A 115,343-nucleotide genomic window follows, 5' to 3' on the forward strand; every position below is an offset into this window, starting at 1 on the left:
GACCGAAATCCATGCGCTGTGTGAGGCCTTTCAGAAACACGGCATTCAAATGCACATCCATACCAACGGGGATGAAGCCTCATCCGTGGTTCTGGACGCGCTGGAGGCGGCAGCGCAAAAACACCCGTGGCCCGGCGCGCGCCACGTTTTGCAGCATGGGCAGATGATGGGCCCGGATCAGTTCCATCGCTGCGCCGAGCAGGGTGTTTGCGTCAATCTATTCTCGAACCACATCTGGTATTTTGGGGATCAACACGTCCAGCAGACTATCGGCGAAGACCGTGCTGCACGTATGAACGCCGCACGAGCGGCGCTGGATCACGGGGTTCAGGTCGCCATCCACTCGGATGCACCAATTACGCCGATGGCTCCGCTGTTCACCGCTTGGTGTGCGGTGAACCGGCAAACCATGTCGGGGAGAACTCTGGGTTCGGCGCAGTGTATCACGGTCGATGAGGCGCTGTATGCGATCACTCTGGGTGCCGCTTATACGTTGAAACTGGACCGAGAGGTCGGGTCAATCGAAACCGGCAAAGCGGCGGATTTCGCGATTTTGGGAGAAGACCCAACAGCGATTGATCCCATGGCTCTAAAGGATGTCCCGGTTCTGGGAACCGTGTCCGGCGGCCATGTGAGCCTGTTATGAGCCGTATCCCTCTGAGCGTCATAAGTGGTTACCTGGGAGCCGGGAAAACCACATTGATCAACCGGCTCTTGGCCGAAGACCACGGGCTGAAACTGTTGGTCATGGTCAACGACTTTGGCGCAATCAATATCGACGAAGCCCTCATTGCCCAAACCGGGGAAGACTCGATCGCGCTGACCAACGGGTGCATCTGCTGTTCGATGGGTGCGGATCTGTATCTTGCCCTCGGGGACATCCTGCAACGCGATCAGAGACCGGACCATATCGTGATCGAGGCGAGCGGTGTCGCTGATCCGGCCGCTATCGCCAATGCGGCAAAGGCCGAGCCGCAATTATCCTACGCCGGGATCATCACGTTGATTGACGGGCTGAACGCCGCGAACGTTTTGACCGATGCGCTCGTTGCGCCTCAGATCGCACAACAGATCCGCGTGGCCGATCTGACGCTGTTGACCAAAACTCAAGAACTCGCGACGGGCCTGTCTGAACAATTGGGTGAACTCGGCTTCGAACATCCAATGGCTCTGCCCGAGAGTGGTCCGCTTGCCCCGTTGTTGTTTGGTGTTACGCCCTTGCCGGGAAACACGCCCGCAGCACCGCATCCGGGGTATACACATTGGCATCGTCGGGACCTGCCAGTGATGACCAGGGATCAACTGATGGCTAAAATGCAGGTCAGGCCGGAAGGCTTGTATCGTATCAAGGGCTTTGTTCCAGCACCTGACGGAATGCTGGAATTGCACGTCGTGGGTTCGTATGTGGAAACGCGCGCGTCCCAGACGACCGAGCCGGGGCTTGTAGCGCTTGGCCTGCAACACCGCATCAAGCCAGAACAGATCGAGCAGTGGTGGAAGGGATGAATGTCCGGCTGACAATGGCAGGGCTGACTCAAAGTAAGGCCATTTGTTCATGCACAAGGCATTTACTAAATGAACAGGCCCGCCATTATCTACCTGTATCCGGGCAGAAATCAGAAACGCAGGGCAGGTGGAAATGAATGTGAGGTCAAGCTCGGTTGTCACATATCGGTGGATCACTTTCCTGCTGGCAGCGGGCTATGTGATTTATCAATTCACGACTTCGGATTGGTCCAAGCCGGGCGGGCCGCTTCGGTTTCTGACCATCTGGGCGCTTGTGTTCTCGACCTTTTCTGCGTGGTTGATGCTCTGCATCAGCCGTGGGAAGACCGAAAACCGGTATGAGGTGCCGGCGATGACGGCAGCCGTCACGAACGTCATGGTCGTTTTTCTGTACTGGAAGCTATTCCTGACGGACCCTTCACTGGTGAATGGTGGCGGTCCGATCATATGGCATCAGGAATATTACCTGCACGCACTTGGACCAGCCCTTCAGCTGATAGATGCCATGTTCATAGGGCGCGTGTTCAACAGAATCTGGCGCGGGATCGTGGCGCTGGTCATCCTCATCCCCGCCTATGTGGCGTGGGCTGAACTGTTTGTCAGCCCTTTGAACAGCACCCCGGCGGGCCGCGTGACCTCTGGGTTGCCTTACCCGTTTCTAAACAACATGGAATGGGTCGACCGGGCAGAGTTCTACTTTATTTATGGAGTTGCGGCGGCCGTTACCTTGGTTGTCCTGAGCGCGATCCAAAGGGCGCCGGATATCCTATCTCGCCCAGCCCTTAGGCGAGAATGAGTCAGACGGTTTCCAAGGGGTGAGATTTGGACCCGACTTTAAGACCTTTTGGGCCAACAGACGTGGTCTTCAATCTGTCGATGCAAGCTTGGTTTGGATGACGAACTGCGTTACCGGATCAACTTCTTCATTTTGCAACAAATCCGCAAGTTGAGCGTCCAGGCGCGTTTCATTCCAATTGCGCATGGCAATCACGATCTCCAACGCTGATGAGCTGTCCAACTCTAATTCGCGGGCAAAGATGTTGATGATCTGGCTTTTCAGAGCAGGTGATACCGTACCCGCGTCGGCCAGCGCGCGAATGAGGGATCGTTTGTGCTCCTTTTTAACCTTTGCCGCCGTCAACACGGCGTCAATGCTTTCAACCGCATCTGCATCGTCCATGGCTATCCCGGCCAGTGCCCACTCATAGGTATACGCCGAACCCCGGACGATTGATTTGGGATACCGGGATCGAACGATGTGTTGGGCCATTTCATCGCTGTCTTGCAGACCCAGCAACCGGATCGCGACCGGAAGAAAACTCATCCGTGTGATGCCGTCGAATTCTCGCAGCAAATCGTCTGTTGAAACTGCATTGCGCAGCATCTGGATGCTGCCATAGGGCGCACGGTCGATTTCGATCAGGGCGGTGTCTCGCAATACCTGATCCTCATGTGACAGGTATTGCGCGAAAAACGCTACGCGCGCTTCGGCGGTTTCTTTGCTCTGCCAGTGTATCCCCGCCGCCCCTAGGGCTTGCAGGAACTGATCCCGTTCCGGGGTTAGCGTGAATATCCTTGTCCATTTTCGCGAAAAGCCGCGCCCGGCGCCATCCTTGGCAACAGTTCCATAGGTCAGCAGTACAGTCATCTGGGGATTTGCGCGAAAGGCTGCGCGGGTCGTACTGTCTATGAGAAAGGGGATTTCCGGAATTCTTTCAAGGTCGCTTGGCGTGCCCTTGATTTGCTGTTTTGGGGCGAATTTGAACGGGTTGTCCGGCGCAGGCGCGGCCAGGACGATGACGTCGGCGGAAATCAAATGATCAGCGAGTGAGGCTTCGGGCAATGTGATGCAGACTTGGCACGCGAAAGCCGGTCGCGGTCCGAGCATGCTGAAACACAGCATCGCAAGAATGAAGAAGACCCCAGATACACCCAAGGGCCGCCAATCCCGAAACGGGCGGCTATAAGGAGGGTCAGTGCGCATCACTCGATTCCTCGACCACACGTTGCAGCCCGTCCAAATCGACTAAGACGGTGCGCCCGTACTCCAGACGTATCAGGCCTTCTTTCGCCATTTCTCCTAAATACACCGAAATTTTCGACAAAGCGATGTTCGACAAGTCGGCAAGTTCCTGTTGGCTGGCAACGACCGTGTCGGTGGCTTTGGCGCCCTGCAAAGCGCCACGCCATCCGCCCAATCGCAAAAGAGCGACGGCGATGCGCTTCGGGTGTTTCGCTGCGCAAGATCGTTGGCCGCAGACATGGCCAGCAGATGGTTCCACCAGCGAACGGGTCTATGACATTTCCTGTGGTGGCCGCGAGGTCGCGGATGGCCAATGCCGCGCGCCGGTTGGAAACTCGGTAGATGCCGAGGCGGCGACCTACACCAACGACATCGGTCAGGCCATCCTTGGCGGCTATTGGGAAGATCCAGACTTCGACCCTGCGCAGAGCGCCTTCTATTACGTTCGGGTGTTGGAAATCCCAACCCCGCGCTGGACGACCTATGATCGCAAGTTCTTTGGGGTCGAACTGCCAGAAGGCGCGCCCGAATCCATTCAGGACCGGGCCTATACATCGCCGATTTGGTACACGCCCTGACCCCACACCGTATCAATCAATCCCCGCAAGAAGGGACAGCGCGAAAACGCGTGAATTCGTCTGAACGAGGTGACTATATGTACAGTTTTCTGCGCGGCACGCGTCCCATTTTGGGTGCAATGATCCTTGCGGCCACGACGGTTTTACCGGTCAAACCCGCCATTGCCGTAGAAGGTGGGATCGGAGCCTATTTCATAGGCACGCGTGATACTTTTGCCGGGTTTGTTCCAGAAGCAGGAACATACACCGCCCTTACCTTCGATCATCTGAACGGTAGCGTCCAAGGGCTATCCCTTGGCGGTTTGCCAATCGCGGCGGATGCGGATGTTCAGCTTAACCTCTGGCGCTTGAACGTGACCCAGGTGTTCGATGCGCAGGTCTTTGGTGGCACACCGGCCATCGACATCACGCTGCCTTATGTCATCGGAGACTTGTCCTTCACCGCAATCCGACCACCGCTTCAGGGGGCCAGCATCAGCGATACCGCATCCGGGCTTACTGATGTTACCGTCACCGGTCTTGTGGGGTGGCATCGTGGCAACCTGCATTTCAGCACCGGGTTGTCCGTCTTTGTCCCGACCGGAGATTACCAGACGGCCTCAATCAACGTGGCAAACCGCACGATCAACGCTTTGTCGGTTGGCAAAAACGTCTGGTCATTTCAACCCTATCTGGCGGCGACTTGGTTCGTTCCGGAACGTGGTTTTGAGGCTTCCGGCGCGATCAGCCTTCTGGTCAGCGAGAAAAATGACGCCACAGATTATCAGACCGCCCCCGCGTTGCAGTTGGAAGGTGCCGTGCTACAGCGTTTTCGGTCTGGTTGGGGGGTCGGGCTTGCGGGATACACCTATCAACAGCTTGACGACGACAGCGGCCGCGGGGCCGACGCTCTGAAGATTGCTCTGGGTGCCAGCAGCTTAAAGGCCCGGGTCAGCGGTATTGGGCCAATCGTCACCTATTCGGGTGGGACGTTGTTGGGCGCTGAGGCGTCGATCAAGTTGAAATATACGCATGAGTTCTCGGCAAAGCGGCGGCTGGAAAGCGACATCGTGACAGCACAGCTTTCGCTGGCATTCTGAGCGGCGGGACCTTCCCCATGTTGATGAAAAACATATTGTGGGTGATCTTTGGTGTTCTGGTTCCCGCAGGGGTTCATGCGCAGGGGCAGTCAGAATCTCTGCAAACGGCCGCCAATGATCCGACGGCCTCTATCATGTCGTTTCAGGTGCAAGGATTTCACTCGTTCAATCTGCACAATTCGCCAGAGGATAGCAGCTTGGTTCAATTCCGGGCCGCAATCCCGTTTACGTTGGGGTCGACCAACCACATTGCGCGATTGACACTGCCCTATGCGACAGACAGCAACACCGGGCAGTCGGGGCTGAGCGACACAACCCTGTTTGACCTCGTGACCTTTGACCGGTCCTGGGGTCGCTTCGGTGTCGGCGCAGTGGCCTTATTGCCGACCGGTGAGGATGGCTTGAGCGCCGAAAAATGGGCGCTGGGGCCAGCAGCGGGCTTTGCGAAGCAGCAAAAATGGGGTCTTTGGGGTGTCTTCAACCAGAACCTGTTTACCGTTGCAGGCGACGACAACAGACCCGATGTCAACCTGTCCACGATCCAGCCGGTCTTCAACTACAATCTCGGCAAGGGTTGGTCCGCCGGAACATCCGAGATGGTGTTTGTTTACGATTGGGAGGCTGGCGATTTCAGCAGCCTGCCGCTGGGGGTCAAAGTGTCCAAGCTGAACCGTGGCAACGGTCTGCCATGGCAATGGTCTTTGTCCTACGAGCACAATTTTTACGACAACGCGATTTTTTCAGCCGACACATTCAGTTTTATGATTAAGATATTGGTACCCAAAGGCAGCTGAAAAGATGAGCGAATCCCTCATGAATGTGCACTGGAAGACGACAAATCCTCCGCGCGGGTCAATGCCGACGGCAAGCAAACAGAGCCTGTTCCGGCGAATTGTTACGGAACCGTTTGTGCAATTTGCGGTTCTCAGCCTTGCCATCTTTGGCTGGTTCAAACTGGCGCAACCGGACGAGTGGGCCGTTGATCCGGATGCCCGGGTTATCATCATAGATCAGCGGCAGGTCGAGCTTCTGGCCGGTCAGTTTGAGTCCACCTGGCGACGCCCTCCGACGGCCGAGGAGCTGGCAAAACTCAAAGAGGATTGGCTGAACCGCGAAGTTCTCTACCGCGAAGCATTGGCGCTGGGGCTGGATGGCAATGATGAGATCATCCGCAACCGGTTGGTGCAGAAGATGAACTTCCTTTTGACCTCCGAGGCAGGCGCGGCGCGACCCGAGGATGAAGTGCTGCAAACTTACCTGTCCGACAACGCCGACGCATTCACGACCCCCGCGCGGCTTGCAGCCAGCCTTGTTTATCTGGGGCAAACCCCAAGCGAGACATTCGTTGAACAGACGCGGACGCGTTTGGCCGCCGGCGAAGATCACCGCCAATTGGGTCAGGCGTCATTGCTTCCAACAGGATTTGAACTCAGCTCGCGCACTTTGGTTGATGGCAACTTCGGAACGGGTTTCTTTGACCAATTGGAACCCCTGCCGTTGGGGGAATGGAGCGGACCTGTTCAATCGTCCTTCGGGCTTCATATGGTTCGTCTCGACGATAAATGGGACCCCGTCTTGCCGCCGTTCGGGGCGATCCGGGATCGCGTCTTGGCGGATTGGCGCGAGAAGCAAGCCGAACGAGCGACTGAGGTTTTTATAGAAAATCTGCGATCCACCTATGTGATCGAGGACGCCGGAGAAGCTGACCCAACTGCGGGTGAATCATGAGGTATCTTCTGGCTTTGATTGCGCTGTTGACGGGGATTCTGGCACCCGCCTTTGCCCATGCCCATGCGCTGGAACCGGGTTATCTGGAAATCTCGCAGGAAACCGACAGCGATTGGTATGTGTTCTGGCGCAAGCCGGATGTTCAGGGCGCACCGATGGATATCGACGTTGCGCTTCCTGATAGCTGTAACGCGCCCACATTCGATGCTCCGGTCTTTGACGGTCGTGCCTGGACGCAGGTCTGGCGCATGACCTGCGCCGAAGACCTGCGCGGCAACACGATCACGATCGACAAGCTGGACGCACAACGAACGGATGTCCTGCTGCGGGTAGGGTATTTGGACACGGTGAACATGGCGACCTTTCGCCTGACACCGGATGCACCCGCTGTGACGCTACCCGCGCAACAGGGGCTGGTACAGACGCTGTGGCAGTACGGCGTTCTGGGCTTTGAACACATCCTCGAAGGCTGGGATCACCTGCTGTTCGTCTTTGCCCTGCTGGTGCTGATCCGCAATCTGCGACAGCTGATCTGGGCCGTGACTGCCTTCACCGTCGCGCATTCCATCACCTTGGGTTTGGCGACATTCGGAGTGCTGAACGTGCCCGGTCCCCCGGTCGAGGCCGTCATAGCCCTGTCGATCGTCTTCCTGGCCACCGAGGTGCTGCGGTCTGACGACAAACCAAAGACTCTGGCGAGCCGCTTTCCATGGGTGATTTCCTTTGGATTTGGTCTGTTGCACGGTTTGGGTTTCGCCGGGGCTTTGGCCGAGATCGGCCTGCCAGAACAAGCCATCCCCGCGGCCTTGCTGGCCTTTAATCTCGGCGTTGAGGCGGGACAGCTGGCGTTCATCTTTGCCGTGCTGGGTGTCTTCTTAACGCTGAAAAAGACACTGCAAATGGTCTGGGGATGGTCGATGGCACATGGCCCGTCGCGCCAGGTTCTTGGATATCCGATCGGATGTGTTGCCGCCTTTTGGTTGGCCGAACGGCTGGCCGGATTTTGAATAAAGCAAAGGGATAGGAACAAGCATGAAAACACTTGGAGGCGTAATGCTGATCGCCGTAGTCGCGCTTGCTGGCTGCGACGTGGTCGATCCGGACTGCACGCCGGAGAAGGCCGCGAAACGCCAAGTTCAGCAGGCAACGATTGGCGTCAGCAACCGCTGCACACCAGCTGAGACCGCTCGCGATACCGCCGGTATCGACGGTTGAAGAATTCGGAGATCCAAGGCGCTGAGCGCGCTGTGAATGGTGACAAAGTGACACCCGATATCGTCCATCAGTAACGGTTGTCACTGCCTCAGGCTTTGGAAATCCGGATCGGTTCCCCGCTCAATCCTCGTAGGGTGGGGAACCGTCAGATATTTGTTTTAGTGCCTGTTCGGGTCCGAGCCCACACTCCCTGGAAAGGGCCACATAAATGCCAAAACTCTCAACCGGACGGTGCTGTCTGTGCGCAAAATCCACGCATGAGAAGTAGAAGTGCTAAGGTGTACCGGGAAGTGAGAACGTTTGACCCCTGAGGTCAGTGACGAGGGAAAAAAGATGATGCCGGGAAAACTACTATGGGTCTTGCTGGGATTGATCGCCCTGACGGCCTGTTCAACGGGTCCTCGGGACTTTGTTCAAAACCCGTCACGGGCAGTTGAGAGCCCATCGAACAGCAGGCTGACAACGGCGGTGCGCAGGTTGGGTGATCCTCGTGATGGGCGGTCTGGCGTCAAGCTGATCAGCAACGGCGAAGAGGCGCTGGCCGCGCGGCTGGTGCTGGCGACGCAGGCGGATGTGTCGATTGATGCGCAATATTACCTTCTGCATAACGATCTAACCGGGCAATTGTTCGCTCAGAGCTTGCTGGACGCGGCGGACCGGGGCGTTCGGGTTCGGCTGCTGCTGGATGACATGGACACATCTGGCTATGATGCGATGACGGCGGCGCTGGATTCCCATGAAAATATCGAAATCCGCCTGTTCAACCCGTTCTGGCGGGATCAGAGCCTGCTGGTTGCGGGTCTGACCGATTTCAAACGCATCAATCGTCGGATGCACAATAAGTCCATTACGGCAGACAACACCGTTTCTATCGTCGGTGGCCGCAATGTGGGGGACGAGTATTTTCTGGCCAAGGAAGAGATGAATTATGCTGATCTGGACATCCTTGTCGCCGGGCCGGTGGTGAATGAGGTCTCAGATAATTTCGACGAATACTGGAACAGTGAATTTGCGGTTCCCGCCCGTGCTGTGATCGGCGAGCCTGAGACTCTGGGATTGGCAGACGCCCGCGTTCGTCTGAATGCGCTGGTCGAAGAATCCCTGAAAACGCCGTATGCTGCAGCCGTCAAAAAAGCGGCGCAAGAGAACTTTACCCTCAGCACGCTCAGGCTGAGCTGGGTGCCGGCCAAACTCTATTCGGACCCGCCGTCCAAGGCGGCTGGGGAAGACAACAATCAACCCATTCTGGCGTCGCAAATTGTGCCGTATTTTCAAAAAGCCGAAAGCTCGGTCAACATAATCTCGGCCTATTTTGTTCCGCGAAAAAGGGGGGTGCAGTGGCTAAGTGACCTTGAGGATCGCGGGGTCGAAGTACGCGTTGTCACCAATTCGCTGGCGTCAAACGATGTGGCACCGGTTTATGCCCATTACGCCAAGGAGCGGCGCGCACTGCTGGACGGCGGCGTCGAATTGTTCGAACTGCGCCCAGACTCGGACAGGGTCAATCAGCGGGGGGTGAATTGGGGGCAGTCCCGCGCGGGCCTGCATACCAAGGCCTTTACGATTGATAACCGTTATCTGTTTGTGGGCTCGTTCAACTGGGATCCCCGATCAGTCAACATCAACACGGAAATGGGCGTTCTTGTGGACTCTCGGGATTTGACAAGTCAGGCCATTGTCGTGCTGGATGAAGCTTTGAAGGAAAACACTTTTTCGGTCCAGTATGACGAGGACGACCGCGTCACCTGGAAATCCCAGCGCGAGGATGGCGCGATCCTGTTGTATCGGTACGAACCGACCGGCAGCTTTTTTGACCACGTCAAAGCCGGGTTTTTAGCCATTCTGCCCATTGGGTCGCAGCTGTAGGGCTGACCGAAAAAGAACGGGGTTACTTTACGAGGAAGAAATTTAGATGGATTTTTTTGTTGATGGTCTGAACGGTTTTCTTTGGAATTATGTGCTTGTTTACGGCCTGCTAGGGGCGGGTCTTTATTTCACCATCCGGTTGGGTGCCCCACAGTTCCTGCATTTTGGCGAGATGCTTCGCGTCATCACGGCTGCGCCCAGCACCGACAAGCGCGGGATCACGCCGTTTCAGGCCCTGACCGTGAGCCTTGCGTCTCGCGTTGGGACCGGGAACTTAGCCGGTGTCGCGGTGGCACTGACTCTGGGTGGCCCCGGCGCGATCTTTTGGATGTGGATGGTGGCGCTGGTCGGCATGGCGACCGCCTATTCCGAAAGCACACTGGCGCAGCTTTACAAGGTGACCACCAAGAATGGCGACTATCGTGGTGGGCCAGCCTTCTACATCTCAAAGGGATTGAACGCGCCCTGGGCCGGAGCCTTGTTTTCGGTCTGCCTGATCCTGAGCTTTGGTCTGATCTTTGTTGCCGTTCAGTCCAACTCGATTGCCGAGGCGCTGAACGGCGCGTTTGGCTTCGAGAAGCTGTGGGTGGGTGTCATCGTCGCTGCTGGCGCGGCAATCGTGATCTTTGGCGGGATCAAGGCCATCGCGCGGGTCGCAGAAATTCTGGTGCCGTTCATGGCGGGCGGCTACCTTTTGATAGCCATTATCGTGATGATCCTCAACATCACCGAAGTGCCGGGTTTGCTGTGGCTGATCGTGTCGAGCGCCCTGGGCCTGCAAGAGGCCGCAGGCGGTGTCGCCGGTGGCGTTATGGCCGCGATGCTGAACGGCATCAAACGCGGGTTGTTTTCAAACGAAGCGGGCATGGGGTCGGCCCCGAATATTGCTGCCGTTGCAACCCCGTCGCCGCATCATCCTTCAAGTCAGGGATTGGTTCAGGCGTTTGGATGCTTTGTCGACACGATCCTCGTCTGCACGGCAACTGCGCTGCTGATCCTGTTGTCCGGAGTCATTGACGGTGAGATCACCGGTATGCAGCTGACTCAAAACGCACTGGACGTTCATCTGGGACCGGTCGGCACATATTTCATTGCCATTGCGATCATCTTCTTCGCCTTCACATCCATCCTCGGAAACTACTCCTACGCCGAAAACGCCATGGTCTTTCTGGGGCTCGAGGGCAGGGCGGCGATAACTGCCCTGCGCGCGGCATGTCTGGCAATGGTCGTGTGGGGCGCGCTGCAAACCGTCACAACGGTCTTCAATTTCGCAGACGCCGCGATGGGCCTGATGGCCGTTATTAACCTGACTGCTATTCTGCTGCTGTCCGGGACCGTGTATCGGCTGACCAAAGACTATTTCGGCCAGAGAAAGGCGGGGCAAGAGCCGACTTTCGTTCTGGAGGATTTCGAAGGCGCGACCGAAGGTGTTTCCCACAAAATCTGGAACGAAGATGCCCAATCAACCTGATGGAACTGAAATCCAGAGCGTTCTGGACGATATCGCAATCCGGATGGCGGGCGAGGCTGATCGGGGTGAGGTTGCCAGCTATATCCCGGAACTGGCCCGCGTCCCACTGAACCGGTTTGGCATTGCCGTCGCGCCGCTGCACGGAGAACCGATCATCGCAGGTGACGCCGAGATGCCGTTTTCCATCCAGAGCATCTCGAAAGTCTTCGCTCTGGTAGTGGCGTTAGGTCATGTTGGCGCGAGCTTGTGGCGACGCGTCGGTCGCGAGCCATCCGGGGATCCGTTCAACTCGATCGTTCAGCTTGAGTTCGAACGCGGCAAACCGCGAAACCCGTTCATAAACCCCGGCGCAATTGTCGTCTCGGACGTGATACTTGAACACCAATCTGACGAGGCTGATCCGCATCCGGTTCTTGACTTGTGTCAGCGTCTCGCGGACGCCCCGGATATCACGGTCGACGAAGATGTATTTGCTTCAGAGGTCGCAACAGGGGACCGCAATCGGGCGCTGGCGTACTTTATGCTGGCCGAAGGAAATATCCGAGGCGATGCAACCAAAGTTACCGAACGCTATTTCCGCCAATGCAGTATCGAGATGAGCTGCCGTCAGCTTGCCGCGGCCACGCGGTTTCTGGCAACCGGAGGCGAGGGAGCCGATGCAGATATTGCCGGCGTCACGCCGGAGCGCGTGCGCCGCCTGAACGCGCTGATGATGACCTGTGGCTGCTATGACGCTTCGGGCGAAGTGGCCTTTCGGATCGGACTGCCCTGCAAAAGCGGGGTCGGCGGAGGGCTTGTGGCCATTGTTCCCGGCGTTGGGTCCATTGTAGCCTGGAGCCCGGGGTTGGACAAAAAAGGCAACTCTGTTCTGGCTCTCAAAGCAATCGAAGACTTGGCGCATCGGCTCGGCTGGTCTGTGTTCTGAGCCTGATCAATCGGCGTGCCTCACTTAGGTCGGCCGCGTCCTGCGCCACCAAAGACTATTGCAAGTGATGACGCCAACCCCACCCAATAACCATTGGTCACCAACTTTGGGCTGGCCTTCGGAGCGAATGGCTCAAGACGCATCACCTGCGTAAAGGTCAGCCAGAAAAGATCAGAAAAATTTTACGCTCGTTTTAGAGACGCCATTTTTTTATCTCAATGAGTTCTGACGCCAAGATCGCTGAACAGGGTTTGCCGATTTTCATGCCGGTTCGGAACGGTATTCACTCGCAATGACGTGGGAAAGTTCTGCGTCATTCGAAAATTCATCCTAAGGTAGAAATAAACCTCCGATTTGACTCGTGCAATGAGCAGGCGGCAAGGGTCAAATGCGCATCATGTATCGTGATGATACTAATGTGTGATATTTCGGCCATGAATGACGCCAAACCACATTTGAGTGAACTTCGTCACATCAATCTCTTTAAAATTGCGCGTATCTTTCACGGAATGGTGATGGGGTTGCCTCGGATTGTAGGCCGCTGTTCTTCGGGCAGTGCTCGGTTGCTGTGTGTTTAAATTTTGTCGGTAACGAGGTCCGGGCGTGAAAAAGAAATCAAATCTGCTGCTGAAGGTTTCAATTTGTATTTTGATTTCAACATCATTGGCAGCGGCACCGACGGCCACGTCGAAAGTGGGCGATACGGTCACGAACCCCGTAACCGGTCTGGATACCACCGTCAGTGCGCTGATTGTTGACCCGGCTTCGACGCCCACGGCAGGGACAACGGCCTTTGTGGAAACCGCCGATGGCTATGTCTTTCTGGTCAAAAGCGCGGGCGACACGATTTACAACTCAGACAATCCTCCGCTTGCCTTCAATATTGTTTCCATCAGCGGAACGACAGCTCAGATCAGCAACTCTGGGGCGACTGGGACCTCGGCGCTGTCGACGCAGCTGACGCTGTCTCAGTATAACAACAACTTCAACAGCTCGGGCACGCCGGGCTCAGTAACGCCGCCCGTCAATGTTTCGGGACCGAACGGCGTGAACCAGGTTGTCTATGGTCAGGATGGCAGCAACGGGCGCGATGGCGCTTTGTTTGTTCCGCCCAGCTCGGGTGGGAACGGGGCCACTGGCCCGACGCAGACCCAATCCCTCAGCAGTGATGTCAACGCCACAAGCAATGTCGGATGGGAGATCGGCAGCGTCGGCGGTGACGGCGGCAATGGTGGTGACTCCTACGCCAGTTTCTGGAGCGGCCGAGACGGCGGCGATGGCGGCAAGGGCGGTACGGTTAACGCAACGCAAAATGCCAGCAGCACGATCCAGACGTCGGGCAGTAACAATGAAGGTATTTTTGCGTTCAGCCGAAGCGGTGAGGCCGGCAATGGCGGCAGCGGATTTGCCGCTCCGGGCGGTGGCACCGGCGGGCATTCGGCGGATGGGGGCGATGTGACCGTCACCCAGCGCGGGACGATCTCGACATCCGGGGAATCGGCGGACGGTATCTACGCGCTGAGTGTTTCGAACAATGGCGGCAATGGCGGCTCGCAATGGGGTCTCGTCGGAACCTCGGGCGACGGCGGGTTTGGCGGCAGCGGTGGGACGGTGATCGTCAACACGACATCAACCGGCAGCATCCTGACCACGGGCGATTATGCAAACGGGATCTATGCCCAATCCATCGGCGGCTCGGGCGGGTCTGCGGGGACCAGCGGCAACCTGCTGGTGTCGCTGATCGGTGGCGCGGATAATGGCGGTAATGGGGGACAGGTTTTTGTCTCGCATGGCGGGGCCATCGAAACGCAAGGGGATTTCTCGCGCGGGATCGTGGCACAGTCCATTGGCGGCGGTGGCGGTTCAGGCGGAGCCGGGGGTGGCCTGGTGTCGCTGTCTCTGGGCGGCGTCGGGTCCAATGGCGGCAGCGGCAGCGCGGTCAGCGTCACAGTGCAGGGGACGGGCAGCATTCTGACCTCGGGCGCGGGCGCTGACGGGGTGATGGCGCAATCCATTGGCGGCAGCGGTGGCACAGGGGCGAATTCTTACGGTCTGGTCGCTATTGGCGGTACCGGGTCCAAAGGCGGAACCGGTGCCGCGGTCAGCGTCAGCAACTATGGCCGTATCGTCACCGGCGGTGACGGAGCCCGCGGGATCATCGCGCAATCCATCGGTGGCGGTGGCGGCGATGGCGGCTCATCCGGTGGCATGGTGTCGGTCGGCGGCAATGGCAGCGGCGGTGGTAGTGGCTCGACTGTCACTATCGTGAATGACGGGATCATCACCACTTCTGGCGATGATGCTATGGGTATTTTGGCTCAATCCATTGGCGGCGGTGGCGGCAATGGTGGCTCGTCCGGAGCTGTCGGAGCATTTGTCGGCGTGGCCATTGGCGGCGATGGCGGTTCAGGTGGCACCGGCGGAGACGTCAACGTCACACTTTCCAATACAGATGGCAGTCAGCCCTCGGCGATCCAGACATCGGGCGACCGTTCGGCCGGTGTGTTTGCGCAGTCAGTCGGCGGCGGCGGTGGCAACGGCGGCGGCGCCGTCTCGGTCGCTGTTGGAGCCTTTGGCGCGGCTTCGGTTTCAGTCGGTGGATCGGCGGGCAATGGCGGCGATGGCGGAGACGTTACGCTGAGCGGCAGCGGCTCGGCTTCGGTGCAGACCGGAGGGGATGATTCCACAGGCATCCTGCTGCAATCCGTTGGCGGCGGTGGCGGAAACGGTGGATATGCCGTTTCGGTTGCGGTCTCGGGCGGACCGGTCTCGGGCTCATTGGCTGTGGGCGTTGGCGGCGATGGCAGCTCTGGCCGTTGCAGCAACTGGTGGTGCGTCGGCGCTGTTTTCCGGCAATGTGTCCGTTGGGATCGGCGGGCAGGCGGGCAGCGCGGGCAATGGGGGCCTTGTTCAGGTCTACACCAATGCGGATGTGACGACGACGGGTACGAATTCCAGCGCAATCATTGCGCAGTCGGTCGGCGGTGGCGGTGGTAATGGCGGCGGCAGCATCGCCGCCGGGATCAGCGCCAGCGGTGTGGCCGCGGTTGGCGTCAATGTCAGCGTGGGCGGTGACGGCGGCGGAGCCGGGATTGGGGGCGATGTTACGCTGATCGCGGGCGGTAATTCTATCGACACCAGCGGTGCGTTCTCCAGCGGTGTGGTGGCGCAATCTGTTGGCGGCGGCGGCGGTAACGGAGGTTACGCTGTCGGAGCCAGCGCCGATATCGGCGGCGCGGCAGCCGGGTCTGTCAGCGTGGGTCTTGGCGGCAAGGCCGGCGGCGGCGGTAATGGCGGGATCGTAACCGCCCAGGTCGATGCGGATGTAACAACCCGCGGGGATGATTCCGGCGCTGTGGTCGTGCAGTCCATCGGCGGCGGCGGCGGTAATGGCGGCTTCAGCGTCGCGGCGGGTCTGGCCGCCGGGGGCGCAGGGGCCGGGACCATTGGTGTTGGTCTGGGTGGAGACGGCGGCAGCGGTGGCGCTGGCGGAACCGTCACAGGCGTGCGCGTCAATGGCGATGTGCGGACCGAGGGGCTGCGGTCCACGGGCGTGGTAATCCAGTCTATCGGCGGCGGTGGTGGCAACGGTGGCTTTAACGTCACCGCAGGTGTCGCGGCTGCAGGGGCTGGTGCCGGTTCGATCGGCGTTGGGCTGGGTGGCAACGGTGACACAGGCGGCGACGGCGGCGTGGTTGAAGGCCAGGTGGCGGGCAACGTCACGACCCTGTCCGACAATTCCAGTGGCGTGGTATTCCAGTCCATTGGCGGCGGTGGCGGTAATGGCGGTTTCAACATCACGGCAGGAATCGCAGGGGCTGGTGCGGGCGGCGGAGCCGTTACGGTTGGCCTTGGCGGCGGTGGCGATGGCGGTGGCATCGGCAGATCGGTCACCGGCAGCGTGTCCGGCGCTGTCAGCACGAGCGGCGCGGATTCGACGGCCGTACTGGCGCAATCCGTTGGCGGCGGCGGCGGCAATGGCGGCTTCAACGTCAGTGCCTCTCTGGCGGGCGCGGGCGTTGCCAGCGGAGCGGTTTCGGTCGGTCTTGGCGGTGACGGCGGTACCGGGGCGACGGGTGGGTCGGTCAACCTGACCACAGGCAATTCAATTGTCACAGCCGGAGATCGGTCTTCGGGCGTGGTGGCGCAGTCCATCGGCGGCGGTGGCGGCAATGGCGGCTTTAACATCTCGGGTACCGGCGCAGGTGCAGGCACGGCGAGCGGCGCGGTCAGCGTTGGTTTGGGTGGCACTGGCGATGGCGGTGGCGATGGCGGCGCGGTGACGCTGACCTCAAACGGTACGATCCTGACTCGGGGCGAGTCAGCCACGGCGTTTCTAGCGCAATCCATTGGTGGCGGCGGCGGCAATGGCGGCTTTGACGTCAGTGCAGCAGTGCAGGGGTCCGGCACAGCCGGAGCAGGCGTGTCCGTTGGTCTGGGCGGCGATGGCGCAGGCGGCGGAGACGGCAACACCGTTATCGCCACGTCCAATGACGCAGTTGAGACGCAGGGCGACAATTCCTCGGGCGTGGTGGCGCAGTCCATCGGTGGCGGCGGCGGTAATGGCGGCTTTAACGTGGCCCCGGTTCTGTCGGGCGCAGGTACAGCCAGCGGTGCGGTCAGCGTTGGCCTTGGCGGTTCAGGTGACACGGGCGGCGATGGTGGTGCGGTCACGCTGACCTCGAACGGGACCATCTTGACCGACGGTTTTGCATCCAGCGGCTTCGTTGCGCAGTCTCTGGGCGGCGGCGGCGGCAATGGTGGGTTCAACGTCTCGCCGACGGTGTCGGGCGCAGGCACAGGGGCCGGTTCGGTATCCGTTGGTCTTGGCGGCTCGGGTGACGGCGGCGGTGACGGCAATCAGGTCATCGCCACCACCACCGCAGACGTCGTGACCAGAGGTGATGCCTCGGTTGGCATTCTGGCCCAATCCGTTGGCGGCGGCGGCGGCAATGGCGGCTTTAACGTGTCTCCGGCGCTGGCGGGTGCTGGCACCGGGTCGGGCGCGATCAGTGTCGGGCTGGGCGGTTCCGGCGGCAGCGGAGGCACCGGCGGTATCGTCGGCCTGACCGTGACAAACAACGTCCAAACCCAAGGCGCAGACTCCAGCGCGGTCGTTGCCCAATCCATCGGTGGCGGCGGCGGCAATGGCGGCTTCAACGTTTCGGCCTCGGTTGGTGGCGCTGGCACCGGAGCAGGCGCGGCAGCCGTTGGTCTGGGCGGTCGCGGGACCGGAGGTGGAGACGCCTCGGCAGTCACGGCGAATGTGACAGGAAATTTGGCGACAGCGGGGAACAGTTCGACCGGCTTGCTGGCACAGTCCGTTGGCGGCGGCGGTGGTAATGGCGGCATGAACATCTCGGTCGCGGTCGCGGCAGCGGGAACCGGAGCGGGCGGCGCATCTGTCGGCCTTGGCGGCGCGTCCGGCACTGGTGGCGATGGCGGCACGGCTGAGGCTACTCTGACCGGTGACGTCTCGACCCAAGGCAAAGACTCCACTGGGGTCGTGGTGCAGAGCCTCGGCGGCGGTGGTGGCAATGGCGGCGTGAACGTCTCGGCCACAGTTACTGTTGCCGGAAAAGGCAGCGGCGGTGCATCGGTCGGTCTTGGCGGCAGCGGCGGCAGCGGCGGTGATGCAAACACGGCCAATGGCACGGTGGTTGGCGATGTAACCACGGCGGGCGACAACTCGGGCGGTGTTCTGGTGCAATCGGCTGCGGGCGGCGGCGGCAATGGTGGACTGAGTGTCTCGGCTGCCGTCAACATCTCGGGTACCGGCGGCGGCGCGATCGGCGTCGGTATCGGCGGGTCCGGCGGCAGCGGCGGTGACGCAAGCGCTGCGACTGGGTCGGTCACTGGCGATGTTACCACATCCGGCGAAAATGCGACCGGCGTGCTGGTGCAGTCTGTCGGTGGCGGCGGCGGCAATGGCGGCGTCAACATCTCGGGTGCGTTAAGCATTGCACGTACGGGATCAGGTGCTGCAGGTATTGGTGTCGGTGGATTCGGCGGCAGCGGCGGCACCAGCGGCGTGGTCAATAGCACCTTTGCGGGCAATGTCAGTACAGCCGGCGCGCAATCGGCGGGTGTTGTCGCGCAGAGCCTCGGCGGCGGCGGTGGTAACGGGGCCACCAATGTCTCGGGCGCGATTTCGGTGGCGAGCAACTATTCTGGCGCTCTTGGCATCGGCGTTGGCGGCTTTGGCGGCAGCGGTGGTTCGGCAGAGAACGTCACCCAGCAGGTCACAGGCAATGTCACCACGGCAGGTAACGACTCGGTTGGGATTCTGACGCAGAGCCTTGGCGGCGGCGGCGGTAACGGCGGGACGAATATCTCGGCGGCCCTGTCCTTGTCTCGGTCGGCCAATGCGGCAGTCGGGATCGGTGTCGGCGGCTTTGGCGGCGGCGGTGCGGATGCCGGTTCGCTGGTGCAATCGACCGTTACCGGCGGCGTGCGCACCGGCGGGGACCGCAGCACGGCGGTCCTGACACAGAGCCTTGGCGGGGGCGGCGGTAATGGCGGCACCAATATCTCGGCCTCGCTGGGCATCAGCCAGCAAAATGGCGGGGCGATCAGCCTGGGCGTTGGCGGGTTCGGCGGCAGTGCTGGCAACGCAGGTGATGTGATCAGCACGCTGCGCTCCAGCACGGGCAGCAGCGGGTCCAGCTCGGTCGTTACCACTGGTGCGGATAGCATCGGCGTCATGGCCCAATCGGTCGGCGGCGGTGGCGGCAATGGTGGCCTGAACGTGTCCGGCGCGGTGAACCTGACCGGCAAATCCGGCGCAGCAGTGGGTCTGGGTCTGGGCGGTTTTGGCGGTGGTGGCGGTGACGCCGGAGCCGTGACGCTGGACGTTCAAAGCGACGTCGTGACCGCCGGCGACGGCTCGCACGGCTTGTTCGCGCAAAGCCTTGGTGGCGGTGGCGGCACCGGCGGCGTGAATATCTCGGGCAGCCTGGCGCTGACCAAACCATCTGGGTCGGACACGATCTTTTCGGTCGCGGCAGGTGTCGGCGGATTTGGCGGCGCGGGCGGCGACGCAAGCGCGGTCGATCTGGATTACACCGGAAACCTTCAGGCGGTGCCGATGGTGCAACAGCCTGACGGCACATTTGCCGTCGATCAAAGCAAAGGCGCCAGCGGCATCATCGCGCAATCGCTGGGCGGCGGTGGCGGCAATGGCGGCACCAACGTGTCCGGCGGTATTGCGATCAGCGGTAAACCCGGCGCGGGGCAGACCGACAGCAGCAAATCCTATGCGGTTGTCGTAGGTGTCGGCGGCTTTGGCGGCGGTGGCGGTGATGCCGGAGATGTCGACGTCAATATCGGCGCGGGCAGCACAATTATGGCGCATGGCACCGGGCAATCCGGTCTGCTGGCCCAATCCGTCGGCGGCGGCGGTGGCAATGGTGGGCTGAACGTCTCGGGCGGCATCGTGTCCGACAGCTCTCTGATCGTGGGTGTCGGCGGGTTCGCGGGCAATGGCGGTCAGGCCGGGGACGTCACGGTCACGTCGCAGGCGGATATCACCGTGTCGACCAACCCGGATGATATCTCGATCCCGAACACCACCACGTTTGAAGACAAACTGCGAGATTTCCTGGGTGACACCATCGTGGACGACACGCAGGAGCTGGCCTCGAACTTTGGGCTGGAGCGTCTGTTCATCGACATGGGAGTGTTCAACGAGGACAAGCCGGACACTGACGGCTCGGCCGGTCTGTTGGCGCAATCCATCGGCGGTGGCGGCGGCAATGGCGGCCTGAACGTGTCGGGCGGCATCGCGCTGAGCAAGGACGGCAAGATCCCGTCTGTGACCTTCGGCGTCGGCGGTTTTGGCGGCAATGGCAATATCTCGGGTGACGTCAGCGTGGATCACGCAGGCTCAGTGACGGTTGCGGGCAACTGGAAGCACGGCGTGCTGGCGCAGTCCATCGCGGGCGGCGGCGGCAACGGTGCACTGAACGTGACCGGGCAGCTGAACTATGGCGATTCCAACAATTCCGACGGCAAGACTGATCTGAGCATTGTCGGAGGTCTGGGTGGCCATGGCGGCACCGGCGCGGATGCCGGAGATGTCTCGGTCGTGCAAACCGGCACCATCACGACAAACGGCTATCACGCCCGGGGTATCTTTGCCCAAAGCATCGGCGGCGGCGGTGGCACCGGCGGCATCAATGCGACCTTTGTCGGCACCAAGGACAGCTCACCCATTGCGATGGGGATCGGCGGCTTTGGCGGCGGCGGCGGCGACGCGGGGGATGTCAGCGTGACGCGCGGCACCGCCGTTGCGGCGGCGGGCACCATCACCACTGATGGTGTCGGTTCCCACGGGATCGAGGCGTCCAGCATCGGTGGCGGCGGCGGCGACGCCGGTATCAATGCAGTGGTGGGCATCAGCAAGACCACCGGCAGCAACAGCAATGGCGGTACCGGAGATTCAACCGACCGCAAGACGCCCACCAATACCGGCGTCGATGACTCGGTCATCGCCAATTACAACGCGGTTCTGGATGAGCTGGAAGGCAAGGTGAATCCGGCGGATAGCTCGGGCAACAAGACCGGTGTGTCGGCAGTCGTCGCCATCGGCGGTAGCGCCGGGACCGCAGGCGATGGCGGTACGGTGGATATCGACCATTACGGCGATGTCATCACGTTGCAGGACAGCAGCCATGGTATCTTTGGTCAGTCCATCGGCGGCGGCGGCGGTAACGCGGCGCTGAACCTGGGCATGACCTACGAGCTCGCTTCGGACGCAACCAATAAAGGCTTTGGGATTGCCGTTGGCGGCGGCACCGGGGATGGCGGCATCGGCGGTTCGGTCGATGTGCGCAATACTGGCGACATCACCACGTCGGGCGCGAGCTCGCACGGTCTGTTCGCTCAATCCGTGGGCGGCGGCGGCGGCAATGCCGGGTATAACTCGGCTTCGACCTCGGTAGATGGCGGCAACGTCAACATCCAGATCGGCCGGACCGGTGGCACGGGCGGGGCAGGCGGTGACGTTTTTGCCAGCTCGGACGGGATCATCAGCACGTCGGGCAACAGCTCTTATGGGTTCTTTGCCCAGTCCATTGGCAATGGCGGCGGCAACTCGTCTTCGACCTCGGTCAGTATCGGCACGCCGAAAACCGGCGACAGCAAAGGCAACAAAGCCAGCCTGTCGGTGGGGCTTGACGGCGGTACAGGCGGCGAAGCGGGTGATGTCACCACGGTCGTGGCCGGCACGGTGGTCACGCAGGGTACCGATGCCCATGCGGTTTTCGCACAGTCGGTCGGCGGTGGCGGCGGCAATGGCGGCAAGGCCAGCAACTCGGCCGGTAAGGGCATTTCGGTTGCGCTGTCGATTGGCGGCACAGGCGGCACCGGAGGGCTTGGCGGCAAGGTCGACGTGACCAGCACGGCGCGGATTGCAACGTTCGGAGACCGCTCGGTCGGCCTGATGGCGCAGTCCATCGGCGGCGCGGGCGGTACCGGCGGTATGGTGCAGGCCGGTCAGTCGAATCTCGATACCATCAAAGCGGTGGTCAATCCGTCAACCGTGGGAACCACTGCATCGGTCAATATCGGTGGCACCGGTGGTGACGGCATGACCTCGGACACCGTGACTGTGGACAGCGACGGGATCATCACGACCGACGGAACGATGTCGCATGGTATCTTCGCCCAGTCTGTCGGCGGCGGCGGCGGTATGGGTGGTGTGGTTGAAAACCGCATCATCAGCCTGCGCAAGGACATCGGCAACACGGCGACTCTGTCCATCGGTGGTAATGGTGGCACCGGGGCCACCTCGGCCGCGGTCTCGGTCACGAACCGTGACCTGATTCAGACGCTCGGAGACAAGTCGGTCGGCATCTATGCTCAATCCGTTGGTGGTGGCGGTGGTGACGCGCAGCAGGTGCGCAATATCATCCTGGGCAGGTCCTCGGACGGGGCAACGACCAACGCCATCCTGATCGGTGGCACCGGCGGAACCGGCGGCGCGGGCAGCACCGTGACCGTTGCGAACACGGTCGACGGTACAATTCTGACTTCGGGCAAGGAAAGCCACGGCATCTTTGCGCAATCCGTGGGCGGCGGCGGCGGCAATGGCGGCTCGACCATCTCGGTCGACGGGCGCTATGGCGGGGCCGAAGCCAGCACACGACGGGCCTTGCAGTTCGGCCTTGGCGGTGCGGGCGGTACCGGAGGTATTGGCGGCAACGTGGCCGTGACCAACGACGGCACCATCATGACGGCGGGCGAGGGCGCGCATGGCATCTTTGCCCAATCCGTCGGCGGCGGCGGCGGCAATGGCGGCAGCTCGATCACCGGAACGCTGCGGCTGAAAACCGGGGACAGCAGCTCACCCACCGCGCAGCTGAACATTGGTGGATCGGGCGGCAGCGGAAATGTTGCAGGCAACGTGCTCGTAACTAACACCGGTGATATTCAGGTGGATGGCGCCAGCGCCTATGGCATCTTCGCGCAATCTGTCGGCGGCGGCGGCGGCAATGGCGGTTTGGCCGTTGCGATGGATGTCAACGACCTCAAGAACACCATGACCGGCAAGTCCTACTCCAAGATCGCCATTGGCGGCTCGGGTGGCTCGGGCGCGGATGGCGGAGACGTCACGGTCAACCATACTGGTACAATCGTTGTGAATGCCGAGAATGGGTACGGCATTTATGCCCAGTCCGTTGGTGGCGGCGGCGGTAACGCAGGCTATTCGGTCTCTTCGCCGCTGGTTTCGGCGCTGGATTACACGATCTCGCAGGTATTGGGAGCGCGCACGGGCTCGACCGGTTCGGTTGGCACTGTGACGGTGAACTCGAGCGGCGATATTCTGGTCAATGGCGCTGGCAGCGAGGCGGTGTTTGCCCAGTCTGTCAATGGTGGCGGCGGCAATGTCGACACTTCAGTCAATTTCACTACGACGACCTCTGGCGCGACCGGCAGCGTTGTCAGCAGCGATATCGCGCTGGGTGGGGATGATGTGTCGGGCATGGCGGGCAATCAGGTCTCGCAAGCGCATACCGGCAACATTGCCACAACCAGTGATCGTTCAACCGCCCTGATGGTGCAGAGCGTTGGTGGTGGCGGCGGAACCTCAACCACGACGGTGGATGTTGAGGATGGCGATGGCATCGACATTACCGCGCGTCTGGGCGCAATCAACACCGATGACGCCAGCGGCGGCGATGTCGACAGCAGCCGGACCGGCGATGTTGGCACCGATGGGGCGTTCTCGTCGGCGGGTTCGGCGCAATCCATCGGCGGCGGTGGTGGTAAGCTGGTGCTGAACAGCAATGGCACCGGCGTCGCCGGAACCGAAAAGGCCGCGTCGGTGATCCTGGGCTCTGACCCCAGCTTCAACAATGATGGTGGTGCAATTGACCTGTCGCTGGACGGTGACGTGTTCACAAGCGGCGACCGGTCTTATGGCCAAAGCGTTCAGAGCATCGGCGCAGGCGGTGGTGAAGTTGTCATCGCAGGACTTGGGCAGGCGAATGTTACGCTGGGCGCGCAGGACGGATCGACGGGCGATGGCGGAGACATTGATTTCGCCAATATCGGCGACATGATCACCAGCGGCGAAGGCTCGCACGGTTTCGTCATCCAGAGCATCGGCGGCGGTGGCGGTCTGGTTTCGACGGATATGGCTGAAAGCCGTATCACTGTTGATTTGTCTGCTGACAACGGCGGTGACGGGGGCGATATCGACTTTGCCCAAAGCGGGCATGTCGTGACAACGGGTGAAAACGCTATCGGCGTTGTGGCGCAGTCGCTGGGTGGCGGCGGTGGTCTGGTGGACTCGGTCTTCCGCGGCTCGGCGGGCGGCGCAGGGTCCGGCGGTGCCATCGATCTGGCGCTGACGGGCAATGTTATGTCAGTTGGCGAGGGCGGCATCGGCGTTCTGGCGCAATCCGAAGGGCGCGACGGGGCCGGAGCCATTGCGCTTGGGCTGGACGGCGTGGTTCTGGGCGGTACGGGGCAGGCAGACGCTGTCGCCTCCATCATCTTCGAGGGTGGCACGGATAACGTGCTGAACCTGTCCGCTGACAGCCTGCTGATTGCCGGAAACGACCAACTGGTGAATGGCGGTAACGGCAATGAACAGATCTCGCTGGCTGGTGCGGCGCTTGGCAACCTGAACCTCGGTGCGGGCACAAACGGCCTGACGGTCGAGGACGGGGCTGCTTTCTATGCGCTGGACTCGGTCAATCTGGGTACAGCCGGGCATATGCAGGTGAATGGCGACTTCGTGCTGGGGGCTACGCTGGGTCTGGATACCGACCTGACCGCGACCGTGCAGGCAAGCGACTTTACCTTTGCAGGCAATGTCAGCCAGACCACGGACCTGACCGGAAGCCTGGCTTTTGGTTCCACGGCCACGTCGACCTTTGACGTGTATTTCCTGACCTCAGGCGCGTCGGGTGGTGCGAGCGATCTGATCAATGTGACCGGCAACGCCTCGATGGGCGGTACGCTGACACCGGTGCTGAACAGGTTGGAACGGGCCTTGCCGCTGGTGATCATCAACCCCGATGGCACCGCGTCCGATGCGGGGACGACCATTCAGGACACCGTGGTTCTGGACTATTCCATCGGTCTGAACGGTTCGACATCTGACGGCAGCTCGATTGATCTGGTGATCACGCCGGACTACTCGACCCAAGGCATGAACGCCAATCAGGCGGCCATTGGCGACTATATCAATCAGGTCCTGAACGGGCAGGGGTCGGCCGAACAGGGCGCGTTCCTTGCGCTGGTCGGTAACATGCAGTCCGAGGCCGACGTGATTGCGGCCATCGACAGCCTGTCGACGTCGGATTACGCAGCCGACGCGGTGGACGCGTTCTATGGCACACGGGTGTTTGCCGACACACTGCATAATTGCGAGCGGTTCACCAGCTATCAGGCGGGTGATGATGAACGCAACTGCGTCTGGTTCTCGGGCGGGCGGTCGTTCTTTGATCGTGAGCAGACCGGCATCTATGACGAGTTGGACATCAACAGCACCAACTTGTCCGCCGGTGTCCGCATGCCGGTCGGGAATGAGCTGTTTGCCGGGTTCGCAGTGGGTCATGACAACATGAGCCTACGGGACGGGTCGAATTACAACGCGACCGGTGATCGGTTCAACCTAGGTGCCTCGCTGACCAAATATTCCGGCGCTTGGGAATTCGCGGCCATGCTGTCTGCGGGGTGGTCGGATTATGACACGCTGCGCGCGGGCGGTGTTACCGGCGTCCTGCCTGACGGAACGGTTGTGAACACAGCCGGGGTCAGCGCGCTTACGCATAAGATGAAACACGAGAACCTGCGGCTGAGCTTTGCTTATGACCACAGATTCGACGGCGGCAATACCTATCTGCGCCCCGAGATTGCGGTTGATGCCACCCGTCTGGCAACCGAAAGCAATGGTCAGGCCACGCTGTCGGGCATTGTTCTGCAAGACGATAGCGAGATGATCTACTCGCTGGTGCCGTCGCTGGAGTTTGGAACCGAACAGACCCTGAGCGCCCGCCAGAAACTGCGCGCCAGCCTGCGGGCCGGGGCCATAATCTCGTCCGATGACACCGTGTCGGTCAGTGCCGGGTTCTCGGATGCAAGCTCGGCCGATGGCGGGTTCTCGAACACCAGCTATATCGGCGACGCGCATGGTCTGATCTCGGCTCAGCTGGGGCTGTTTGCACTGGATGACAGCCGCTTTATCAATCTGAGCGTCGACCATATGTTCGGAGATTCAACCGAGGCCTTGCAGGTGGGAATTGGCCTTGGACTACAATTCTAATCAATGAGGAACAGCAGAATGAAAACGTGGATTGGCGCTTTGGGAATGTCATTGGCTCTGGCGCAACCGCTTGCGGCGCAGGACAGTACTGCTCCGCTGTGGTCGGTCAATTGCAGCAATCAGGTCAACGGAGCCGAGCTGATCTGTGAAATGACCCAGGCAATTGTTCTGACCGAAAGCAATCAGCGGCTGACCGCGATCGCGTTTGTGAAAGCCGCCGGAAAGGATGAGACCGAAACCGTTCTAACCTTGCCCTTCGGTCTGCTGTTCTCGGAAGGCCTGACGGCAACGGTCGACGGCACCGAGGTCGCAAAGCTGGAGTTTCTGACCTGTGAGGCGCAGGGCTGTTTTGCCCGTTCGCCGGTGTCGCAGGACTGGATGTCAGCCATGCGTGCGGGCAATCAATTGCAGATCGAAGCTGTGAACAGGGTCGGCGACCCGATCTCGTTTGGGTTTGATCTGACCGGGTTCAGCAAAGTCTCGGACCTGTTGCCCTAACGGTTTCGCACGTCTTAAGGGGCTCCAGCCTATGATAGAGACAGGCTGGAGTTTTCACTATTTGGTCCGGACTTACGCTGCCGCAAACAGGTTTTGCTTCAGGTCCAGATCCATCTGGGTATCGCTGTCGATCAAGGCTTTGATGGCCGGACGTGACAGAACCCGCTGGCGGTAGGCCTCAAGGTTGGGATACCGGGAATGATCCACCTGCGCATAGCCTGACAGGACAAAGAACCATGTCAGATAGGCATCAGCCGCAGTAAACCGCGAACCCAACAGATAGTCGCGCCCCTTGAGGTGGGAGTCGAGAAGTTCAAACCGCAAGGGCGCAAGCGCCCGCACCCTGTCTTTCACCTCGTCGGTCGCCTCTTGGTAAAACACAACGCGGAACAGACCTTTGTGAAGCTCGGTCGCGCAGAACGCCAGCCAGCGCAGCATTTGAAAGTAATCCGGGTCCGAAGGATCGACCCGGAAGTCTTCATTGGCCGATTGCGACTGCACCCAATTGATCACAGTCGAGGTCTCGGTCAGTTTCGTCCCGTCATCCAGCGCCAGCACCGAGACTTGCCCCAAGGGGTTGATTTCGTAAAGCGAGCCCCCGGCTGCCAGTTCCTTGGTCGCCAGATTGACGGGCGCAATATCCAGTGGAACGCCCCCTTCAGCCGCAGCAAATCGCGCGGCCAGCGAGCATGTGAGCGGGGCGTGATAAAGAATAGCCATGTTTGTGTCCTGTGGTGACCGTTTATGCACCGGCCAGATAGTCAGAGGTGCTCACGACAGTAGCATAGGCAAAGGACAAGGCGGACATATAGGCCTTGTGTACCTGTTCGGCCGGGATGACATCCCCGTTGAATTCCAGATCGCGCGAGGAACACGCATCTTCGACAACGGTCACATTCAGGCCGATATCCGCTGCGTTCCGGGCCGCTGCGTCGATACACATATGGCTCATGTCTCCGGCGATTGTCACGTCGCTGACGTCGTGGTCGGCCAGCAGGGCCTGAAGGTTGGTTTCCCGAAAGGCGTTCGCATAGTGCTTGAGTACTTTGTGTTCACCGTCTTTTGGGGCCACTGAGGTGTGGATGTCCGCACCCGGCGTGCCGGGCGCAAAGAAAGGCGGGTTTTCGGCCTTAAACTCATGATGCACATGGACGATCATCTGCCCTGCGGCGCGGGCCTGCTCAAGCAATCGCGCCGCATTTCGAGCGCTGTCTTCGATCTTGTGCAGCTCCCATTTGCCGCCGGGGAAATAATCGTTCTGGATGTCGATCAGGATCAATGCGGATTTTGCCATCTTGGCCTCCGTTCTGGTGTTTCGCAGGGGCAATATAGGGTGCGGATCGCCGGAACTTGATTGGCGCATCGGACATAATTCGCGTTAGATAGGACAAATGACAGATGCGAATACACAGATCACAATTGGACTTGCAGCCTATCCTGACGCACAGGATTCCGCGATTTACGGGTTGCGGGACCTGTTTGCCGTCGCCAACCGGTTACAGCGGGACAAGTCGGATCATCCACATTCAATTGAGGTGGAAGTCATCAAGGAGTTCATCCCCAGCGACCGATCACTCGACACGGTAATCCTGCCGCCATCGCTTGGGTCCCGGCCTGAGGCGCGTCAGGAAGAAGCCTTGGCGAACTGGGTGCTGCACCATCACCAGCAGGGTGCGCTTGTCTGCTCGGTGTGTGCGGGTGCGTTTCCGCTGGCAGCCTCGGGGTTGCTGGACGGGCGGCAGGCGACGACGCATTGGGCGCTGTCCGAAGAATTTGAGACGCGGTTTCCAAAGGTCCACCTGCAATCGGAACGTCTGCTGGTCGATGACGGAGACATCATAACAGCCGGTGGATTGATGGCCTGGACCGATCTGGGCCTGAGCCTGATCGCGCGGTTCATGGGGCCTTCGGCGATGCTCGACGTGGCGCGATTTTTTCTGATTGATCCGGGTGAAAGGGCGCAAAGCTTTTATAGCTCGTTCCTGCCAAAACTCGGTCATGGCGACACGGCGATTTTGCGCGTGCAACACTGGGTTCAGGAACACTACCCGGACCCGATTGCGGTCTCGGAGATGGCGGGCAAAGCCCGACTGGAACTCCGGACATTTGGCCGCCGGTTTCAGTCTGCCACCGGGCTCAGCCCGTCGGAATACCTGCAGCAATTGCGCATCTCAAAAGCCAAGGAGCGGTTGGAGCTGTCACCAGAGAGTGTTGAGACCATAGCCCGCGATGTGGGGTATATGGATATCTCAGCCTTTCGGCGGATGTTTCACAAGGTCGTTGGGCTGTCACCGGTCGAGTATCGCAGGCGTTTTTCGTCCACGCGCACCCAAGTTTAGCAGCGCCTGTGTGGGAAGGGATCAGGACGTCGATGTCTGCGGTCGCGTCGGCTGGTTCAATTCATGCAGCAGCGCCGTAACATAGGGCTGTTTGACCCGCCCGGCCGTGCGCGTGGCGCAGTATCCGAAGGGCAGGCGCAGCCGATCCTGCCCGAGTCGCATAAGCTTGCCGGTTGCCAGCTCTGACCCCGCCAGATGCAGGGGTGCCAGCATCACTCCGGCCCCCTGAGCTGCCAGTTCGATCCCGATACCCGTTCCCCCAACGCGCAAACCTTTCGAGGTGTTCGGGTCTCGGGCGATGTCAAAATGACGAAACCATCCCGCCCATGTGGGGTATGAGCTGTAGGATTCGCCCCAATCCACGTGGATCAGTTGTGAATCGTCAACGTCTGACAGGTCTGCGGCAAAGCCCGGGGCGCAAACCGGGGCCACATGATCGCGCACCAGTTGTTGGCTGACAAAGCCTTGGCCGTGATGCGGGTGGAAGGAAATGCGCAGATCAACTGGCGTGCGTCTTGGGTCGAACGGATCCGGGGTCCATCTGAATCGACAGGCCGATCTGCGGGTGGGCCTGTCGAAACCGGGCAGCGGCAGGGATCACCCATCGTTCTGACAAAGACTGAATTGTGCTGATCACCAGATGCGAGCGCATCTCTTGTTCCAGAAACCGTTCGGTGATCTCAGACAATTGCGTCAGCGCCTGCGCAACCTGCGGATACAGCATCTGCCCGGCGTCAGTCAGGGTCAGGTTGTTATTTCCGCGCAGAAAAAGCTTCTTTCCCATATAGGATTCGGCTTTGGCCACCTGAAGGCTGACGGCAGCGGATGTGACGCCAAGCTCGGTCGACGCTGCTGTAAAGCCGCCGCAGCGCGCGGTGGCCTCAAAGGCCTTGATGGCATTCAGGGGCGGTAATTTCATGTCAATTCTGTAGCATAAGAAAAACTTTCCCAAAAGCCAGCATTCCTGGGATCACATCGCAAGAGAGTTCGCTGTACCCTGCGCGGACACAGCAAGGGACACGCGCATGGCACAGATGATGATCGAATACCTCGGCAAACCAGAGATTGATGCGCTGGCGTTGACCAAGGATGAAATCCTGAGTGCGGTCGAACAAGGGTTGGTTGCCGCTGGCAGGGGCCAAACCGTGATCGAGCCACGTATGCACCTGACCCCTGATCCCAGCTTCAACGGCCATTTCAACGTGCTGCGCGGCTACGTGGCACCTCTGGATTATGCTGGCGTCAAGATCGTGGGAGACTTTGTCGACAATTACAAACAGGGTCTGCCCAGCGAACTGGCCTTGCTGAACCTATTCTGCCCCCGAACCGGCGCACCCCGAGCGGTGATAGATGCGGCGGGTATCACCGATATGCGCACCGGCGCGCTGACCGCGCTTGGCGCGAAATGGCTGGGTCCGAAAAAGCCCAAGGTTCTGGGCCATCTGGGTGCGCGCGGCACCTCTTACTGGAATGTCGCGCTGTTGGATCACCTGTTCGACTTTGAGGAAATCCGCGTGCATTCCCGCCGCCCCGAAAGCCGCGAGGCCTTTGCCGACAAGCTGAGCCGCGACCTCGGCAAGAAAATCGTAGTGACCGAGGATTGGGAATCCTGCCTCAAGGATGCCGACATTCTGGTCGAGGCGACGCGTCTGAACGAACCTACTCCGATGTTCGACCGCTCTTGGGTCAAAAAGGGCGCGTTCGTGGTGCCCTATGGCACGATGAGCACGCTGCCATTGAACTTTGTTGAAGGGATCGACAAGTTTGTGATGGACGATCTGGGGCAGATGCGGGCCGGGCATCTTGGGGCGCTGCGGCCTCATATCGCCGCCGGGCTGATCACCGAGGACAGCTTCTATGCCGAGATAGGGGAAATCGCGGCGGGGCTGAAACCAGGGCGCGAAAGCGATGACGAAACCATCCTGTTCTGGCATCGCGGCATGTCTACCAGCGATATCGCCCTTGGCGCGGCTATCCTTGAAAAGGCGCGGGCGGGGGGCATCGTGCAGGATTTGGTCTATCGGAACGAATGATGCCGGTTCTGACACTGACTGGGGCTGGCCTGAGTGCCGATGATCTGGCACAGGCGGCCCGAGGCGACCTTCAAATTGCTCTGTGCCCCGACGGCTTGACGCGCATGGCGAAATCGCGCGCTCTGGTCGATCAGGTCATCGCCGATGGGATGCCGGTTTACGGTGTAACAACCGGGCTGGGCGCGCGGTCGACCGAGGCGCTGGACGCCGAAACCTTACAGGCGTTTTCGGTACAGACGTTGCGCGGACGGGCGCAAGCGCTGGGGCCGCCCGAGGCCCCCGAGGTGCTGCGCGCCGCCATGATCGTGCGCGCGAATACGATGTTGAGCGGCTGTAGCGGCGCGCATCCACGGGTGGCAGAGCATCTAGTGACTTGCCTCAATGCCGGGTTGACGCCGATTGTTGGTCAGCTTGGGTCAATCGGCGCGGCGGATCTGGTGATCAATGCGACGCTGGGCCTGTCTCTGATCGGCGAAGGCCGTATGCAGGACCGGACCGGTCAGGTTGGTGACAGCGAAGAGATGATGCAGGCCCATGGCATCGCCCCTTTGCAGCTGGGGCCGCGGGATGGTTTGGCCCTTGCCAATCACACCGGCTATGTCGCCGGGGCGGGGGCGCTGGTGATCCGCGCGGCTGACCGCGCGTTTGAAGCGTTGCAGACCGCCTCGGCGCTGTCGATGGAGGCGTTTCGCGCCAATCTGACGCCACTGGACCCTGGGATTCTTGCGGTGAAACCTCTGCCCGGTCAGGCTATTGCTGCCACTGGTCTGACCACCCGTCTGAGGGGCAGTGCTTTGTGGGACAGCGCACATGCGCGTCGTATGCAGGACCCGCTTTCGATCCGAAATGTTGCGCAGATTCATGGCACCTTGGCGCAGGCGCTGTCGGTTGCGGAAGACCTGATCGAGATCGAGATCAACGGCGTCAGCGACAATCCGGTCGCTCTGGTGGACGAGGCCCGAATGATCTCGGGAGGGAATTATTATTCGGCCGAATTGTGCCATGTGATTGAGGGCGTCAGTCGGGCCTTTGTGCCGGTGGCCATGGCGCAGTTGGCGCGGTTTTCCAAGCTGTTGACCCCGGCGTTCAGCGACCTGCCTGCCTTTCTGGCGCAGGAGCACAGCGCCTCGAACGGCTTTGCCCCGGTGATGAAACCGGCTGAGGCGCTGGCGGCGAGCCTGACGCAGGCGGCCCAGCCGGTGCCGGTCTGGCCCAGTATCAACGCCAACGGGATCGAAGATTGCCTGCCCAACACACCCGTTGCCATTCGTGGCCTCGAAACTGTGGTCGAGTGCAGCCGCCATTTGACCGCGATCGAACTGTTGGTGGCCGCACGCGGGATTGAGCTGCGCGGTTGTCAGGCAGACATCGCGCCGTTCCTTGGCGCGGCACTTGTCGAGCTGCGCCGGATTGCTCCGGCCATGACCGTAGACCGTTCAGTCAGCGCTGATATTGGCAAGCTGGCGGCTGAGATCGCGCAGGGCGAAAACCGGGCCTTCTTTCCCGGCTAATGGGGCCGCGCAAGGGGTTGAGCGGCTTATGCCGCCGGCCACTCGGTGATATCGTTTTTTAGTTTGATAAAAATAAATTTTGATCTTCTCCACACAATCCTATTGAATGACCTGCACTTTCCGAACCGCAGGAGACCGCGAATGCAAGCCCCGACTGAGCGTGCAAAATCCAAGCAGAAGGGTAAGCCGACCGAGCTGGGGCAGGCCATCCGTCGGCGGCGCAAAGCGATGGGCAAAACGCTGGATCAGGTCGCCAAATCCGCCGAACTGACCACCGGTTTCCTGTCTCAGGTCGAGCGGGGCCTCAGCTCTCCTTCGTTGACGTCGCTGATGTCGATTGCGGCGGCCTTGCAGACCAGTATCGAGCAATTATTAAGCGTGCCCGAGGTGTTTTCGCAATATGTCGCGCGGGACAATCGCCAGACATACTCGCTTGGAACGCGGGGGCGGTACTATGAAAAGCTGGGGCCGGGATTCGGTGGCGCGTTGTTTCACCCGCAGATCGTTCACCGCCCGCCGGGCCATGTATCCGAGCGGATGTGCCACACCGGCGAGGCGTTTTGTTACCTGCTGTCCGGGCAGCTGGAATACCATCTGGGCGATCAGGTTTTCACCCTGTCTCCGGGCGATGTGATTCACCACGATACGTCAACGCTGCACTATTCCATCGTGCTGGGCGAGACTGAAGCGGTTGAGCTTTGGGTGACGACCTCACCTATCAGTAGTGCTGGCGATCAGGATGCGGGTGGGTGAAAAATTTTTTCGCCTATACTAAAAAAAACTTTAGTAATGTTAAAAAATGATTATTCTGCCTCCGCATGAAGCAAATGCTTTTGCGGGAGGAGAAGAGAATGCAACTGAAATCGGTACTGGGACTGGTAGTTGCCACGACGTTGGCAGTGCCGGCGCTGGCGCAAGAGCGGGGCGGGACGCTGAATTTCGCCCGGTATGACGGATCGCGGCTGATTGATCCGATCTATGCGGATCGCAACCCTGATATCTGGATGGTCGGCAGCCTGTTCGACACGCTGCTGCGCGGCAGCGCTGATGGGAACTCGGTCGAGCCGGGTCTGGCCGAGGCGTTCTCGGTATCCGACGACGGCAAGACCGTGTCGCTGACCCTGCGCGAGGGTGTTTTGTTCGCCGATGGATCACCGATGACCGGTGACGATGTGGTGTTCTCTCTGGACCGGGCGCGCAACCCAGACCTTAGCCCATGGGCGGGTCTGCTGGGGTCGATTGACACGGTGGCAGCCGACGGCAACGCGATTACGATTACGCTGACTGACCCGGACCCGACCATTCTGTCGATGTTGGCCACGTTCAACACTGCCATCGTCTCTAAGGCGGCCTTTGATGCGGCAGCCGGTGAGACGGATCAGGACAAATCCGCCGCGATCTTTGCATCGACGTCGGCCGGTGTGGGTTCTGGCCCGTTCTATCTGTGCGGGTTCGAGCAGGGTGCCTCGATGGATTTCTGCGCCAACGAAAACTACTGGCGCATGGGTGCAGACGGCAAGCCGCTGCCCTATCTGTACGGTGTGCATTTCGAGATCATCCCGGACGACGCCACCCGTATCTTGAGCTTGCAGGCCGGAGAAGTGGATGCCGCCGAGTTTATTCCGTTCAGCCGCGTTGCTGAGCTGGAAGGTGATCCGAACATCAACATGCAGCTCTACCCGTCGACGCGGATCATCTATTCGCCGATTAACACGCGCGACACCCGTGCCGATGGCTCGCCCAACCCGCTGGCCGATGCCCGCGTGCGACAGGCGCTGAATTACGGCACCAACAAGGACGCCCTAATCGGGGTGGTTCTGCATGGGGCAGGGCAGCCGATGAGCTCGCCCTTGATGGCGAAGGCCACACAATATGCCGCCGATCTGAGCCCGCTCTATTCCTATGATCTGGACAAGGCCAAAGCGCTTGTTGCCGAGGCTGGTCTGGAGCCGGGCACTGAGGTCACGCTGACCACGTTGGCCGGTTCTGCGGATGACGCGACGATCTTTGCCGCACTGCAACAGATGTGGGGCGAGTTGGGCATCGAACTGGTGGTCGAGCAGGTGGACGGCGCGACGCGCGGGGCCAAGAACCGCTCGGGCGAGTTCGACATTCACACCTATGGCTGGGTCAACGATGTGAACGACCCAAGTCAGGTTGTCGGCTGGCTGGGTTATACCCCGACCGCCAAGGCCGTTGGCACCGGTTGGGAAAACGCCGAGTTCAACACCCTGTTCGAAGAGGCCGCCAAGGAAATGGACCCTGAGGCGCGCAAGGCCAAGTTCGCCAAGATGCAAGAGCTTTACGCCGATGCCGCACCGCTGCTGTTCATGTACGAGACCCCCTTTGCAGTGGCGTTGGGAACGGCGGTTGAGGGCTATGTTCAGACGCCCTTGGGCAATAACATCTTCGATGAAGCAACAGTCAGCCGGTAAGAGCTGATGCCCCTTGCCCCGCCGTACCCTGGCGGCGGGGCCTTTTGTCGGAGCGCGGATGTGTCCAGCCTGAACTATATCTTCAAGCGCCTGCTGATGATGGTGCCGACCTTCTTTCTGGTCATGGTCATCATCTTCCTGCTGGTGCGTATGTTGCCGGGTGATCCGGCCATTGCAATGGCGGGTGATCGGGCCTCGGATGCCGACATTCAGGCGATCCGAGAACGGCTGGGCCTGACCGAGCCGATGCTGGTGCAATTCTGGCTGTTTCTATCCAACACGGTGCAGGGGGATCTTGGACGCTCGATCCTGATGCGGACGGACGTGATGGATGTGATCGCCGACCGTCTGCCGATCACGGTTTTTCTGACCGTCTATTCTGTCGTTCTGTCGCTGTTGATTGCCGGGCCGCTGGCCTTTGTCGCCGCGCTCAATCGCGGGCGCTGGCCGGATGCGGTGATCCGCACGGTATTCCAGATCGGCCTGTCGATGCCGGTTTTCTATATCGGTCTGGTTTTGCTGACCTTTCTGGCCGCGCAGCTGCGGTTGTTCCCTGTGGGCGGCTATGGCGACACGTTCACGGAAAAGCTCTACCACCTGTTTTTGCCGTCGGTGACCGTGGCGCTTTACACCTCGGCCATCATCATGCGGAACCCGCGCAGCGCGATTATCGAGGTGCTGGACGCCGAATATGTGCAGTTCGCCCGCGCCAAGGGGTTGCCGTCGCGCCTGATCCTTGGGCGGCATGTGCTGCGCAATGCGCTGATTTCGACTGTTACGCTGCTGGGCCTGTCTATCGGCAACCTGATGAGCGGAACGCTTGTGACCGAGACGGTGTTTGCCGTACCGGGAATGGGACGGTTGATGCTTGAGGCGATTTTTGCCCGCGACTATCCGCTGATTCAGGGCCTGACCCTGACCTTTGCGGTGCTGGTGTCGGTGGTGTTCCTGATGACGGACCTGTTCCAAAGCCGCCTTGACCCGAGGATGCGCCTGCAATGAGTGATGTGACCTTTACCTCTGATCGTCCCTCGTTCATGCGTCTGGCGTTGCGCAAACCGGGCTTTGTGGCCGGGCTGCTGATCATTGGCTTTTCAATCCTGCTGGCGATCTTTCCGGGTTTCTTCGCACCTTATGACCCCAATGCGATTGACTACAATGCGATCCGGCAGCCGCCTTCATGGGCGCATCCGTTCGGCACCGATCTGTTGGGTCGAGACAGTCTGTCGCGTGTGATCTGGGCCTATCAGGTGAACATGCAGATGGCTGTATTTGGAACCGTGTTTGCACTGGTAACTGGCGTCATCATCGGGGCGATGGTTGGCTATTACCGAGGCATTGGCGACCTAATCTTCGGCCGCATTGTCGATGCGGTCATCACTTTCCCGTTTCTGGTTTTGGTCATCGCCGTGGTCGCGGTACTGGGGCCGGGTTTGGTCAATATGTATATCGCCATCTCGGTGGTCTACTGGGTCTATTACGCGCGCCTTATGCGGGCCGAGGTGATTGCGCAAATGGGCAATGACTATGCCGCCGCCGGGGTCGTCATGGGCTATTCCGACCGACGTATCATATTCCGCCACCTGCTGCCGAATGCGATCACTCCGGTCATTGTGTATTGGATGACCGATATGGCGCTGGTGATCCTGTTGGGCTCATCCCTTGGCTATCTGGGGTTGGGCGCGCAGCCGCCACAGGCGGAATGGGGCGTGCTGATTGCCGAAGGGCGCAACTTTATCTCGACCGCATGGTGGCTGAGCCTGATGCCGGGCCTTGCCATCGTTCTGACCGGGCTGGGCTTTTCGCTGTTGGGCGATGGGCTGGCCGATCTGCTGAGACCGAGAGGGTAGGGGATGGACCAAGACGAGCCGATCCTTCAGGTTGACGGGCTGAACACGACCTTCCACCGCAATGGCCGTGCCTTGCCCGCGCTGCGCGACGTCTCGTTCTCGGTCGCGCGGGGCGAAGTGCTGGGTCTGGTCGGCGAAAGCGGCTCGGGCAAAAGCGTTACCTTGCGGTCGATTATCGGGCTGGCGCGCCGCTACGGGGAGGTAACAGGGACGGTGCGCTGGCAGGGGCGCGATCTGGTCGGGATGGCAGATCGCGCCTTGCGTCAGATCCAGGGCCGCGAAATCGCGATGATCTTTCAGGAACCGATGACCTCGCTGAACCCGTTGCTCACGGTTGGTCTGCAGCTTGAGGAAACCCTGCGGGCGCATACCGATCTGTCGCGCGCTGCGCGCCGGGACCGCGCGATCCAGATGCTGGATCTGGTTGGTATCCCGTCAGCGGCGCAGCGGCTAAAGGACTACCCACATCAGTTCTCGGGCGGGATGCGGCAACGGGTGATGATCGCCATCGCGCTGGCCGCGAACCCCAAGCTGCTTTTGGCGGATGAGCCGACCACGGCGCTGGATGTGACCATTCAGGCGCAAATCCTCGACCTGATCCTGCGGCTGGCGCAGGACATGGATATGGGCGTGCTTCTGGTCACCCATGATTTGGGCGTCGTGGCGCAGACCTGTGACAACGTCGCGGTGATGTATGCCGGACGGATTGTCGAGCAGGGTCCGGTACGGGACGTGCTGCGCGAGCCACGCCATCCTTACACGGTTGGCCTTATGCGTTCGGTGCCCGAGAACTTGCCGCCGCGCACGCCGCTGTATTCGGTGCCCGGTGTGCCGCCGGGGTTGGACGCCTTACCGCCGGGTTGTGCCTTTGCCCCGCGCTGCGCGGCGTGTAGCGCTCCGTGCCTTGAAGACCGGCCTCCATTGTCCCTGATCACCGAAGGGCGGCAGGTTGCCTGTTTCAATCCGATCGCCAAGTCTCAGGGGAATGCCGCATGAGAGCGACAGTGATGGAAATCCGCGATCTGTATCTGCGTTTTCCGTTGGGACGCAGCCCGTCTGATTTTGTAACCGGTCGTCCGGGGCGTGTCGTCAATGCGCTGAACGGTGTCAGCCTGGACCTGATCCGCGGCGAAACGCTGGGCGTCGTGGGCGAATCCGGCTGTGGCAAGTCCACGCTGGCCCGCTGTATTGTGCGTCTCTACGAACCCAGTGAGGGCGAAATCCGATTTGACGGGCATAATGTCTTCGACGCCGAACGGCGCGCCGACAGGGCCTATAATCGTCGCGTCCAGATGATGTTTCAGGACCCATATTCTTCACTTAACCCCCGTATGACCACAGGCCAGATTCTGGCCGAGGCGCTGCGTGTGCATGAGATGCGCCCCGAGGCGGACATCCCCGCCCGCGTGGCCGAGCTGCTGGAACTGGTGCGCCTGCCGCAGGATGCACAGCACAAACTGCCGCACGAGTTCTCGGGCGGTCAGCGCCAACGCATCGCCATCGCCCGCGCGCTGGCCGTGGAACCAGAGGTTCTGATCGCGGATGAGCTGGTCTCGGCGCTGGACGTTTCGGTTCAGGCGCAGGTGGTCAATCTGCTGCTGGAATTGCAGGACAATCTGGGCCTGACCATCCTGTTCGTCGCTCATGATCTGCGGCTGGTTCGCCATGTGTCGAACCGGGTTGCGGTGATCTATCTTGGCCGGATTGTTGAGATTGGTGACAGCGAGACGCTGTTCTCGGCACCCTCTCACCCCTACAGTCAGGCGCTATTGTCGGCGGCACCGTCTCTGAACCCAGATGATCGGGGCAGGGCGGTGAAATTGGAGGGCGAGCTGCCCTCACCCCTGAACATGCCGTCCGGTTGCCCGTTCCATGTGCGCTGCCCGCACGCCACCGATGTTTGCAGGTCAACTTTGCCTGCCCTGAACCCGTTCCAAGACCGGGGCGAGGTCGCCTGCCATCATGTTGAAGAGATCAACGCCCATGTCTGACACAGACAAAGCCCGGATCGTCGCCGCCCTGCGGGCTGAGCTGTCGGCGCGTGGTCTGGATGCATTTATCCTGCCGCGATATGACGCCCATCAGGCCGAATATGTGGCCCCGCATGACGAACGGCTGGCTTATGTAACGGGTTTCACCGGGTCGGCGGGTTTGGCAATTGTCACCATGAACACGGTCGCGCTTTTTGTCGACGGACATTATGTTGTTCAGGCGACGAACCAATGCCCCCCTTCGTTGGTGACGCATCATCATCTGCACAATGATCCGCCCGAGTTTTGGGTGGCCGATGTTGCGCAAACCGGCTGGCGTATCGGGTTCGACCCCATGCACATCCCATCCGCGCTGTTTGATCGCTTTGGGCAGGCACTGGGACAGGGTGAACTGGTGGCGGTTGAAAGTAACCCGGTCGACGCCATCTGGGCCGATCAGCCCGAGCCTCCTTTGGGGCAGGCTGACGCGCTGCCCGTTCAGATTTCCGGCCAGTCGGCGCGTGAGAAAATCGACAAACTGGCAGGCGATCTGAGGGCCAGTGGTGCTGAACTATGTGTCGAGACCCAGCCCGACAATATCGCGTGGTTGCTGAATGTCCGGGGCGCCGATGTCGCGTTCAACCCGGTTGCGAACTCTTTCGCCCTGATTGATGCTGCGGGGCAGGTGCTGTGGTTCGTGGCTTCGCAAAAGCTGAGCCGGGATGTTACGGATTTCCTGCCAGAAGCGGTCCGTATCTGCGCGCCGGATGAGTTTCTGCCGAAACTGGATGAGCGGACCAGACCGGGATTGAGTGTTCTGTTCGACCCCGAATTCTCGCCGGTTGCCGTCCGTTTGGCGATTGAGAAAGCAGGCGGGGCCGCGTTGCCTCAGGCAAACCTTCTGACCGCCAGAAAGGCCCATAAGAACCCGGTTGAGCTTGCCGGGATGCGGACCTGCCATATCGAAGACGGCATCGCTTGGGTCGAATTCTGCGCTTGGCTAAATGACACCGTCTCGCACCGCGGATCAGACGGCAATCCCGTCACCGAACGTGAGGCTGAACAGGCCATGCTGCGCTTTCGTCAAGCCCAGCCGGGGTTTCTGGAACCCAGTTTCAACCCAATTTCGGCCGCGGATGGCAATGCCGCGATGTGCCACTATGCTACGCAAGCGGACAACGCTGTGCCGATCCGCACCGACGGCACGTATCTGCTGGACTCAGGTGGCCAATATGTCACCGGCACCACGGATGCGACGCGCAGTTTTGCCTTCGGAACCCAACGCCCGGATGGATATGACCGGGCCTATACGGTTGTGTTCAAAGCGTTTCACGCCATCGCCACGCTGCGCTTTCCCTCTGGCACGCAAGGCCATCACATTGACGCAATCTGTCGGCGTCCGCTGTGGGATTTTGGGTTGGACTACGATCACGGCACGGGCCACGGCGTCGGCCATCGCCTGTCGGTCCACGAGCATCCTCAGCGTATCGGTAAACCCTATAATCCCGTCGATCTTGCCCCCGGAATGATCCTGTCGCTTGAACCGGGCTATTACGAGCAGGATCGCTTTGGCATTCGGATCGAAAACCTGTTTGAAGTCGTGCTGGATGCGGACGGATTCATGGCGTTTTCCAACCTGACATGGTGTCCGATCCAGACGGCTATGCTGGTGCCTGAGATGTTGTCTGAGGCCGAGCGTGACTGGTTGAACGCCTATCATGCAGATGTTCTGGAGCACCTGAGCCCCGGCCTGTCACCCGGCGCTTTGGCCTGGGCAAAAGCGGCCTGCGCGCCAATCTAGCGGCAGTCGACCTGCAGCCATGGGGCCAGTCACTCAGCCTTCATCCGCGATACCGAACATTCGCGACTATTTGGACGCGCCCTGTTCCCAATTGCGTTTGAGCAGGAACTGGTTCTTGAAATTCTTCAGGCCCAGCATGACCTCGGCATCGACAATGTCTTCGACCCCGTGGATATGGTCCTCGAGAAACAGCGCAAGGTCATCCGGCTCGTCACAGACCAATTCGACCATCAGATCAAACCGTCCCGTGACCCAAAGGATGTAAACCACGCTGGAGACTGCACTCAGCCTCTCTGCCACCTTTTGCGGAGTGATACCGGGCGCCACCTTCAGGCAGACCATCGCATCTGCTTTGTATTCCGAGGCCGCCGGATCGGCGATGGCCACGATCCGAAGCAGCCCTGCCTCTTTCATCGCATTCACGCGATTACGCACGGTGCCTTCGGACACACCCAGTTTTTGTGCGATCTCAGAGAACGGCATCCGGCCATCCATTTCAAGCATCTGAACGATTTCGCTGTTCAAACGCTCTTCGACCGAGTGCGTACCACGCTGACGCGCCGTTTTATCTGCCTCTGGTTTCCGCGATAAGTTCACGCCGGTTCCTTCTTGTTTTTGCAGACGCGGGTCGCGCGCCTGACCCCGGATCATAAAGGCGAAACGCAGGGAAACAACATGGTTCCTTCGAACGGAGGTGTCGTTTGGGCCGCAAATTTGTTCCGTCCTAGTTCTCTTGCCAGCTTATTCCTGCAATAGCTCGCGGATACCTGCGTCAAGCGCCGCTGTGCACCTCGGATCATTGCCCGGATTGGTTTGTGTTCAGGTTCAATCCGGTATTGCGGTTGCCACCGGATCTTTCGTGAAATAGGCGATCCGTTCTGACAAAATACCTCTGTCATCAAACCGGATCAAAGCCGATCCCTGCAAATCAGTTCCCGTCACACACCACCAGCACCACGCTGTTGACGGCGTGCCTTCGCATATCGAAAGGTCAGAATATTGCAAGAATGGTGACGGCACGCGCCCGCCAGACAATTCCGCACCAGCTGCTTTGAAATCCTCGACGAAACCGATGAAATTTTCTCGCGTGACGCGTCCTGTTGCCGGGTCATCATAAAAGAAGATCTCAGAGGTTGCCTGCAGGGATTTTTCAGCATCCCCGGTTCGCCATCCGTCGAGATAGCTGTCCAACCATTGGCGTGCTTTCATCGTTCCCTCCAGTCCTGCGTTTTTGCCCCGGACAATGGCCTGAGCCTCACAAAGCCTCGATATGCATCTCCGCGTGCATTCTGTCGCCTGAGTTACCGTTTCAGCCAGCTAGTGACCATTTATTGCTCTATTATACAATCACATCGCTATTTATGTGTCGAAAAGCAATATTTTTGTTCTCAAAGATACGAAATCATCATAACATCGAGCTAAGGGCTGCGAGATCAGCAGATTTATGCCCCATGGGAACAAGGATGGTTTTGTGAGCGAGCTTGTTAACAAACCGTTGTCGCCTGCCAATGCGGCGCAAGCAGGTTCTGGAACGCTAAACTCAAAGCGTCGCACGCGGGTGTTCGAATTCAAGAAGGATATTCCGGTTAAATGGTCCATCGGCTTGGGCATCCTGGTTTGGGTTTTGTTCTTCGGTCTGTGGGAAGCTGCTGTTCTGATGCAGTGGACGAACCCCATTTTGCTGCCCGGGCCGGGAAAAGTTCTGTCCGCTCTTTATACTTTGTTTGCAGAGGATGCCTTTCTTCACGACGTCCTCGTTAGCATCTGGCGCGTCGTCTTCAGCTTTGCTTTAGCCTGCGCGGTTGCGATCCCTTTGGGTATGCTTATGGGCACATTCAAAGTGGTCGAGGCCTTCTTCAGCCCCTTTGTCTCAGCCTGGCGCTACCTGCCCGCCCCGTCCTTCATTCCGCTGTTGCTCATGTGGTTTGGGGCAGGCGACATGCAGAAACTTTCATTGCTGTTTATCGGGGTGGTCTGGTTTCTAATCACTCTGATCACCGATCACGTCAAAGCTGTCCCATCTGATCTGATCCGCACTGCTATGACGCTTGGCGGGTCGCGCGTGCAGATCTTGCGAACGGTGGTCGTGCCGGCTTCGCTGCCCAATATCATGATCGCCATGCGGCAGATGCTGGCGGTCAGCTGGACCTATCTGGTGATCGCAGAAATCACTGCCGCCGATGCCGGTATCGGAGCCATGATGATGCGCGCCAAACGGTTCCTGCATGTCGATCAGATCATGGCCGGAATTCTGGTGATCGGCATTCTCGGCCTGCTGTTCGATTTTCTGCTGAGACAGCTGTATCGCGTCGCTTTCCCATACCTCGAGGAGAAGACCTGACACCTTTCGCATCATCCCCAATGCGCAAAAGACGCAGGGGCTGGCCCACCAACAGGAGAAGGAGAATACGATGAGTTTCACAGGATTTCGCCACGCCGTCGCGGGGGCTGTCATGGCGCTGGCGCCCACGGCTTCCCTGGCTGCCGAAGACGTCAAGATTTCCGGCTTTACCTGGCCGGGCTACGGGTTCTGGCACATCGCTATCGAAAAGGGATTGGCACCAGATCTGAACATTGACTACCAGGCCATCGAAGACCCCTATGAAAGCTTCAATCTGGTGGCTGCGGGCCAGATGGATGTGGTCAGCTCCACGGTCGAATTCACCCCAGTTGGCATTGAAAGCGGATTGCCGATCAAGCTGGTGGCCTTTGGAAACCTGTCTTACGGAACCGACAAAATCGTCGCTGCCCCGGGCATCAGCAGCGCTGAGGATCTGGTCGGGAAAGAGGTCGCTGTTCTGGAAGGCGGCTTGTCGCAGATTTTTGTGGCTATGTGGCTCGAGCAGAACGGGGTGCAATTTGATTCTGTCACCTATCGCAACATCATTGCCGATGACGCCTTTGCCGCGATGATCGGCGGCTCGGTTGCGGCATCCGAGTTCTGGGAGCCCTATGGCGCAAACACGCTGAAAGCACTGGAAGGCTCAAGCGTTCTTGCGCAGTCGCGCGAGCCTTACTGGCTGCAACAGGGCGTGATCGCGGACGGCCTCTACATGAGCGACGCTTTTGTCACCGACCGCCGCGAAACCGCAAAGAAAACGCTACAAGCGCTCTATGATGCGATCGCGTGGTGGCAGGAGAACCCGACCGAAGGCAACCAGATCATTGCCGATGGCATGAAGATGAGCGTGGCCGATGTCGAACTGGTGCTGGGCAAAGACGGCAGTCGCACGGATGGCGGATTGTACGTTTATGACTTCATGGAAGCCGCACAGTTCTGCGGCGCGGCACCGGGCAATCCCCCGTTTGATCAGTCGAATGGACAGATGGCCGACCACTGGAACCTTGTCAGCGAATGGTGGGTCAAGTTCGACCTGATCGAACAGATCAACCCACCGGAAACCGGGATCGAATGTGATCTGCACCGTGAACTTTACGAAGCCGGCTATCGCGGCTGACGCGATGCACCGCCGGGCGGCAGATGTCGCCCGGATCACAGCAACGACGGGGACTGACATGCCGTTAGACGACACAATCCTGACCGCTAACAGTGTCTGCAAAACCTTTGGCGGCAAACGCCACGCGGTCGAGGCTTTGCGGAATGTGACATTCTCGGTCGAACGCAACGAACTGTGCGTTTTGCTGGGGCCATCGGGATGCGGGAAGTCCACATTGCTGAACATCGTGGCGGGGCTTGAAGAGCCCACAAGCGGCACCGTGCAGCTGGATGGGCACGAGGTTCTGGGCCCCGCGCGCGAGCGCGGCATGGTGTTCCAAAGCTACACCTCCTTCCCATGGCTGACCGTCATCCAGAACATCGAGTACGGGATGAAACTGAACGGCGTGCCCAAAGAAGAAAGGCGCGCAAAAGCTGAAAAATTTCTGGCATTGGTGCATTTGACCCGATTTCGCGATGCCTATCCCAAAACTCTGTCCGGCGGCATGAAACAACGGGTGGCCATAGCGCGGACCTTGGCCAATGAACCCGAAATTCTGCTGATGGACGAACCGTTTGGTGCGTTGGACGCCGAGACCCGCTGGCACATGCAGGAAATGTTGCTTGAGATTGTCGAAACAACGCATACAACCATCCTGCTGGTCACCCATGACATACAAGAGGCTATCTTTCTCGCCGACAAGATCGTCTTTCTGTCGGCCAACCCGGGACGTTTGAAAACCGTACTGAATCTGGAGTTCAAGAAAGGGATCGAACTTCACAGCAAAGAGGACCTGATCGCCCTGCCTGGCTATCTCGACTGCGAGCGCGAGATCACGGCCCTGATGCGCGCCGAAGCCGCGAATGATCCGGATTTGTTGTAGAGCAGCGCTCTCAGGGTTTACGCCTTGAGCTGACCGTGTTCCCAGTTGCGCTTCAGCAGGAACTGGTTCTTGAAGTTCCGCAAACCCAGCATCACTTCGGAGTCCACGATATCCTCGACGCCATGGATATGTTCCTCAAGAAAAGTTGCAAGATCGTCCGGCTCGTCGCAGACCAGCTCGACCATCAGATCAAAGCGTCCTGTGACCCAAAGGATGTAGACCACGCTCGACACCGCACCCAGCCGATCAGCTACCGCCTGGGGTGTCATGTCGGGCGCAACTTTCAGGCAAACCATTGCGTCGGCTTTATATTCCGACGCGGAAGGATCAGCGATTGCGACGATCCGCAGAAGCCTTGCATCCTTCATCGCATTCACCCGGTTGCGCACAGTGCCTTCAGATACGCTCAGTTTCTGGGCGATTTCGGAAAACGGCATCCGCCCGTCGACCTCAAGCATCCGGATGATTTCACTGTTCAAACGTTCTTCGACCGAATGAGTACCCCGCGCCCGGGTGTGTTTTTCCAGCTCTGGTTTTCGAAGCGTATTCACAGCTCATCCTCATGTCGTGTTTGGGACGGATTTGTCCGACCCCGTATTGAGCATTGATCCTAGGGACTGTCCGAAAGCAATTTCAAACTAAGGCTACTTTCCGGAGCGCTTCATCTTTTGCTGTCTTCTGATCAACGAGAGTAAAGATGCGCCGCGCCGAAGTTCCATTGAACATGTCGATATTCTTCATCGCAGATACACCGTTTTGATTTACGCCTGCAAAAGCTCGCGGATGCCTGCGTCAAGCGCCGCTGTGAACCCCGGATCATTGCCCGGATTGGCGGCACAATGGCCCCATGCAGAGTCGTAGGGGCGGAAGTCTGCGTTCGGCATGTGCTGCGCCTCGATCGCGTTGTCTTCGGGCGGGAAATACAGGTCCTGAGTGCAGGGCATCAGGATCGCGCGGGCTTTGATCGCGCCAAGGGCAGCTTTGAAATCACCGTTATACAGTGGTCCGGCCGAGATGTCGCCAGCTTGCCATGTTGCCAGTTTGGCCAGCAGATTGTTGGCGTCCCAGCCCTCGACATGATCGACTTCCCAATCCAGCAGCAGGTCTTCGACGGTCTCAAACCCAAGCTGTTTGTACAAACCCTCGCGATAGAAGGTCTGTGAGAATGCCCATCCGGCGTAAACCCGTCCGAAAGCTTTCAAGCCGGCGATCGGAGGGCTGTCGTAGTTGCCGCCATTCCAGCTCTGATCAGCGCAGAGCGCGGCTTTGACCCCTTCAAGGAACACAAAGTTATGCGGTGAGGTTTTGGCCGAGGCGCAAAACGGCAGGATCGCCTGCACCATATCTGGGTATTGCGCGGCCCATTGGTAGGACTGACACCCGGCCATTGACCAGCCCGCGACCAAGGCGATCCGGTCAATGCCCAAATGATCATGGACCAACCGGTGCTGGGCCGCGATGTTGTCCCACATTTGAATCAGAGGAAAGCGCGGACCGTCCTGCGGGGCCGGTGTATTCGACGGTGAGGACGACCGGCCATTGCCAAACAGGTTGGGGCTGACAATGAAATGCCGCGCCGGATCAATCGCTCGGCCCGGCCCGAAGAAGCCTTCATTGCGAGAATTGGTGCCTGTGTAGAAAGTGGGCAGGACAATCACATTGTCCCGCGCGGGCGACAGGGTGCCATAGGTCTGATAGGCCAGCTTTGCATCTTGCAGGACCTCACCCGACAACAACTGAAAATCACCTAGCTCGAATATCTGGAAGTCCTGCGCCATCATTTGCCCTGCTGTTCAAAGAAATTCGGCCCCGACGCATGCCGGGGCCGTGTGGTTTTTAGGTTAGTAGAGCCGCAGGTATTCCTGCACTTCCCAGTCTGTGACCGACTGGTGATAACGTTCCCATTCGTCATTTTTGTACTCGAGGTAGGATTTGCGCATCACTGGCCCCATCACATGCTCAGCCATGTCATCATGGCGCAGGGCCTCGATGGCGTTGTACAGAGTGCGGGGCAGGCGGCGGATGCCCAGCTCGACCAGTTCGGCCTCGGTTTTCGCGTACAGATCGAAGTCGGTCGGCTTGCCCGGATCGATCTTGTTCTTGATCCCTTTCAGCGCGCAGCTCAGGTGCATCGCCATCGCCAGATAGACGTTCATGGTCATATCGCAGGCGCGGTTTTCGATGCAGTGACGGCTTTGCGGCAGGCGGAACTGAGCCGAGCGGTTGTTGAACCCGTAGGTGATATTGGTCGGGGCCCAGGTGACAGTGCCGCCTTCGAACCCGCCAACGCGCGGGACCAGACCGTTATACGAGTTCACGGTCGGACAGGTGATCGCAGTGATCGCCTCGGCATGCTGCATCAGGCCACCGACAGCCCAGCGGCTTTCATCCGACCAGTCGCTGCCATCTTCGGTTTCAAAGATGTTCTGACCCGGACGGCTTTCATGCTGCATCGACATGTTGATATGCGCGCCCGAGCGCCAGTCGCCCACGGTGGGCTTCGGCATGAAGGTGACGAACATGCCGTGTTTCTTGGCGACCTCTTTCAAAACGATGCGCAGGAACGCCAGGCGGTCGGACATTTCCAGCATGTTGGTATAGTGGAAATCAAGCTCGAACTGCGAATAGGCACCCTCGGCGACCACATCATGCAGGTTCCAGCCCAGCCCCTCGATGATGTCGATCATATCCTTGAGGAAGGGCATCGAGTCGACCGAGTATTCCACGTCGTAGCCAAAGGCCTGACGGCGCGGTCGCAGACCCTCTGCAGGGTCATCGTCGAACGCTTTCACCGGCTGACCGGCCTCGTCGTATTTCATGACGATGAATTCGGGCTCGACCCCGGCAAAGCCGGTATACCCTTCCTGCGCGGCCTCATGCATCGCGCGTTTCAGCGCCTGTCGGGGGCAGACATTGTAAGGTGCGTCTTCCCAGTAGAGGTCCGAGAAGATGATCGCCATCGATGTGTCCCACGGGCAGATATAGACCGCATCCAGATCGGGCACGACGACCTGATCGCTGTCGGCGGGGCTGAGTTCGGGGACGAAGGAAATCGAATGCACCGCGAATTGCGGGCCTTTGCCCAGACACAGCGCCTCAAAGTCGCTCATCGGGACGGGCTTCGTCTTGGGGATGCCGTGCAAATCGATCCAGGCCCCCATGACGTATTTGACGCCTGCCTCTTCCAGCCGTTTCTTCACCTCGGGGATCTTCGGCCGGTTGCGTTCCACCGCGTCGTGAAAGCTCTCGTAGTAGATTTTGCTGTTCGCGTTGTCCTTGGGCATGAGGTGTCCTCCTGTCAGGGTGCCACCCGTCGTTTCATCGTGGCCGGGCAGTCTGGAATGTGGGCGTTTGTTTGCCGTTAAGGGAAAGCAGGCACCCCGATTGTTGGGAGAGCATATAGGGTGCCTGCCTTCAGGTCGCAGCGGTGCATCAGCCCGCTACAAAATCATCCGGATCGATGCCGGGCACCTTGGTGATACCGGCCAGTTGCTTCCAGTTGTGGGGATAGGCGGCGTAGAAGATCACGCAGCGATCATCCGCCTCGTATGAGATGTGGTTGTCCTTGGGGATATAGAGAACATCGCCGCGGTCGCAGATGTAGGTTTCACCATCGCAGACCAGCCGAAAGGTGCCTTCCAGAACATAGATGATCTCGTCACAGGTCAGGTCCCACGGCACCTTGATGTTCTTCAGAACATTGATGCCGCCGCACATGGTCTTGGAAAACTCGCTGGTGACCATCGGTTTGATGTAGGTGTCACTATCCTTGTCGCCGATCTGGTTGTAGCGATCATCGACAAGGTCCCATTTCATCAGTCTCGGTTTTTCGCCCATGGATCAGGACCCTTCCTTGGCCAGATGTTTCAGAATGCTTTCGTTCAGCTCGACCTTGTAGCCGTCCGGGTCTTCGCAGAACGCGATCACGCGGGTGCCGTTCTTCATTGGCCCCGGCGGGCGGGTGATGTTCACACCAGCGGCGGCCAGATCTTCGCAGGCTTTGTAGACATCGGGGGTCTCGATACAGATGTGCCCCCAGCCGTTGCCCTTGTCATAGGGTTCTTCCTGATCCCAGTTCGCGGTCAGCTCCAGCGTCGGCGACTCCGCCTCGGGGCCGTAGCCGATGAAGGTGTTGGTGAATTTTCCTTCGGGATAATCCGTGCGGCGAAGGACCTGCATTCCCAGAATCCCGCAGTAGAATTCCAGCGATTTTTCCATGTCCGTCACGCGCATCATCGTATGGGCAAGGCGGAAGCCGCTGCTTAAGCTGTCCGTCACATCAGTCTCCTTAACTCAGTGTGTTTCGGTCGCGGTCACATCCCGCGCCACCATTTCCTGAAACGCGCGCACGCTGTCTTCCCACGCGGGGGACAGTACGCCGCCTGCCTCTGCGACGGTCGAGGCCCGTCCCAGTTGCAACCTTTCGGTCATTTCATGATCTTCTTTATGGACGTCCCACCACAATTTCTTCAGGCCTTCGACCTCGTCCGCTGTCAGGTTCTGGCCTTCGGTGGTGTAAAGCGCGCGTTTCTGCATCATCGTGCCGGGGCCTGTGGGGATGTTCAGGTAAACTCCCAGCTGATCTGGGAAATACCGGCCCAGAATAAAGTTCGGGTACAGCGTCAGATACCGCGAGCTGACTGCCAGACTGCCGGATGTTCCGACCTCTTCGTCAAGATCGACCGCGCTGCCCAGACAGTTGCCGTCGATAATGGTATAGTGATCTTCAAGCGGCTGATCGGTGGTCGAGGAATGCACAAACTGCACATGATAGGGCTCGATGAAGTTCTCCATGATGAACTTCCAGTTGCAGGCCACCTCGCCGAAATCGAGCGTTCCGATACATTCCAACTTGTCCCAATCCATACCATCAAGGCGGCCTTGAATCGTGGCTGAGTATTCGTCGAATTCTGGCGCTTGCCCGTCGAGGTTGACAAAAATCCAATCATTCCAGACATGGCTGCGCACCGGCACCAGACTGTTTTCCGCCTTGTCAAACCCGTCCGCCTTGTGATCGTTCGCGCCGCCGAAATGGGGTGCCGCCCGTAACTGCCCGTCCAGATCATAGGCCCAGGCGTGATAGGGGCAGCGGATCAGCTTGCCCACATTCTTTGGTGCATCCACCAGAGTCAGGCAGCGATGGCGGCATATATTGTGGAACGCTTTGATCTCACCTGCGGTATTGCGCACCAGCAGCAAGGGGTGTTCGGCCAGCGTGACCGGCACTGCATCTCCGGCGGCCTGCAGCTCATGTGCAAATCCCACGCAAACCCAGTTGCGTGTAAAGACCGAGGCGCATTCGGCCCGCCAGAATTCAGCGTCTTTATAGGCCGCTGCCGGCAAGCCGCGTTTCAGGGTGGATTCTTCGTAGAAAGACTCAAGCAACGAATGGAGTGGCTTCATCGTTCAAGTTCCTGACTTAGGGTTTCAAGGTCGATGTCGCGACATGGTTCGGGTTTCCGTGACTCAGCGCTTGATCGTCAGTGAACTGCGAAAAACGCACCGTGTCTACATAAATTTACGAAATCAACACCAAAATGTTAAAGAATCTGCAATCAACTGATGCTGGTGCTGAGTTTACTTGATGGTTTCGCAGTCAGTGAGCGTCTCCTGAGGGCTGTCGTCTTCTCAGCAACCCGATTCAGTTCATGTATCCGACCTCAGTACACCAGTCGGTTCGTATCTGGTGTTGGACCGCACGCAGATCACCGGATGACTTTGCGCTGTGCATGGACCATCAGGCGGCTGGCCTTTTGGTCCATCTGGGCAAGTATCTCGTCGACCGATGGAACATCTCGGATCACGCCGATTCCTTCGCTGGCGGGACTCTCGGGCGATCCGTTGTGCAGTGTGCGTATAGCCGCGTGATCGGGCCAATCCGCATCCGCAGTCAATTTTGTGTCGTCGCCGGATGCGCGCAGGACATGGCGGGCGTGATGATCCGCGCCCAACCCTTCGCGGCTGGCCCACAGCCGGGTACCCATGACGACACCGTCCGCGCCCATCACCAGACTGGCGGCCAGCCCGCGAGAGTCGGTGATACCCCCCGCAGCCAGCAGCAGTGTATCGTGGGCTTCGCGGTGCAGAAAATCAGCCACTTCCGGCAGCAACGTAAATGTTGAGCGCGCGCCAGAGTGTCCCGCCGCCGCATTACCCTGCGCAACGATCACGTCAGCACCCGCTTCGACGGCAAGGGCCGCGCCGTGCAGGTCCTGTACCTGACAGATCAGCCGGGTTTTGGCCTGTGCGATGCGCGGCGCAAAGGGGCGGGGATCGCCATGGGTCAAAAAGATCGCGCGCGGACGCCGGGCCAACACACGGTCCAGCAGTTCTGGTGTCTGTGCCAAGCGCCAGGTGACAAAGCCGCAGCCGACCGCCTCGCGCCCGGCTTCACGAAACTGTGTCTCGATCCAGTTCGCGTCGCAGCCCCCACCGCCAATTATGCCGAGCCCTCCGGCCTGTGCCACTGCTGAGGCGAGGCGGCCATCGGCCAGCCCCGGCATCGGGCTCAGGACCACGGGGCAAGTCAATCCGAACAGGCGGGTTAGTCGGGTGTCAATCACGTATCACCTCAGGCCAGTTGCTGTATTGAAACATGGGCGCCCGGGCGCGACGAACGCCCGGGCGACACGAAAGGTTGGAACACGACAGTCGGGATCAGATATCCAGCGTGTGCTGTTGCTCCCACCGCGAGAAATGGCTGACGAACGAGTTCCATTCCTGATGTTTCAGCTTCAGATAGGCGGCCGAGAACTCTGCGCCCATTGCCGCTTTCAATTCCGTGTCCCTGTCGTATTCGCGCAGCGCGTCCAGCATGTTGAGCGGCAGTTTCGGTGCATCTTTGACAGTGTGGCCATCGGCGTACATGTCAATGTCATGGCGTTGTCCCGGATCAGCCTTGGAACGGATGCCCGACAGGCCCGCCGCGATAATCACAGCTTGCAGCAGGTACGGGTTGGCCGCGCCATCCGGCAGACGCAGCTCGAACCGGCCGGGGCCGGGGACCCGCACCATATGGGTACGGTTGTTGCCGGTCCATGTCACCGTGTTCGGAGCCCATGTCGCGCCCGACATGGTGCGCGGCGCGTTGATGCGTTTGTAGGAGTTCACCGTCGGGTTGGTGATTGCGGCCAGCGCGCTGGCGTGTTTCATGATCCCGCCCAAGAAGTGCTTACCCTGTTCGGCCAGGCCCAATTCGCCGGTTGGGCCGTCGCCTTCGCCCGCAAAGACGTTGGTTTTTGCATCCGCCCCCGGCGCATCCCAAACCGAGATATGGGCATGGCATCCATTGCCCGTCAGCCCTTCGACCGGTTTGGGCATGAAGGTGGCGCGGAAGCCGTGCTTTTCGGCCACCGATTTGGTCATAAATTTGAAGAAGGAATGCTTGTCGGCGGTGCGGAGGGCATCGTCGAACTCCCAGTTCATCTCGAACTGGCCGTTGGCATCCTCGTGGTCGTTCTGGTACGGACCCCAGCCCAGTTCCAGCATGTAATCGCAAATCTCGCGCACCACATCATAGCGGCGCATCACCGCCTGCTGGTCGTAACACGGCTTTTCGGCGGTATCGAACGGGTCGCTGATCTGCTCGCCATCCGGGGTCAGAAGGAAGAACTCGGCCTCGATGCCGGTTTTCACATGCATGCCTTCGGCGGCGGCCTCGTCAATCAGGCGACGCAGCACGTTGCGCGGGGCCTGGGCGACATCCTCGCCCTCCATCACGCAATTGCCCGCAACCCAGGCGACCTCGGGCTTCCATGGCAGTTGGATTACCGAAGACGGGTCCGGCACGGCCAGCATGTCCGGGTGCGCGGGCGTCATATCGAGATAGGTGGCAAAACCCGCGAAACCCGCGCCGTCCTCCTGCATGTCGGCAATCGCTTGCGCGGGGACCAGTTTGGCCCGTTGTCCACCGAACAGGTCGGTGAACGAAATCATGAAGTATTTGACGCCTTTTTCTTTGGCGAAAGCTGCCAGATCTGTCGTCATGGTCGGCTTTCCTTTCCCTGTTGGTTCAAAAGAAGAAAAGCGCCGCCCTTTCGGGGCCGCGCCTTGGTGTCATGTGTCGATCAGAACCCGGCTTTGCCCGGATACCAGTCGGTGCCTGCCAGCGGCACTTTGGCCATTGCGGCGGCCTCCATGGTCAGGGCGCAGAGGTCCTCGGGTTCCAGATTGTGCAGGTGGTTGTGGCCACAAGCGCGCGCGATGGTCTGCGCCTCAAGCGTCATCACCTTCAGGTAGTTGCGCAACCGGCGGCCCGCTTCGATCGGGTCAAGGCGTGCGGCCAGTTCCGGGTCCTGCGTGGTGATGCCTGCCGGGTCCTGACCTTCGTGCCAGTCGTCATAGGCCCCGGTGGTGGTGCCCAGCTTCTGATACTCGGATTCCCATTTGGGGTCGTTGTCACCCAAAGCGATCAGAGCCGCCGTGCCAATGGCCACCGCATCCGCGCCCAGGGCCATTGCCTTGGCTACATCAGCCCCGGTGCGGATACCGCCCGAGATCACCAGTTGCACTTCGCGATGCACGCCCAGATCCTGCAGGGCCTGAACGGCGGGGCGAATGCACGCGAGTGTCGGAATGCCGACATGTTCGATGAACACGTCCTGCGTCGCGGCGGTGCCGCCCTGCATCCCGTCCATCACCACAACATCGGCCCCGGCTTTCACTGCAAGCGCGGTGTCATAGTAAGGCCGGGTTGCGCCAACTTTGACGTAGATCGGCACCTGCCAGTCGGTGATCTCGCGCAATTCGAGGATTTTGATCTCCAGATCATCCGGCCCGGTCCAGTCCGGGTGGCGACAAGCCGAGCGCTGGTCGATGCCCTTGGGCAGTGTGCGCATCTCGGCCACGCGGTCGCTGATCTTTTGACCCAGCAGCATGCCGCCGCCACCGGGCTTCGCGCCTTGCCCTACCACAATCTCAATCGCGTCGGCCTTGCGAAGATCGTTAGGGTTCATGCCATAGCGAGACGGCAGGTACTGATAGACCAGCTTCGACGAATGGCCGCGTTCTTCGGGCGTCATACCGCCGTCACCGGTGGTGGTGGAGGTGCCCGCCGCCGATGCGCCACGGCCCAGAGCCTCTTTCGCCGGACCGGACAGAGCGCCAAAGCTCATGCCCGCGATGGTCACCGGAATGTCCAACTCGATAGGCTTCTTGGCAAAACGCGTACCCAGCGTCACCGAGGTATCGCAGCGCTCACGGTACCCTTCCAGCGGATAGCGCGAGACCGAGGCGCCCAGAAACAGCAGGTCGTCGAAATGCGGCACCTTGCGTTTGGCACCGCCACCGCGAATGTCATAGATGCCGGTCGCCGCAGCGCGCCGAATTTCGGCGTTGATCGGGTTTGTAAACGTCGCCGACTGAATCGGCATGGTGCGGGGGATGGTCTGATCCATATCTTTCATACCCTTCATCCTCAGTAAGCGGCTGCGTTGTCGACGTCGAAATTGTAAAGCTGACGGGCCGAGCCGTAGCGCTTGAACTCTTCCGGCTTGGCGTCCGAGCCCGCGCGTTCCAGCAGGTCGGTCAGAATTTCGATATGCTCAGGCCGCATCTCTTTCTCGATGCAATCCGCGCCCAGGCTTTTAACCGAGCCGCGCACAAACAGCCGCGCCTCATAAAGCGAGTCGCCAAGCGCATCACCCGCATCGCCGCAAACAACCAGATTGCCCGCCTGCGCCATGAACGCCGACATGTGGCCGATATTGCCATGCACGACAATGTCGATGCCCTTCATCGAAATCCCGCAGCGCGAGCTGGCATTTCCCTTAATCACCAGCAACCCACCATGGCCGGTCGCACCGGCATATTGGCTGGCATCGCCGTCGACGACCACGGTACCCGACATCATGTTCTCGGCCACGCCCGGACCCACCGAGCCTTCGACCTTGATGGTCGCCTGCTGGTTCATCCCCGCGCAGTAATAGCCGGTCGAACCTTTGACGGTGACCTCAATCGGTGCGTCCAGACCCACGGCGATGGCATGGCTGCCCTTGGGGTTCTGAACTTCCCAATTGGTCTGGTTGGTCTCGGCACTTTGCGCCTGCAGGGTCGAGTTCAAACCGCGCAGGCCGTTTTCTGCAACATCATACGTCTGCATCTTAATGGCTCCAGAAATAAACGGTCGAGGGTTCGGGTTCCCAGACCTTGGCATCTTCGATGCCCGGAAGGTTCACCAGCGCACGGTATTCGCTGCCGAACGCTACGTATTGATCGGTCTCGGCCATCACTGCCGGTTTGCAGGCGATCGGGTCGCGGACCACGCCGAACCCATCCTTGGTGCCGACCACGAACGTAAAGAACCCGTCCAGATCCTCCAGGCTGCTTTCCAGTGCCTCGCCCAGCGTGGCTCCGTTTTGCATCTTCCAGGTCAGGTAAGCCGCGCCTACTTCGGTGTCGTTCATCGATTCAACCCGCACACCTTCGCGCTTAAGCTTGCGGCGTAGCGAGTTGTGGTTCGATAGCGACCCGTTATGAACCAGACACTGGTCCGAACCGGTGTTGAACGGGTGTGCGCCCTCAGTCGTCACCGCGGATTCCGTTGCCATTCGTGTATGACCGATCCCGTGGCTGCCGCCCATGGTCGACAGCTTGAAGCGATCTGCCACGTCTTTGGGCAGGCCAACCTCTTTGTATATCTCAATCGTCTCGCCGTCCGACATCACGCGCAATTCGGGGCGCAACTCTCGCACGGCTTGACGTGCCTGGTCGACTTTCGAGGCGTCCAGTTCCAGCACGGCGTGCGTATCGTTTGACCGCAAGGAAACCTCAGTTCCTATCGCTGCCCCTAGATCAGCCGCCAGTGTCGCAAAGTCCTGATCCGGAGAATCCGACTGCACCGTTAGCTTGGCGGCACCATCCGACTCTGCGCCGTAAATTGCGATACCTGCGCTGTCCGGGCCGCGGTCGGTCATTGTGACCAGCATGTCCGTCAGCATTGAGCCTAATTCAGGCTCCAAAGTCTTGTCCTTAAGAAACAGACCGACAATTCCACACATCAGCTTTTGCCCTCTGAAATTTCGTCATCGGGACGCTAGCAGCCCTAATTCGGAAAAACAACAAAAAGAAAAAAATATTCCTAGAGGGAAACACGCTTCACAACAATCAGACGCAATTCGAATGCCCGTCAGGCGTGTTTGCCTGCGGGCTGAAAGAAATCAGAGGGTTAGACGCTAGTTGCTTTGCGGATACGAGATCACAGACAGGTAGCGCGCAGGAAGTTTCACCAGGTCTTCTGGGCCGTGGGGCGCGTCTGCATCAAAGAAAAGTGTATCCCCGGGTTCAAGCGAATAGACCGAGTCGCCGTGGCGGTATTCGACTTTACCCTCAAGCATGTACAGCATTTCTATCCCGCCATGCTGAAAGGTGGGAAACCGGTCGGATTCTTCGGTCAGAGTGATCAGGTAAGGTTCGACCACCACGCCGCTGGCATTTGCCCCCAGATGGCCCAGAAGGTTGTACTGATGCCCGGCGCGCGTTCCGGCGCGTTCCGTTTCAACCCCTTTACCCGCTTTGGTATGCACCGCGTTCCGGGTTTCCTCATAACCCCGAAAGAACGAGGTAATGGGCGCGCTTAAGGCGTTGGCCAGCAGTTGCAGCGTAGTCAATGACGCCGAGGTCGCGCCGTTTTCGATCTTGGACAACATGCTGATCGAAAGGCCGGTTGACGCCGACAATTCCGCAATCGTAACAGATTGCTGAAGGCGCAGGGCTTTGATTTCGCGACCAATAGCGACCTCAAGGTTCTTCTCGCCGATGTCCCGAACCTTGTGAGGATCCTGCGACAGGGCTGTTGGCTTTTTGTTTTTCGTTGTCCGCGCCATCAGGGTCCTCTGTCGTGTATTAGGTGGTCCTGTCTGACCTTGACACAGGTTGGGCCGTTTTGGGTAGTGGTCCTGCAAGGAAATATTCTTTCCCGACAGGGAAGCTCTTGTTGGGCGACGGGAGAGCAGACTCTCAGGACTCAGAATCGTCCTGTCGGCGTTCTGCGTCACAACTGCGCCCTGTCAGGGTCATTTCAAACTGCTCTGGCAAGTATATTGCGTGGACATATTCCCCTGATGTGGCATGTAATACGACAATACCTAACGTGGATGTGACCGAAGAGCCACGGCTGTTGTCAGCTTAAAATTGTGATCTGCAAAGCACTTCTCTGCCTTAGGCAGGTGTGATTTAACTTTGCTGGTGGGGGCGAAGCATTGGAAAATGGTCTATGACCTGATGTGGAGCGGTAGTTGATTGAGTATAATACCTTTAAAACTATTTCGGAGGACTCAAGATCGCAGCCCGGACAAGGGTAGGGTACGCGCAGGAGAGTTGTTCATGTTTCCATTCTCACCACAAATCGTGTGCCATTTGGACCGTTTACCAAGCGCCGAATAGTTCAAAACTCAAAGTTACGCAGAGGCTGCTCTCTTTTTTAGGCCGATGCATCTAAAATTGGCTAGAATACCGATCGCGACAGCGGACATCGCGACCCAAGCATTCAGGACGAAAATATGATCTCCTACTCACCTCAACCGCCATCATCGTCGCCCGTTAGCGCAATCCAGGGTGCCTGGGCTTATGGTGACGGTGACCCTGCAACGACCACAACCATCACCTACAGTTTCGCACAACAGCCCGGCACGCAGGCTTGGACAGAAGCCTACAGGAGTGATTTTCGCGCCGCTTTGGCTGCCATCGAGTCCGTTGCAAATATCCGCTTTGTCGAGGTGGCAAATCCGTCATCGGCTGATCTGGTGGAATACATCGCGCCCAGCTCGTACTTCGGTTCCAACACCACGCTGGGTTATCATTATACCCCTTCCAGCCGCCCGTCCGAGGGGGCGTTCAACACCGACTTCTGGAATGCCGGGGCCAATGGTGATCCGGGCGGGTTCTTCTTCACCACGATTCTGCACGAACTGGGACACGCTCTCGGGCTGGGGCATCCGCATGATGACGGTCTGAATACAACTGTCATGCAGGGCGTGACCAGTCCGTTTAACTCCTTTGGCGTCGGCAATCTGAATCAGGGCGTTTACACCGTGATGTCATATAATGACGGCTGGACGTCGCGCGATGGCTTCCTTCCGTCGTCGGCGACATTTGGTGGCTCGACCGGCTTGGGCGCTTTGGACATTGCCGCGCTTCAGGCTATGTATGGTGCAAACACGACGACCAATGGCGGCAACAACACCTATAGTCTCGCGTCTTCAAACGCGCCCGGGGTCGGGTATCAGGCGATCTGGGATACAGGTGGCATCGACACGCTGCGCCATACCGGCAGCCAGAATGCTGTACTTGATTTGCGGCCCGCCACACTGGATTACTCGGTGCGCGGCGGTGGCGGCGTTTCTTATGCCGCAGGTGTAAAAGGTGGCTATACCATCGCAGCTGGCGTCGTAATCGAGAACGCATCCGGCGGGTCCGGTAACGACACCATCTTTGGAAACGAGGCGGTCAACACCCTTCGAGGCAATGATGGCAACGACACAATTAATTCACGTTCAGACGGGTCCAACAATAATACAATCTACGGCGGAAACGGGCATGACACAATCCGGCTGGCTGGTGGATTCGGCGCAGATACGGTTTATGGTGGCGAGGGCGATGATACTGCCATTATAAGAAATAATTCAGGGTCTTTCTTTGGTGGCAGCGGGTTTGACACGGCTTCCTTTATAGGCGCAACAAGCGGCTTCCTGTTTTCAGTTGTTGGCGGAAACTACACTTTCTTCAACGTAGTGGCGCGAATAACCTTTACGGTAGGTGCAGATGTTGAACGCTTTATGTTTGGGGATGGCGAGGAGCAGTTTGACGCCAACCAGCTTATCGCGGCGACGCGCATCAGAGATATCGAGGTGACAGGAACTGCGCTGCAACATGCCGCGCAGGGGATTTACTTGCTGGATGGGGCTACATCCAACATTGCTATTGTTCGAAATGGAGCCGCGGTTGGCGAGTCAACATATGCGAACTGGAGCGCAATTCAGGCCGAAGCGTCGGGAAGCGACTATCGCATCCTGTGGCTGAATACCAACGGTCAGTATTCCGAGTGGACCGTCAACGGCCTAGGAAGGTTTCAAAGCGCCGCCGATATCAACAACGTCGTGGATGTAGAGACGTTCTACAACGCCGATCTCAACAATGATGGCGCGATCGGGCATACGACAACGGCTGTGGAGTCGGATGGTACGACGACGCTTGAAGATTCGACGCACGGTTACTACTTGCTTGGCGGCAGTGTATCACTGTCGCGGAATGGTGATGACATCGGGTCCAGCAGCTATACAAATTGGAAGGCCGTTCAAGCTGAGGCTGATGGCGCTGGATACCGGATGCTTTGGGTTAGCACCAACGGCCAGTATTCGGAATGGAGTGTCAACAGTCTGGGACAGTTCCAAAGCGCCGCTGTCATTGACAACGTCGTAGATGTCGAGGTGTTTTATGATGCCGACCTCAACAATGACGGAACGATCGGGCATACGACAACGACTTTGGAAACGGAAGGCACGACGACTCTGGGATCGTCCACGCACGGCTATTACCTGCTTGGCGGCAGTGTATCACTGTCGCGGAATGGCGATGACATCGGGTCCGAAACCTATGCGAATTGGCAGGCCATTCAGGCCGAGGCCGATGGTGGCGGCTACCGGCTGCTGTGGGTCAACACCAACGGCCAGTATTCGGAATGGACCACCAACGGTCAGGGCCAGTTCCTGAGCAGCACCAATATCGGCAGTGTTGTGGATGTTGAGGCGTTCTATAACACCGATCTCAACAATGACGGCGCGATCGGGCATACGACAACGACCATTGAATCCGATGGCACGTCAACTCTGGAGGCGTCCACGCAGGGTCATTACCTGCTGGGTGGCAGCGTCGTGCTATCGCTGAACGGCAACGATGTCGGGCCGGATAGCTATGCGAACTGGCAGGCCGTTCAGGCCGAAGCTGATGGCGCTACCGGCGGCTACCGGGTGCTGTGGGTCAACACCAACGGCAAATACTCGGAATGGACCGTCAACAGTCAGGGCCAGTTTCAGAGCGCGGCCAACATCGACAATGTCGTGGATGTTGAGGTGTTTTATGACGCCGATCTCAATAATGACGGCACAACCGGGCATTGTACGCCGTCAACCATTTTGTCCGGTAGCGACAACCTCGTTGTCCGGTTTTAGCCGCAGTTCATGACGTGTTTATGGTCTGGTTTGCTTCTCCTTCAGGTTTTGGCTTTTCCGGTGGATTTTTGTTTTGGCCGACGTTGATTTTCAGCTGAGCGTCGCCTGTAGCTTTCGAAGTTCATCTCGAGGATCGTGGCGTGATGAACCAACCTGTCGATGGCTGCGACGGTAACAGCTTGGTCGGGGAAGATTTTGCCCCATGCACTGAATGGCTGGTTGGCAGCGATCGCAAGGCTTCGGTTTTCATAGCGCCGTGCGATAAGTTCGAAGAGAACAGAGCTTTCGGCGTGGTCTTTCTGGGCATATGTGATGTCGTCCAGAATGACGAGATCGAATTTGTCGAGTTTGGCCAGTGCAGTTTCCAACACGAGATCTCGCCGGGCAGCCTGAAGTTTCTGTACCAGATCGGTTGTTCGCGTGTAGAGGACGCGATTCCCGGCTTCGATCAGAGCATGTCCTATGGCGCAAAGAATATGCGTCTTGCCCGCGCCGGAGTTTCCGATGGCGATCAGATTGGCGCCGGTTTCAACCCAGTCGCCTGCTGCGAGCGCCTCGATCCGGGCTTGTGACAGCTCAGGTACGGCTTTGAACTCGAATGTGGCCAGGGTTTTTCCGCCGGGCAGGCCCGATTGGCCCAGGTGGCGTCGAATGCGGCGTTCCTCGCGCTCAGCCAATTCGATCTCGGCTAGAGTGGCCAGCAACCTGGCTGCAGGCCAGTTCTCGGTATCGGCCTGTTGCGCGAAGCGCTCCCAGTGGTGCTGGAAGCTGGGCAGACGCAAAGCGGTGAACAGGGCGGGCAAGGCGTGCACATCGACAGTTTGTGGTTTGGACACCTGTGTCATGTGCGCACCTCCAGCAAGCGATCGAAGCTGGACAGATCCGTCAGTCTGACCTTTCGGTCTTCCGGCAATTCCGTGCGTGACCCAAGGAGTTGTTTCCGCAGGGTTTTGGCATCTGGCAATGCGCCATTTGCAAAGTCCCCGGCGATCAGCGCGGCCAGGTCTGCCTCGCAGTTCTCGCTATGGGCCAGCCAGAGCAGATCGACCATGCGTTTGCAAGCCTCTTTGCGGGGCAAAACCTCGGAGAGGCGGTTCCAGGCCTCAGCGTATTCGGACCTGGGGAAGAGATTGTCGCGATAGACGGAATTTGCCAAAGCCTGAGGCTTGCGACGCAGGGCATGGATGACATGCCGGTAATTGATGCTATGGATACGTTTACCGTCCTTGCGCCCGCGCATGCGGGGATGGGAGACCACATGCGTGGCCCCGAGATAGGCTTCGATCCGGTCGTCATAGACGTGAACGCGCAAGCGCTGGCCGATGAACTGCGAGGGCACGGAATAGAACACGCTGTGGACCAGGAAACCTCCGGTCCTGACAACACGCACGACAAGTTCGGTGAAGTCGGTGGTGCGCTGCGTGGGCAGCGGCTTGAGGTGTTGCAACTCGACTTTTATCTTGTCCTCACGGCGGCGGTTGCGGCGGGCGACAACTTCGTCGACAAACCGGCGCCAGGCATCGATGTCGGGAAAGTCCCGCGATCCCCGCAGGATCAGAGCCTGATCCAAAGCCACCTTGAGATGATTGTTGTGTGCTTCGATCGCGCCATTCTCATGGGCTTCGCCGGGATTATTGCGGCTCGCGACCATCCCATAGTGCCGACAGAACGCCTCATAACGTTCGGTGACATCCCTGGTCGCATCCTTGTCGAGATTGCGATACGCGGCCGACAGGCTGTCGGTTCTGCTCTCCTGCGGCACGCCCCCAAGTGTCCAGAGCGCATTCTGAAGGTTTTCAGCCAGTGCCGTGAAACTCTCCCCGCCCAGAACCGGCGCGGCATGCTCCCAGCCGCTGTAGGCGAGAACAAAGTGGAAAAGCCGATGAAGCAGCAAATGACCGGCGATTGTCACGCCGAGTTCAGTCGCATCGGTGAAGTCCGACAGTCCCATACGCCCTGGCTCCGGGGACTGGCGAAAGATCACGTCGCGCTCGGGGCCATGCAGGGCGCGCCACTCCCGAACCCGTCGTTCCAGCGTCCGCCGGACCCGATCATCGGGGAAGCCGTCAGGATCCAGCATCTGCAAATGACGGAGCAACGTCACAGCTTGCACGGAAGAATCCCGTTCGAGGAGCGGGATCAGGATAGGCTGCCACACAGCCTCCAAAGGATCAGGGACGGTGCGACCACGGACTGGTTTGCGCTGCGAAGGCAGTACCGGGTTTGCTTCAATCCTGCGCCCGGTGCGTTCGCTGAAACCGGCACGGGCTGCGGCAACACGTTGGTTATGAAAGGGTCGGTCGGACATGTACAATCTCATTTGCTGGTCGGTGACGGGTTTCCCCGGCATTCGGAACCTCCGTATTCACGTTCAGAGGTCTCCAACCTACCGGGCCACAGCGGCCAGCACCTACCCCGTACCCCTCCCAAAAGGGCCGATCCGGTGGCTCAAACCTCCAATCGGGCTCCGCCCTCATTCCGGTTCAAGCCACCGGCCAACTTGGCTGTCGGTGCCGGTCAACTTGGTTGTCGCTCATCACGGACCAATGCCGTCGCGAGTCCAGTAGTTAAGGAAAACCGACACAGGGGTGGTCATGGAGTTCATTCTGGCGGCATTGAGAGCTGAAATCAATTACAGATGATAACTCCATTTCGCTGTCGCTGAACGGCAACGATATCGGACCGGACAGCTATTCAAACTGGCAGGCCATCCATGCCGAAGCCGACGGCGGCGGCTACCGGGTGCTGTGGGTCAACACCAACGGCAAATACTCCGAATGGACCGTCAACAGCCAGGGCGAATACGTCAGCAGCGTACCGGTTCCAGATGTCATAGACGTCGAGAGCTTCTATGGCTACGACATCGACGGCAGCGGGACAGTTGGCTATGCACAGCCTAAACAGCTCAAGTCTACGGCGCCCGAGGTGGCCGCGCAGGACGTATTGCCTGACCAGTTCGAGTTTAACGCACCGGACCACGATCACGCCGAAACCGATGCGTATGAAGACTTGGGGCAACTGGCTGAACAGCTTGATGACGCATCGGGGCATTTCTACGCCGCTGTGCAGGACGCGCTGGACGAAATTCAGGATGACGACGGTCAAGAGCATGACCGGCTGGACATTGCCAGCTATCTGGAAGACGACGTCTTTTCGCACTGATCCGCTGGAAACATTGATCAGGAGGCCCCGAACCCGCACGGCTTTGGGGCTTCTTTTGTTTTGGGTCGCACTGCGTTTCACAGTGTTGATCAGAGTCCGGGCGCGGTGGCGGCAATCCGGATGAGGTTTGAGCGGGTATTATTCCCCTTGAGTCCTTTTGGATGCCAAGTTACCGACGCTCTGAGCAGGGCATTGCTGAGGTCGGCAAGGCGTCTCTTGAATTCAGGGCTGGATACCAGCAGTTTTAGGCAAGTTTTGAGGGTCTGAGGCCGAAAGGTGAGATGGATCCGGGAAAATAGTAGTAGAATTGAGGCCGATGAAATCATGAAAAATCGCAAAGGCATTATTCTGGCCGGTGGGTCGGGAACGCGGCTTTATCCCATAACGATTGGCGTCTCGAAACAGCTACTGCCGATCTATGACAAGCCGATGATCTACTATCCGATCAGCGTGTTGATGCTGGCCGGCATTCGGGAAATCGCGATCATTACAACGCCGCACGATCAGGCGCAGTTCAAACGGGTTCTGGGCGACGGTGCCGACTGGGGCCTGTCTTTCACCTATATCGAACAACCCAGTCCCGATGGGCTGGCGCAGGCCTATCTGCTGGCTGAGGAGTTTCTAGACGGCGCGCCTTCGGCATTGGTACTGGGTGACAACCTGTTTTTCGGGCACGGCCTGCCGGACCTGCTGGTTGCGGCCGACGCACAAGAACAGGGCGGCACGGTGTTTGGTTACAGGGTCGGCGACCCGCAGCGATATGGCGTTGTGGGATACGATGCCAACGGTCGCGTGACCGAAATCATCGAAAAGCCCGAGGTTCCGCCGTCTAACTATGCCGTCACGGGGCTGTATTTCATGGACGGCACTGCGCCCGACCGGGCGCGCAAGGTTCAGCCCTCTGCCCGGGGCGAGCTGGAAATCGCCGATGTCCTGCAAAGTTATCTTGACGACGGCACGCTGGACGTTCAGCAGATGGGCCGCGGGTTCGCATGGCTGGATACCGGCACCCATGGCAGTTTGCTGGATGCGGGAAACTTTGTACGCACCCTGTCCGAACGGCAGGGCCAGCAGGTTGGCAGCCCCGAAGAGATTGCATTCAGCAAGGGCTGGATCACCGCATCACAGCTCAAAGAGCTTGCTACAAAGCTGAAGGGAAATTCTTATGCGAAATATCTTTTTGAGATCTCTGGGGTTGCGATACAGATTGACCCCACTGACGGAGCAAGGTGAACGCGCTGTTTTGCACATGATCAAGTGGGGCTGTCTCTGTACTAGGCAAATTGGCTAAACCACCAGAGAATCTGTTTTATTGATACATGAAATGGCTTTCAGAGTATCAAGATTCCAACCGTTCAATTGAGTCACTATTTCCGGGGTAGTTGGCAGAATACTGTTTCCGCAACGCATCAGCTGCCTCATTACCGATATAGAAAGAAAGCGCATCTACTTTCGGTAGATTTTTACTCATCGCTATGAGTTGTCTTTTGCGGCTTGACCTTCGGGCGTGTCAGGCAGGCCGCGATAGCTATTCGATAGCCAGGGGTGGACACCGGCTCCAACGCGTTTTGCGACGGTCGGCGCGTTGCTTTCGTATCCCAGGGCATAGCAAAAATCGGCAGCAGCATTCGTCGAGTATTGGCGAACACGAATCTTCTCGGGTCCGACAATTGATGCCCAAAGGTCCAAAATTCGAGAGAATTCGCCAAAACTTGGAATGGCATTCTCCAAGAAATCTTTGAACGCTTCTTTGGTTCGACCATTGAGAACGCCGTGATGATAGCGTGAGACGGCTTGATCTAAAGGATCTCGAACATAGGCGATCACACGCAGATCGTATCCTTTGAACCACTCACACAACTCTTCGACTTGCGGGCGCGGCATCAGCGAGAAATCTTCGCTGGAAACCACGAAGTCTCTGCCGTTCGAATTCGTCAATTTTTTGCGGAAATAGTCGCGGACGAGTATTGGGTCGTAATCCTTGTTTCTCCATCCAGCGCGTTCTCCGAGGAAGCACCAAGCTGCTTCACCGTGAGAGTCATACCCACACAACGGCATCGGGTAATCCAGACCTTCTTCGAGTAGTTCGCTACGCGAGTTTAGCAAAAAGGACTGAATTGCCGAACTTCCGGTCTTATGAAACCCGATGTGTAACCAAACGCGCATTAGTGAACCTCCGCATTGCACTGGGCTTCCGGAAAACTCAGATTGGCCAAACTGGTTAGAGAAAACCGGGTTGTTGTTTTTATTTCTTGAGCCATTGCTTTGATTTACCTGTTCGTTTGGCTTGTTTGAAACACACAGCCGTTCTGAAGCCTACGTTTTTTGTGCTAACGCAGAAAGACCTTTTGAGAGAGTAAAGTAGAGACTACCCACTGCAGCTTCAGGGTTGGTAAGAAAAACCGTCTCTTTCTCGGGTGCGGGATGATCTGGTTTGGCCAATGCAAAAGAAATATACCTTTGCGGCGAAAGGCCATTCATAAAGACGACTTTAAGGCCGAGCTCACGTGCAAGCCAAGTGATGTTTGACTCGCTGTGAAAAAATCGATGAGCAGGGAAGACATACTCTGGGTTGAGCATAGGGCCCTGGCATATCAATATACCATCCGGAGCGAGGTGTTGAGTGATCTCCCAGAGGATATCCATTGGCCTCTCAAAATGCTCGATGACGTGCCAAAGAAAAACGGTATCCACGGATCCTTGCTGGTCTTTGCGCTGCGCAAGGAAATTGCTAGCTGAAGTGGTCATCAGGCGATTGCCAGGGAGGTTATAGGCGGTCCGGGCTTTTGTGCTCAATTCTGTCGATGGCTCGCACCCGAACGCATCATAACCTTTTCGGAGCAGCGCGGCCAATAAGTTGCCCCGACCTGAGCCTATGTCGTAGACTGTCCCTCCCGCTGTTGGATCCTTAAGGACGTCTTTGTAAAAATCGATGACTGCTTCCATCCCCTCTACGAGTTCAAATAGAGAGCCCTGAGTTTCTTCTTTCCAGAGGCATTCATGGAATTCCGTTTGACGAACAACTTCGTCTTCCACGTACTCATCATATTCTGGGCATAGTGCTGCGCAGTTTCTACAGTGAAAAATCCGAACGGGAGCGCCTGCTGCGTCAGGAGCTCTTAGTATTGGGACAATGTCTTTGGAGGAGCAACAGTTGCATACCTGCAGTTTACTTTCGAACATTCTTGATTTCTTTCGGTCAGGTACTCAGCTTAGAGTGAAGGGATTTCTTTGAGTTACCAGGACAGTGGGCCCTTTTACCCCGGTGAGGCACAATCGCATATCAACTGTGAAGCCCCGGAAGCAAATATTCATTTATTTTGCTCAATCAGTTTTTGGTAGAGGCTGATGTAAGATTTGCAAACGTCATTGTAATCATGCCCGTTTACGGCTGCTTTGCGACAAGCGACCCGCGTGGTTGACAACTTTTCTGGTGACAGGTTGCGTAGGTAGCGCGCAACAGGCTCGATGTCGCCGTTGGACAGCACACCGGTAACGCCGTTCTCTACCAGCTCTGGAATGCCGCCACTTGCGAAGCCAGCAATTGGTGTACCCGACGCGAGACATTCGAGAACAATCAGCGGACAGTTTTCTTCCTTTGAAAAGACGAAAGTAGCATCGCACAAGCTGTACAACTCCGCGCGGGTTTCATCATCTTTGACGAAACCAGCATGCACAATGTTCAAACCCTCAAATAGATCTGCCGCGAGAGAAGAATAGCGCCCGACCAACACAATCGTTGGGTTCTTGTCTTTCAGCTGGTTGGCAATTTCGGCGACGGTTTTTGGCCCTTTGCGGCTATCTCCGAGATGGCTCGCGGAGAACAAATAAACAGGGCGTCCATCATCGGGAATGCCATGTTTGGCACGTAATTCCGTTACTGCACGTGGGCGAAATATTTCCAGATCGACACCGTTCGTGATGAAATGTGCCTTTTCTTCGGGCCAGCCTGCGGACTTATACTGCTCAAGCATCCAATGGCTCGGCGCAGAAAAATGAACGTTGGAGTTTTGTAGTTTCTTACGCCTGGTATGCAGCGTCTTCACCCTGTTTTTTCGAGTTTGTAGCGGCCAGTCACCCAAGCGCGGGCAGTATTGGCAGGTAGAATGAAATTGTGTGCAATCCCCGGGGTATAGGCACCCCGCAGTGAAAGGAGAACAATCATGGAGTGTCCACAAAACCGGAGTTTTCCGAGCGATCCAGCTGACTGTTTCGTGTGACAGAGTGGTGGACAGATCGTGCATATGGACGATATCAAAATCTTGCCTCAACTTCCGCACCGTTGAAGACAACAACTCGAAAGCATTGTGGTCGCGATAGCCGCGTTTTCCTTCGATTTTCTTCAATCTACGGATGAGGCTTCCGGCATTGCCGTAGAGCGGATGCTCAGCACCGTCTTCAGCATTAAAGTGACTAGCCGAGTACCCCCGCTTGGCAAGATGCCTCGTTATCTCAGCTGCAACGGCGCTTGCTCCTCCCCCGCGAACGTCGCTTTTACTGACTAAAGCTACCTTCAATTTTTGACCTCCGGTATCAAATTTTGGGGAGTTTCTTTTTTTTCCTGACAAAATTTACACGCATACGGGTAAACCTTCCAAGACTGGCGGAATAAGCCTCTGGCCATCTGCTACTTTTGACATTCCTATGATGAGAGTTTTTTTCACCAATCATAGTCAGGCTTTCACCGATGTCATCACCGATGCCTGAGAAGACACGAACCTTGGCAAAACGCGCAGCGTCCTGCTTAGATGGTTTTTTCAGAAATTCCCAGACATCTTCACCGTTATAAGCTCTGGCAAGGTTTTTGATGTCTTCGTAAGATAGTTTCTCCATTAAACTCTTGATGGCCTGGATCGCACCTTTTTGAATAAACTGCGCAGTTTCAATTGCGGAGCTTTCTGCGTCGGACAGATCAAAGCTTAACCACTTGTAGTTATCCCCGCTCTTCGCCACTGAATAAACGCTGCCGTGATCCGCAGAGAAAAAGAACTCCAAAATGTCGCGAAATCGACCAATCATTTCGGCTTGGTGTGATTCCATCCCGTTCATACAAGTAAAGGCTTCGTGAGTGTGCCCTCTACGCTCAAGAATATCGATCGCGTCCCAACTCGTGCCCACGTAGAAACCCACTAATTCGCTTCGGTCTCCTAGGCAATCCTTGATGGCAGCTTGAAGGCTTCCGCGCCAACCCAGATCTACCAAGCCGGTCTTCCGATCCGGTGGGAATGCACTCTCATAGTAATCGGCGATAATTTCGCGCTCTTGCTCAAACGAACGCAGGAGAGGGCCGGAGTTTTCGGAAAGGCTTTGAAGGAATTTGCGGCGGGATCGCCGGTCTAGTTTTTTATCCGGGTCAAAGCCCAAAGTGGACATGTGTTTTTCGATGTGAGCGGAAGTTCTAAGCTTCGCAAAAAAGCCTGAAATTGTATCAGAGCTATCCAGAGTAGTGTGCAAGAAATTCTTGATGACCTCCGGCCGTAGTAAAGTGAATGGCAAGGTCGTCATGCGCCTAGAAGCCGCAACGTATGAAGTGTTCCACCCGTTGGGGTGTAATATGTCAAAGACCTTTTGAACAAACTGCCCATCCCGCGCTAAAAATGCGAGATCCCTGATCTCGTGTTTGCTAGCATTGTCGGCCAGCCAGAGGCAGAACGCGGTGGCGAATGGTGCCAGGACGGTTGCGCCAATCATTTCAAAATAGCGCTCGTCACTGAAATCACTGATTTCTGCGCTTTCCCGGCTGTAGCACTCCGCTTCCAAATATTGTGCCGAAAATGCCTGCGAAAGAGGGTGACTGCCAAAAAAGGCAAACGTGTTGTTCCTTGGTTTTTTTACCTTTGACATCAATGAGTTGCTGGGCGTGACGCGGTAGGTTGTAAGGCCCCGCATTTCAGCCATGCGGATGTCTGGATACCAGTTATCCCCAATATGCATAATCTCCGATGGGTCAGTCTGGAAGTGATCGATTACAAGATCATAAGCACTGCCGTGATGTTTTGACTTTTGCGTTGCGCTTGACAGGAACAGTTTTTCATATCCAGTTACGCCTACATTCTTGAGAATGTCTTCGATTACGCTCTGTGGTAAGTACATGTCCGAAGTCACTACAAAGCGTCCCCCGGTCGTTTTCATATGCTCGAGGAATTCCTGCCCAAAAACTGAGAGTTTGATAGCTCGCATTTCAGCAGCAATTTCTTTCTGAATCAAAATGTTTGTTTCTTCTGCAGAGCATCGACAAAGCAAGCGAAAACACTCGTAAATCTCACTCAAGGAGGTTTCTTCTCGCCCATCTGAAGACGCACCATGTCGAGCAAGTGCTTCTGCTTGCACTCTGTAGTCTCGGAACGCTTTGGTGGTTTTCTTTACGTCGGGATCATATTCCATCCCTTCAAATACATCGATTGGTGTTTTGGCGAGGCGGAAGACAAGCGTATCAAATACGTCAACTGAATAGAGCTTGATATTGGAGTTTGCCGAAAACACAGATGCGAGCCTATTTTATAAGTGCTTGGTTTACGGTTGCATATCGCATGAAAGATGAAGGGAGCCAACTCGAATCTGTTGGTTTGCGTCGCAACGTGTCGTCTGTCGTTTTTGGAGTTTATACATTTCGACATAGGCGCCTAAAGTACGCCTTTGGCTGTCCTGTCTGAATACTTCGCCGCAAGCCCAAAAAAAAGAAACAGCCGCGCATATCTCGAAATGAAAAATAGCAGGGCAATTCGGATGTCTCGTTGGTTTGCTGCGAGCAGATGGGCGGATACTTGCTCATCTTTTAGGCAAAGACCGTAACGCGCGCAATTGGCAATGACCTGCCCCGGTGCCTCCCTGAATCATGGAAACGACCCACGGGTTTAGGATTTACTCTATTAATCATCAGTTTGTTTAAGCGCGCAGCGCATTTATCCTTCAATGCGCCAAAGCGTCCGATGGTTCTCCACGGTCGGATGTGTAGAATCTCTCAGGTAGAGGTACGGAGCCAGTGTTTGTGACATGGGCTCACCTGTTTAAGGCGCTTCAGATGCGCAACCTTTTGCGACCTCTTGTGGCTCCATTGGCTTCCAGCTCGGCATTCACTCGAAGATTGTTGCGAACATCCTTGTTCGCCTAGAATGTCTGTCCGATGGCGTGAGAGTTCTCTTAATTTAGCGGTTTCGTTACCGCCATATTGGCCACGTCACAGTTAGGAGCTCTGCTCGACCGTTTGGTCCTTTCGGACCGTTTCGCAATCCGCTGAAACTTAGCGAAATTGTATTGGATATTTTGCTTGCACCCCACTGTGAAGTTCCTATCTTTCTAAGCTAAACGACGCGTCTATACCATGAAGCATTTGGCAACAACGCGGTGTGCGTCTGCGCAAGATGCCAATGGGACTCGCGTTTCAGATACCGCTTTCAAACCCAAAGCTTAAAGAACTGATACAAAAAACGGCTTCAGACTGTCCCCGTCGGATATCGCCTTTAGCACGGCCCCCGCCGTATTCAGTGACTCGCGGATTGTCACATCCATATCCAGATAGCGATATGTCCCCAAACGTCCGACAAATGTGACATTCTCTGCCGTTTCAGCCAGCGCGACGTACTTGCCCAGCAGAGCCTTTTCCTTCACCTGCCGGATCGGGTAATATGGGATGTCGCCCGGCTCTGCCGCGCGCGAGTACTCGCGATAACACACCGAACCCTGATGCGTTTCCCAAGGGGAGAAATGTTTGTGCTCGGTTATCCGGGTGTACGGAACCTGTTCCTCGCCGTAGTTCATCACCGCGCAGCCCTGATAGTCGCCGTCATAGGTGAAGCGTTCGAAATCCAGCGTGCGATAGCCCAACCGCCCAAGTTCATAGTCGAAATAGCCATCCAGCGGGCCAGAGTAAAAGACGTGATCAAAACCGTCCACCATGGCTCGGCTAAAGGTGGTCGACAGCTGCACCGTAATACCAGGGTGATCCAGAATACCAGCAATCATCTCGGTATAGCCGTTTTCAGGCATGCCCTGAAACTTGTGGAAAAAGTAGTTGTCGTCGTAGTTGAAACGAACCGGCAATCGCTTGAGGATCGACGCGGGCAGGTCAGAGGGGTGACAGCCCCATTGTTTGATCGTGTAGCCTTTGAAAAAGGCCTCATACAGATCACGGCCGACAAAGCGCATGGCCTGCTCTTCAAAGCTCTGCGGGTCGATGATCGAGGTATCGGCCTGTTTTTCCGTGATAAAACGGCGCGCTTCGTCCGGGCGCAGGGTCGTCCCGAAGAACTGGTTGATCGTATGCAGATTGATCGGCAGCGAAAAGACCTGCCCGCGTGAGGTCGCTTTGACCCGGTTCTTGTAAGGCAGGAAATTTGCGTAGCGGTTCACATAATTCCAAACGTCTTCGTCATCCGTATGAAAGATGTGCGGCCCGTAGACATGGACCATGACACCGGTATCCGTATCCCGTTCAGTGTGACAATTGCCGCCGATATGGTCCCGGCTGTCCATCACCGTGACGTCGTGCCCCTGTTCTGCCAGCTCGCGGCCGATGACCGCCCCTGACAAACCTGCGCCGACCATCAAGAATCTCATCGGTTTCATTCAGAGCCCATCCTGCCTGAGGGCAATCGTCGTCATATCCAGCGGTTTGATCAATTGACGTCGGGCGATCTTGAATATCCCGGACCGGGCTTCGCTGGCACTGCGGAAATTAGCCAGAACCGACAGCCAGGCGCGGCACATCCGCCAACCGACAGGAATACGGCCCGATATCGGTTGCCCGCCCTGCACGACGGCAGCAAAAACAATGGGCACGGTGCGACGGGACAGATCGAACATCTGTTTCAGAACCGCTTCTTCCTCTTCGGAACTGAGGTTGTCGGACTCCGCCATGGCAACTTTCAGGTTCTTTCCGATCGGCCGTGTATGGTGCATCGCGATCTGGTCCAGAATGGCGGTTCTAAAGGCTCCGGCCTCGGCCCAGCGACACCAGATATAGTCCAGCCCATAGCCGCTCATCGTGCCTTGGAACAGTGGCAGCGCTTTTTTCAGGACATCCAGATGCAGACACGGAGCCATGATTTCGATGTAATTCGTATACCGGAGTTCAAATCCCGGGCATTGGCTGAACACGAAATGTGAAAAATAGCTTTCGGGGCTGAGCGAAGGTTGGGCAATGCGCAACCCGTAGAATTCCATGCTGTCAAACAGGGAATTCACATCTTCCGCACTGATATCCAGATCATCGTCGGGCAGCCAATAATAGTCATATTGATCCAGATCCCGGTCCATAAGTGTTTTGTAAAGACCATCCCACTTGCCACCTTTGACCAGTACGGCCTCGACCCCCGGTTCCGGCACAAACTGCTCGAAAGCCTCGTCCGAAAAGAAGCTGATCAGCAGATCGTATCTGCGCTGTTCATAGGGAATGTCCTGCCACCGATGGTGCAATGACTTGCTGCCCGCTCGGACAACCACAAGATTTCTCTTCATATACGGTTCCTGGCCTGACCATCGGCCCGCAACAAGGGCCCCAGCCCTTCGATCATGTTTGGGTTCAGAGGATGGCTGAGCCGTCCATGCGTATATTTGGCCTGATAAACCAGGTTGCGCGCAAACCGGGTCAGGGGCGATCCCCGCTTGGCCCGATTTCGGCAAGGCTCGATTGTGCTGTCGACCTCATCGCGTTCGGCAACCATCTTCGCGCCCAAGGTCAGGATGGGTACGTTGTGTTCCCAGTAGAATTTCAGGTCGATATCAATCGGACGCGCAATCGGTTTGGTCGCCTCCAGCAGGCGCGCGGCAGCGCGGCGGCCGATGATATAACCGGTTGTTCTGGGCGGCAGATGATCGGACAGAATAAGGTCCTGATCGGCCATGGATGCGATGACCTGACCTGTGTTTCTTGAAACACCGTCCAGCTTGATCATGACGTCTTCAAAACACTCACCACATTGAAAGAGTTCGTCAAAAAACGGTCTGGGATCCTGAACGAATGTGGCATCATCTTCCAAAACAAGGCTGATGGGGTCCGGAGAATTCGCGATTTCCTGCCACATCTGCCGATGCCCCAATGTGCAGGCAACTTCGTTGCGGCTGAGGGGGCGTTTGAACTTTGACCGGTTCATATCCGCGTCGTAGAGATCGCCCAACCCGGACTTGTCCAGCTGGTCGCCCGGGATTGCATCGAAAAACCTGTGGTGCAGGCCGAGACGCTCAAGCTCTTTCTCGCAGAAACGGCGCCGCTCTACGTCTTTTGGCAAACTCAGAATGACCGTCTTTATCGACACTTATCTATGACCAACAGTTAATTTACGCGTTACTATTCACCGCGATTACCAACCACAAGGGTAAAAGGCCGCCTCGCGAAACCATGCAGCAGCAGGGTGTTCTATTGGCGAAGAACCGCTCACAATCCACTTATAGTGTCACAATAAGACGATCCGCTCACAGGGGAAACAGTTTTTACCCCGGTATCAATGCCCCTTTCTGAAAACACGGGGAGAGTTTTTCGGGATTTCCCCCAGTTATCCGATAACGCTGATTCCATTTACCCGAATGGGTCACTTTCACACCAAGCCATTGAAATTGATACATTTCAATCATGCCACACCTTGCGCTGAGACCTGTTGCTACCTTCAGTCCCCGTCGCCTAGAACATATTCACATTTTATATTTCATATTCCTATACTTGCACAGCCCGGCGTCAGAACTTATCTGGCTGAGGCCCTGAACAGATGTTGAAATGGGCAACACTGTCGCGTCGCTTGATCTGCCCTTTAGACAGGAACGATAATAGGCTATCTGAGCGAGCGCATGGTTTCACGATTTGGAGAATGCAATGATTAAGCGCGCCTGGACTGAATGGCGATCCGGCTATATGGGCCGCCTTCTCAGCGAGAGCTTTTTTTCTCTGGGCCATCTCTATGCTATTGCCATCGTTGCCATGATCGCTGTTGCGGCGACCACCGCTGGCTCTGCCTTTATGATGGAATACATCGTCGATGCCATGACCAGCCCTGACATGAGGGACTGGGCCGTCTTCATCGCTTTGGGCGTGATACTCCTGTTTTTGACCAAGGCCCTCGCCTCTTACGTGCAGGCCATCTACCTGGCCCGTGCGGGTAACCGCATCGTCGCTACACAACAGGACCGTGTTTACCGCAAGCTGCTGCGTCACGGTGTGTCATTCTTTTCCCAGAATGAATCCTCGGACCTGCTGATGCGCACCACAAATGGTGCGCAGGCAGCGCGCAGGCTGATTGATGTCATTGTGACTGGGTTTGTCCGCGATGCTCTGACGCTGGTGGGCCTTGTGATTGTCATGGTCTATCAGCAACCCGTGCTGTCAGTAATGTTCTTTGTTGTCGGGCCAGTGGCTCTGCTGGGCGTGCGGTATCTGCTGAAAAGCGTTCGCGCTATCATGCAGGCAGAGTTCAAGTCGCTGGCCGAAATCATCCGAGTCCTGCAAGAAACATCCGCGGGTATCAAGGTGATCAAAGTGTTCTCGCTTGAAGACCGGATGATCAACCGAATGGAAACCGCGATCCACAAGGTTGAAGAGCGGGCGAACGAAATTGCCCGTCTGCAATCCATCGCCAGCCCGTTGATGGAATTTTTGGCTGGTCTTGCTGTGGCCGGTGTTTTGATTGTCAGCACTCTTGGGATCGCAGGAACCGAGCAACCCACTGCCGGTCAGTTGATGTCCTTTATCACCGCGCTGCTGATGGCGTATGAGCCCGCCAAACGCCTGTCGAAAATGCGCGTTCAGATCGAGGCTGCAATGGTCGGCGTGGGCTTGCTGTTTGGCCTGCTGGACCAAAAGGACACGATGCAGGAAGACCCCGAGGCCCGCGACTTGCTTGACGGCCCAGGCGAGATTGCACTGCGCAATGTCACCTTTGGCTACAACGGTTCTGTGTCGGTCATTGAGGACATGAATGTGACCTTTGAAGCCGGGAAAACAACCGCTCTGGTTGGCCAGTCCGGAGGCGGCAAGTCGACGATCTTTGGCCTGATCATGCGGTTCTATGACCCCGACTCAGGTAGTGTGGAAATAGATGGTCAAAACCTTCAAGAGGCCAGCTTTTCGTCGCTCCGGCGCAAAATCTCTTATGTGGGTCAGGACACATTCCTATTTTCGGCCAGTGTGAAAGAGAACCTACGCTGTTCGGCACCGGACGCAACGGATGAAGAAATCATCGCCGCCGCCAAGGCAGCGCATGCACATGAATTCATCTGCGATCTGCCCAATGGCTATAACACTAATGTCGGCGAAAACGGCGCGTTCCTGTCCGGCGGCCAAAAGCAACGTATCGCCATCGCCCGCGCAATTCTGCGCAATGCCGAGATTTTGCTGTTGGACGAAGCAACCAGCGCTCTGGATGCGGAATCCGAGGCTCTGGTGAAATCGGCTTTGGATGCGCTGACCAAGGATATGACAACAATCGTGATCGCGCACCGTCTGTCCACGATCCTTGAGGCCGACAAGATCATGGTCGTGCAGGATGGCAGCGTTGTCGAACAGGGCAATCTGGATGAGCTGATGGAGATGAACGGCCAATTCCGCCACCTGTTCGACCAGCAGTTCAAAAAACGCGAAACTGAAACCGCCGAGTAAATCGGCAGACACGGGGCGCGCGGACAGCGTCAAACAAGCCAAACCGGGGCAGCGTAGCAGCGTACATGGGCAAGCGGCAATATCAGGTTGTGTTGGACTATATCAAATCGCGCCTCACAGGGCCGGACCTGATCTCTCTGAGTGAGCCGATTTTGATTTGTCTGGCATTTAATTGAAATTTCGATCTCCACACCGATGTGATGCCGTTGTCTGCGACACATCCGGCTGAAATCCATGTGCTTTAAGTGGTCGTTATTAGTGTGAGAAGACCAGCCACAAAACCACTGAAAATTTCTGTGCTGAAAGTACTCTTGAGAAACGCGATTTTTGTCGCGTCTGATGAGCGACAACCAAGTTGACCGGCACCGACAGCCAAGTTGGCCGGTGGCTTGAACCGGAATGAGGGCGGAGCCCGATTGGAGGTTTGAGCCACCGGATCGGCCCTTTTGGGAGGGGTACGGGGTAGGTGCTGGCCGCTGTGGCCCGGTAGGTTGGAGACCTCTGAACGTGAATACGGAGGTTCCGAATGCCGGGGAAACCCGTCACCGACCAGCAAATGAGATTGTACATGTCCGACCGACCCTTTCATAACCAACGTGTTGCCGCAGCCCGTGCCGGTTTCAGCGAACGCACCGGGCGCAGGATTGAAGCAAACCCGGTACTGCCTTCGCAGCGCAAACCAGTCCGTGGTCGCACCGTCCCTGATCCTTTGGAGGCTGTGTGGCAGCCTATCCTGATCCCGCTCCTCGAACGGGATTCTTCCGTGCAAGCTGTGACGTTGCTCCGTCATTTGCAGATGCTGGATCCTGACGGCTTCCCCGATGATCGGGTCCGGCGGACGCTGGAACGACGGGTTCGGGAGTGGCGCGCCCTGCATGGCCCCGAGCGCGACGTGATCTTTCGCCAGTCCCCGGAGCCAGGGCGTATGGGACTGTCGGACTTCACCGATGCGACTGAACTCGGCGTGACAATCGCCGGTCATTTGCTGCTTCATCGGCTTTTCCACTTTGTTCTCGCCTACAGCGGCTGGGAGCATGCCGCGCCGGTTCTGGGCGGGGAGAGTTTCACGGCACTGGCTGAAAACCTTCAGAATGCGCTCTGGGCACTTGGGGGCGTGCCGCAGGAGAGCAGAACCGACAGCCTGTCGGCCGCGTATCGCAATCTCGACAAGGATGCGACCAGGGATGTCACCGAACGTTATGAGGCGTTCTGTCGGCACTATGGGATGGTCGCGAGCCGCAATAATCCCGGCGAAGCCCATGAGAATGGCGCGATCGAAGCACACAACAATCATCTCAAGGTGGCTTTGGATCAGGCTCTGATCCTGCGGGGATCGCGGGACTTTCCCGACATCGATGCCTGGCGCCGGTTTGTCGACGAAGTTGTCGCCCGCCGCAACCGCCGCCGTGAGGACAAGATAAAAGTCGAGTTGCAACACCTCAAGCCGCTGCCCACGCAGCGCACCACCGACTTCACCGAACTTGTCGTGCGTGTTGTCAGGACCGGAGGTTTCCTGGTCCACAGCGTGTTCTATTCCGTGCCCTCGCAGTTCATCGGCCAGCGCTTGCGCGTTCACGTCTATGACGACCGGATCGAAGCCTATCTCGGGGCCACGCATGTGGTCTCCCATCCCCGCATGCGCGGGCGCAAGGACGGTAAACGTATCCATAGCATCAATTACCGGCATGTCATCCATGCCCTGCGTCGCAAGCCTCAGGCTTTGGCAAATTCCGTCTATCGCGACAATCTCTTCCCCAGGTCCGAATACGCTGAGGCCTGGAACCGCCTCTCCGAGGTTTTGCCCCGCAAAGAGGCTTGCAAACGCATGGTCGATCTGCTCTGGCTGGCCCATAGCGAGAACTGCGAGGCAGACCTGGCCGCGCTGATCGCCGGGGACTTTGCAAATGGCGCATTGCCAGATGCCAAAACCCTGCGGAAACAACTCCTTGGGTCACGCACGGAATTGCCGGAAGACCGAAAGGTCAGACTGACGGATCTGTCCAGCTTCGATCGCTTGCTGGAGGTGCGCACATGACACAGGTGTCCAAACCACAAACTGTCGATGTGCACGCCTTGCCCGCCCTGTTCACCGCTTTGCGTCTGCCCAGCTTCCAGCACCACTGGGAGCGCTTCGCGCAACAGGCCGATACCGAGAACTGGCCTGCAGCCAGGTTGCTGGCCACTCTAGCCGAGATCGAATTGGCTGAGCGCGAGGAACGCCGCATTCGACGCCACCTGGGCCAATCGGGCCTGCCCGGCGGAAAAACCCTGGCCACATTCGAGTTCAAAGCCGTACCTGAGCTGTCACAAGCCCGGATCGAGGCGCTCGCAGCAGGCGACTGGGTTGAAACCGGCGCCAATCTGATCGCCATCGGAAACTCCGGCGCGGGCAAGACGCATATTCTTTGCGCCATAGGACATGCTCTGATCGAAGCCGGGAATCGCGTCCTCTACACGCGAACAACCGATCTGGTACAGAAACTTCAGGCTGCCCGGCGAGATCTCGTGTTGGAAACTGCACTGGCCAAACTCGACAAATTCGATCTCGTCATTCTGGACGACATCACATATGCCCAGAAAGACCACGCCGAAAGCTCTGTTCTCTTCGAACTTATCGCACGGCGCTATGAAAACCGAAGCCTTGCGATCGCTGCCAACCAGCCATTCAGTGCATGGGGCAAAATCTTCCCCGACCAAGCTGTTACCGTCGCAGCCATCGACAGGTTGGTTCATCACGCCACGATCCTCGAGATGAACTTCGAAAGCTACAGGCGACGCTCAGCTGAAAATCAACGTCGGCCAAAACAAAAATCCACCGGAAAAGCCAAAACCTGAAGGAGAAGCAAACCAGACCATAAACACGTCATGAACTGCGGCTAAAACCGGACAACGAGGTTGTCGCTACCGGACAAAATGGTTGACGGCGTACACGCGTCTTTGGCTGAACTTCGCAAAGTAGAAGTTGATGCGCACTGCAACCTAAAGTGTAAAGCACACGAATTGATCTGACATTTCTGCTCTCTTTGGAGCGCAACAAGGTGTGTCGATCAGTGACAAGCATTCATGAACAGATCATCAAACCGAAACTCGGACTGTTGGAACTGGCCAAGCCGCTCGACAGCGTGAGTCAGGCGCGCAAGGTCATGGGCTATTCTCGGGACAGCTTTTACCGGTTCAGGGAATTGTACGAACAGGGCGGTGCGGGGGCGCTGATGGACTTAAGCGGCAAGAAATCGGTCCCGAAGAACCGCGTGCCAGAGCACGTGGAAAAGGCCGTGATCGAATTGGCTATTGAGAACCCGGCTCTTGGGCAGAAACGCGCCTCCTGGGAGCTTCAACAGCAGGGCATCCTAGTTTAGTCGTCGGGGTGCGGTCGAATTGGTTGGGCAATGACCGGGAGTGTGAACGATAATTGAAGCGCGATTCCTATTGACGAGCAGGGTAGGGTTGTCGACCCATTTCCTCCATCATCTTTTCCCTGAACACCTCGGCGGGTGTCGTCGATCCCAGACATTTTCAGGGCGTTGCGTTGAGGCGGTCACAGATCATTTTCAATTCATGATCTGAGATCGCCGTGATGTCGCGCTTACGGGGAAGCCAGCGTCCGACCCTGCGATTGGTGTTTTCGATAGTTCCTTTTTGCCATGGAGAAGATGGGTCGCAGAACCACGTTTGCGTTCCGATCTCGGCTTGAAGGTGCGGCCAACTGACAAATTCGGTTCCGCGGTCGAAGGTGATCGATTTGCGCGCCAGGTGGGGCAAGTCGCGGACGGCTTTCATGATCTTGCCCATCACGGGTTTGGTGCGCTTGTTTGGCTTCTTCTGAAGCACCATGAACCGGCTGACGCGCTCGACAAGCGACGTGACATTTGATTGTCCAAAGCGTTGTTTGAACAGAACAAGATCAGCCTCCCAGTGGCCGAACTGACGGCGATGAGCAACGTCGTCGGGGCGAAACAGGATGCTGACGTCGCGGTCAAACTTGGGCGCTTGGCGCTTTCTTGCCCGCCGGGGGCGACGAGACTTGCGATGCTCGGGCAGATACCACCAGAGCTCCTGGGCCATGCCTTCCTTAGAATAGATGTATTGGTAGATCCTTTCCTGACAAACGCGCAGCTTTGCACCTTCGTAGATCATCCGGTTGCCGATCTGCTCAGGTGTCCAACCTTGCTTTATCCGTGCCACGACGTTCTAACAGAGATCAGGATGACGGATCAGTTTGCGTTGTACAGATCGGCGTTTCTGCGTCTGTTGATGTTCCGCATGACGAAGTAGCCCGCGTACATTTTGGCAAACGCATCATCATCCCAGAAATTGCGTTTTAATACTACAGTTGCGCATTGAGGCGGGACTTTCGATGGGCTCTGGCAGCAGCGGCCTGATGTGTTCTTCGCCAGAGGGACCATCCGAGAATGAAGGCGTCAGAAGGGGGCGTTGGGAGAATGAGGCGCGCGATCAATCTGAGGATTTCAACGGTCGAAAGAAAGCTTGGCGTAGTATATATCTCGGTTCGCAGAAAGCCTATGCGCTGCGGCCCGTTGCCGGACTCGTTTTGTTCACTTTCCCGAATGCATTGCGGCGCTGGTCCGCGCTGAGCTTTGCCAGAAATGCGGCGGTGGCCATCACAAGGCTCATATGCCGGTGCCAGCCATGCCAGGACCGGGCCTCGCAATGGTCCAGGCCCAGATCATCCTTTGCCCTGAGAAAACACTCTTCAATAGTCCAGCGCAGCCCGGCCGCAGCGGCCAGTTCCGCCAAGGTGGTATTGGCGGGCGCATAAGCGAAGTAATAGGCTATGGAAGCGCGATCATGACGGCTCCTGCGCGCCAGAACCCATTTGATAAACCCGTCTTTGGTCTGTTTACCGATGGGCAGACGCGCCCACTCGTAAAGGCGCGGTCCTTTCGCGCCCTCTCCGGCGGCAAGAGGTCGCCAGGCTTCGGGGCCCAGTTCTCCGGTCAGGGTGGCGGGATCGGTCTGGATGAGGTGATCGTCTTCGACAAGACGCAGTGTATGCGTGGACTTCACCGCCAATACATAGGACTGCCCGCGCTGCTCCAGCATGCGCCGGAACCCGCTGTCGGACCCGTAAACAGCATCGGCCAGCACAAAGGCGCAGGGGACACCTTCATCAAGGAGACGGGAAACCATCGCGCGAGCCATCTGCGGCTTGGTGGCAAATCCCACCTCCTGCGGGACATGAGCTTTGGCACGGCGATCCGGATCCTCCGCCCACGCCTTCGGCAGATAGAGTTGCCGATCGATCAGCGCATGACCCCAGCGGCTCGCATAAGCGGCAAATACCCCGATCTGACAGTTCTCTACCCGCCCCGCTGTACCCGAATACTGTCGGGCAACCCCAACCGAATGCTCGCCCTTCTTCAAAAAACCGGTCTCGTCCACAACAAGAACACCTTCAGGATCGCCAAGAATGTCAACGGCATATTTGCGAACAAGGTCACACAGCGCATCGGCGGACCAGGAAGAGCGCCCCAGCAGCGACTGTATCCGATATGGCTTGTCAAAACCGGCTTCTTCCGAAAGCATCCAGCCCGTCTTGCGTTCAGCCCCCGACAGCAAGCCGTCTATGAAGGCACCCGCTGTCCGGCGCTGTTCAATACGCCGGAAGGCCGGGGCAACAAAAGACTTCAATTCTTCCAGAGACTTGCGCCAGTCAACAAGCGTTTCCCTCCAGACCGACCCCGCCATCTCCAAAACCTCCCAATTACCAGATCACCAGTAATGAATCAGAGATCAAGTCAATGCGCAACTGTAGTATTAAAGCCTTTCGAGATTAGTTTGCAACATATCCTGCGGCCTTGAAGTAGTTCCAGCACTCTGTTGGATCGTAGAGATCGCAGATTGATCCGATAGCCTCGAAGACTTCGGTGAAGGTTCTCGCCCCGATCCGTCTCAAATGGGCTTTCAGTTTTGAGAAAGCTAGTTCGATGGGGTTCAGGTCGGGCGAGTATGGTGGCAGGTAGAGAAACCAACATCCATGGTCACGCAGGGCCTGTGCTGCCTCTTTGTTCCGGTGCGTGGCTAGGTTGTCGAGGATGACGACAGTGCCGGGCGCTATTTCCTTGACGAGGACTTCTCGGATGTAGGCGGCGAATGCCGGGCCATCCATTGCGCCCTTGATGACCCACGGCGCGATCAACGCGTCCTGAGTCAGCCCCGCGATCAGCGTCTGTGTACCCCAACTGCCAAACGGCGCGTCCATGGTCAGCCGTTCTCCTTGAGGTGCCCAGCCACGGAGCCGGGTGAGGTTCGTCTTTACCGCCGTTTCGTCGATGAACACCACGCGGTCCGGCATTCGGGCGATGGCTGGCGAACGATAAGCAGACCAATCGTCGCGCTGTCGTCTTACCTTGGCGCGACGGCGTTCGGTGGCCACCAGCGACTTTTTTTGTGAGTGAAGCCAAGGCGCTTCAACAATCCGGCAATGGCCGAATGATGAACAGTGATCCCCACAGCATCGGCAAGCGCATCGCGCAACTCGAAAAGGGTAATGTCGGGGTCTTGAGCTAACAACTCGCGGAAGAACCCGACATGGGGTGCCAACTTTCCGCTGCCCGGTGGACGCCCCATCGGGGCAATTTGGGCCGCGCCAGACGCGTGTATCTGGCGTCTCCAACGCGCACCGGTCGCGGCGGACACCTGAAGACGGCGCGACGCCTCCCTCCCTGACAGCCCTTCTTCGATCAAGCGCGCAAAACGATCTCGTAGTTCCTTTGGCAACGGTGCTGGCATATTCCTGATCCTCCCAAAAAGGGTGAATCACAAATCAAACCTCAGGGGAACCCTGCCGATTCAAACTTTGCTCGAAAAGCTTTAGCTCGCAAAAGATCGTTGATTTGTGACGCTTCAGAACCCGCGCCATCTCGGCGACAGAGACTTTGGCGTGGCACCAGCCCTCTATTTGGCGATGTTTCTGGAGGGATAGTTGCGTGTAACGACGCACATGGCATGATCTCTCACTAGATAACATTTTGTTTTCTAACAAGAGTCGCACTTCAGAGTGGCGCGTTCCAAGCATTTGCAAGTGTTGCAACCAAGTAGAAATGTCACTGGTTTTGCAAAGCAGGAATGTCACCATAATGCGCGACGGTAGCAAGGCTTAGCAGCTCGGAGACCTCAAATACCGCAGGGCTGAAAAGCCTTGCGGGATTAGTCGTCGGAACTGTCGTAGATATCGAAGTCTATTGTCAGGCAGCGCGCGGCCAGTTCCTCCAGGGTCTCGCTTGACAGGCTGATACCTTCATTGCCTTCCGCCATGAACAAGCCGCAAAAAATGTCTGCGCGGAATCGTGTGGTAAGCTTTTTCCATATTTCTGTGTCGTCAGTGAGCTGGTCCAGAATTTCGGATATCTGGGCATCCAAGTCACCAGGTTCCAGACGCTCTGCGCGCAATCGCCAAACACCTGTTCGCGCTATTCTCTTTCATCCTGTGACCTTACCAATAATCTCTTCGCCCATCCTCTCCGAATTGGACGGCTTGCAACCAAGAAGTTTTGTAATCTCATCCGATTCCAGATCGGCGCCGAAGATACGCAAATATGCCGCCGAAGCGCTCAATACAGCCATGGACTATTTCTCTCGCAGGAAATATCGCAACACAAATTAGCTATTCCGCTGCCCGCACAATTGCCTTTTTAGGGCGCGTTCTCGGTGGCCGACCGGGGCTCCGACCATTGGGCTTGTAACCCATCTTCTCTGAATTGGTCCTCACCCTGGGCTTTGGTGGAGCTTGTTCCTGCATCCCCTTGATATGCGCCAGCACAGCCCCCAGCGTTTGTTCTCCGTGACCGCGGCGTGGGTAACGCGCTGGTCCATATCGAAGATCCGATAGGGCAGGGACTGGCCTTTCCAGCGCACCTCGAACGGGCCATCGACAAAGGCATAGGTTTCCACGAATTTACCAACCAGGCCGAGTGACGTCTCAATTCCTTGATGAGTTGATCCTGAAGCGTGCGGTTGGCACGTTCGATACGACCTTTGGCCTGCGAGCTGTTCGCGCACAGAATCTCAATGTTTAGCTCGTTCAGGGCACGGCCGAATTGGGTCATGCCAGCGCCGCCTTTGGCATCTTCCTTGGCCACACGAAACACCGTGTGTTTGTCGCTGTAGAACGCTACCGGCCGACCATGTTTATGAAGATAGCTCTCAAGCGCTTCGAAGTAGCTTAAGGTGCTTTCCGCCTTCACAAAGCGAAGCTCCATCAAGGTGCTGGTGGCGTCATCGACGAAGATGAGCAGGGTGCAGGGATCGCCTCGATCCTCAAACCAGCGGTGGTCGGAGCCGTCAATCTGGATCAATTCCCCGTAGCATTCCCGCCGCAGGCGCGGCTGATGGAATGTTCGGCGCTGCTTGCGAGATAGCCAGGTTCGATCTTCCACCATCCATTTGCGCAAAGTCTCACGCGAAACCTTGAAGCCGTGATGCTCAGCTAACTTCTCTGCGGCCAATGTCGGCCCGAAATCGGAATAACTCTCTTTGACCAACGCCAAGACGTAATCGCGCTTCGCTCTGTGAATCGGATTGTTAGGAGGTTTGCCGCGGGCCTTGTGCTGGATCGCAGTTGCGCCGACCAAAACGTTAGCGCTTCAGTAGCCGAAACACCTGGCGCCGCGTCAAGTCCAGCAGGTTCGCAGCATTATCTACCATCAAGCGGCCATCATCGACCTGTGCCATTACTTCCACACGATTCAATTCGAGCTCGCTCATCATCACCCAACCCATGCTCGATCTTCCTAGTTTTGTTATAAGAGGAGAGTGACATTCCTGAATTGCTCATGGGTGACACTTTAGCTTTGCGGTCACAGCAAGATATCTTATAATCTTAATTATGTTAAATATATATCGCTAAGACCAGTTCAGATACTTCCGCCCAAAGCCTGCCTTAACATCCAGATCATGCGGAGGAATCTTAGGCGAAACAGGGTTTTGACCGCTCTTAGCGTTTCACCAGTTGAGTTCAATTTCTGACTGGCCAGAACTTTTGGCGTATGCACCACAGCGCTTGCGGGCATAGCCAGAGCACGCAGCGCCCAACGCATGCGGTCCGTAAGGCCGGTCCCGTTAAGTTGATATGCCTCTTGCGTGGTGCGACGCCACTTCGCCTTCAGCGCCGGCCAGTCCTGACGAGATGGATGGCTGACCCGAAGGCGATCTTCGTAGATCAGGCTATAGCCCTTTGCTACGGCACGCATGGTCCATTCCCTGTCTTCCGACACGCCGTTGATAAAGCCGCCGATCGCGTCGAAAATGTCCCGTCTGGTCAGAAGATTACCAGCGCCTGAAAAGCCCTGAACTTCGATGTACTTCTTGAAATTGAACGCAAAAACGGTCTCAAAAGCTTCGGCGCCGCTGCGGGGTGGCGGGGTTTCGTCGAAAACATCGACACGCCCGCCGATCAAGTCTGCCTGCGCGGATATCTCTCGGCCCACAGCCAACCAGTCAGGACCGGGAACGCAATCGGCATCAATGAAGAACAGTCGTTGCGCGCCGGTTTCGGACACGCCGCGATTGCGCGCATGCGCTGCCCCCTTTTGGTGTTCGACAATGAAACGCACTGTTGGGAAAGCGCAGCGCACATGCTCCAACGACACCGGAGACGCATTGTCGACCACAACAACCTCTGTACCGGACAGATCATTCTCCATTAGCGCTTGCAAGCAGCGCTTTAGCCTCGGAATGTCGTTGTAGTGCGGAATGATGACCGCGTCGGTCACGGGCCTGTCAGTAATAGCCTTGTTCATTACCAAAGGCTCCGCTGATATAGCGGCATTTGTTCAGGACAATGCCCATGACCTGCGTAAGCTCGGACAATTGCCGCTCGGCCACGTCTATGTCGTCAAGGCTGGTCTCTTCGGCTGCGGCCATCAGCAAAGCGCAATCCACATTCTTGAGGAACCCGTGGCTGTCGTCGCTTACCAAAAGCGGTGCCGTGTCGAACAGAACGATATCGGGTTTGAATTCCTCTTCGATTTGCTCAAGCATTTCGATCGCCAACCGGCTTTGCAGAGTTTCCGCGGGATTGCTTGTCGGGGTATAGTTCAGCCCGAAAATCACGTTCTCGCCATAGCGCCGTGCGTGATCCCGAAATGGCACCGATCCCTGCAGAACATCGGCCATATTGTGGTTGCCCGTCTGCTTGAGTATCTCGGCCAGCCCCCTGCGGCGCATGTCCAGATCAATGACGATCGTGCGCAGTTCCGCCTGACGTCCAAGGCTGAAGGCCAGATTGGCGGCCGCTGTGCTTTTGCCACATCCGCTATGCGGAGATGTCAGCGCCACACGCCGCCAGCCGTTCGACAGAACCTGCTGCATCATCTTTGTGCGCAGCATGTCATAAGGCGTCGCGTCAGGTCCGCTGGTGTAGGAACTCAGGCGTTTGCTTGCGACCAATGAGGGATCGATGCTGATCTGAGGAAGCGCGCTCCAGGCTTCGTCTGGCTCGACCGAGGGGCTTGGCGCATTGGGCTGCTGGGTATGGGACAGCACGACCGCGGGGTCGCTCTGACGGGTCGCGCGTTCCTCACGGGCTTTCTGGATGGCGGCCTGAAGACGGTCCATTACACCTTCCTCAAATTGTAAGGAGTATAAATCACCAGTAGACCTCCAACTTTTCGATGACCTGATCGGCGATCAAGTCCAGCGGCAAATAGTACATGTGAACGGCCCAGATGGCGGCAGGTATAGAAATCACTATTGCCAGAATCGCTACGGACCACGCCATCCGTGCCCGGATCACTTCACTGCGTGAGCGTACATAGGGAATCGCGGCGATAGGCCAGACTTCCAGCTTGTTGATCAAATCCTCGGGGCGGCGCACGGACCGGTTCAGAAGTTCCAGCAGGATGATCAGACCAATCCCCAATGCCATGCCAAAGAACGTTCCGCCACCGGCAACCGCCATCCGGTTTGGCTTGGTCGGAGAGCTGGGGACCGACGGATATTCGATCACCGAAATACGCTGACCCTGCGAAGTCACTTCGATCCGTTCCCCGGTCGATGCGGCGGCCAGGCGACCCACTGCATTGTTATACTGCGATTGAATATTGTCATGGTCCCGCTGCAATTCGTCCAGCGCGATTGCGTTTGCGGGTGTCTGGTCGATCGTCAGTGTCAGCTTTGTCAGCCGATCCTGCAGCAAGGCCCGCTGATCCTCGACCGACTCAATCTGACTGTCGAGCTGGGCCAGTTGCAAATCAAGCGCGGAATTCCCCGTCTGCTGGTTGGTCGCATCCACATTGGCGGCCTGCTCGGCGGCGACCGTTTCCTCCAGCTTGGAAATTCTGGCGCGCAGGATTTTGATCTGCGGGTTACTCTCGGAATAAATCGCCCGCTGTGCATCAAGCTGGTTTCGCAACTGGTCGAGTTGCTGCTGAGCCTGAGATTTGTTCTGCTGAGGAACGCCTACGATCTGACCCGTCGTTCCGTAGATCTCAAGCAGCTTCTCGCGCTGGCTCTTGAGCGAGAAGATTTGCTGATCCATCTGTTGCAGATTGGCCTGCTGCGCCCCTTGCTGCGCCAGCCGGAACTGAAGGCTGCTGGGCAGAGCGCCCGAGTTCTCTCGTTTGAACTCAAGGATTCGGGCGCTGCGCGTATCAAGCTCTTTGCCCAGGCGTTCGACTTCGTTTTCAAAGAAGCTCAGCGTGTCGGATGCGCGGTTTTTGCGGTAGGACACGTCCAGTTTCTGAATCTCAGTCAGATATTCATTCAGCACCCCGGCAGCGATCTGACCGCTTCGGGCGTCAAAGGTTATTGTCATCAGGCTCGCCTGGTTTTGCCCTGCACTGATCCGCACCTTTGTATTGACCCGCATGGCATCGACGATCTGATCCGGGCTTGCGGCTTCCAGATCAGGTAGGACCGCGTGCTTTCGCGCGATATCCAGCAGCACAGGGCGTGTCAGCAGCCGTTGTTCGATGATCTGAAGCTGTTCTCCGGCAGTGGTGTTGACCGTGCTGGACGCCAGATTGCCCGGGATCTGCGGTGATTCAACGATCAGCCGCATCTGTGACACGTAGGTTGGCGGCAAATTCAGGGCGATCGTGACGGAGGCGGCCGACACTATAACGGCCACGATCAGGAAATAAGGCAGACGCCGCAGAAAAATGGAAATGTAATAGCGAACCAGGCCCATCTCAGATCGTCACCTCCTGTTCAAGTGAGTTGCCGCCAAAAAAGACACCATCCTCAATCACCTGATTTACAATGTTTGCGTCGACCTTGTCTGTTTCGTTGGTCCAGGCATAGAGCAATGCGAAATCGCAGAACTGGTTTACCAGACGGGGTACGCCGCGGGTCTGCCGGAAGATCATCGCACAGGCTTCGTCGGTGAATTCATCGCCCGAGCCACCGGCTATCTGCATTCTGTGTCTGACATAGGCCGCGACCGATGCTTCGTCCATCCGTTCCAGATGGAAGCTTGCGGCTACCCTTTGCGTCAGCTGCCGCATCTTGGGGTCCATGACCAGATCGCGCAGCTCGGGCTGGCCGACCAGAACAAGCTGTATCAGCTCATCTGTGTTCGCGTTGATATTGGTCAGCATACGGATCTCTTCCAACCCTTCGACCGTCAGGTTCTGTGCCTCGTCGAATATCAGAACCACCCTCCGGCCTGCGGCGTATTCCGAGACCAGAAAGTCCTGAAGCGCCCGGAACAGCTGCACATAGGTGGCATCTTTGTCGATCGGCAAACCCAATGCATGCAGCACCCATTGCAGCAGCTCGCCGCGTCCACCTTGTGCGTTTGAGACCAGCCCAACGGTGATCTGCTGCTCCATCTCGCTCAGAAGGTGTTGAACAAGGGTGGTCTTCCCTGCCCCGATTTCGCCCGTCAGCAGCGTGATGGGCGCGCAACTCATGACCCCGAATTGCAGCACCGAGTAGCCGCGCTTGTGCAACGGCGACCAATACATGAACCCCGGGTCCGGAAGCAACGTGAAGGGTCGGCGATCCAGCCCGAAGAACTCCAGATAAAACCCGTCACTGGACGCCATTGCACCCCGATTGCCCTCGGCCTTGTCAAAGTTCGTCTCGGATTCTCGGAAACTATTCAAACGTGCACCCTGAACCACCAGAAAACCCTTGTACAATACAAATACTTTACATCAGCCAAAACATGCTTGGCCTCTACTGTGCCATAAAATCAAGGTAGGGCGTATCACTAAATTTTTCAGGCGCTCAATTGATCAAAAAATGCCGCCAATCACGGAGCAACTTGATGATTGTTTCCCCTTTTGTCGCCGATAGATGGTCTGAAAAACTAGCGTCGCAGAAGGGAAAGGCCGCTGGGCATTGGAGGCCGATACGGGCCAAAATTGGGTAAAAACCAGCGCTTTAAAGCCATAAACAAGAGGATAACGACGCGTTATGAGGAACCTGCGGGTGATGAAAACTTAGGCAACTTGTTCCTGCACCTTGTGATTTCGCTTGGATGAGGCTGCGCAGAAAGGGAATATTGTTTTGCAAATATGGCAGGAATTTGTTAACACTCTTCCGGTGGTGGCAGATGTAAAGTGTATGAGGCCAGCACGGGCAAAGACATAATAATATAATATTTTTACTACACAATATTGAGGTTGAGCGTAGTTCGGTTCCTGAGTTGGGTAAGTGGTTGCTAGGTTTTGGTGTGTGTTGGGGGTTTGTATTGTGACAAGTCATTCGGAAGAGGTGGCCAACGCTGGCGCGGGCTACCCTAATATGTCTGTTGTTTCAACCTCGACGCCGAGTCGAGGGCTTTACAGAACGACCGGAAAGCGCGTCCTTGATGTCGCCTTCGTCCTGTTGACGGCGCCCTTTGTTGTGCCTCTGATCATTGGTCTGGCCGTGCTGCTGGTATGTCAGGGCGTTACCCCGTTTTACCGTCAGGAGCGGGTGGGCAAGAACGGCAAGGTTTTTAAGCTGTTGAAATTGCGCACAATGGTCAATGATGCCGAAATGGTTCTGAAAGAGCACCTGGCAAGCAATCCCGAGGCCCGCGAAGAATGGAACCGCAACCAAAAGCTGCGCAATGATCCGCGCATCATCAGGTTTGGCTCGATCCTGCGTAAAACTTCGATGGATGAGCTGCCGCAGTTCTGGAATGTGCTGGTGGGTGAAATGTCTGTGATCGGCCCGCGTCCGATGATGGTAAATCAGCAGGATCTGTATCCCAGCAAGACCTATTATTCGATGTTGCCCGGCATTACCGGGCAGTGGCAGGTGTCCAGACGCAACAATTCTTCCTTTGCCGAGCGGGCTCAGCACGATACCGAGTATTGGGAGAACATGTCTTTCAGCTCGGATGTTTCCATTCTGATGCGGACCGTGTCCGTTGTTTTGCGCTGCACCGGTTGCTGACCCCGGGCCACGCAAGCAGGCGTGGCCGTGTCAAACAGCCCGTTTATCGTTGCTGGTCTCATCGAACATGGCAGGAATGGTCGCACTAGGAAAAACTCTTTTTTCGACGGGCAATCGCCTGAGGATTGTCCTGTTTTCTCTGTGCTTGTTGCTGGCCGCATGTGACTCGGCCGAAGAACGGGCCGAGGCGCATTTCCAGGCCGGTATGGCGCATCTCGAGGAAGGTGACGTCGAACGGGCGCTGATCGAATTCAAGAACGTGTTCAAACTGAACGGCAAACACAAGGAAGCGCGCCTGACATTTGCCCGGCTAGAACGTGAGCGTGGAAACATCAGCACTGCCTACAGCCAGTATCTGCTGCTGATCGAACAATATCCTGACAATCTGGAAGGACATCGCGCGCTGGCGGAAATGGCTTTGCAGCTGAACAACATGGACGATGTGCGCCGTTTCGTCACCGTGGCTTCGTCACTGGCGCCAGAGGATGTAGAGGTTTGGGCTATCAACAACACGCTTGCCTATTCGGACGCACTTGAAGCCGATAGCCCGCAGGTCGCGGAAAAGGCCGTAGCCACCGCGCGAGACATCCTAAACGGCCGTCCCGAATTGCTTACCGCAAGGCGGATCATCATTGATAATCAATTGCGGAACCAGAACTGGGACGCGCTGTTGGATGAGGTCGACACCGCCCTGACGTTTGCGCCGGAACAGAGCAGCCTTTATGCCATCCGGCTTCAGGCGTTGGCCGAGCTGGATCGGGTTGCTGACATTGAAGCGCAGCTCAGGAATATGAGAGAAGTGTTTCCCGAAGATTCGGGCGTGGTTCAGATGTTGTTTGAACATTACGTGACACAGCAAAACTTGGACGCAGCCGAACAGATTTTGCGCGAAGAAACCGACCTCAGTGTTGAAGACTCGGCTACTCTGGAGCGGCTGGTGGCGTTTCTGAACGCATATCGCGGGCGTGAGGTCGCGATTTCAGAGTTGGATTCGATCATCGCATCGGACGGCCCGAATGCGCCGCGCGCTAAAGCAATGCGGGCTTCGATGAAATTCCTGACGGGGGATACACAAGGTGCCCTGTCCGAGATGCAAGCGCTGCTTGAGAATGCGCCGCGCACTACGCAAACACGCGAAAATGAGGTCGAATATGCCCGCATGCTGTTTGCGACGGAACAGCCGGACGAAGCGCGCAGTCTGATCGAGACTGTGTTGGCGGAAGACCCGACACAGACGGATGCCGTTAAGCTCACGGCGGCGTGGCAGATCGAAGAGGACCGCATCGGTGATGCTATCCTGCTATTGCGTGAAGCGCTCAGCGCGGCCCCCCGAGATTCGGGACTGATGCTGCTGATGGCGCAGGCGCATGAGCGCAATGGAGACAGGCAACTGGCGGGCGAAATGCTGGCGCTTGCGGTTGAAGTGTCGCAAAGCGCTCCGGGTGAGGTTTTGCGATATGTGAGTTTCCTGGCGCAGACGGATGATCTGGAGATCGCTGAAAGCATTCTGGTCGAAGCCGTGCGTCAGAACCCAGGCAACCCGGTCCTGTTGCTTCAACTGGGTCAGATCTATCTGAACATGCAGAATTGGGTGCGATTGGAAACAGTGTTGACCGCGGTTCAAGATATTGGGGATGATAGCGCAGCGTTGCAGGCAAATGAATTGCGGGCGCAAATGCTGGCGACTCAGAAAAGAACGCAAGACCTGTCGGATTTCCTGAACGAGTTGGCCAGTGATCCCGAATTCGGTTTGCCAGCTGATATTGCGCTGATCCGGTTGATGCTGACACAAGGCGATATTGCCGGGGCTAACGCGCATTTGGAACAGCTCCTGTCCGAAGACCCCGACTCCCTGATCCTGCGATTTGTCAAAGCCCGCGCGCTGACCAGCGAAGGGCAGCTGGACGAGGCGGAACGGGTCTATCGGGACATCTTGCGCAGCCATCCGGACTCAGCTCGGGGTTGGCTGGCGCTGTATCTGCTGCTGATGCAACACGATCAGCCTGATGAGGCCCGAGTCGTTCTAAAAGATGCCCTGATCGAACATCCCGATAACCCGGATTTCCTGATGCTGGAAGCTGGCGAGTATGAACGTGCGGGGGATCTGGATCAGGCGATTGCGGCCTATGAAAAACTGTACCCCCTCAGCAACCGATCCGAGATTGTCGCCAATAACCTTGCCAGCCTGCTGACAACGCATCGTAATGACGATGAAAGCCTTCAAACCGCACAAAGGTTGGTGCGGCGGTTGCGCGGTACACGGGTTCCGGCCTTTCAGGACACATACGGTTGGGTCGCATTTCGGCTTGGCAACATAGAAGAGGCGATTTCTTACCTCGAACCGGCAGCTCAGGCTTTGCCTGATCACCCGCAGGTTCTTTTCCATCTGGGTAAAGCTTATGCGGCAGCAGGCCGCGCAGAAGAGGCCCTGCTGACGTTCAGGGCAGCTCAGGCAACGGGGGCCGGTTCTGAAATGGCCCCGAAATTGGAGGCAGAGATAAAACGGTTGAGTGCAACAGACACCTCCGGGCAGTGAAGTCACCCGCGGCATTTCTGCCGCATCTCGTTTCCACCGCAGCAGCGGTGGCTTGTTTGAAAAGCTAAAAAAAGGCATAAGGGGGAAAATATGAGAGATTTGAATATGCGGATAGTAATCGGATCTTTAGCCGCTTTCGTGATGTCCCTGATTATGGGAACTGTCGCATTGGCGCAGTCTTATCAAATCCAACCGGGCGATGCGCTACGGGTTGAAGTGCTTGAAGATCCGACGCTTAACCGAACCATTCTGGTTCTGCCGGATGGCTCAGTTACCTTCCCGTTGGTCGGATCGTTGCGTGCATCGGGCCAGTCGACGGATGCGTTGGGCAGATCGCTGTCCTCCGCGTTGTCTTCCAACTTCAATGCACCTCCGACGGTTTTCGTTTCGATCGCTTCGCTGGCACCGCAATTGCAGGCCGGTACCCTGCAAACCGGTCCGACGATCGAGGTGTTTGTCATGGGAGAGGTTGGTGTTCCCGGAAAGCATATTGCGACCGAGGGGACAACGATCCTTCAGGTTCTGGCTCAGGTCGGTGGCCTGACCAACTTCGCGGCCCGCAAGCGCATCGAATTGCGCAGGGCTGATACTAAAACAGGCGTGATGAACAAATACACATATAACTACAACGGCACGGGCGCGGGCATTAAAGGCAATACTGTTCTCAAAGCCGGAGATGTTGTGGTCGTTCCACCACGCCGCTTGTTCGAATAGGGGCAAATACAGGTGGGAAAATCCGGATTAAGGCGGGTCTCGGCAATTGGGGGCGGGGTAGCTTTTCTTGTTTCTCTTTCGCCAGCGATGGGGCAACAAACTGCGACAACGCAACAGACGCTCAGTTCAACTCAGCAAACGACGGTGCAGCAAACGACTGCGCCGTCGTCTCAAATTCAGCAAGCACCCAGCCTGCAACTTATTACCCAGCAGGGGCAGCGTAACCCTGCCCGCCGGGTTGGGTTGCCGAATTCAACGCTGCCAGCCGGCACCGGATCCGGTCTGACCGTTACCCTGGATTACCTGTCATCGCTTAGGCATGACGACAACCTGCGTCTGACCGATCCGTCGCTGGGCTCGACCACCTGGTGGGAGAACACGCTGGCGCTGAACGTACAGAGACAGACACCGGATTCCCTTCTGGATTTCGATTTGTCTGGGCTTTATCGGATCGCCAACGAGCCGATCATTGGCACTGAGTCCAGCTTCTCCGACCCGCTTTCGCGATTGTCGTACCAGCGGACCCGCGCCAACAGCCAGCTAAGCCTGCTGGCCGAATATCGGGAACGCGATCTGGCCTTCAACCGCAGCCTAACCGATATCAACCTAGACGGCGTCATTGATGCCTCGGATGTGATTGGAACGGTTGGTGACCAGGTTAACACGCGTGGAAACCTGGATTGGGAAACCGGTCTGAATGACCCCATCGGGTTCCGGTTCAACTATAACCGCCGTGAACGGAGATATTCCAACACCATCGACCCGAACCTTTTTGAAAACAGTTCCGATGACTACGCCGCAACCACGTTGTTTCGGTTCTCCCCGGTTCTGCAAGGCAACCTGCGCCTCAGCTATCGGGACTTTCAGGCCGAGGACAGCTCGCGCACGGATCGGCAGACAACGGTAGCCTCGACAGGCGTGACCTATGATGTTTCCTCCATCACTTCCGTCTCGGCGAATGTCGGCTACAGCCGTGTGGACGACACACAGCGCACCAACAACATTAACAACGTGACCGAGGATTTTGTCTGGAGCTTTGGCTGGGACAAAATTCTGCCGGATGGCTCAGCAAACGCACAGATTGACCAAACCTTCGGCGTAAACGGCTCACGGATCAACGCAACAGTTGGTCGGGATTACCAGCGCTCGGGCGGTTTCTTTGGGTTCAACGTCGGGTTTACACGCGGACCTTTCGATGAAGTCACTCCGATCGGTCAGATCAACTATCGCTATCAGCTGGCCAGCTCGCAGATTGGCGCGACAATCCAGCGCCGGGTCGGCACCAGTACGCAAAGCGTCGAGACCCGGCAGACGCTGGCGTTCCTGACCTATGACTATTTCATCAATCAGGTGTCCGCCCTGTCGTTCAGCGCCAGCTTCATCGACCAAGAGGATGAAGGGACAGGCACTGCAAATCCGCGCCAGCGTGGTACCTTCAACGCGGCATATTCCCGTGCGATCACAAAAGACTGGGCCATGACCTTTGGTTATCAGTATGAGATGGATGACCAGAACGGGTTTGACGCCAGTTCAAATGCATTCTCGTTGACACTCGGGCGGCGTTTCACACTTAAACCCTGATCTGGCAAAGGGATAGCTGTTTGCGTTTCTGTTCAAGAACGATGCCAAATGTGCATTATGAACAGTGATGCAACGTCTCGAATCGAAAGACAGCCGCGGCCTGACGCTTGACGCGGCACGAACTGCCCTGCCGAGGATTAACGCGACGGGGCTGTTCTGGTTCGGGCTTTTGTTGCTGGGTTCGATCCCCGTCTTCTGGATCGGGATCGTTTCTCTGGGCGCGGCCTGGGGAACACCGGAATACAGCCATGGCCCCCTGATCCCCGTCATCTCACTGTATCTGTTCCTGCGCGAGCTTCGGAATTATCCCCCGCCCAATCCGGTTGTCCACGATCGCTGGCCCGGCGTGGCGGTGGTCGCGGTCGCATTGGCCGTCGCGATCCTGGGCAACCTGGCCCGCATCCCCGACATCGTCACCTATGCCATGATAATCTGGACCGGCGGCGTGGTGCTGACCGTGTTCGGCTGGCAGCGCGGGATTTATCACCAACTGCCCGTGATCCATCTGGTGTTCATGCTGCCGCTGCCCCAGTTCATTTACTGGAAGCTGACGATCTTCCTGCAATGGGTCTCGTCCGAACTTGGGGTCTGGTTCGTGCAGCTGGCCGGAGTTTCGGTCTTTATCGAAGGCAACATCATTGATCTGGGCGTCTACAAGTTGCAGGTGGCCGAGGCGTGCGCCGGTCTGCGCTATTTGTTCCCGATCCTGAGCTTCTCTTACCTCTTTGCCCTGCTGTATCGCGGCCCGATCTGGCACAAGGTGGTTCTGATGCTGTCCGCCGCGCCCCTGACGGTGCTGATGAATTCGGTCCGAATTGGCGTGATCGGTGTTCTGGTCGATCATCACGGCATCGAACAGGCCGAAGGGTTCATGCATTTCTTCGAAGGCTGGGTCGTCTTCCTGATCTGCGTAGGGCTCCTGTTTCTGATGGCGATTGGATTGCAGCGCCTGACCCGTGACCCGAAACCCTTTGCCGAGACCATAGATCTGGATACCGAAGGCTTTGTCCCCGTGGCGCTGCGCATCTTTGGGATCAAAGCGTCGGTGGCACTGGCTGCTGCAGCACTTCTGACGCTTGCTGTTTCAACAGCATGGGTTCTGCGCCCGGCCTCCGAGGTCAAACCGGTGGAGCGTGACCCCTTTGTCCTGTATCCCCGGCAACTTGGTCATTGGTCCGGCTCCACCACCAGTCTGGACCCGCAGGTCGAAGAGGTGCTGGGCGCAAGTGACTACCTGAACACCACATATATCGACTCGGGTTCCGGTGAATACGTGAACATGTTCGTCGCCTTCTACGCCAAGCAGACCGAGGGCGACGGCATCCATTCTCCCGAAGTTTGTTTGCCGGTCGGCGGCTGGGAAATTTTCAGCCTTGAACCTTATGAGGTCAATCCGGGCAACACCCCCTACGGCAGTTTTACCGTGAACCGCGCGGTCATCCAGAAAGAGCTGTCAAAACAACTGGTCTATTATTGGCTTGAACAGCGCGGCAAGCGTATGGTCAACGATTTTCGCGCCAAGCTGAGCGTGATTCAGGACGGGTTCACCATGGGCCGCACCGATGGTGCGCTGGTCCGGTTTGTGACGCCCATCCGACCCGGCGAAACCGAATCGGATGCGGATGCCCGGCTGCAACGGTTCATGGAGCCCAGCCTGAACCGGCTGCCTCAGTTTGTGCCGTTTTAGATCGTGGACTCTCTGACACGTGAGAATGAAATTTCCCCTTGCGTGTTGAAGGGAATGGAACGAACTGACAGGGTAAGCAGAGTTCCGAAATACAGTAGACAACGTGCCAGTTCCCGATCTTGAAAATGCAGCACAGCGCAGTCGCCGAAATTCGGTTCTGGCCTCGGTCCTGTTTCTCAGCCTAATTCCGCTTTTGCTGACACCCGTCCTGCCTCTGACGGATTTTTATGCGCATGTCGGCAGGTACTATATTCTGACGCATTTGTCTGAGAGCCTGAATCTAAAGTTTTACGTTGCATAGCAGTGCCTTGCCAGTCTGCGTGTCAGGAGGCGGATATTGGCAACGAGCGCCCAGGCTGTTGAGCTTTCGATTGTGCGTTCCCAGTCTTTGGCCAACCGTCGACACCTTCCCAGCCATGCAAAAGTGCGCTCAACGACCCATCGCTTGGGCAGAAGAACGAAGCCTTTTGCCTTGTTAGGTCGCTTGACTATTTCCAGTGTCCACTCATCACCCATGGCTTGTCGGAGCTTATCCCCCGCATACCCACCATCGGCGAAAATATGGCGCAAACAAGGGAATTTTTTGCCGACCGCTTTGAGCAGATCGGGAGCGCCGTCACGGTCCTGGATGTTGGCGGCATGAACGATGATAATCAGCAGAAGCCCAAGGACGTCCGTCACAATATGACGCTTGCGCCCCTTGGTCTTTTTGCCGGCGTCATATCCGCAAATGCCTCCACTTTCTGTAGTTTTCACACTTTGGCTATCAATCACACCCGCCGTAGGCTCGGCAGCGCGGCCCTCCAATTCACGAGCGGCAGCAACCAGCAAATCACTCATTGCCGCCAGCAAGCCCGCGTTCCGCCAATTATAGAAATATCCCTGTACAGTCGTCATGGGAGGAAAGTCTGTCGGCAAAGCGCGCCACTGGCAGCCTGTCGATCCGATGTAGAAAATCGCATTCATCACTTCCCGCATATCCGTCGTTCGAGGACGACCGCCAGACCGTGCCGGTGGAATCATTGGCTCGACCAGCGACCATTCATCGTCTGACATGTCACTTGGATAGCGGTCCGTTTTGCGTGTATGTTGAGCGCGAGCGATATCATTCCAGGGCATCTGATCCTCCGTTTGCCAGCAAAATTCAGAGAATCATAACCCGATGATATCCTTCAACTACTTTTCGGTCAGGCTCTGAATGGCCCGCATTGCAACAGAATTATGAGGTTGCATGGCAGTTGTTGCCCAATCTGGGCCTTGATATTCTGGGCGTCGGGATCATGCAGGTTGTTGAGCCGTTGCTTGGTGCCAAGCTCATCGGTGGGCTGGTCGTTTTTGCCCCGTTTGCCGGTGTCCTTTACCTGGCACATGCTCTGCATGGCCGGATAACAGTTCTGAACGTGCTGATGGCCGGATTTGTGGCCTATAGCCATATTCTGATCTGGGGGTTTTCCAATTTTCTGCTTGGGCTTGGTGTCCTGCTGGCGGCTACCGGGTACTGGATCGCGTCACAGGACAGGCCTGCGCGGCAATTGCTGGTCACAGTCGGATTGGGGCTTGTGCTGTTTCTGATCCACGGGCTGGCCTTTGCGCTGTGGGGTCTATTGCTGGGCCTGATCGAACTGTCACTCGCGTTTCAATCGGGGAAAACTAGCGTCGCAAATATCGCGCGCCGCATGGGCAGGTTGTTGCTAATTGCCGTTGTGCCGGTTCTGCTGTTCTTGCAGACCAACACTGCGGGTGGCGGCGCTATGACGTCGATTTCGAACCTTTTTGCTCATGCCGAAAGCGGAACTCTGGCCGCGCGCCTCAATACCGAGGTTTCCCTGCGGCTCGATAGTATTCTGCGGGTCGCGGAATCCACCTGGCGCCTGGCGGATTACGGCATTGGGTTCCTGTTGTGGGGCGGGCTGATCGCCGGGTTTATGGCCGGGATTTGGCAGATCGACAGGCGCTTGAGACTTGCCGTCATGGTCTGTGTCGTTCTGGTCTTTATCTTTCCGCCAAACTTGTTTGGAGTAGGACATCTCAGAGAGCGCATACCGCTGCTGTTGCTGGCCCTGTTGGCGGCTAGCCTTTCATTTAAGCCGGGCATAAACCCAAAGTATCAGACGGCCGCGCTTGCAGCGGTCGCGATCCTGCTGCTGGTTCGGAATCTGGTGCTTAGCGTGAGTTGGTATCAAGACGGCCAGGTCTATTCCTCTTATCTGGAGGCGTTGAGCCGACACGAGACAGGCTTCTTGGGCGCGGCGTTTTTTACTGAGGGCACCGAAAACCCGGGTGTTGTTGCCACAAGCTGCATGCCCCTGCCCTTTCTTATGACTTTTGATGGCACGGCTGTGCCGACCTTTGCCAACGCCACCCAACAGCCAATCCGCATCATCGGCGCGCTGAGCGGTGTTCAGACCGCAGCGCAACAGATTGTGGTTGAGGGTGATCATACCGTTCCATCCGCTTTGGCCAAATTGGCCGAGGTGCAGACGGACACGGTGATTGTCTGTTCAGTTGACTCGTTCCGAATGCCGGTTCCGGGGTTCAACATCCTTGCGGCTGACGCGCCATGGACTTTGTATCAGCGCATCGGCTCACAATAGACGCCTACCCTTTCCAGATCCGTTGGTACGCCGCGATCAGGGCAGGCACCTGATGAGGCCAGGCCATTTCCGCCTCGACCCGCGCGCGACCTGAGCTACCCATGGTGGCGCGGCGCTCTTCGTCCGCCAGTAACTCGGTGATCTTGGCCGCCATATCGACGGGATCATTGGCCTTGGCGTACAGCGAGGCTTCTTGCGCTGAGAACCGTCCCTCGGTTACGTCAAACTGAACGATCGGTTTCTCGAACGCCATGTATTCGAGGATCTTGTTCATGGTGGATTTGTCGTTCATTTCGTTCACCCGGTCCGGGTTCACGCAGACATCTGCGGTCGACAGGATCTCGAACAGATCCCGATCGGGGGCGCGGCCGGTGAAGGTGACGTAATCCGACAGGCCCATCTCTGCCGATTGTGCCTGTAGCTTGTCCAGACTGGGGCCGCCGCCCACAAGGCAGAACTGGATATCCTCGCGGCCCTGAACTTGCACCAGATGCGCCACGGATTCCAGCAACAGGTCGATGCCTTCCTGATCGCCCATCACGCCGACATAACCCACCATATACTTGCGCCCGTTGCGCCATTCCGGGTTCGGTGGCAGGTGTTGCAGGCGGCTGAGGTCGGGGCCGGAGCGGACGACAAAGACATCCTCGGGCGCCATGCCGCCGCGTTCGATGGCGATCTTGCGATAGCTTTCATTGGTCGCAATCGACACTCGCGCCGAGGCGAAGGTCAGCCGCTCGAACGTCTTCATCAGCTTCCAGAAGAAGCCGCGCTTGTCGAACTTGGCCTCGTAAAGTTCGGGATTGATGTCGTGGTGATCAAACAGATAGCGCACGCCGAACAGCTTGAAGGGCAGCGCCACCAGAAAGATCAGATCGGGCGGGTTGCAGCCATGGATGACGTGAAAGCCGCGCGTCAGTTTGATCTTCAGCGCCAGCCAGCTTTCCCAGAATAGCGCCGCGCCATATTCCAGCAGATACCCCAGCGCCCCGCTAGCATCCAACGGCAGAGGGTGGCGATAGACCTTGATCCCCTCATCCTCCCACACGCGTTCCTCGTGACCCTTGCCGGAGGGGCAGATGACCGAGACCAGCGCGCCTGCGGCGGCCAACGTGCGGGCCTCCATCCAGACGCGGCGGTCGAAAGGCACGGGCAGGTTTTCGACCACGATCAGAACCTTTAGCCCTTTCAGGGGCTGGCTTTGGCGCAGTTCCTCGAACGAAATTGGCTGAACGGCGGGCGGTGGGCTAGTCATATTCATAGGTTCTTAGCACCTCTGCATCGCCAAGGTTCAGATCATTCACGATCCGGTTCGATCCGATCACCAGATCCCACGGCCCAGTTTCGGCCGTGGTGCGATCCACAAGCAGGCTGCCCACATTGGGCAGGTGGGCAAATGCATAGCCCAGATTCTGCCCCCGCAGATCAGCCGGTTCAATCGCCGGATCATAGACCGACAGCTGATAGCCTCCGTCCAGCAGCCGCCGGGCGATATCGACATTGGGGCTTTCACGCAGGTCGTCTGTTCCGGCCTTGAAGGCCAGCCCCGCCATCAGCACCCTGCCGCCCTCGGGCAGACGGGCCGTAATGTCCTGCACCTGATAGGTCTTATGCGCATCATTGGTGCGCAGCAGGCTGTCAATCAGATGGGTATGCGCGCCCACCTCTCCGGCAATGTGTTGCAACGCACGGACATCCTTGGGCAGGCAGGACCCACCAAACGCGCCCCCCGGACGGGTATAATAAGGCGAGATGTTCAGCTTGGTGTCCGAGACGAAAATCTCATGCATGGTTTTGGCTGAGACACCCATCCGGTGACAGATCCGGCCGACCTCATTGGCAAAGGCCACCTTGGTCGCGTGCCATGTGTTGTCGACGAATTTGGTGATCTCGGCCTCTTCAAAGGCTGTGTAGAAAACGGGCGCGTCCAGACCCTCGTGCAAGGCGTCCATGACGTCCGAGCCGTTTCCGTCCGCCGTGCCCACCACGATCTTGGGCGGGTTGAAATAGTCGTCCACCGCCGACACTTCGCGCAGAAATTCCGGGTTATAAACGATCTCGACCGCCTGCGCCGTGCGGTCGCCCAGATGGCTGCGGAAGATCGGCTCGATCAGCTGGCGCACCGTGCCGGGCCGAAAGGTCGAGCGATACGCCACCGTTAAAGGCCGCGCCCGGTCGGGCGATACGGTCTCGGCAATCTGGCGCGTCACCTCGGCCACAAACCCCATGTTATGCGAGCCATCGGTGGAACTGGGCGTGCCGACACAAACAATGGCCAGATCGACATCGGACAGGTCCGGCCTCTCGACCACGGCGCGCATCAGCTTTCGGCTCAGCGCCTCGGTCAGCAGGTCTCCGACCTTGGGTTCCTTGATCGGGGGCTGGCCTGCGTTGATCTCAGCAACTTTATCGGCGCTTACGTCAACACCGATCACCTCATGCCCCTGATGGGTCAGACAGCACGCAGCGGTGAAGCCCACATATCCCAGCCCGAAAATCGCGATCTTCATACCATTACACCATTCTGAAACCTGATACCCAAAAACCGGGTCGAGATCGAATAACCTGAAAACGTCCACATGCTTGGCATTATCGCGCAATTAGTGTCCAATTCATGATACCGATTGAAATTACACTTTGGCGCAAAATTCAACGTGTAGAGTTCGGATAATGGTAGCCTTTGACAAAAGGAGCAAAACTGTAGCGAACCAGTTGTAAAATAGCCCTGTTCGGGGGGCAAATGGCGTCCCGGATTGGCCTTTGGGCTCTTATTTGTCGGCTTATTCAAGCGGTGTTGTTGGGTGCGATTTGGAAACACTGTTGTAGAAAAGCGTTGTTTGTTGTGAGTATGGAAAGTTAAAAATCTTGAAACAGCCAACTGATCCTGCGCGGAACGGCGGCGCCTCCTCCCGCAGCGCGGCTCTTGCCGTTGGGGCCACGACTTTGCTGGCCTCCAGCCTGTTTCGTCAGGTGCTTGGACTGGTCACACTGGTGATCACTGCGCGTCTGCTGACGCCCACGGATTTCGGTATCGCTGCATATTTCCTGGTGGCCACAGCCTTTCTTGAAATGATGCAGCGGCAAATTGCGAATGTGCTGATCCGGCTTGAAGACGCCACGCATCAGCATCTTGAGACGGTGTTTACCTTTCAGGTGATCCTTGGCGTTGCGGCGGGGCTGCTGTTCCTCGCCTCTCGACCATTCGTTGAATTCATCGGCCTGCCCGAACTGGCACCGCTGACCCCGCTGCTCTTTGTCCTGTCGCTGATCATTGCCCTGAAAAGCCCCCGGTTCGTGTTGTATGAGCGCAATCTGCGCTTTGGTTTCGCCGCCGGAGAAGAAACCCTGAGCCGGATCATCTATTCGATCATTGCCATAAGCCTGGCATGGTACTGGAGAGACTTCTGGGCCATTGTCTTGGCCAATTTCTTCGCTCTGACGACCCGGTCGATCTGGACTTTCAGTTTCGCTCCGATGGCGCCGCGGTTATCGCTGTCACGCTGGCAGGATTGTTTTTCCTTCTCGCTCTGGTCTACCGGAGCGCTGGTCGCACAGTTCTTTTCCAGAAACATGCCGCAGCTTATCGTCGGCGCGACACTGGGGCTTGCGGATGCAGGGGTGTTCCGTCTGGGCAGCCGCCTGAGCACGCTTGTCACGACTCAGCTGTTCGCACCGCTACAGCGCGTGTTGTATCCCGGACTTGCGGACATCTCGCGCAACACCGACCGGCAGGATGAAACGTTCAACCGGCTCAACGAATTGCTGCTGGCCATCGTGCTTCCTGTTTCGGTTGGCATGGCGCTTGTAGCCAATCACGTGGTGATCGTGGTGCTGGGGCCGCAATGGTTGGGGGCGGCCCAGGTTATATGGGTTCTGGCCCCGCTCAAGGCGCTGGAAACGTTGCAGGAGAATGTTCAGTCGGCCTCGTACGTCGAAGGATCGACCAGAATTCTACTGATCCGCAACACGTTCCTGCTGATCCTTGTGTGCCTGTTGATGTGGGTTGGGGTGCAATATGGATTCACCGGCGCATTGGCAGGCGCGGGCGCAGGCAGTGCCGCAGCGATTGTCACCACGCTGTGGCTGGCGAAACGCTATGGCAAGCGTACGTTAATCGGTCCTCTGACCGTGGCGTGGCGATCCTTTGCTTCGACATTGGTCATGATTGCCGCCGTCCTGTTTGTTGGTAGCGCCTATGGCAGCACCGAAGTGATCGGCTGGGCTTATGAGTCATTCGATGACCTGCCCCTTTTGCGGGTTCGCTTCATCGTCAAGGTGCTAGTGGGAGCGGCTGCGTATATCGGGACGCATTTGCTGTTGTGGCACCTGTCTAAGCGGCCCGAAGGGGTTGAAAGTGCGGTCTTCAGTCTTGCTGGGAAAGTGCGCAGGCATGTGTTTCACTGACGGAAAAAGCGAAAGGCGCGGGCAATGACACAGACCGCGACAGTCCAGTTGGACCTCAGCGTCATCATTGTGAACTATAGGACCAGTGACGTGACATCAAAGGCGGTTCAGTCGGTTCTGGATCACGCAGGTTCCCTGTCGCTTGAGGTGATCGTGGTCGACAATGATTCTGGCGATGGCAGTGTCGAGGCGCTGCGCACGGCTTTTCCACAAATAACCGTGCTAGATGCGGGGCATAACGGCGGCTACGCATGGGGCAACAACCTGGGTATCCGGCAGGCCAAAGGGCGATATCTGCTGGTGCTTAACCCCGATGCGCTGGTCTACGATGGTACGCTCGAACGTGCAGTGTCATATATGCAGGACAATCCCGATGTTGGCATTCTGGGCGGGCATGTATCGCTTGAAAACGGAAGCCAGCAGCCGACTCTGTTTCGCGAACTGTCGCTCAGTAAACTGTTCTGGGGCCTTGTGGTGCCAAACCGCATTCTGCGGCGTAGCCGGTTGTTTGGGGATCAGCGCTATGCCTCTCTGGCGCGCGACACCGAGCAGGATGTCGATGTCGTTGCGGGATGCTTCATGATGATCGCGCGCGCGGTAGTAGAGCAGGTCGGTATGATGGATGATCGGTTCTTTATGTATAGCGAGGAATCCGAGTGGTGTTGGCGAGTGCGGCAGGCTGGTCTGAAGGTGCGGTACAATCCGGACGTGCGCCTTACGCATTATGGGGCTGTGTCCACCGGCCAGACCTCGCCATGGAAATCGGTCGAAATCGCGAAGGGGCAAATCCTGTTCCTGCGGTTTACACGAGGGCCGGCAATCGCCTGGCTGGGAACGTGCCTCATGGCGCTGGCAGATCTTTTGCGCGCCGTTTGGTTCCTGCCCATCAGCCTGATCCGGCCAAGCCACAAAGGCGCTGAGGCCTGGCGCGCCCGGTTCACGTTCCTGCTGGGCGCGTTGGTACAACAGCCCAAGGGGCAGACCCCACCGCAGCCTGATACCGGGATGGTGGCATGAAAACCGCAGCCAAATCCGCCATTCGCGCAACTGTCCACGCGGCGCTTGCCCCGGTCGAGGCGCGATTGCTTGCGCATCAGCCACAGGCGAAATGGCCACATATCTTCATTCTGGGTGCGCCGCGTTCCGGAACTTCGTTGTTTTATGAGCTGATGGTCACGCAATTTCGGCTGGCCTATTTCACCAATCTGGCGCACCGGTTCTACAAAACGCCATTGGCGGTCACAAAGCTGGGCACGCCATTCATGGCCCGCCACAAACCGGCATACCACAGCGATTACGGCCATATTTCCGGCTGGGCCGCGCCAAACGAAGGCGGCTGGATATGGCAGCGCTGGCTGGAGGACGGACCTTGGGCGGATGAAAGCTCAGTTGAGAAGCTACCGGCGGATGAAATCAGATCGACATTGGCGGGGATGTCGCGGCTGTCTGCGGCCCCATTCATCAACAAGAATGTCATGCACTCGAACCGTGTGCGGCTTTTGAACGCCCTGTTTCCCGGCTGCCTGTTTCTTGAGGTCCGGCGCGATGCAGCTGATACCGCCAGGTCTATTATTAGGGCGCAAAGGCGGAACAAAGGGCCGCAGCCGGATCAGCAGGAATGGTGGTCCGTACGTCCGTCAAACGCCGGGGGCAACACTGATATTGAGCGCGCCTGCCGTCAGGTTTCGGGCGTGGAACAGGATATCGAACGTGATTGCGCGCATATCGGCGCGGACCGGCATCTGAGGGTCGACTACGCCGATATATGCGCCGACCCGAAAACTGCCTTGTCAAAGGTCGCCCGCTTTCTCGAAGGGCATATCGTGCCAATGCAGCACCTGAACCAGTTCCCTGTCCCACAGCGTTTTGAGCTGCATCCGTCCAAACCGCTTTCGCATGAGGATGAGGCAGCCTTGGGTGATCTGCTGGCCGATACCGCGGCCGAGGTATCCATCTGATGTCGACCGGTGCGCTGTCCATCCGCCCTGTCGCGCCTGAGAACTGGCCGCTGATCAGTGGCCTGTTTTCCGATCTGACCTATGAACAAAGCCTTACCTACGCACAGGCGGCCGCCCGCCGGATTGGCGCTACGGCTGAGTTCGTCGCCGTTTATGACCCACAAGACAGGCCTATCGCTGCCGCTTGTATCAGGATCAAGAAAGTACCGTTGCTGAACCGGGGCATCGCTTGGATTGCAGCCGGGCCTTTGACAAAAATAATAGGGCAGTCTGAGCCTGAGCCAGCGTTACTCAGCTCTGTCCTCGTCGCGCTTCGGGATCACTTGAATGCGGCGGGTCATATCCTGCGTCTGAGGTTTCCGGTGCAGGTCACGGCGACCGAAGACGCCATCACGCATGCCGGGTTTTCGACGTGCCAGCGCTCTGCGCCGTACCGAACGGTTCTGATCGACCCCGGTCAGGACGACGATAGCCTGATGCGGGCGTTGCATGGCAAATGGCGCAATCCGCTGCGCAACGCGCTGAAAGCTGGGATCGAGCTTGAAACCGGCCCGATCCACGATCTCTCGGATCGGTTTTCCTTGCTGTACACACAGGTTCAGGATGCCAAAGGATTTCAGCCCGACATCCCGCCCGAGTTTTACTATGGGTTGCATGGGCCGGATTTCGACCATGACGTGCTGATCGCGCACAAGGATGGCGAAGACATCGGAGCAATGACGATTGGCACATCCGGTCCGAACGCCACCTATCTGTTCGGCGCCACGTCCGAGGCCGGACGGCGGTTGAATGCGGGGCATTTTTTGATGTGGCAGGCGATGTTGTATTGCCGAAACCGGGGCGCAACATGCTTTGATCTTGGCGGGATAGACGCCGACGCCAACCCGAGTGTTACCCGGTTCAAACTGCGGACTGGTGGGTCGAACAAAGCCGCATCCGGCCCGTATCAGGCCACTCCGGACGGAATAGGTGCGCGCGTCGTTACGCTTGCTGAAAGCCTGCACAGAAGGTTGAAATCCTGATATGGTACGGCGGATCGGTCTCAACTTTCACGGAATTGGTACTCCGACCCGCACGCTGGAGGAAGGCGAAAGCCCCTATTGGCTGTCTGAGGCTCAGTTCAACGAGATCCTGGACCGGGTGGTGGCCAGCCCCGATCCAGCCGCCTTTGTTCTGACTTTTGATGACGGCAACCAGTCGGATTTTGATATTGCCCGGCCCGCCCTTATGGCGCGCGGGCTGACAGCGCGTTTTTTTGTTCTGACCGACAGGTTGGACGCGCCCGGATCTCTGACACGCGATCAAGTGACTGGCCTGCTGGCGGCTGGGATGCGGATCGGCAGCCACGGCGCGGCTCATGTCGCCTGGACCGAACAGGAGGCAGAAGGGCTGGAGCGTGAAATCTTCCGTTCGCGCGACATTTTGCAAACGTTGTGTGGTGAACCGTTGACCGAGGCCGGAATACCTTTTGGAATGTACAACGCCCGCGTTTTGCGCGCGTTAAAACGCGCCGGCTATCAGACGGTGTTCTCAAGCGACGCAGGATACATGGACGATAGCGCTTTTCTGCGCCCGCGCACGTCGTTGCGCGGGGACATGAGTCAGACTGAAATCGAAGCGGTTTTAGCCGGGCATATGCCCCCTGCCCGCCGTTTGCGCCGCGCTGTCGGAATGTTCAGAAAGCGTCTTTTTCCACTTAGGTGACGCTGATTATCCCTGCGCCGAGGATCGGTCATAGCCGAACTTGTCTAGGATATGTCCTAGCTCCTGCTCGATATACGCAATGTGCTGTGGCTCTAGCTCATTCTTCCATTGTCCGCTGCGCCCGCTGCGAATATGCGCACGTTCATTGGTCTTGGTGTCTGATATCCTGCTGCGCTTTCCGGCCTCAAACAGGCGCATCAGGCGGACGCTTAACTCATGCGCTTTGCCGCTGAGGCCCAGAAAGGCGAACATCTCGGCATAGAGCGCATCGCGCTGATCACCCATCAGGGCGTCATAGGATACCTCGAGGATATCGGGGTCATCCAGATCCCAATTCTCCAGCGTTTCGCGACTGAAAAAGATGAAATGCCGGATGGCCATAAATAGCCCCTCGGTTTTATCCGCCGCCAGCAGCTTTTCCTGATAGGTTTGCCCGTTTTCATCCGGCACATGCGCCCAACGTTCGTTCGTCCACAGGTGGTAATGGTACGAAGAAACGATCATGTCACGCGGATCACGCATGATATGAATGCCTTTGTAGGGGCCGATTTCGGACAGCGGCGTCTGGCTGTGTATCGACAGAAAAACCTGCGTGTTCGGCTTTGGCACCTGCTGCGAGATATCCTCGAACTTTTCACCCAAACCAAAAGCCAGCAACTTGAGGACGGCTTTGAAATAGGTCGTCATCGCCTTGTGGTGGGTTCCCACGAAAATCCTGTGCCGCAGCTTTCCCGCGCCTTTGGCACTGCGCCTGCATGCCAGAAACAACGGGATCATCCGCCAAAGTTCGGGGTTCTTCAAAAGTCCGTAATTCTTGCGAAACGAGATGGGAACCTGAGTGACAGCCTGCCGAATGCCCGACCGCTTTGGTTTGCGGCCGATACCCGCATCCGTCATGATCTTTTCTGGCTGTGCTGACACGCGTCGATTTTCCCTAATACAGTTTTACGCGCACGGGGCGCGATTGATTGAGCCTTTTGATCTGGCTGAGTTTCCTGAGGTCCGAAGCGCGTATATCTAATTTTCCGAGGCCGCCCGCCGCGATCGCCTGCGGCAGGCTGATCTGCGTCATCCTCGGCATTCAGCATCCAAAGGCCGGCCCCCAGCATGAACATCAAAAGGCAAAAAGTTGCCTCCCACAGATGCACCGAAATGGCTGCGATACTGAATCCGGTCAACGCAAAGAAATAGCCCAGCCGATAGCTTGCCAGCCGGCCGGAGAGCTGTACCCTGCCAACCTTGACGTAGATCACCACAAGTATCGCAACAAGCAAGATGAGCGCGGGTAAACCGTAACGCAGTGCTACAACCATCCAGAAATTGTCCAGACTACCCACCATCCAGGCCGGGCGGCTGAACGGGTTAATGCCAATCCCGAAGATGGGGTTGTTCAGAACGTCATCCGAAGCATTATTGAAAATGTGAATCCTATACCATGCCGACCTGCTGTTGAGGGTCATGTAAGCCGCAAACAGCTGCACGGGCGGACGGGTGGCTACGATATCAACCAAAAGGTAGAAACCGGCAAATAGATAGAGCAACAGGTTCCACTTTATCCGGATGGCGTTAAAGACGACCTTCCATAACATCAGAGCAATCTGCACAGCAACCGACAGCCACGCGCCCGATGACAAAGAGGTGAAGGTCGCGGCAAGTACAACACCGATCCGTGGGATTTTGTGTCCCAGGTTCTTATTATAGCCCAGCACGTACCAGGTCAGCGAAAAACCGACGCTGCAGAAAATGCCAAACAGGATCGGATGGGGCATCGACCCTTGCGCCCGGTACAGGCCCAGACGCGGTTCATCATATACAACCTTGGCGACCTTGCCGATCTTGGCAAAGAAATCAAGGATCAGGGATTTGTCCATCAGCGACTGGTAGATGCTGAAGGGCAGCATGAAGAGGATCAGAATGAACATCCAAACGGCAAAAGTGCGGAACGCATCCGCATCCCGGATCATCCAACGGGCGATGAAATAGGGGCCAAGTGTCTCTACTATGACAATGCCGATAAACTCCCACCGGGCGAAGCCGTGATTGTATAACAGCGCAAGACTGCCCCACAGCGCATAAATTAGCATCATGTAGTCGGGTGCGTAAAAACCGCCCGAGCCATCCAGCCACCGCACCATTGCAGGGATGATGAATATCAGCAGAACCAGCCGGTATGTTCCGATCTCAAGCCCGGCTACATCGAAATAAAACGGCAAGACGAACCCAAGAAACAGCAGCGGAATGACAAACGGCGTGCGCTTTACCCCGGCGCGGCGGCCGGGGGTAGGCACTGCTTTGGTTGTCTCCGCCGATGTTGCCACTGCGCTTGTCTGTCCTTTTGCACTCTTTCCTGACACGCGGGCCATGCGTCCTTGTTCGAATGGCCCGCGAAACTGGCCCCTACTTTAGCTGACCTGCATAGGTTTTCACCCAATATCTCTGACTTTGAGAGCTGTTGTGAATGGTCGACGCCAGCCATACAGGGGATTGACCGCCCGACATGCACGTTTTTTGCCTCGACGGGCCCAAAGTGCCGCGCCTGCACATGAAAAAAGAAGGGGCGCCCGATTGTGCGCCCCTGCTCAACATTTTGCCTGTAAGGCTGTTATTGCCGCGAATTCCGCATCAGGCGATCATCGCATCATCGGGAACCCAAGTGTCGACAAACTGAACGTCGTCATCAATCGCGAAAGCGGTGATTTCACCGTCAACATCACGACCCCATGCGGTTCCAAGCGTCCAAGCACGGTCGCGACCACCCGAGAAGTCAAAGTCGACGCTGGTTTCGTCAATGACAACCTCACCGTCCACAAGCACCTGAAGGCGATCTGCGTCTTCATCAACCAAAACGGTGATCGTGTGAGATTCGGTGTCGTTCAGCCCGATATCTCCGCTTGCAAAGCCCTTGTGGAACTTGACGTCATCAGAGCCCACATGTGCGATCAACCCGTCTCCGGTAATCGTCAGGCCAACCTTCGTGTGGTTCCAGACCAGGCGCTGGCTGCTGCCATCGGCCTCGTCCCGGGAATACTCGACGGTAAAGGCAATCTGACCTGAATCACCGAATTCAGGAAGCTTGCCGATATTGACGTAGTCATCCTTACCATCGAACTGAAGCGCCGGACCCGATCCTGTATCCGCGACAAACGTGTCCCCTTTCAATGAGGCCTGATCGTTTCCGGGCAGGCCCGCGATATCCAGAACAAAGTCGTCAAAGACCATTGTTTCAGGCTGCTCGGCTGTTGTGCCGGACGTGTCGTCGCCGCTATCGGGATTTGTCGTGCTTGGGAGCGGGCTGACAGAGCCAGTATCCGTGTCCGGGCTGGTTGTCGTGGTATCCGTTCCACCGGTATCCGGACTAGAACTGGACGATCCGGTATCGGTTGTGTCCGTGCCCGAAGTATCTGTGTTCGTAGTATCGGTGCTCGGCGCGGTCCCACTGGTGTCGGGGTTGGTCGTTCCCGTGTCGGGGCTTGTGGTTGAGGTGTTTGAGCCCGTCGACCCGGTCGTGCTGGTGCCGACCCAGCTGTCGTAGGACAGTGGGAATTGGTAGGCCAGATCCGAACCCGCTCCGGTCGTGTCAATGATGCTGCCAGGCTGGACGCCAAACTGATTATACCCGTCTTGTGCACCGGTGGCATGGAAAATGAACAGATCACCGTAGTAGTTCGGCCCGCTTGGGTTTGTGTTCTGGACATAGACATTGCCGGTGAGGTTCCAGCTGGACTGACCGCTATATCCGATAATGTCCGACGTGACGTTATGATCAATCGTGACGTTCTGCGACGTGCCGCCAACCCGGATTGCCGGGATCGAAACACCGCCGGTCAACAGGCCGGGTACGGCCAGCACCGTGTTGTTGCTGATGTTTACATCCTGCGCGCTGCCAAGGGAAATCCCGTGCGTATGCGCGTTGTAGATCATGTTATCTTCGATCAGAACGTTGGTATAGAACAGGTTCGGATCGTTGGGGTCTGTGCCTGCGTTGCCCAAAAAGATGGCCTGCGCATAGTCACCCGAACCCATGTCGATAACGTTCTCGCGGATCGTGATGTCGCTGCTTGGGCCGTTGATCTTCGAGAACTGGATGAAGTCTGCATGATCACCCGAGTTGAGCGAGCGGTTAAAGTCGTGCAGATAGTTACCTTCGATCAAAATGCCCTTGTTGGCGTCGATGAAGATTCCGTCCGCCCGGATCGAATGGATATTGTTGCCTGTGATCGCAACATCCTGACTGATGCCGGATGCAATGCCGATGCGCCAGTTGTAGAACTCATTGTTGTCTACGGTCACGCTCGAGCTGCCGCGGATATACAATCCGTAACCCGTCCCATAGCCATCGGCGGTCGACGACACACCCGAGGCCAGATCCCCATCAAAGGTCGAGTTCTTGATTGTGATGTTTGAGCTGTTCTGAATCTGGAACGGCCGGTAGCTCTGCGGCTCTCCGTTAAACGTGTAATCGAAGGTCACATCTTCAAATGTAACATTCGACGCACCATTCACCCTGAGTTCCGAAATTTCGGCGGGCGCGTTCGGGTCCGCTGATTTGATTGTGACGTTGGATGCGTATTGAGTGTTGATGTTCAGGCGGCCATAGTCCCCCGCCTGTAACAGGATCGTTTCCCCACCTTGTGCCTGAGACAAAGCCTGGTCCAGCTCTGCCTTCGAGGTAACAATAATTGTCGTCGACATATTTCACCTTTGTTGCATAGGCGCTGTGAGTGGCAGCGCACAGGATTTCCGCTCACCCAGGGCAGAGGGAACAGCCGCACAAAGGCGACAGAGGGGCCGGAATATGGCTATGTTTGGAAATTGTTGCCTGTTTCGGCACAATCGTGCCGCTTTGCCTTCATTTCCGAGTGAACTCGATACTCGATACCGGGAATTGTTCCCCTTCCCTTGGTGGTATTGCCATGTTTGTTGAATTGATTCTGTGGGCGCAACAATGGACACAGAAATGCCACTTTTCAGGCATCCACCCGCGTATTCGGGTTGAGTATCGGCGGTTAATTGCTCGCTGACCTGAAATCTCCTGATCAATTGCAAAGATTGTGTCTGCCCGGATCGCCCGATGGACAAGGCTTTTGCTTGCCCGTAGGCTTCTTCCGTTACCAGTTTCATCGCGAGGGGTTGCCCATGCGACGCATTTTTTCGCCTCTTGGCCTGCTACTATGCGCCGGTTTTGTATTGTTTGCGTTGGCAATGCCGATGCGAGCGGGGGCTGCCTGTGGTGGGATAAACATCGCGGCACAGCTGCCGCAGGCCAAAGACGGCCAGACCATTCGCACCGGACAAGAATTGGCCAAAGCTCTAAAAACCGCACGCGGGGGTGAGACTTTTCTGTTGGCCAGCGGTAACTACGGAGCGGTGCGCATTCAGCAAACGTTCAAGAAGCCGGTGACGATCCGGTCGGCAAGCCCGCAATCCCCCGCCTGTTTGTCCGAACTGCGCTTGTCTCGCGCCAGCAATATCACATTCGACGGGATCGTGTTCGACTACACGTTCAAGACCGGTGACAAGAACCACGTTATCAAGTTCGAGATCAGAAACAGCCACGGTATCACGATCACCAATTCGGTTTTCGACGGAGCGCACAGTAACGGGATCGGTCACGGCCGCGGCCTGTTTATCCGCGACAGTTCCAAGGTCACGATATCCGACAGCACGTTCAGCAAGTGGATGCGCGCGATCACTGCGGTGAACTGCACGCATCTTAACATTCAGCGAAATCAGATTTATGACATCCGCGCCGACGGCATGGCCTTCAGCGGCATTGACCATATGCTGATCGAGGACAACCGTTTGCACAATTTCCGGGCCAGCACCGGCAAGGATCACCGGGACATGATTCAGGTGACGCGGACCTCGAACAAAGGCAGCAGCGATATCGTGATCCGCAACAATGTATTCGACATCGGAGCGGGCGACTTCACCCAAACGATTTTCATGGGCCGCAGCGGCAAGAATACAAGCGATCCGCTTTTGCGCCACCGCAACATCCTGATCGAAAATAACGTCATCTATAATGCCCACCTGCACGGCATTTCCATTTATGCAGTGGATGGCCTGTCGATCCGAAAGAACTCGATCATCCGGGTGCCATTGCGCAAAGGGGGTTCGGGCAACGGCAAAGTGATGATCCCGCGGATCAATGTCAACGCGTCGACCTCGGTTGTGATCGAACAGAATGCTGTCAGCGAAATCAACGGATACAAGAACCAGAGCGACTGGGTCGTCCTGAACAACGCTATGATTCAGGATCAATCCCCGTCGGCCCGCGGGTTCTATGACCGCGAGTTCGTGGTTTATGCAACCGGCAAGGCAGATGGGTATCATGAATACGGAGTTCGTCCGGGCAGTGAGATAGATCGCCTTGGCGCCGGATCGACGCTTGTTAAGAGCTACCCGAGCCGCCGTTAAAGCCATGACACTTGGGACCCGGCACCGCCGTGATATCTGACCTCAAAGATAAACGCCTACTGCTGAGATTTCTCGCTATCAGCGCCTTGGGGACAGTGGCGGACTATTTGCTCGCGCTGCTGTTGGCCGGTCTTTTGTCAGCACCCTATGCAATCGCCTCGACGCTGGGCTTTATTCTGGGGTCTGTCATCAATTACTTCGGTCACAATATCTTCAGCTATGAGCATACCAGCCGGAACACGATCTCGCTGAAAGGGTATGGCAAGTATTTTCTGGCCGTCCTGTCCTCATTGGTGATCCGCCTCGCGGTGGTAGAGGGTCTGGCCTTTACCACCGCACTGCCGTTCTGGATCATCCTGCTGGTGGCAATCGGAGCGTCCTTTGTCGCCAATTACGTGATCTCGACACTCTGGGTGTTTCGCAGGCCCGGCTAAGAGATGCCCGACCCCGTGCCCCTGCGCCTTGCGCGAAACCCGTAGATCAATGCAACAAACAGACCGATCACGGTCAGGACGGCACCGGCCTTTTCGCTCCAGTGCAAGGGTAGCAGGATTTTGACATCCGTTGCGGTGGGGTCAACGCGCAGCAATCCAGTCTGCGGATCCGGGCTCAGGGTCACGGGCAAACCTTCGGCAGTCTCCGCCCTCATATGGGTCCAGTACATCAACGCGACGCGTTGCGGTTGATCCTGCGCTGACGCAGAGGCAGGCAACAGCCATTGGCGCGGGCCTTCCGGAATTGGTTTTGCGAACCCCAAGGCAGGGGTCTGGATCTTGTCCACGACGTTTAGAAAATGTTGGGGTACGGCCCAAATCGGATCGCCGGCCGTGCGGGTTTGTTCGGCCAGCGGGTCAAAGACTGCAGGTGGCAGATATTCCGGCGCGCCAATCATGGCCACGGGCTGACCCCGCGCGGCGATACCCCGGGCAATTCGGTCGGGAACAAGGCTCGCCACCGCGGCCCATGGGATCAAAAGGCAGACGGCCGCGAAAATGGCCCACCGCCTTGCGCATTGCCCGGACATCAGCGCGCTGCTGATCGCCCCCGCTGACAGTGCCAAGGCCAAATCGGACATTACGGTCAGCCGGTAGGGGAACTGAACACGCGCAATGATCCAATTGTTCCACAGCGCTTCTGAGAGCGTGCTATTGAGGCCAAGCACCAACCATGCGGGCAGCAAAGCCCAGATGATGAGCTGCCGCCTGTTGTCACCCCGCGAAGCGACGACTGCCAGCACGGCAAGGATGCAGGCCGCCGCCTGACACAGCAGCAGGGCCAGCCGGAATCTGCTGTCCGGCAGTGTATCCACGCCGATCAGGAACCAATGCGCGGGGACCAGTTCGGGGGTATAGAGCCCCTGCGGTGAGACATCCCCAAGCAGCACAAGCGCAGGTAACCAATAGAGGGCCGAGATCGCCAGCCCCGCGCTGCCCATGACCGTCAGAACCAGCAGCGCAGGTACAACGCGCGCGCGTTGCACCAAAAGCCGGGCGACAACGACAATCGCCAGCACATGCGCAACCAAAAGAAGGGTCGGAAGATGGCAGAATCCCAACCCG

At 57.6% G+C, this 115,343-nt stretch carries 89 protein-coding genes and 4 pseudogenes (1 of these 93 running past the window's edge); 47 read left to right on the plus strand and 46 right to left on the minus strand.

The genetic code is table 11. The annotated features are described in order from the left end of the window. From ACOQOY_RS20730 to ACOQOY_RS20740, 3 genes are all read left to right on the plus strand, one after another. The coding region (locus ACOQOY_RS20730; RefSeq protein WP_420587286.1) for an amidohydrolase at positions 1-646 on the plus strand (646 nt) is incomplete at its 5' end. After that, positions 643-1,506 carry a CobW family GTP-binding protein gene (locus ACOQOY_RS20735; protein ID WP_420587287.1) on the plus strand — a complete coding sequence of 288 codons (864 nt, stop codon included), beginning with the start codon at positions 643-645 and terminating at the stop codon, positions 1,504-1,506. The genes ACOQOY_RS20730 and ACOQOY_RS20735, both read left to right, overlap by 4 nt. 133 nt (positions 1,507-1,639) lie before the next feature. Next, entirely contained in the window at positions 1,640-2,302 is a 663-nt protein-coding gene (locus ACOQOY_RS20740) for a hypothetical protein (RefSeq protein WP_420587288.1), read from the plus strand. Positions 2,303-2,371: 69 nt separating this feature from the next. Here ACOQOY_RS20740 and ACOQOY_RS20745 read toward each other — a convergent pair whose 3' ends face one another. After that, on the minus strand, positions 2,372-3,154 hold the full coding sequence (locus ACOQOY_RS20745; RefSeq protein WP_420587289.1) for a hypothetical protein: 783 nt from the start codon (positions 3,152-3,154) through the stop codon (positions 2,372-2,374). A gap of 325 nt (positions 3,155-3,479) precedes the next feature. Next, positions 3,480-3,683, minus strand: a complete 204-nt coding sequence (locus ACOQOY_RS20750) for a helix-turn-helix domain-containing protein (protein ID WP_420587290.1) — start codon at positions 3,681-3,683, stop codon at positions 3,480-3,482. A gap of 40 nt (positions 3,684-3,723) precedes the next feature. Between ACOQOY_RS20750 and ACOQOY_RS20755 the strand changes: the two genes are divergently transcribed. The 11 genes from ACOQOY_RS20755 to ACOQOY_RS20805 all read left to right on the plus strand — a co-directional run bounded on the left by ACOQOY_RS20755 (position 3,724) and on the right by ACOQOY_RS20805 (position 26,666). Continuing rightward, complete coding sequence (locus ACOQOY_RS20755; protein WP_420587291.1) at positions 3,724-4,107, plus strand: DUF3604 domain-containing protein; 384 nt, start codon at positions 3,724-3,726, stop codon at positions 4,105-4,107. 77 nt (positions 4,108-4,184) lie between these two features. Further along, the gene (locus tag ACOQOY_RS20760; protein ID WP_420587292.1) at positions 4,185-5,186 is read left to right on the plus strand and encodes a SphA family protein; all 1,002 of its coding nucleotides are present in this window, start codon (positions 4,185-4,187) and stop codon (positions 5,184-5,186) included. 17 nt (positions 5,187-5,203) lie between these two features. After that, complete coding sequence (locus tag ACOQOY_RS20765; RefSeq protein ID WP_420587293.1) at positions 5,204-5,980, plus strand: hypothetical protein; 777 nt, start codon at positions 5,204-5,206, stop codon at positions 5,978-5,980. 4 nt (positions 5,981-5,984) lie between these two features. Next, complete coding sequence (locus ACOQOY_RS20770) at positions 5,985-6,914, plus strand: peptidylprolyl isomerase (protein ID WP_420587294.1); 930 nt, start codon at positions 5,985-5,987, stop codon at positions 6,912-6,914. Beyond that, complete coding sequence (locus tag ACOQOY_RS20775; RefSeq protein WP_420587295.1) at positions 6,911-7,921, plus strand: HupE/UreJ family protein; 1,011 nt, start codon at positions 6,911-6,913, stop codon at positions 7,919-7,921. Before ACOQOY_RS20770 ends, ACOQOY_RS20775 begins: the two co-directional genes overlap by 4 nt. A gap of 25 nt (positions 7,922-7,946) precedes the next feature. After that, entirely contained in the window at positions 7,947-8,129 is a 183-nt protein-coding gene (locus ACOQOY_RS20780) for a hypothetical protein (protein ID WP_420587296.1), read from the plus strand. 333 nt (positions 8,130-8,462) lie between these two features. Next, the gene (locus ACOQOY_RS20785) at positions 8,463-9,995 is read left to right on the plus strand and encodes a phospholipase D family protein (protein WP_420587297.1); all 1,533 of its coding nucleotides are present in this window, start codon (positions 8,463-8,465) and stop codon (positions 9,993-9,995) included. Between the two features lie 46 nt (positions 9,996-10,041). Beyond that, positions 10,042-11,466, plus strand: a complete 1,425-nt coding sequence (locus ACOQOY_RS20790) for an alanine/glycine:cation symporter family protein (RefSeq protein WP_420587298.1) — start codon at positions 10,042-10,044, stop codon at positions 11,464-11,466. Continuing rightward, positions 11,450-12,391, plus strand: coding sequence for a glutaminase (locus ACOQOY_RS20795; protein ID WP_420587299.1), 942 nt, complete (start codon positions 11,450-11,452; stop codon positions 12,389-12,391). Before ACOQOY_RS20790 ends, ACOQOY_RS20795 begins: the two co-directional genes overlap by 17 nt. Before the next feature lie 2,800 nt (positions 12,392-15,191). After that, positions 15,192-26,168: a hypothetical protein gene (locus ACOQOY_RS20800; protein ID WP_420587300.1), complete on the plus strand. Its 10,977-nt coding sequence runs from the start codon at positions 15,192-15,194 to the stop codon at positions 26,166-26,168. Between the two features lie 18 nt (positions 26,169-26,186). After that, complete coding sequence (locus ACOQOY_RS20805; protein WP_420587301.1) at positions 26,187-26,666, plus strand: invasion associated locus B family protein; 480 nt, start codon at positions 26,187-26,189, stop codon at positions 26,664-26,666. A gap of 72 nt (positions 26,667-26,738) precedes the next feature. On the opposite strand, the gene ACOQOY_RS20810 is transcribed toward ACOQOY_RS20805, so the two are convergent. Together ACOQOY_RS20810 and ACOQOY_RS20815 are read right to left on the minus strand one after the other, a co-directional pair. Beyond that, positions 26,739-27,386, minus strand: a complete 648-nt coding sequence (locus ACOQOY_RS20810) for a glutathione binding-like protein (RefSeq protein WP_420587302.1) — start codon at positions 27,384-27,386, stop codon at positions 26,739-26,741. A gap of 22 nt (positions 27,387-27,408) precedes the next feature. Further along, positions 27,409-27,960 carry a cysteine hydrolase family protein gene (locus ACOQOY_RS20815; protein WP_420587303.1) on the minus strand — a complete coding sequence of 184 codons (552 nt, stop codon included), beginning with the start codon at positions 27,958-27,960 and terminating at the stop codon, positions 27,409-27,411. 97 nt (positions 27,961-28,057) lie between these two features. Between ACOQOY_RS20815 and ACOQOY_RS20820 the strand changes: the two genes are divergently transcribed. Then, positions 28,058-29,005: a GlxA family transcriptional regulator gene (locus tag ACOQOY_RS20820; RefSeq protein ID WP_420587304.1), complete on the plus strand. Its 948-nt coding sequence runs from the start codon at positions 28,058-28,060 to the stop codon at positions 29,003-29,005. Between the two features lie 21 nt (positions 29,006-29,026). Here ACOQOY_RS20820 and ACOQOY_RS20825 read toward each other — a convergent pair whose 3' ends face one another. Beyond that, entirely contained in the window at positions 29,027-29,449 is a 423-nt protein-coding gene (locus ACOQOY_RS20825; RefSeq protein WP_420587305.1) for a LysR substrate-binding domain-containing protein, read from the minus strand. Positions 29,450-29,504: 55 nt separating this feature from the next. Next, complete coding sequence (locus ACOQOY_RS20830) at positions 29,505-29,924, minus strand: LysR family transcriptional regulator (RefSeq protein WP_420587306.1); 420 nt, start codon at positions 29,922-29,924, stop codon at positions 29,505-29,507. 106 nt (positions 29,925-30,030) lie between these two features. On the opposite strand from ACOQOY_RS20830, the gene ACOQOY_RS20835 reads away from it, so the two are divergent. The 9 genes from ACOQOY_RS20835 to ACOQOY_RS20875 all read left to right on the plus strand — a co-directional run bounded on the left by ACOQOY_RS20835 (position 30,031) and on the right by ACOQOY_RS20875 (position 40,605). Then, positions 30,031-31,038: an ornithine cyclodeaminase family protein gene (locus ACOQOY_RS20835; protein WP_420587307.1), complete on the plus strand. Its 1,008-nt coding sequence runs from the start codon at positions 30,031-30,033 to the stop codon at positions 31,036-31,038. Further along, positions 31,038-32,549, plus strand: a complete 1,512-nt coding sequence (locus ACOQOY_RS20840) for an aromatic amino acid lyase (protein ID WP_420587308.1) — start codon at positions 31,038-31,040, stop codon at positions 32,547-32,549. Before ACOQOY_RS20835 ends, ACOQOY_RS20840 begins: the two co-directional genes overlap by 1 nt. A 141-nt stretch (positions 32,550-32,690) precedes the next feature. After that, a complete protein-coding gene (locus ACOQOY_RS20845) occupies positions 32,691-33,302 on the plus strand; it encodes a helix-turn-helix domain-containing protein (protein ID WP_420587309.1) in 612 nt (203 codons plus the stop codon). A 98-nt stretch (positions 33,303-33,400) separates the two neighbouring features. After that, a complete protein-coding gene (locus ACOQOY_RS20850; protein WP_420587310.1) occupies positions 33,401-34,984 on the plus strand; it encodes an ABC transporter substrate-binding protein in 1,584 nt (527 codons plus the stop codon). A 60-nt stretch (positions 34,985-35,044) separates the two neighbouring features. Next, positions 35,045-35,986, plus strand: coding sequence for an ABC transporter permease (locus ACOQOY_RS20855; protein ID WP_420587311.1), 942 nt, complete (start codon positions 35,045-35,047; stop codon positions 35,984-35,986). After that, positions 35,983-36,834, plus strand: a complete 852-nt coding sequence (locus ACOQOY_RS20860) for an ABC transporter permease (RefSeq protein ID WP_420587312.1) — start codon at positions 35,983-35,985, stop codon at positions 36,832-36,834. The genes ACOQOY_RS20855 and ACOQOY_RS20860 overlap by 4 nt, the downstream gene beginning before the upstream one ends. A gap of 3 nt (positions 36,835-36,837) precedes the next feature. Then, positions 36,838-37,830: an ABC transporter ATP-binding protein gene (locus ACOQOY_RS20865; RefSeq protein ID WP_420587313.1), complete on the plus strand. Its 993-nt coding sequence runs from the start codon at positions 36,838-36,840 to the stop codon at positions 37,828-37,830. Beyond that, positions 37,827-38,825, plus strand: a complete 999-nt coding sequence (locus tag ACOQOY_RS20870; RefSeq protein WP_420587314.1) for an ABC transporter ATP-binding protein — start codon at positions 37,827-37,829, stop codon at positions 38,823-38,825. The genes ACOQOY_RS20865 and ACOQOY_RS20870 overlap by 4 nt, the downstream gene beginning before the upstream one ends. Beyond that, positions 38,818-40,605 carry an aminopeptidase P family protein gene (locus tag ACOQOY_RS20875; RefSeq protein WP_420587315.1) on the plus strand — a complete coding sequence of 596 codons (1,788 nt, stop codon included), beginning with the start codon at positions 38,818-38,820 and terminating at the stop codon, positions 40,603-40,605. Before ACOQOY_RS20870 ends, ACOQOY_RS20875 begins: the two co-directional genes overlap by 8 nt. Before the next feature lie 66 nt (positions 40,606-40,671). Here ACOQOY_RS20875 and ACOQOY_RS20880 read toward each other — a convergent pair whose 3' ends face one another. Both ACOQOY_RS20880 and ACOQOY_RS20885 read right to left on the minus strand, forming a co-directional pair. Continuing rightward, on the minus strand, positions 40,672-41,202 hold the full coding sequence (locus ACOQOY_RS20880; RefSeq protein ID WP_420587316.1) for an Lrp/AsnC family transcriptional regulator: 531 nt from the start codon (positions 41,200-41,202) through the stop codon (positions 40,672-40,674). Between the two features lie 228 nt (positions 41,203-41,430). Then, positions 41,431-41,796 (minus strand): hypothetical protein, encoded by a 366-nt coding sequence (locus ACOQOY_RS20885; protein WP_420587317.1) that lies wholly within the window; start codon positions 41,794-41,796, stop codon positions 41,431-41,433. Between the two features lie 280 nt (positions 41,797-42,076). On the opposite strand from ACOQOY_RS20885, the gene ACOQOY_RS20890 reads away from it, so the two are divergent. The 3 genes from ACOQOY_RS20890 to ACOQOY_RS20900 all read left to right on the plus strand — a co-directional run bounded on the left by ACOQOY_RS20890 (position 42,077) and on the right by ACOQOY_RS20900 (position 44,925). Beyond that, positions 42,077-42,946, plus strand: a complete 870-nt coding sequence (locus ACOQOY_RS20890; RefSeq protein ID WP_420587318.1) for an ABC transporter permease — start codon at positions 42,077-42,079, stop codon at positions 42,944-42,946. A gap of 70 nt (positions 42,947-43,016) precedes the next feature. Then, positions 43,017-44,063, plus strand: coding sequence for an ABC transporter substrate-binding protein (locus ACOQOY_RS20895; RefSeq protein ID WP_420587319.1), 1,047 nt, complete (start codon positions 43,017-43,019; stop codon positions 44,061-44,063). Then, complete coding sequence (locus tag ACOQOY_RS20900; protein WP_420587320.1) at positions 44,032-44,925, plus strand: ABC transporter ATP-binding protein; 894 nt, start codon at positions 44,032-44,034, stop codon at positions 44,923-44,925. The genes ACOQOY_RS20895 and ACOQOY_RS20900 overlap by 32 nt, the downstream gene beginning before the upstream one ends. A gap of 17 nt (positions 44,926-44,942) precedes the next feature. Here the strand turns inward: ACOQOY_RS20900 and ACOQOY_RS20905 are convergent, their stop codons facing one another. From ACOQOY_RS20905 to ACOQOY_RS20960, 12 genes are all read right to left on the minus strand, one after another. Then, a complete protein-coding gene (locus ACOQOY_RS20905; RefSeq protein ID WP_420587321.1) occupies positions 44,943-45,476 on the minus strand; it encodes an Lrp/AsnC family transcriptional regulator in 534 nt (177 codons plus the stop codon). A 210-nt stretch (positions 45,477-45,686) separates the two neighbouring features. Continuing rightward, complete coding sequence (locus ACOQOY_RS20910; protein ID WP_420587322.1) at positions 45,687-46,706, minus strand: alpha/beta fold hydrolase; 1,020 nt, start codon at positions 46,704-46,706, stop codon at positions 45,687-45,689. Positions 46,707-46,766: 60 nt separating this feature from the next. Next, a complete protein-coding gene (locus ACOQOY_RS20915; RefSeq protein WP_420587323.1) occupies positions 46,767-48,209 on the minus strand; it encodes a glutamine synthetase family protein in 1,443 nt (480 codons plus the stop codon). 148 nt (positions 48,210-48,357) lie between these two features. After that, positions 48,358-48,762, minus strand: a complete 405-nt coding sequence (locus ACOQOY_RS20920) for a cupin domain-containing protein (RefSeq protein ID WP_420587324.1) — start codon at positions 48,760-48,762, stop codon at positions 48,358-48,360. Positions 48,763-48,765: 3 nt separating this feature from the next. Then, positions 48,766-49,203, minus strand: a complete 438-nt coding sequence (gene gloA, locus ACOQOY_RS20925; protein WP_420587325.1) for a lactoylglutathione lyase — start codon at positions 49,201-49,203, stop codon at positions 48,766-48,768. A gap of 15 nt (positions 49,204-49,218) precedes the next feature. After that, entirely contained in the window at positions 49,219-50,328 is a 1,110-nt protein-coding gene (locus tag ACOQOY_RS20930) for an aromatic ring-hydroxylating oxygenase subunit alpha (RefSeq protein ID WP_420587326.1), read from the minus strand. A gap of 302 nt (positions 50,329-50,630) precedes the next feature. Continuing rightward, positions 50,631-51,488: a nitronate monooxygenase gene (locus tag ACOQOY_RS20935; protein ID WP_420587327.1), complete on the minus strand. Its 858-nt coding sequence runs from the start codon at positions 51,486-51,488 to the stop codon at positions 50,631-50,633. A gap of 94 nt (positions 51,489-51,582) precedes the next feature. Next, positions 51,583-52,911 carry a type III glutamate--ammonia ligase gene (gene glnT, locus ACOQOY_RS20940; RefSeq protein WP_420587328.1) on the minus strand — a complete coding sequence of 443 codons (1,329 nt, stop codon included), beginning with the start codon at positions 52,909-52,911 and terminating at the stop codon, positions 51,583-51,585. An 80-nt stretch (positions 52,912-52,991) separates the two neighbouring features. After that, the gene (locus tag ACOQOY_RS20945) at positions 52,992-54,320 is read right to left on the minus strand and encodes an FMN-binding glutamate synthase family protein (RefSeq protein ID WP_420587524.1); all 1,329 of its coding nucleotides are present in this window, start codon (positions 54,318-54,320) and stop codon (positions 52,992-52,994) included. A gap of 20 nt (positions 54,321-54,340) precedes the next feature. Next, positions 54,341-55,024, minus strand: a complete 684-nt coding sequence (locus tag ACOQOY_RS20950) for a protein GlxC (RefSeq protein WP_420587329.1) — start codon at positions 55,022-55,024, stop codon at positions 54,341-54,343. Between the two features lies 1 nt (position 55,025). Then, positions 55,026-55,922 carry a class II glutamine amidotransferase gene (locus tag ACOQOY_RS20955; protein ID WP_420587330.1) on the minus strand — a complete coding sequence of 299 codons (897 nt, stop codon included), beginning with the start codon at positions 55,920-55,922 and terminating at the stop codon, positions 55,026-55,028. A 174-nt stretch (positions 55,923-56,096) separates the two neighbouring features. Beyond that, positions 56,097-56,747, minus strand: coding sequence for a helix-turn-helix domain-containing protein (locus tag ACOQOY_RS20960; protein WP_420587331.1), 651 nt, complete (start codon positions 56,745-56,747; stop codon positions 56,097-56,099). Positions 56,748-57,422: 675 nt separating this feature from the next. On the opposite strand from ACOQOY_RS20960, the gene ACOQOY_RS20965 reads away from it, so the two are divergent. Further along, positions 57,423-60,089: a M10 family metallopeptidase C-terminal domain-containing protein gene (locus tag ACOQOY_RS20965; protein WP_420587332.1), complete on the plus strand. Its 2,667-nt coding sequence runs from the start codon at positions 57,423-57,425 to the stop codon at positions 60,087-60,089. A gap of 41 nt (positions 60,090-60,130) precedes the next feature. Here the strand turns inward: ACOQOY_RS20965 and istB (ACOQOY_RS20970) are convergent, their stop codons facing one another. Both istB (ACOQOY_RS20970) and istA (ACOQOY_RS20975) read right to left on the minus strand, forming a co-directional pair. Then, positions 60,131-60,934 carry an IS21-like element helper ATPase IstB gene (gene istB, locus ACOQOY_RS20970; protein ID WP_420583779.1) on the minus strand — a complete coding sequence of 268 codons (804 nt, stop codon included), beginning with the start codon at positions 60,932-60,934 and terminating at the stop codon, positions 60,131-60,133. After that, entirely contained in the window at positions 60,931-62,439 is a 1,509-nt protein-coding gene (gene istA / locus ACOQOY_RS20975; RefSeq protein WP_420583780.1) for an IS21 family transposase, read from the minus strand. The genes istB (ACOQOY_RS20970) and istA (ACOQOY_RS20975) overlap by 4 nt, the downstream gene beginning before the upstream one ends. A gap of 281 nt (positions 62,440-62,720) precedes the next feature. Between istA (ACOQOY_RS20975) and ACOQOY_RS20980 the strand changes: the two genes are divergently transcribed. Then, complete coding sequence (locus tag ACOQOY_RS20980; RefSeq protein WP_420587525.1) at positions 62,721-63,251, plus strand: hypothetical protein; 531 nt, start codon at positions 62,721-62,723, stop codon at positions 63,249-63,251. A gap of 324 nt (positions 63,252-63,575) precedes the next feature. Next, complete coding sequence (gene rfbA / locus ACOQOY_RS20985) at positions 63,576-64,484, plus strand: glucose-1-phosphate thymidylyltransferase RfbA (RefSeq protein ID WP_420587333.1); 909 nt, start codon at positions 63,576-63,578, stop codon at positions 64,482-64,484. Between the two features lie 240 nt (positions 64,485-64,724). Here the strand turns inward: rfbA and ACOQOY_RS20990 are convergent, their stop codons facing one another. The 7 genes from ACOQOY_RS20990 to ACOQOY_RS21020 all read right to left on the minus strand — a co-directional run bounded on the left by ACOQOY_RS20990 (position 64,725) and on the right by ACOQOY_RS21020 (position 73,504). Next, positions 64,725-65,417 (minus strand): sulfotransferase domain-containing protein, encoded by a 693-nt coding sequence (locus ACOQOY_RS20990; protein WP_420587334.1) that lies wholly within the window; start codon positions 65,415-65,417, stop codon positions 64,725-64,727. 150 nt (positions 65,418-65,567) lie between these two features. Continuing rightward, positions 65,568-66,287, minus strand: coding sequence for a class I SAM-dependent methyltransferase (locus ACOQOY_RS20995; RefSeq protein ID WP_420587335.1), 720 nt, complete (start codon positions 66,285-66,287; stop codon positions 65,568-65,570). A gap of 275 nt (positions 66,288-66,562) precedes the next feature. Beyond that, positions 66,563-67,768 carry a glycosyltransferase gene (locus ACOQOY_RS21000; protein ID WP_420587336.1) on the minus strand — a complete coding sequence of 402 codons (1,206 nt, stop codon included), beginning with the start codon at positions 67,766-67,768 and terminating at the stop codon, positions 66,563-66,565. 16 nt (positions 67,769-67,784) lie between these two features. Then, a complete protein-coding gene (locus ACOQOY_RS21005; RefSeq protein WP_420587337.1) occupies positions 67,785-69,734 on the minus strand; it encodes a hypothetical protein in 1,950 nt (649 codons plus the stop codon). 924 nt (positions 69,735-70,658) lie between these two features. Beyond that, positions 70,659-71,807 carry a UDP-galactopyranose mutase gene (glf, locus tag ACOQOY_RS21010; protein WP_420587526.1) on the minus strand — a complete coding sequence of 383 codons (1,149 nt, stop codon included), beginning with the start codon at positions 71,805-71,807 and terminating at the stop codon, positions 70,659-70,661. A 9-nt stretch (positions 71,808-71,816) separates the two neighbouring features. Continuing rightward, a complete protein-coding gene (locus tag ACOQOY_RS21015) occupies positions 71,817-72,707 on the minus strand; it encodes a hypothetical protein (protein ID WP_420587338.1) in 891 nt (296 codons plus the stop codon). Further along, positions 72,704-73,504 carry a glycosyltransferase family 25 protein gene (locus ACOQOY_RS21020; protein ID WP_420587339.1) on the minus strand — a complete coding sequence of 267 codons (801 nt, stop codon included), beginning with the start codon at positions 73,502-73,504 and terminating at the stop codon, positions 72,704-72,706. Before ACOQOY_RS21020 ends, ACOQOY_RS21015 begins: the two co-directional genes overlap by 4 nt. 551 nt (positions 73,505-74,055) lie before the next feature. On the opposite strand from ACOQOY_RS21020, the gene ACOQOY_RS21025 reads away from it, so the two are divergent. The 4 genes and pseudogenes from ACOQOY_RS21025 to ACOQOY_RS21040 all read left to right on the plus strand — a co-directional run. Next, positions 74,056-75,834 carry an ABC transporter ATP-binding protein gene (locus ACOQOY_RS21025; RefSeq protein WP_420587340.1) on the plus strand — a complete coding sequence of 593 codons (1,779 nt, stop codon included), beginning with the start codon at positions 74,056-74,058 and terminating at the stop codon, positions 75,832-75,834. Positions 75,835-76,360: 526 nt separating this feature from the next. Next, positions 76,361-77,869 (plus strand): IS21 family transposase, encoded by a 1,509-nt coding sequence (gene istA, locus ACOQOY_RS21030; RefSeq protein WP_420587341.1) that lies wholly within the window; start codon positions 76,361-76,363, stop codon positions 77,867-77,869. Further along, complete coding sequence (gene istB, locus ACOQOY_RS21035) at positions 77,866-78,669, plus strand: IS21-like element helper ATPase IstB (protein ID WP_420583779.1); 804 nt, start codon at positions 77,866-77,868, stop codon at positions 78,667-78,669. The genes istA (ACOQOY_RS21030) and istB (ACOQOY_RS21035) overlap by 4 nt, the downstream gene beginning before the upstream one ends. Before the next feature lie 215 nt (positions 78,670-78,884). Next, positions 78,885-79,234 (plus strand): annotated as a pseudogene (locus ACOQOY_RS21040) (helix-turn-helix domain-containing protein); the annotation flags it as partial. 26 nt (positions 79,235-79,260) lie between these two features. Here the strand turns inward: ACOQOY_RS21040 and ACOQOY_RS21045 are convergent. From ACOQOY_RS21045 to ACOQOY_RS21090, 10 genes and pseudogenes are all read right to left on the minus strand, one after another. After that, positions 79,261-80,159, minus strand: a pseudogene (locus tag ACOQOY_RS21045) (IS30 family transposase); the annotation flags it as partial. 196 nt (positions 80,160-80,355) lie between these two features. Next, positions 80,356-81,543, minus strand: coding sequence for an IS701 family transposase (locus tag ACOQOY_RS21050; RefSeq protein WP_420587342.1), 1,188 nt, complete (start codon positions 81,541-81,543; stop codon positions 80,356-80,358). A gap of 85 nt (positions 81,544-81,628) precedes the next feature. Next, positions 81,629-82,587, minus strand: a protein-coding gene (locus tag ACOQOY_RS21055; protein ID WP_420583699.1) for an IS630 family transposase whose coding sequence is annotated in 2 segments (ribosomal slippage) — positions 81,629-82,243 and positions 82,246-82,587 — 957 coding nt in all. Because the reading frame shifts where the segments join, the coding sequence is not laid out codon by codon here. Positions 82,588-82,666: 79 nt separating this feature from the next. Continuing rightward, positions 82,667-82,825, minus strand: a pseudogene (locus ACOQOY_RS21060) (helix-turn-helix domain-containing protein); the annotation flags it as partial. Positions 82,826-83,004: 179 nt separating this feature from the next. Continuing rightward, complete coding sequence (locus tag ACOQOY_RS21065) at positions 83,005-83,271, minus strand: DUF4279 domain-containing protein (RefSeq protein WP_420587527.1); 267 nt, start codon at positions 83,269-83,271, stop codon at positions 83,005-83,007. Between the two features lie 190 nt (positions 83,272-83,461). After that, positions 83,462-84,576, minus strand: a pseudogene (locus ACOQOY_RS21070) (ISNCY family transposase). 134 nt (positions 84,577-84,710) lie between these two features. Beyond that, positions 84,711-85,595 (minus strand): glycosyltransferase family 2 protein, encoded by an 885-nt coding sequence (locus ACOQOY_RS21075; protein ID WP_420587343.1) that lies wholly within the window; start codon positions 85,593-85,595, stop codon positions 84,711-84,713. After that, positions 85,576-86,412, minus strand: a complete 837-nt coding sequence (locus ACOQOY_RS21080) for a hypothetical protein (protein WP_420587344.1) — start codon at positions 86,410-86,412, stop codon at positions 85,576-85,578. Before ACOQOY_RS21080 ends, ACOQOY_RS21075 begins: the two co-directional genes overlap by 20 nt. A 31-nt stretch (positions 86,413-86,443) precedes the next feature. Continuing rightward, positions 86,444-87,985: a GumC family protein gene (locus ACOQOY_RS21085; protein ID WP_420587345.1), complete on the minus strand. Its 1,542-nt coding sequence runs from the start codon at positions 87,983-87,985 to the stop codon at positions 86,444-86,446. 1 nt (position 87,986) lies between these two features. Continuing rightward, positions 87,987-88,904 (minus strand): ExeA family protein, encoded by a 918-nt coding sequence (locus ACOQOY_RS21090; RefSeq protein ID WP_420587346.1) that lies wholly within the window; start codon positions 88,902-88,904, stop codon positions 87,987-87,989. Between the two features lie 592 nt (positions 88,905-89,496). Between ACOQOY_RS21090 and ACOQOY_RS21095 the strand changes: the two genes are divergently transcribed. The 5 genes from ACOQOY_RS21095 (at position 89,497) to xrtD (ending at position 96,704) form a co-directional block, all read left to right on the plus strand. Next, a complete protein-coding gene (locus tag ACOQOY_RS21095; protein ID WP_420587347.1) occupies positions 89,497-90,186 on the plus strand; it encodes a sugar transferase in 690 nt (229 codons plus the stop codon). A gap of 76 nt (positions 90,187-90,262) precedes the next feature. Next, entirely contained in the window at positions 90,263-92,722 is a 2,460-nt protein-coding gene (locus ACOQOY_RS21100) for a tetratricopeptide repeat protein (protein WP_420587348.1), read from the plus strand. Between the two features lie 90 nt (positions 92,723-92,812). Beyond that, the gene (locus ACOQOY_RS21105; protein ID WP_420587349.1) at positions 92,813-93,436 is read left to right on the plus strand and encodes a polysaccharide biosynthesis/export family protein; all 624 of its coding nucleotides are present in this window, start codon (positions 92,813-92,815) and stop codon (positions 93,434-93,436) included. Between the two features lie 144 nt (positions 93,437-93,580). Beyond that, the gene (locus ACOQOY_RS21110) at positions 93,581-95,017 is read left to right on the plus strand and encodes a hypothetical protein (RefSeq protein ID WP_420587350.1); all 1,437 of its coding nucleotides are present in this window, start codon (positions 93,581-93,583) and stop codon (positions 95,015-95,017) included. Between the two features lie 67 nt (positions 95,018-95,084). After that, positions 95,085-96,704, plus strand: a complete 1,620-nt coding sequence (xrtD, locus tag ACOQOY_RS21115; RefSeq protein WP_420587351.1) for a VPLPA-CTERM-specific exosortase XrtD — start codon at positions 95,085-95,087, stop codon at positions 96,702-96,704. Positions 96,705-96,992: 288 nt separating this feature from the next. Here xrtD and ACOQOY_RS21120 read toward each other — a convergent pair whose 3' ends face one another. Next, positions 96,993-97,823, minus strand: coding sequence for an IS5 family transposase (locus tag ACOQOY_RS21120; protein WP_420583494.1), 831 nt, complete (start codon positions 97,821-97,823; stop codon positions 96,993-96,995). Positions 97,824-97,912: 89 nt separating this feature from the next. Here ACOQOY_RS21120 and ACOQOY_RS21125 point away from each other — a divergent pair, with 89 nt between their 5' ends. Beyond that, on the plus strand, positions 97,913-99,298 hold the full coding sequence (locus tag ACOQOY_RS21125; RefSeq protein WP_420587352.1) for a hypothetical protein: 1,386 nt from the start codon (positions 97,913-97,915) through the stop codon (positions 99,296-99,298). A 4-nt stretch (positions 99,299-99,302) separates the two neighbouring features. Here ACOQOY_RS21125 and ACOQOY_RS21130 read toward each other — a convergent pair whose 3' ends face one another. Both ACOQOY_RS21130 and ACOQOY_RS21135 read right to left on the minus strand, forming a co-directional pair. After that, positions 99,303-100,553 carry a glycosyltransferase family 4 protein gene (locus tag ACOQOY_RS21130; RefSeq protein WP_420587353.1) on the minus strand — a complete coding sequence of 417 codons (1,251 nt, stop codon included), beginning with the start codon at positions 100,551-100,553 and terminating at the stop codon, positions 99,303-99,305. Then, complete coding sequence (locus ACOQOY_RS21135) at positions 100,546-101,808, minus strand: nucleotide sugar dehydrogenase (protein WP_420587354.1); 1,263 nt, start codon at positions 101,806-101,808, stop codon at positions 100,546-100,548. The genes ACOQOY_RS21130 and ACOQOY_RS21135 overlap by 8 nt, the downstream gene beginning before the upstream one ends. Positions 101,809-102,163: 355 nt before the next feature. Here ACOQOY_RS21135 and ACOQOY_RS21140 point away from each other — a divergent pair, with 355 nt between their 5' ends. The 5 genes from ACOQOY_RS21140 to ACOQOY_RS21160 are packed head-to-tail and all read left to right on the plus strand — an operon-like array spanning position 102,164 to position 107,364. Then, complete coding sequence (locus tag ACOQOY_RS21140; RefSeq protein WP_420587355.1) at positions 102,164-103,702, plus strand: oligosaccharide flippase family protein; 1,539 nt, start codon at positions 102,164-102,166, stop codon at positions 103,700-103,702. A 24-nt stretch (positions 103,703-103,726) separates the two neighbouring features. Beyond that, positions 103,727-104,719, plus strand: a complete 993-nt coding sequence (locus ACOQOY_RS21145; RefSeq protein ID WP_420587356.1) for a glycosyltransferase family 2 protein — start codon at positions 103,727-103,729, stop codon at positions 104,717-104,719. Next, a complete protein-coding gene (locus ACOQOY_RS21150) occupies positions 104,716-105,660 on the plus strand; it encodes a sulfotransferase (RefSeq protein WP_420587357.1) in 945 nt (314 codons plus the stop codon). The genes ACOQOY_RS21145 and ACOQOY_RS21150 overlap by 4 nt, the downstream gene beginning before the upstream one ends. Beyond that, positions 105,660-106,682 (plus strand): lipid II:glycine glycyltransferase FemX, encoded by a 1,023-nt coding sequence (locus ACOQOY_RS21155; RefSeq protein WP_420587358.1) that lies wholly within the window; start codon positions 105,660-105,662, stop codon positions 106,680-106,682. Before ACOQOY_RS21150 ends, ACOQOY_RS21155 begins: the two co-directional genes overlap by 1 nt. A 1-nt stretch (position 106,683) precedes the next feature. Beyond that, on the plus strand, positions 106,684-107,364 hold the full coding sequence (locus ACOQOY_RS21160) for a polysaccharide deacetylase family protein (protein ID WP_420587359.1): 681 nt from the start codon (positions 106,684-106,686) through the stop codon (positions 107,362-107,364). A gap of 6 nt (positions 107,365-107,370) precedes the next feature. Here ACOQOY_RS21160 and ACOQOY_RS21165 read toward each other — a convergent pair whose 3' ends face one another. From ACOQOY_RS21165 to ACOQOY_RS21175, 3 genes are all read right to left on the minus strand, one after another. Further along, on the minus strand, positions 107,371-108,285 hold the full coding sequence (locus ACOQOY_RS21165; RefSeq protein WP_420587360.1) for a sulfotransferase domain-containing protein: 915 nt from the start codon (positions 108,283-108,285) through the stop codon (positions 107,371-107,373). Next, complete coding sequence (locus ACOQOY_RS21170; RefSeq protein WP_420587361.1) at positions 108,258-109,652, minus strand: O-antigen ligase family protein; 1,395 nt, start codon at positions 109,650-109,652, stop codon at positions 108,258-108,260. Before ACOQOY_RS21170 ends, ACOQOY_RS21165 begins: the two co-directional genes overlap by 28 nt. Positions 109,653-109,986: 334 nt before the next feature. Continuing rightward, positions 109,987-112,056, minus strand: a complete 2,070-nt coding sequence (locus ACOQOY_RS21175; protein ID WP_420587362.1) for a right-handed parallel beta-helix repeat-containing protein — start codon at positions 112,054-112,056, stop codon at positions 109,987-109,989. Between the two features lie 444 nt (positions 112,057-112,500). Here ACOQOY_RS21175 and ACOQOY_RS21180 point away from each other — a divergent pair, with 444 nt between their 5' ends. Both ACOQOY_RS21180 and ACOQOY_RS21185 read left to right on the plus strand, forming a co-directional pair. Further along, the gene (locus ACOQOY_RS21180) at positions 112,501-113,784 is read left to right on the plus strand and encodes a right-handed parallel beta-helix repeat-containing protein (RefSeq protein ID WP_420587363.1); all 1,284 of its coding nucleotides are present in this window, start codon (positions 112,501-112,503) and stop codon (positions 113,782-113,784) included. A 29-nt stretch (positions 113,785-113,813) separates the two neighbouring features. After that, positions 113,814-114,218: a GtrA family protein gene (locus ACOQOY_RS21185; protein WP_420587364.1), complete on the plus strand. Its 405-nt coding sequence runs from the start codon at positions 113,814-113,816 to the stop codon at positions 114,216-114,218. Here the strand turns inward: ACOQOY_RS21185 and ACOQOY_RS21190 are convergent. Then, positions 114,215-115,343, minus strand: the 3' portion of a protein-coding gene (locus ACOQOY_RS21190) for a hypothetical protein (RefSeq protein ID WP_420587365.1). 548 nt of this gene lie beyond the right edge of the window; 1,129 of the gene's 1,677 nt are visible here — the last part of the coding sequence; the start codon falls outside the window, past its right edge; the stop codon is at positions 114,215-114,217. The genes ACOQOY_RS21185 and ACOQOY_RS21190 overlap by 4 nt on opposite strands.

It is taken from the genome of Ruegeria sp., assembly GCF_965221235.1.
GTDB lineage: Bacteria > Pseudomonadota > Alphaproteobacteria > Rhodobacterales > Rhodobacteraceae > Ruegeria.

Bases quoted from the DNA above. Each gene is read 5' to 3' on its own strand.
- ACOQOY_RS20870 (WP_420587314.1), top strand. From the start codon at position 37,827: ATGAGAGCGACAGTGATGGAAATCCGCGATCTGTATCTGCGTTTTCCG.
- istA (WP_420583780.1), bottom strand. From the start codon at position 62,439: ATGCCGGGGAAACCCGTCACCGACCAGCAAATGAGATTGTACATGTCC.
- ACOQOY_RS21075 (WP_420587343.1), bottom strand. From the start codon at position 85,595: ATGAACAAGGCTATTACTGACAGGCCCGTGACCGACGCGGTCATCATT.
- ACOQOY_RS20815 (WP_420587303.1), bottom strand. From the start codon at position 27,960: ATGGCAAAATCCGCATTGATCCTGATCGACATCCAGAACGATTATTTC.
- ACOQOY_RS20965 (WP_420587332.1), top strand. From the start codon at position 57,423: ATGATCTCCTACTCACCTCAACCGCCATCATCGTCGCCCGTTAGCGCA.
- ACOQOY_RS20950 (WP_420587329.1), bottom strand. From the start codon at position 55,024: ATGCAGACGTATGATGTTGCAGAAAACGGCCTGCGCGGTTTGAACTCG.
- ACOQOY_RS21135 (WP_420587354.1), bottom strand. From the start codon at position 101,808: ATGAAGATCGCGATTTTCGGGCTGGGATATGTGGGCTTCACCGCTGCG.
- ACOQOY_RS20735 (WP_420587287.1), top strand. From the start codon at position 643: ATGAGCCGTATCCCTCTGAGCGTCATAAGTGGTTACCTGGGAGCCGGG.
- ACOQOY_RS20795 (WP_420587299.1), top strand. From the start codon at position 11,450: ATGCCCAATCAACCTGATGGAACTGAAATCCAGAGCGTTCTGGACGAT.
- ACOQOY_RS20755 (WP_420587291.1), top strand. From the start codon at position 3,724: ATGCGCTTCGGGTGTTTCGCTGCGCAAGATCGTTGGCCGCAGACATGG.
- ACOQOY_RS21145 (WP_420587356.1), top strand. From the start codon at position 103,727: ATGACACAGACCGCGACAGTCCAGTTGGACCTCAGCGTCATCATTGTG.
- rfbA (WP_420587333.1), top strand. From the start codon at position 63,576: ATGAAAAATCGCAAAGGCATTATTCTGGCCGGTGGGTCGGGAACGCGG.
- ACOQOY_RS20850 (WP_420587310.1), top strand. From the start codon at position 33,401: ATGCAACTGAAATCGGTACTGGGACTGGTAGTTGCCACGACGTTGGCA.
- ACOQOY_RS20820 (WP_420587304.1), top strand. From the start codon at position 28,058: ATGACAGATGCGAATACACAGATCACAATTGGACTTGCAGCCTATCCT.
- ACOQOY_RS21150 (WP_420587357.1), top strand. From the start codon at position 104,716: ATGAAAACCGCAGCCAAATCCGCCATTCGCGCAACTGTCCACGCGGCG.
- ACOQOY_RS21050 (WP_420587342.1), bottom strand. From the start codon at position 81,543: ATGGCGGGGTCGGTCTGGAGGGAAACGCTTGTTGACTGGCGCAAGTCT.
- ACOQOY_RS21180 (WP_420587363.1), top strand. From the start codon at position 112,501: ATGCGACGCATTTTTTCGCCTCTTGGCCTGCTACTATGCGCCGGTTTT.
- ACOQOY_RS21160 (WP_420587359.1), top strand. From the start codon at position 106,684: ATGGTACGGCGGATCGGTCTCAACTTTCACGGAATTGGTACTCCGACC.
- ACOQOY_RS20775 (WP_420587295.1), top strand. From the start codon at position 6,911: ATGAGGTATCTTCTGGCTTTGATTGCGCTGTTGACGGGGATTCTGGCA.
- ACOQOY_RS20915 (WP_420587323.1), bottom strand. From the start codon at position 48,209: ATGCCCAAGGACAACGCGAACAGCAAAATCTACTACGAGAGCTTTCAC.
- istB (WP_420583779.1), bottom strand. From the start codon at position 60,934: ATGACACAGGTGTCCAAACCACAAACTGTCGATGTGCACGCCTTGCCC.
- ACOQOY_RS20810 (WP_420587302.1), bottom strand. From the start codon at position 27,386: ATGGCTATTCTTTATCACGCCCCGCTCACATGCTCGCTGGCCGCGCGA.
- glnT (WP_420587328.1), bottom strand. From the start codon at position 52,911: ATGACGACAGATCTGGCAGCTTTCGCCAAAGAAAAAGGCGTCAAATAC.
- ACOQOY_RS20760 (WP_420587292.1), top strand. From the start codon at position 4,185: ATGTACAGTTTTCTGCGCGGCACGCGTCCCATTTTGGGTGCAATGATC.
- ACOQOY_RS21175 (WP_420587362.1), bottom strand. From the start codon at position 112,056: ATGTCGACGACAATTATTGTTACCTCGAAGGCAGAGCTGGACCAGGCT.
- ACOQOY_RS21015 (WP_420587338.1), bottom strand. From the start codon at position 72,707: ATGAAGAGAAATCTTGTGGTTGTCCGAGCGGGCAGCAAGTCATTGCAC.
- istA (WP_420587341.1), top strand. From the start codon at position 76,361: ATGCCGGGGAAACCCGTCACCGACCAGCAAATGAGATTGTACATGTCC.
- ACOQOY_RS20840 (WP_420587308.1), top strand. From the start codon at position 31,038: ATGCCGGTTCTGACACTGACTGGGGCTGGCCTGAGTGCCGATGATCTG.
- glf (WP_420587526.1), bottom strand. From the start codon at position 71,807: ATGAGATTCTTGATGGTCGGCGCAGGTTTGTCAGGGGCGGTCATCGGC.
- ACOQOY_RS21100 (WP_420587348.1), top strand. From the start codon at position 90,263: ATGGTCGCACTAGGAAAAACTCTTTTTTCGACGGGCAATCGCCTGAGG.
- ACOQOY_RS21080 (WP_420587344.1), bottom strand. From the start codon at position 86,412: ATGGACCGTCTTCAGGCCGCCATCCAGAAAGCCCGTGAGGAACGCGCG.
- ACOQOY_RS20895 (WP_420587319.1), top strand. From the start codon at position 43,017: ATGAGTTTCACAGGATTTCGCCACGCCGTCGCGGGGGCTGTCATGGCG.
- ACOQOY_RS20945 (WP_420587524.1), bottom strand. From the start codon at position 54,320: ATGGATCAGACCATCCCCCGCACCATGCCGATTCAGTCGGCGACGTTT.
- ACOQOY_RS20780 (WP_420587296.1), top strand. From the start codon at position 7,947: ATGAAAACACTTGGAGGCGTAATGCTGATCGCCGTAGTCGCGCTTGCT.
- ACOQOY_RS20805 (WP_420587301.1), top strand. From the start codon at position 26,187: ATGAAAACGTGGATTGGCGCTTTGGGAATGTCATTGGCTCTGGCGCAA.
- ACOQOY_RS20845 (WP_420587309.1), top strand. From the start codon at position 32,691: ATGCAAGCCCCGACTGAGCGTGCAAAATCCAAGCAGAAGGGTAAGCCG.
- ACOQOY_RS20860 (WP_420587312.1), top strand. From the start codon at position 35,983: ATGAGTGATGTGACCTTTACCTCTGATCGTCCCTCGTTCATGCGTCTG.
- ACOQOY_RS20830 (WP_420587306.1), bottom strand. From the start codon at position 29,924: ATGAAATTACCGCCCCTGAATGCCATCAAGGCCTTTGAGGCCACCGCG.
- ACOQOY_RS20785 (WP_420587297.1), top strand. From the start codon at position 8,463: ATGATGCCGGGAAAACTACTATGGGTCTTGCTGGGATTGATCGCCCTG.
- ACOQOY_RS20955 (WP_420587330.1), bottom strand. From the start codon at position 55,922: ATGTGTGGAATTGTCGGTCTGTTTCTTAAGGACAAGACTTTGGAGCCT.
- ACOQOY_RS20910 (WP_420587322.1), bottom strand. From the start codon at position 46,706: ATGATGGCGCAGGACTTCCAGATATTCGAGCTAGGTGATTTTCAGTTG.
- ACOQOY_RS20865 (WP_420587313.1), top strand. From the start codon at position 36,838: ATGGACCAAGACGAGCCGATCCTTCAGGTTGACGGGCTGAACACGACC.
- ACOQOY_RS20960 (WP_420587331.1), bottom strand. From the start codon at position 56,747: ATGGCGCGGACAACGAAAAACAAAAAGCCAACAGCCCTGTCGCAGGAT.
- istB (WP_420583779.1), top strand. From the start codon at position 77,866: ATGACACAGGTGTCCAAACCACAAACTGTCGATGTGCACGCCTTGCCC.
- ACOQOY_RS21105 (WP_420587349.1), top strand. From the start codon at position 92,813: ATGAGAGATTTGAATATGCGGATAGTAATCGGATCTTTAGCCGCTTTC.
- ACOQOY_RS20790 (WP_420587298.1), top strand. From the start codon at position 10,042: ATGGATTTTTTTGTTGATGGTCTGAACGGTTTTCTTTGGAATTATGTG.
- ACOQOY_RS20990 (WP_420587334.1), bottom strand. From the start codon at position 65,417: ATGCGCGTTTGGTTACACATCGGGTTTCATAAGACCGGAAGTTCGGCA.
- ACOQOY_RS20745 (WP_420587289.1), bottom strand. From the start codon at position 3,154: ATGACTGTACTGCTGACCTATGGAACTGTTGCCAAGGATGGCGCCGGG.
- ACOQOY_RS20740 (WP_420587288.1), top strand. From the start codon at position 1,640: ATGAATGTGAGGTCAAGCTCGGTTGTCACATATCGGTGGATCACTTTC.
- ACOQOY_RS21130 (WP_420587353.1), bottom strand. From the start codon at position 100,553: ATGACTAGCCCACCGCCCGCCGTTCAGCCAATTTCGTTCGAGGAACTG.
- ACOQOY_RS20835 (WP_420587307.1), top strand. From the start codon at position 30,031: ATGGCACAGATGATGATCGAATACCTCGGCAAACCAGAGATTGATGCG.
- ACOQOY_RS20770 (WP_420587294.1), top strand. From the start codon at position 5,985: ATGAGCGAATCCCTCATGAATGTGCACTGGAAGACGACAAATCCTCCG.
- xrtD (WP_420587351.1), top strand. From the start codon at position 95,085: ATGCAACGTCTCGAATCGAAAGACAGCCGCGGCCTGACGCTTGACGCG.
- ACOQOY_RS21025 (WP_420587340.1), top strand. From the start codon at position 74,056: ATGATTAAGCGCGCCTGGACTGAATGGCGATCCGGCTATATGGGCCGC.
- ACOQOY_RS20800 (WP_420587300.1), top strand. From the start codon at position 15,192: ATGGCAGCTCTGGCCGTTGCAGCAACTGGTGGTGCGTCGGCGCTGTTT.
- ACOQOY_RS21155 (WP_420587358.1), top strand. From the start codon at position 105,660: ATGTCGACCGGTGCGCTGTCCATCCGCCCTGTCGCGCCTGAGAACTGG.
- ACOQOY_RS20875 (WP_420587315.1), top strand. From the start codon at position 38,818: ATGTCTGACACAGACAAAGCCCGGATCGTCGCCGCCCTGCGGGCTGAG.
- ACOQOY_RS20930 (WP_420587326.1), bottom strand. From the start codon at position 50,328: ATGAAGCCACTCCATTCGTTGCTTGAGTCTTTCTACGAAGAATCCACC.
- ACOQOY_RS20765 (WP_420587293.1), top strand. From the start codon at position 5,204: ATGTTGATGAAAAACATATTGTGGGTGATCTTTGGTGTTCTGGTTCCC.
- ACOQOY_RS21085 (WP_420587345.1), bottom strand. From the start codon at position 87,985: ATGGGCCTGGTTCGCTATTACATTTCCATTTTTCTGCGGCGTCTGCCT.
- ACOQOY_RS21120 (WP_420583494.1), bottom strand. From the start codon at position 97,823: ATGCCCTGGAATGATATCGCTCGCGCTCAACATACACGCAAAACGGAC.
- ACOQOY_RS20920 (WP_420587324.1), bottom strand. From the start codon at position 48,762: ATGGGCGAAAAACCGAGACTGATGAAATGGGACCTTGTCGATGATCGC.